This window comes from Bacillus sp. AFS023182, assembly GCF_002560575.1.
Classification (GTDB): Bacteria; Bacillota; Bacilli; order Bacillales; family Bacillaceae_G; genus Bacillus_A; species Bacillus_A arachidis.
Genome location: NZ_NTRO01000004.1, coordinates 227,013 through 342,355 on the forward strand (window position 1 = coordinate 227,013; position 115,343 = coordinate 342,355).

General features: G+C 35.4%; 128 protein-coding genes, 3 pseudogenes and 3 riboswitches (2 of these 134 cut by a window edge). Of the genes and pseudogenes, 88 read left to right on the forward strand and 43 right to left on the reverse strand.

The window, feature by feature from the left end; genetic code table 11:
* Positions 1-780, forward strand: partial view of an aldo/keto reductase gene (locus CN288_RS02940; protein WP_026590070.1) — the 3' portion only. It extends 48 nt beyond the left edge of the window; 780 of the gene's 828 nt are visible here — the last part of the coding sequence; its start codon lies beyond the left edge, outside the window; its stop codon occupies positions 778-780.
* Positions 781-810: 30 nt separating this feature from the next.
* Here CN288_RS02940 and CN288_RS02945 read toward each other — a convergent pair whose 3' ends face one another.
* Both CN288_RS02945 and mciZ read right to left on the reverse strand, forming a co-directional pair.
* Complete coding sequence (locus tag CN288_RS02945) at positions 811-1,725, reverse strand: aldo/keto reductase (RefSeq protein WP_098301792.1); 915 nt, start codon at positions 1,723-1,725, stop codon at positions 811-813.
* A 53-nt stretch (positions 1,726-1,778) separates the two neighbouring features.
* Positions 1,779-1,907 (reverse strand): Z-ring formation inhibitor MciZ, encoded by a 129-nt coding sequence (gene mciZ, locus CN288_RS02950; RefSeq protein ID WP_026590072.1) that lies wholly within the window; start codon positions 1,905-1,907, stop codon positions 1,779-1,781.
* Positions 1,908-1,981: 74 nt separating this feature from the next.
* On the opposite strand from mciZ, the gene CN288_RS02955 reads away from it, so the two are divergent.
* Positions 1,982-2,521, forward strand: coding sequence for an NUDIX hydrolase (locus CN288_RS02955; protein WP_090687373.1), 540 nt, complete (start codon positions 1,982-1,984; stop codon positions 2,519-2,521).
* Between the two features lie 22 nt (positions 2,522-2,543).
* On the opposite strand, the gene CN288_RS02960 is transcribed toward CN288_RS02955, so the two are convergent.
* Positions 2,544-3,095 carry a GNAT family N-acetyltransferase gene (locus CN288_RS02960; protein WP_026590074.1) on the reverse strand — a complete coding sequence of 184 codons (552 nt, stop codon included), beginning with the start codon at positions 3,093-3,095 and terminating at the stop codon, positions 2,544-2,546.
* Between the two features lie 124 nt (positions 3,096-3,219).
* On the opposite strand from CN288_RS02960, the gene spoIIM reads away from it, so the two are divergent.
* The 9 genes from spoIIM (at position 3,220) to corA (ending at position 11,496) form a co-directional block, all read left to right on the forward strand.
* On the forward strand, positions 3,220-3,867 hold the full coding sequence (spoIIM, locus tag CN288_RS02965; RefSeq protein ID WP_026590075.1) for a stage II sporulation protein M: 648 nt from the start codon (positions 3,220-3,222) through the stop codon (positions 3,865-3,867).
* Between the two features lie 106 nt (positions 3,868-3,973).
* On the forward strand, positions 3,974-4,429 hold the full coding sequence (gene fur, locus CN288_RS02970) for a ferric iron uptake transcriptional regulator (protein WP_000392653.1): 456 nt from the start codon (positions 3,974-3,976) through the stop codon (positions 4,427-4,429).
* A 104-nt stretch (positions 4,430-4,533) separates the two neighbouring features.
* A complete protein-coding gene (locus CN288_RS02975) occupies positions 4,534-4,764 on the forward strand; it encodes a YqzK family protein (protein WP_026590076.1) in 231 nt (76 codons plus the stop codon).
* 6 nt (positions 4,765-4,770) lie between these two features.
* Positions 4,771-5,661 (forward strand): site-specific tyrosine recombinase XerD, encoded by an 891-nt coding sequence (xerD, locus tag CN288_RS02980; protein ID WP_026590077.1) that lies wholly within the window; start codon positions 4,771-4,773, stop codon positions 5,659-5,661.
* Positions 5,662-6,035: 374 nt separating this feature from the next.
* Entirely contained in the window at positions 6,036-6,776 is a 741-nt protein-coding gene (locus CN288_RS02985; protein WP_026590078.1) for a FixH family protein, read from the forward strand.
* Positions 6,777-7,140: 364 nt separating this feature from the next.
* Complete coding sequence (gene deoB, locus CN288_RS02990) at positions 7,141-8,325, forward strand: phosphopentomutase (protein WP_026590079.1); 1,185 nt, start codon at positions 7,141-7,143, stop codon at positions 8,323-8,325.
* Positions 8,326-8,338: 13 nt separating this feature from the next.
* Positions 8,339-9,160, forward strand: a complete 822-nt coding sequence (locus CN288_RS02995) for a purine-nucleoside phosphorylase (RefSeq protein WP_026590080.1) — start codon at positions 8,339-8,341, stop codon at positions 9,158-9,160.
* A gap of 7 nt (positions 9,161-9,167) precedes the next feature.
* Positions 9,168-10,472, forward strand: coding sequence for a pyrimidine-nucleoside phosphorylase (locus CN288_RS03000; RefSeq protein WP_026590081.1), 1,305 nt, complete (start codon positions 9,168-9,170; stop codon positions 10,470-10,472).
* Positions 10,473-10,533: 61 nt separating this feature from the next.
* The gene (gene corA, locus CN288_RS03005) at positions 10,534-11,496 is read left to right on the forward strand and encodes a magnesium/cobalt transporter CorA (RefSeq protein ID WP_026590082.1); all 963 of its coding nucleotides are present in this window, start codon (positions 10,534-10,536) and stop codon (positions 11,494-11,496) included.
* A 33-nt stretch (positions 11,497-11,529) separates the two neighbouring features.
* On the opposite strand, the gene CN288_RS03010 is transcribed toward corA, so the two are convergent.
* Positions 11,530-12,819: an NCS2 family permease gene (locus CN288_RS03010; protein WP_098301793.1), complete on the reverse strand. Its 1,290-nt coding sequence runs from the start codon at positions 12,817-12,819 to the stop codon at positions 11,530-11,532.
* A gap of 135 nt (positions 12,820-12,954) precedes the next feature.
* Positions 12,955-13,617 (reverse strand): SIMPL domain-containing protein, encoded by a 663-nt coding sequence (locus tag CN288_RS03015; RefSeq protein ID WP_026590084.1) that lies wholly within the window; start codon positions 13,615-13,617, stop codon positions 12,955-12,957.
* A gap of 159 nt (positions 13,618-13,776) precedes the next feature.
* Here CN288_RS03015 and CN288_RS03020 point away from each other — a divergent pair, with 159 nt between their 5' ends.
* Positions 13,777-14,196 carry a MarR family winged helix-turn-helix transcriptional regulator gene (locus CN288_RS03020; protein ID WP_141527918.1) on the forward strand — a complete coding sequence of 140 codons (420 nt, stop codon included), beginning with the start codon at positions 13,777-13,779 and terminating at the stop codon, positions 14,194-14,196.
* A 102-nt stretch (positions 14,197-14,298) separates the two neighbouring features.
* On the forward strand, positions 14,299-14,844 hold the full coding sequence (locus CN288_RS03030; protein WP_026590086.1) for a hypothetical protein: 546 nt from the start codon (positions 14,299-14,301) through the stop codon (positions 14,842-14,844).
* Positions 14,845-14,863: 19 nt separating this feature from the next.
* On the opposite strand, the gene CN288_RS03035 is transcribed toward CN288_RS03030, so the two are convergent.
* From CN288_RS03035 to CN288_RS03050, 4 genes are all read right to left on the reverse strand, one after another.
* On the reverse strand, positions 14,864-15,931 hold the full coding sequence (locus CN288_RS03035; RefSeq protein ID WP_026590087.1) for an ABC transporter permease subunit: 1,068 nt from the start codon (positions 15,929-15,931) through the stop codon (positions 14,864-14,866).
* A 124-nt stretch (positions 15,932-16,055) separates the two neighbouring features.
* A complete protein-coding gene (locus tag CN288_RS03040) occupies positions 16,056-17,144 on the reverse strand; it encodes an ABC-2 transporter permease (RefSeq protein WP_026590088.1) in 1,089 nt (362 codons plus the stop codon).
* Positions 17,134-18,015: an ABC transporter ATP-binding protein gene (locus CN288_RS03045; RefSeq protein ID WP_026590089.1), complete on the reverse strand. Its 882-nt coding sequence runs from the start codon at positions 18,013-18,015 to the stop codon at positions 17,134-17,136. The genes CN288_RS03040 and CN288_RS03045 overlap by 11 nt, the downstream gene beginning before the upstream one ends.
* Positions 17,981-18,400, reverse strand: a complete 420-nt coding sequence (locus CN288_RS03050; protein ID WP_026590090.1) for a GntR family transcriptional regulator — start codon at positions 18,398-18,400, stop codon at positions 17,981-17,983. Before CN288_RS03050 ends, CN288_RS03045 begins: the two co-directional genes overlap by 35 nt.
* A 165-nt stretch (positions 18,401-18,565) precedes the next feature.
* Here CN288_RS03050 and CN288_RS03060 point away from each other — a divergent pair, with 165 nt between their 5' ends.
* The 12 genes and pseudogenes from CN288_RS03060 (at position 18,566) to CN288_RS03110 (ending at position 26,867) form a co-directional block, all read left to right on the forward strand.
* The gene (locus tag CN288_RS03060; RefSeq protein WP_026590091.1) at positions 18,566-19,759 is read left to right on the forward strand and encodes a D-alanyl-D-alanine carboxypeptidase family protein; all 1,194 of its coding nucleotides are present in this window, start codon (positions 18,566-18,568) and stop codon (positions 19,757-19,759) included.
* Positions 19,760-19,932: 173 nt separating this feature from the next.
* The gene (spoIIAA, locus tag CN288_RS03065; protein ID WP_026590092.1) at positions 19,933-20,283 is read left to right on the forward strand and encodes an anti-sigma F factor antagonist; all 351 of its coding nucleotides are present in this window, start codon (positions 19,933-19,935) and stop codon (positions 20,281-20,283) included.
* The gene (gene spoIIAB, locus CN288_RS03070) at positions 20,284-20,724 is read left to right on the forward strand and encodes an anti-sigma F factor (RefSeq protein ID WP_026590093.1); all 441 of its coding nucleotides are present in this window, start codon (positions 20,284-20,286) and stop codon (positions 20,722-20,724) included.
* A gap of 12 nt (positions 20,725-20,736) precedes the next feature.
* On the forward strand, positions 20,737-21,495 hold the full coding sequence (sigF, locus tag CN288_RS03075) for an RNA polymerase sporulation sigma factor SigF (protein WP_026590094.1): 759 nt from the start codon (positions 20,737-20,739) through the stop codon (positions 21,493-21,495).
* Positions 21,496-21,836: 341 nt separating this feature from the next.
* Positions 21,837-21,985, forward strand: a pseudogene (locus CN288_RS29385) (stage V sporulation protein AA); the annotation flags it as partial.
* Positions 21,974-22,081, forward strand: a pseudogene (locus CN288_RS30160) (stage V sporulation protein AB); the annotation flags it as partial. The pseudogenes CN288_RS29385 and CN288_RS30160, both read left to right, overlap by 12 nt.
* Before the next feature lie 11 nt (positions 22,082-22,092).
* Positions 22,093-22,551: a stage V sporulation protein AC gene (gene spoVAC / locus CN288_RS03085; RefSeq protein WP_026590095.1), complete on the forward strand. Its 459-nt coding sequence runs from the start codon at positions 22,093-22,095 to the stop codon at positions 22,549-22,551.
* A 12-nt stretch (positions 22,552-22,563) separates the two neighbouring features.
* Positions 22,564-23,580, forward strand: coding sequence for a stage V sporulation protein AD (spoVAD, locus tag CN288_RS03090; RefSeq protein ID WP_026590096.1), 1,017 nt, complete (start codon positions 22,564-22,566; stop codon positions 23,578-23,580).
* 3 nt (positions 23,581-23,583) lie between these two features.
* Positions 23,584-23,934, forward strand: a complete 351-nt coding sequence (gene spoVAE, locus CN288_RS03095; protein WP_026590097.1) for a stage V sporulation protein AE — start codon at positions 23,584-23,586, stop codon at positions 23,932-23,934.
* A 5-nt stretch (positions 23,935-23,939) separates the two neighbouring features.
* Positions 23,940-24,518 carry a stage V sporulation protein AE gene (locus CN288_RS03100; protein WP_026590098.1) on the forward strand — a complete coding sequence of 193 codons (579 nt, stop codon included), beginning with the start codon at positions 23,940-23,942 and terminating at the stop codon, positions 24,516-24,518.
* A complete protein-coding gene (locus CN288_RS03105; RefSeq protein ID WP_026590099.1) occupies positions 24,496-25,968 on the forward strand; it encodes a spore germination protein in 1,473 nt (490 codons plus the stop codon). Before CN288_RS03100 ends, CN288_RS03105 begins: the two co-directional genes overlap by 23 nt.
* Positions 25,969-26,063: 95 nt before the next feature.
* Positions 26,064-26,867, forward strand: a complete 804-nt coding sequence (locus tag CN288_RS03110) for a Cof-type HAD-IIB family hydrolase (protein ID WP_026590100.1) — start codon at positions 26,064-26,066, stop codon at positions 26,865-26,867.
* A gap of 230 nt (positions 26,868-27,097) precedes the next feature.
* On the opposite strand, the gene CN288_RS03115 is transcribed toward CN288_RS03110, so the two are convergent.
* The gene (locus tag CN288_RS03115) at positions 27,098-27,964 is read right to left on the reverse strand and encodes a DUF1002 domain-containing protein (RefSeq protein WP_026590101.1); all 867 of its coding nucleotides are present in this window, start codon (positions 27,962-27,964) and stop codon (positions 27,098-27,100) included.
* 188 nt (positions 27,965-28,152) lie between these two features.
* Here CN288_RS03115 and CN288_RS03120 point away from each other — a divergent pair, with 188 nt between their 5' ends.
* The gene (locus CN288_RS03120; RefSeq protein WP_026590102.1) at positions 28,153-28,590 is read left to right on the forward strand and encodes a peptidylprolyl isomerase; all 438 of its coding nucleotides are present in this window, start codon (positions 28,153-28,155) and stop codon (positions 28,588-28,590) included.
* A gap of 570 nt (positions 28,591-29,160) precedes the next feature.
* Positions 29,161-29,526, forward strand: coding sequence for a GNAT family N-acetyltransferase (locus CN288_RS03125; RefSeq protein WP_026590103.1), 366 nt, complete (start codon positions 29,161-29,163; stop codon positions 29,524-29,526).
* Between the two features lie 20 nt (positions 29,527-29,546).
* Here CN288_RS03125 and CN288_RS03130 read toward each other — a convergent pair whose 3' ends face one another.
* On the reverse strand, positions 29,547-30,065 hold the full coding sequence (locus CN288_RS03130) for a DUF309 domain-containing protein (RefSeq protein ID WP_026590104.1): 519 nt from the start codon (positions 30,063-30,065) through the stop codon (positions 29,547-29,549).
* Positions 30,066-30,182: 117 nt separating this feature from the next.
* On the reverse strand, positions 30,183-30,278 hold the full coding sequence (locus CN288_RS03135) for a YjcZ family sporulation protein (protein WP_017151030.1): 96 nt from the start codon (positions 30,276-30,278) through the stop codon (positions 30,183-30,185).
* 168 nt (positions 30,279-30,446) lie between these two features.
* On the opposite strand from CN288_RS03135, the gene CN288_RS03140 reads away from it, so the two are divergent.
* From CN288_RS03140 to phnF, 6 genes are all read left to right on the forward strand, one after another.
* Positions 30,447-31,184, forward strand: coding sequence for a segregation/condensation protein A (locus CN288_RS03140; protein WP_026590105.1), 738 nt, complete (start codon positions 30,447-30,449; stop codon positions 31,182-31,184).
* A 211-nt stretch (positions 31,185-31,395) separates the two neighbouring features.
* Entirely contained in the window at positions 31,396-31,971 is a 576-nt protein-coding gene (gene scpB, locus CN288_RS03145; RefSeq protein WP_026590106.1) for an SMC-Scp complex subunit ScpB, read from the forward strand.
* Between the two features lie 73 nt (positions 31,972-32,044).
* A complete protein-coding gene (locus tag CN288_RS03150; RefSeq protein ID WP_098301796.1) occupies positions 32,045-32,947 on the forward strand; it encodes a ComEC/Rec2 family competence protein in 903 nt (300 codons plus the stop codon).
* Positions 32,948-33,203: 256 nt separating this feature from the next.
* Positions 33,204-34,346: an N-acetylglucosamine-6-phosphate deacetylase gene (gene nagA / locus CN288_RS03155; protein WP_026590108.1), complete on the forward strand. Its 1,143-nt coding sequence runs from the start codon at positions 33,204-33,206 to the stop codon at positions 34,344-34,346.
* Positions 34,347-34,351: 5 nt separating this feature from the next.
* Positions 34,352-35,140, forward strand: coding sequence for a glucosamine-6-phosphate deaminase (nagB, locus tag CN288_RS03160; protein WP_026590109.1), 789 nt, complete (start codon positions 34,352-34,354; stop codon positions 35,138-35,140).
* Entirely contained in the window at positions 35,070-35,801 is a 732-nt protein-coding gene (gene phnF / locus CN288_RS03165; protein ID WP_081810942.1) for a phosphonate metabolism transcriptional regulator PhnF, read from the forward strand. Before nagB ends, phnF begins: the two co-directional genes overlap by 71 nt.
* Positions 35,802-35,879: 78 nt before the next feature.
* Here phnF and CN288_RS03170 read toward each other — a convergent pair whose 3' ends face one another.
* Complete coding sequence (locus CN288_RS03170) at positions 35,880-36,698, reverse strand: HAD family hydrolase (RefSeq protein WP_098301797.1); 819 nt, start codon at positions 36,696-36,698, stop codon at positions 35,880-35,882.
* A gap of 165 nt (positions 36,699-36,863) precedes the next feature.
* On the opposite strand from CN288_RS03170, the gene glcT reads away from it, so the two are divergent.
* The 4 genes from glcT (at position 36,864) to ptsP (ending at position 42,225) form a co-directional block, all read left to right on the forward strand.
* Positions 36,864-37,712, forward strand: coding sequence for a glucose PTS transporter transcription antiterminator GlcT (gene glcT / locus CN288_RS03175; protein WP_026590112.1), 849 nt, complete (start codon positions 36,864-36,866; stop codon positions 37,710-37,712).
* A gap of 339 nt (positions 37,713-38,051) precedes the next feature.
* A complete protein-coding gene (ptsG, locus tag CN288_RS03180) occupies positions 38,052-40,115 on the forward strand; it encodes a PTS glucose transporter subunit IIABC (protein ID WP_098301798.1) in 2,064 nt (687 codons plus the stop codon).
* Between the two features lie 134 nt (positions 40,116-40,249).
* Positions 40,250-40,513, forward strand: coding sequence for a phosphocarrier protein HPr (ptsH, locus tag CN288_RS03185; RefSeq protein WP_000411078.1), 264 nt, complete (start codon positions 40,250-40,252; stop codon positions 40,511-40,513).
* On the forward strand, positions 40,513-42,225 hold the full coding sequence (ptsP, locus tag CN288_RS03190) for a phosphoenolpyruvate--protein phosphotransferase (RefSeq protein ID WP_090687353.1): 1,713 nt from the start codon (positions 40,513-40,515) through the stop codon (positions 42,223-42,225). The genes ptsH and ptsP overlap by 1 nt, the downstream gene beginning before the upstream one ends.
* A 93-nt stretch (positions 42,226-42,318) precedes the next feature.
* Here the strand turns inward: ptsP and CN288_RS03195 are convergent, their stop codons facing one another.
* From CN288_RS03195 to CN288_RS03205, 3 genes are all read right to left on the reverse strand, one after another.
* Positions 42,319-42,684, reverse strand: a complete 366-nt coding sequence (locus CN288_RS03195) for a DUF3915 family protein (protein WP_098301799.1) — start codon at positions 42,682-42,684, stop codon at positions 42,319-42,321.
* Between the two features lie 314 nt (positions 42,685-42,998).
* Entirely contained in the window at positions 42,999-43,217 is a 219-nt protein-coding gene (locus CN288_RS03200; protein ID WP_090687351.1) for a hypothetical protein, read from the reverse strand.
* A gap of 222 nt (positions 43,218-43,439) precedes the next feature.
* The gene (locus CN288_RS03205; RefSeq protein ID WP_026590117.1) at positions 43,440-44,057 is read right to left on the reverse strand and encodes a nitroreductase family protein; all 618 of its coding nucleotides are present in this window, start codon (positions 44,055-44,057) and stop codon (positions 43,440-43,442) included.
* 363 nt (positions 44,058-44,420) lie between these two features.
* On the opposite strand from CN288_RS03205, the gene CN288_RS03210 reads away from it, so the two are divergent.
* The 4 genes from CN288_RS03210 to CN288_RS03225 all read left to right on the forward strand — a co-directional run bounded on the left by CN288_RS03210 (position 44,421) and on the right by CN288_RS03225 (position 48,158).
* Entirely contained in the window at positions 44,421-45,713 is a 1,293-nt protein-coding gene (locus tag CN288_RS03210; protein ID WP_026590118.1) for a sensor domain-containing diguanylate cyclase, read from the forward strand.
* Positions 45,714-45,806: 93 nt separating this feature from the next.
* A complete protein-coding gene (locus CN288_RS03215) occupies positions 45,807-46,937 on the forward strand; it encodes a serine hydrolase domain-containing protein (RefSeq protein WP_026590119.1) in 1,131 nt (376 codons plus the stop codon).
* A gap of 4 nt (positions 46,938-46,941) precedes the next feature.
* A complete protein-coding gene (locus CN288_RS03220) occupies positions 46,942-47,826 on the forward strand; it encodes an NAD(P)-dependent oxidoreductase (RefSeq protein ID WP_026590120.1) in 885 nt (294 codons plus the stop codon).
* Positions 47,826-48,158, forward strand: a complete 333-nt coding sequence (locus CN288_RS03225) for a DUF3909 family protein (RefSeq protein WP_026590121.1) — start codon at positions 47,826-47,828, stop codon at positions 48,156-48,158. The genes CN288_RS03220 and CN288_RS03225 overlap by 1 nt, the downstream gene beginning before the upstream one ends.
* A 126-nt stretch (positions 48,159-48,284) precedes the next feature.
* Here the strand turns inward: CN288_RS03225 and CN288_RS03230 are convergent, their stop codons facing one another.
* From CN288_RS03230 to CN288_RS03255, 6 genes are all read right to left on the reverse strand, one after another.
* Complete coding sequence (locus CN288_RS03230) at positions 48,285-48,560, reverse strand: hypothetical protein (RefSeq protein ID WP_026590122.1); 276 nt, start codon at positions 48,558-48,560, stop codon at positions 48,285-48,287.
* A 346-nt stretch (positions 48,561-48,906) separates the two neighbouring features.
* On the reverse strand, positions 48,907-49,419 hold the full coding sequence (locus tag CN288_RS03235) for a cupin domain-containing protein (protein WP_026590123.1): 513 nt from the start codon (positions 49,417-49,419) through the stop codon (positions 48,907-48,909).
* A complete protein-coding gene (locus CN288_RS03240; RefSeq protein WP_026590124.1) occupies positions 49,397-50,035 on the reverse strand; it encodes a methylthioribulose 1-phosphate dehydratase in 639 nt (212 codons plus the stop codon). The genes CN288_RS03235 and CN288_RS03240 overlap by 23 nt, the downstream gene beginning before the upstream one ends.
* Positions 50,032-50,691 (reverse strand): 2-hydroxy-3-keto-5-methylthiopentenyl-1-phosphate phosphatase, encoded by a 660-nt coding sequence (locus CN288_RS03245; RefSeq protein ID WP_098301801.1) that lies wholly within the window; start codon positions 50,689-50,691, stop codon positions 50,032-50,034. Before CN288_RS03245 ends, CN288_RS03240 begins: the two co-directional genes overlap by 4 nt.
* Positions 50,688-51,932 carry a 2,3-diketo-5-methylthiopentyl-1-phosphate enolase gene (gene mtnW / locus CN288_RS03250; protein ID WP_098301802.1) on the reverse strand — a complete coding sequence of 415 codons (1,245 nt, stop codon included), beginning with the start codon at positions 51,930-51,932 and terminating at the stop codon, positions 50,688-50,690. Before mtnW ends, CN288_RS03245 begins: the two co-directional genes overlap by 4 nt.
* Before the next feature lie 64 nt (positions 51,933-51,996).
* Positions 51,997-52,102, reverse strand: a riboswitch (SAM riboswitch).
* 52 nt (positions 52,103-52,154) lie between these two features.
* On the reverse strand, positions 52,155-53,345 hold the full coding sequence (locus tag CN288_RS03255) for a pyridoxal phosphate-dependent aminotransferase (protein WP_098301803.1): 1,191 nt from the start codon (positions 53,343-53,345) through the stop codon (positions 52,155-52,157).
* Between the two features lie 14 nt (positions 53,346-53,359).
* Here CN288_RS03255 and CN288_RS03260 point away from each other — a divergent pair, with 14 nt between their 5' ends.
* From CN288_RS03260 to CN288_RS03275, 4 genes are all read left to right on the forward strand, one after another.
* Entirely contained in the window at positions 53,360-54,223 is an 864-nt protein-coding gene (locus CN288_RS03260) for a carbon-nitrogen family hydrolase (protein ID WP_026590128.1), read from the forward strand.
* A 73-nt stretch (positions 54,224-54,296) separates the two neighbouring features.
* A riboswitch (SAM riboswitch) is annotated at positions 54,297-54,438 on the forward strand.
* A gap of 90 nt (positions 54,439-54,528) precedes the next feature.
* Positions 54,529-55,713, forward strand: coding sequence for an S-methyl-5-thioribose kinase (gene mtnK / locus CN288_RS03265; protein WP_098301804.1), 1,185 nt, complete (start codon positions 54,529-54,531; stop codon positions 55,711-55,713).
* Positions 55,710-56,771 carry an S-methyl-5-thioribose-1-phosphate isomerase gene (gene mtnA, locus CN288_RS03270; protein ID WP_098301805.1) on the forward strand — a complete coding sequence of 354 codons (1,062 nt, stop codon included), beginning with the start codon at positions 55,710-55,712 and terminating at the stop codon, positions 56,769-56,771. The genes mtnK and mtnA overlap by 4 nt, the downstream gene beginning before the upstream one ends.
* Positions 56,772-56,840: 69 nt before the next feature.
* Positions 56,841-57,002, forward strand: coding sequence for a YvrJ family protein (locus CN288_RS03275; protein WP_017151057.1), 162 nt, complete (start codon positions 56,841-56,843; stop codon positions 57,000-57,002).
* A gap of 56 nt (positions 57,003-57,058) precedes the next feature.
* On the opposite strand, the gene CN288_RS03280 is transcribed toward CN288_RS03275, so the two are convergent.
* Complete coding sequence (locus CN288_RS03280; RefSeq protein WP_026590131.1) at positions 57,059-57,835, reverse strand: 3-hydroxybutyrate dehydrogenase; 777 nt, start codon at positions 57,833-57,835, stop codon at positions 57,059-57,061.
* A gap of 196 nt (positions 57,836-58,031) precedes the next feature.
* Between CN288_RS03280 and CN288_RS03285 the strand changes: the two genes are divergently transcribed.
* Positions 58,032-58,361 (forward strand): PadR family transcriptional regulator, encoded by a 330-nt coding sequence (locus tag CN288_RS03285; RefSeq protein WP_026590132.1) that lies wholly within the window; start codon positions 58,032-58,034, stop codon positions 58,359-58,361.
* A 2-nt stretch (positions 58,362-58,363) separates the two neighbouring features.
* A complete protein-coding gene (locus CN288_RS03290; RefSeq protein ID WP_090687339.1) occupies positions 58,364-59,125 on the forward strand; it encodes a DUF1129 domain-containing protein in 762 nt (253 codons plus the stop codon).
* A gap of 126 nt (positions 59,126-59,251) precedes the next feature.
* Here CN288_RS03290 and CN288_RS03295 read toward each other — a convergent pair whose 3' ends face one another.
* On the reverse strand, positions 59,252-59,869 hold the full coding sequence (locus tag CN288_RS03295) for an ImmA/IrrE family metallo-endopeptidase (protein ID WP_026590134.1): 618 nt from the start codon (positions 59,867-59,869) through the stop codon (positions 59,252-59,254).
* Between the two features lie 384 nt (positions 59,870-60,253).
* Here CN288_RS03295 and CN288_RS03300 point away from each other — a divergent pair, with 384 nt between their 5' ends.
* From CN288_RS03300 to CN288_RS03310, 3 genes are all read left to right on the forward strand, one after another.
* Positions 60,254-60,547 (forward strand): DUF3928 family protein, encoded by a 294-nt coding sequence (locus CN288_RS03300; RefSeq protein ID WP_026590135.1) that lies wholly within the window; start codon positions 60,254-60,256, stop codon positions 60,545-60,547.
* A gap of 119 nt (positions 60,548-60,666) precedes the next feature.
* On the forward strand, positions 60,667-61,116 hold the full coding sequence (locus tag CN288_RS03305; protein WP_026590136.1) for an NUDIX hydrolase: 450 nt from the start codon (positions 60,667-60,669) through the stop codon (positions 61,114-61,116).
* A 141-nt stretch (positions 61,117-61,257) separates the two neighbouring features.
* Positions 61,258-62,433, forward strand: a complete 1,176-nt coding sequence (locus CN288_RS03310) for an acetyl-CoA C-acetyltransferase (protein WP_026590137.1) — start codon at positions 61,258-61,260, stop codon at positions 62,431-62,433.
* A 64-nt stretch (positions 62,434-62,497) separates the two neighbouring features.
* Here CN288_RS03310 and CN288_RS03315 read toward each other — a convergent pair whose 3' ends face one another.
* Positions 62,498-63,256, reverse strand: coding sequence for an AAA family ATPase (locus CN288_RS03315; protein WP_026590138.1), 759 nt, complete (start codon positions 63,254-63,256; stop codon positions 62,498-62,500).
* 395 nt (positions 63,257-63,651) lie between these two features.
* Here CN288_RS03315 and CN288_RS30165 point away from each other — a divergent pair, with 395 nt between their 5' ends.
* The 3 genes from CN288_RS30165 (at position 63,652) to CN288_RS03335 (ending at position 65,002) form a co-directional block, all read left to right on the forward strand.
* On the forward strand, positions 63,652-63,945 hold the full coding sequence (locus CN288_RS30165; protein ID WP_441296543.1) for a DUF4184 family protein: 294 nt from the start codon (positions 63,652-63,654) through the stop codon (positions 63,943-63,945).
* A gap of 41 nt (positions 63,946-63,986) precedes the next feature.
* The gene (locus tag CN288_RS03330; protein WP_098301806.1) at positions 63,987-64,736 is read left to right on the forward strand and encodes a hypothetical protein; all 750 of its coding nucleotides are present in this window, start codon (positions 63,987-63,989) and stop codon (positions 64,734-64,736) included.
* A gap of 80 nt (positions 64,737-64,816) precedes the next feature.
* Complete coding sequence (locus tag CN288_RS03335) at positions 64,817-65,002, forward strand: hypothetical protein (protein WP_026590140.1); 186 nt, start codon at positions 64,817-64,819, stop codon at positions 65,000-65,002.
* A gap of 34 nt (positions 65,003-65,036) precedes the next feature.
* Here CN288_RS03335 and CN288_RS03340 read toward each other — a convergent pair whose 3' ends face one another.
* Positions 65,037-65,465 (reverse strand): DUF3997 domain-containing protein, encoded by a 429-nt coding sequence (locus CN288_RS03340; protein WP_441296544.1) that lies wholly within the window; start codon positions 65,463-65,465, stop codon positions 65,037-65,039.
* A gap of 157 nt (positions 65,466-65,622) precedes the next feature.
* Between CN288_RS03340 and CN288_RS03345 the strand changes: the two genes are divergently transcribed.
* The 3 genes from CN288_RS03345 (at position 65,623) to CN288_RS03355 (ending at position 67,011) form a co-directional block, all read left to right on the forward strand.
* Entirely contained in the window at positions 65,623-66,078 is a 456-nt protein-coding gene (locus CN288_RS03345) for an RDD family protein (protein ID WP_026590142.1), read from the forward strand.
* Positions 66,079-66,413: 335 nt separating this feature from the next.
* Positions 66,414-66,512: a hypothetical protein gene (locus CN288_RS30170; protein ID WP_026590143.1), complete on the forward strand. Its 99-nt coding sequence runs from the start codon at positions 66,414-66,416 to the stop codon at positions 66,510-66,512.
* Between the two features lie 22 nt (positions 66,513-66,534).
* Positions 66,535-67,011, forward strand: a complete 477-nt coding sequence (locus tag CN288_RS03355) for an SDR family NAD(P)-dependent oxidoreductase (protein ID WP_026590144.1) — start codon at positions 66,535-66,537, stop codon at positions 67,009-67,011.
* A 73-nt stretch (positions 67,012-67,084) separates the two neighbouring features.
* Here CN288_RS03355 and CN288_RS03360 read toward each other — a convergent pair whose 3' ends face one another.
* The gene (locus CN288_RS03360) at positions 67,085-68,185 is read right to left on the reverse strand and encodes an ABC transporter ATP-binding protein (protein ID WP_090687325.1); all 1,101 of its coding nucleotides are present in this window, start codon (positions 68,183-68,185) and stop codon (positions 67,085-67,087) included.
* A 278-nt stretch (positions 68,186-68,463) separates the two neighbouring features.
* On the opposite strand from CN288_RS03360, the gene CN288_RS03365 reads away from it, so the two are divergent.
* On the forward strand, positions 68,464-70,140 hold the full coding sequence (locus CN288_RS03365) for an alpha-glucosidase (RefSeq protein ID WP_026590146.1): 1,677 nt from the start codon (positions 68,464-68,466) through the stop codon (positions 70,138-70,140).
* 33 nt (positions 70,141-70,173) lie between these two features.
* A pseudogene (locus CN288_RS03370) lies at positions 70,174-70,779 on the forward strand (hypothetical protein); the annotation flags it as partial.
* Positions 70,780-70,969: 190 nt separating this feature from the next.
* Here the strand turns inward: CN288_RS03370 and CN288_RS03375 are convergent.
* Positions 70,970-72,730, reverse strand: coding sequence for an alpha-glycosidase (locus CN288_RS03375; RefSeq protein WP_098301807.1), 1,761 nt, complete (start codon positions 72,728-72,730; stop codon positions 70,970-70,972).
* Positions 72,731-73,045: 315 nt separating this feature from the next.
* Between CN288_RS03375 and CN288_RS03380 the strand changes: the two genes are divergently transcribed.
* From CN288_RS03380 to malR, 4 genes are all read left to right on the forward strand, one after another.
* On the forward strand, positions 73,046-74,305 hold the full coding sequence (locus CN288_RS03380) for an extracellular solute-binding protein (RefSeq protein WP_026590148.1): 1,260 nt from the start codon (positions 73,046-73,048) through the stop codon (positions 74,303-74,305).
* 77 nt (positions 74,306-74,382) lie between these two features.
* On the forward strand, positions 74,383-75,684 hold the full coding sequence (locus CN288_RS03385; protein WP_026590149.1) for a carbohydrate ABC transporter permease: 1,302 nt from the start codon (positions 74,383-74,385) through the stop codon (positions 75,682-75,684).
* Positions 75,685-76,527: a maltosaccharide ABC transporter permease MalD gene (gene malD / locus CN288_RS03390; RefSeq protein WP_026590150.1), complete on the forward strand. Its 843-nt coding sequence runs from the start codon at positions 75,685-75,687 to the stop codon at positions 76,525-76,527.
* 278 nt (positions 76,528-76,805) lie between these two features.
* Positions 76,806-77,828 (forward strand): maltose operon transcriptional repressor MalR, encoded by a 1,023-nt coding sequence (gene malR, locus CN288_RS03395; RefSeq protein WP_026590151.1) that lies wholly within the window; start codon positions 76,806-76,808, stop codon positions 77,826-77,828.
* A gap of 13 nt (positions 77,829-77,841) precedes the next feature.
* Here the strand turns inward: malR and CN288_RS03400 are convergent, their stop codons facing one another.
* Positions 77,842-79,005 carry an aminotransferase A gene (locus CN288_RS03400; protein WP_098301808.1) on the reverse strand — a complete coding sequence of 388 codons (1,164 nt, stop codon included), beginning with the start codon at positions 79,003-79,005 and terminating at the stop codon, positions 77,842-77,844.
* Positions 79,006-79,105: 100 nt separating this feature from the next.
* A complete protein-coding gene (locus tag CN288_RS03405) occupies positions 79,106-79,306 on the reverse strand; it encodes a hypothetical protein (protein WP_026590153.1) in 201 nt (66 codons plus the stop codon).
* A gap of 309 nt (positions 79,307-79,615) precedes the next feature.
* On the opposite strand from CN288_RS03405, the gene CN288_RS03410 reads away from it, so the two are divergent.
* The gene (locus tag CN288_RS03410; RefSeq protein ID WP_026590154.1) at positions 79,616-80,890 is read left to right on the forward strand and encodes a sensor histidine kinase; all 1,275 of its coding nucleotides are present in this window, start codon (positions 79,616-79,618) and stop codon (positions 80,888-80,890) included.
* Positions 80,891-81,122: 232 nt separating this feature from the next.
* On the opposite strand, the gene CN288_RS03415 is transcribed toward CN288_RS03410, so the two are convergent.
* Positions 81,123-81,866: a DUF3967 domain-containing protein gene (locus CN288_RS03415; RefSeq protein ID WP_026590155.1), complete on the reverse strand. Its 744-nt coding sequence runs from the start codon at positions 81,864-81,866 to the stop codon at positions 81,123-81,125.
* 239 nt (positions 81,867-82,105) lie between these two features.
* Here CN288_RS03415 and nucA point away from each other — a divergent pair, with 239 nt between their 5' ends.
* Positions 82,106-82,540 (forward strand): DNA-entry nuclease, encoded by a 435-nt coding sequence (gene nucA / locus CN288_RS03425; RefSeq protein WP_026590156.1) that lies wholly within the window; start codon positions 82,106-82,108, stop codon positions 82,538-82,540.
* A gap of 56 nt (positions 82,541-82,596) precedes the next feature.
* Positions 82,597-82,986 (forward strand): competence protein ComJ, encoded by a 390-nt coding sequence (comJ, locus tag CN288_RS03430; RefSeq protein ID WP_139265447.1) that lies wholly within the window; start codon positions 82,597-82,599, stop codon positions 82,984-82,986.
* A 27-nt stretch (positions 82,987-83,013) separates the two neighbouring features.
* On the opposite strand, the gene metE is transcribed toward comJ, so the two are convergent.
* The 3 genes from metE to CN288_RS03445 form a co-directional block, all read right to left on the reverse strand.
* The gene (gene metE, locus CN288_RS03435) at positions 83,014-85,302 is read right to left on the reverse strand and encodes a 5-methyltetrahydropteroyltriglutamate--homocysteine S-methyltransferase (protein WP_090687313.1); all 2,289 of its coding nucleotides are present in this window, start codon (positions 85,300-85,302) and stop codon (positions 83,014-83,016) included.
* 129 nt (positions 85,303-85,431) lie between these two features.
* Positions 85,432-85,620: riboswitch (cobalamin riboswitch) on the reverse strand.
* Between the two features lie 297 nt (positions 85,621-85,917).
* Positions 85,918-86,472, reverse strand: a complete 555-nt coding sequence (locus CN288_RS03440) for a PadR family transcriptional regulator (protein ID WP_026590159.1) — start codon at positions 86,470-86,472, stop codon at positions 85,918-85,920.
* Between the two features lie 92 nt (positions 86,473-86,564).
* Entirely contained in the window at positions 86,565-88,100 is a 1,536-nt protein-coding gene (locus tag CN288_RS03445; RefSeq protein ID WP_098301809.1) for an MDR family MFS transporter, read from the reverse strand.
* A 542-nt stretch (positions 88,101-88,642) separates the two neighbouring features.
* On the opposite strand from CN288_RS03445, the gene CN288_RS03450 reads away from it, so the two are divergent.
* On the forward strand, positions 88,643-89,155 hold the full coding sequence (locus CN288_RS03450) for a hypothetical protein (protein ID WP_026590161.1): 513 nt from the start codon (positions 88,643-88,645) through the stop codon (positions 89,153-89,155).
* A gap of 31 nt (positions 89,156-89,186) precedes the next feature.
* On the opposite strand, the gene CN288_RS03455 is transcribed toward CN288_RS03450, so the two are convergent.
* On the reverse strand, positions 89,187-89,420 hold the full coding sequence (locus CN288_RS03455) for a phage holin (RefSeq protein WP_026590162.1): 234 nt from the start codon (positions 89,418-89,420) through the stop codon (positions 89,187-89,189).
* An 896-nt stretch (positions 89,421-90,316) separates the two neighbouring features.
* On the opposite strand from CN288_RS03455, the gene CN288_RS03465 reads away from it, so the two are divergent.
* Entirely contained in the window at positions 90,317-90,937 is a 621-nt protein-coding gene (locus CN288_RS03465) for a YkyA family protein (RefSeq protein ID WP_051588530.1), read from the forward strand.
* Positions 90,938-90,967: 30 nt separating this feature from the next.
* On the opposite strand, the gene CN288_RS03470 is transcribed toward CN288_RS03465, so the two are convergent.
* Positions 90,968-91,426, reverse strand: a complete 459-nt coding sequence (locus CN288_RS03470) for a YkyB family protein (protein ID WP_026590164.1) — start codon at positions 91,424-91,426, stop codon at positions 90,968-90,970.
* Between the two features lie 179 nt (positions 91,427-91,605).
* Between CN288_RS03470 and CN288_RS03475 the strand changes: the two genes are divergently transcribed.
* Together CN288_RS03475 and CN288_RS03480 are read left to right on the forward strand one after the other, a co-directional pair.
* Positions 91,606-93,144, forward strand: a complete 1,539-nt coding sequence (locus CN288_RS03475; RefSeq protein ID WP_026590165.1) for a Ppx/GppA family phosphatase — start codon at positions 91,606-91,608, stop codon at positions 93,142-93,144.
* 108 nt (positions 93,145-93,252) lie between these two features.
* Positions 93,253-95,361, forward strand: coding sequence for an RNA degradosome polyphosphate kinase (locus tag CN288_RS03480; protein ID WP_098301810.1), 2,109 nt, complete (start codon positions 93,253-93,255; stop codon positions 95,359-95,361).
* A 289-nt stretch (positions 95,362-95,650) separates the two neighbouring features.
* Here CN288_RS03480 and CN288_RS03485 read toward each other — a convergent pair whose 3' ends face one another.
* Together CN288_RS03485 and CN288_RS03490 are read right to left on the reverse strand one after the other, a co-directional pair.
* Positions 95,651-95,869 carry a hypothetical protein gene (locus tag CN288_RS03485; RefSeq protein ID WP_026590167.1) on the reverse strand — a complete coding sequence of 73 codons (219 nt, stop codon included), beginning with the start codon at positions 95,867-95,869 and terminating at the stop codon, positions 95,651-95,653.
* 99 nt (positions 95,870-95,968) lie between these two features.
* Positions 95,969-96,826 carry a metallophosphoesterase gene (locus CN288_RS03490; RefSeq protein WP_090687308.1) on the reverse strand — a complete coding sequence of 286 codons (858 nt, stop codon included), beginning with the start codon at positions 96,824-96,826 and terminating at the stop codon, positions 95,969-95,971.
* Positions 96,827-97,279: 453 nt separating this feature from the next.
* Here CN288_RS03490 and fadH point away from each other — a divergent pair, with 453 nt between their 5' ends.
* From fadH to CN288_RS03505, 4 genes are all read left to right on the forward strand, one after another.
* Positions 97,280-98,044 (forward strand): 2,4-dienoyl-CoA reductase, encoded by a 765-nt coding sequence (gene fadH, locus CN288_RS03495; protein WP_026590169.1) that lies wholly within the window; start codon positions 97,280-97,282, stop codon positions 98,042-98,044.
* A gap of 264 nt (positions 98,045-98,308) precedes the next feature.
* Positions 98,309-99,526 carry an EAL domain-containing protein gene (locus CN288_RS03500; RefSeq protein ID WP_026590170.1) on the forward strand — a complete coding sequence of 406 codons (1,218 nt, stop codon included), beginning with the start codon at positions 98,309-98,311 and terminating at the stop codon, positions 99,524-99,526.
* Entirely contained in the window at positions 99,526-99,672 is a 147-nt protein-coding gene (locus CN288_RS28600; protein WP_170833598.1) for a hypothetical protein, read from the forward strand. The genes CN288_RS03500 and CN288_RS28600 overlap by 1 nt, the downstream gene beginning before the upstream one ends.
* Positions 99,673-99,707: 35 nt before the next feature.
* Positions 99,708-100,202, forward strand: a complete 495-nt coding sequence (locus CN288_RS03505; RefSeq protein WP_026590171.1) for a DUF3993 domain-containing protein — start codon at positions 99,708-99,710, stop codon at positions 100,200-100,202.
* Positions 100,203-100,226: 24 nt separating this feature from the next.
* On the opposite strand, the gene CN288_RS03510 is transcribed toward CN288_RS03505, so the two are convergent.
* Positions 100,227-100,463, reverse strand: a complete 237-nt coding sequence (locus CN288_RS03510) for a glutaredoxin family protein (protein ID WP_026590172.1) — start codon at positions 100,461-100,463, stop codon at positions 100,227-100,229.
* Positions 100,464-100,696: 233 nt separating this feature from the next.
* Between CN288_RS03510 and CN288_RS03515 the strand changes: the two genes are divergently transcribed.
* The 12 genes from CN288_RS03515 (at position 100,697) to CN288_RS03570 (ending at position 109,311) form a co-directional block, all read left to right on the forward strand.
* The gene (locus tag CN288_RS03515) at positions 100,697-100,933 is read left to right on the forward strand and encodes a YkuJ family protein (protein ID WP_000055151.1); all 237 of its coding nucleotides are present in this window, start codon (positions 100,697-100,699) and stop codon (positions 100,931-100,933) included.
* Between the two features lie 264 nt (positions 100,934-101,197).
* Positions 101,198-101,347, forward strand: a complete 150-nt coding sequence (locus CN288_RS03520; RefSeq protein ID WP_090687304.1) for a hypothetical protein — start codon at positions 101,198-101,200, stop codon at positions 101,345-101,347.
* A gap of 116 nt (positions 101,348-101,463) precedes the next feature.
* The gene (locus CN288_RS03525; RefSeq protein ID WP_441296545.1) at positions 101,464-101,940 is read left to right on the forward strand and encodes a ribonuclease H-like YkuK family protein; all 477 of its coding nucleotides are present in this window, start codon (positions 101,464-101,466) and stop codon (positions 101,938-101,940) included.
* An 82-nt stretch (positions 101,941-102,022) separates the two neighbouring features.
* Entirely contained in the window at positions 102,023-102,214 is a 192-nt protein-coding gene (abbA, locus tag CN288_RS03530) for an antirepressor AbbA (protein ID WP_026590174.1), read from the forward strand.
* 249 nt (positions 102,215-102,463) lie between these two features.
* Positions 102,464-102,907, forward strand: coding sequence for a cyclic-di-AMP-binding protein CbpB (cbpB, locus tag CN288_RS03535; RefSeq protein WP_026590175.1), 444 nt, complete (start codon positions 102,464-102,466; stop codon positions 102,905-102,907).
* 406 nt (positions 102,908-103,313) lie between these two features.
* Positions 103,314-104,171, forward strand: a complete 858-nt coding sequence (locus CN288_RS03540; RefSeq protein ID WP_026590176.1) for a LysR family transcriptional regulator — start codon at positions 103,314-103,316, stop codon at positions 104,169-104,171.
* Between the two features lie 71 nt (positions 104,172-104,242).
* Positions 104,243-104,965 (forward strand): 2,3,4,5-tetrahydropyridine-2,6-dicarboxylate N-acetyltransferase, encoded by a 723-nt coding sequence (gene dapD / locus CN288_RS03545; protein ID WP_026590177.1) that lies wholly within the window; start codon positions 104,243-104,245, stop codon positions 104,963-104,965.
* 60 nt (positions 104,966-105,025) lie between these two features.
* Positions 105,026-106,156, forward strand: a complete 1,131-nt coding sequence (locus CN288_RS03550) for an N-acetyldiaminopimelate deacetylase (protein WP_026590178.1) — start codon at positions 105,026-105,028, stop codon at positions 106,154-106,156.
* Positions 106,157-106,361: 205 nt separating this feature from the next.
* Positions 106,362-106,910: a peroxiredoxin gene (locus CN288_RS03555; protein ID WP_026590179.1), complete on the forward strand. Its 549-nt coding sequence runs from the start codon at positions 106,362-106,364 to the stop codon at positions 106,908-106,910.
* 73 nt (positions 106,911-106,983) lie between these two features.
* Positions 106,984-107,442: a TlpA disulfide reductase family protein gene (locus CN288_RS03560; RefSeq protein WP_026590180.1), complete on the forward strand. Its 459-nt coding sequence runs from the start codon at positions 106,984-106,986 to the stop codon at positions 107,440-107,442.
* 253 nt (positions 107,443-107,695) lie between these two features.
* The gene (locus tag CN288_RS03565) at positions 107,696-108,562 is read left to right on the forward strand and encodes a cytochrome c oxidase assembly protein (RefSeq protein WP_026590181.1); all 867 of its coding nucleotides are present in this window, start codon (positions 107,696-107,698) and stop codon (positions 108,560-108,562) included.
* Between the two features lie 35 nt (positions 108,563-108,597).
* On the forward strand, positions 108,598-109,311 hold the full coding sequence (locus CN288_RS03570; protein ID WP_051588525.1) for a potassium channel family protein: 714 nt from the start codon (positions 108,598-108,600) through the stop codon (positions 109,309-109,311).
* Positions 109,312-109,359: 48 nt separating this feature from the next.
* On the opposite strand, the gene rnjA is transcribed toward CN288_RS03570, so the two are convergent.
* Both rnjA and CN288_RS03580 read right to left on the reverse strand, forming a co-directional pair.
* Positions 109,360-111,027 (reverse strand): ribonuclease J1, encoded by a 1,668-nt coding sequence (rnjA, locus tag CN288_RS03575; protein WP_026590183.1) that lies wholly within the window; start codon positions 111,025-111,027, stop codon positions 109,360-109,362.
* Between the two features lie 3 nt (positions 111,028-111,030).
* The gene (locus CN288_RS03580; RefSeq protein ID WP_026590184.1) at positions 111,031-111,243 is read right to left on the reverse strand and encodes a DNA-dependent RNA polymerase subunit epsilon; all 213 of its coding nucleotides are present in this window, start codon (positions 111,241-111,243) and stop codon (positions 111,031-111,033) included.
* Positions 111,244-111,832: 589 nt separating this feature from the next.
* Here CN288_RS03580 and CN288_RS03590 point away from each other — a divergent pair.
* Positions 111,833-112,606, forward strand: coding sequence for a Cof-type HAD-IIB family hydrolase (locus tag CN288_RS03590; protein ID WP_098301812.1), 774 nt, complete (start codon positions 111,833-111,835; stop codon positions 112,604-112,606).
* 80 nt (positions 112,607-112,686) lie between these two features.
* On the opposite strand, the gene def is transcribed toward CN288_RS03590, so the two are convergent.
* Both def and CN288_RS03600 read right to left on the reverse strand, forming a co-directional pair.
* Positions 112,687-113,241: a peptide deformylase gene (gene def / locus CN288_RS03595; protein WP_026590186.1), complete on the reverse strand. Its 555-nt coding sequence runs from the start codon at positions 113,239-113,241 to the stop codon at positions 112,687-112,689.
* A gap of 194 nt (positions 113,242-113,435) precedes the next feature.
* Entirely contained in the window at positions 113,436-113,609 is a 174-nt protein-coding gene (locus tag CN288_RS03600) for a YjcZ family sporulation protein (protein WP_026590187.1), read from the reverse strand.
* 513 nt (positions 113,610-114,122) lie between these two features.
* Between CN288_RS03600 and pdhA the strand changes: the two genes are divergently transcribed.
* A complete protein-coding gene (gene pdhA / locus CN288_RS03605; RefSeq protein ID WP_026590188.1) occupies positions 114,123-115,238 on the forward strand; it encodes a pyruvate dehydrogenase E1 component subunit alpha in 1,116 nt (371 codons plus the stop codon).
* Between the two features lie 3 nt (positions 115,239-115,241).
* Positions 115,242-115,343, forward strand: partial view of a pyruvate dehydrogenase complex E1 component subunit beta gene (pdhB, locus tag CN288_RS03610; RefSeq protein ID WP_000068166.1) — the start only. The gene runs 876 nt beyond the window's last position; the window shows 102 of its 978 coding nt (coding positions 1-102); its start codon is at positions 115,242-115,244; its stop codon lies off the right edge, out of view.

Consider the following 115,343-nt stretch of genomic DNA (forward strand, 5'->3'; position numbering starts at 1 on the left):
CTTGGTTTAGGTGTATATAAAGCAAAAGAGGGAGAAGAAGTAAAACAAGCAGTAAAAGCAGCTTTAGAAGTTGGATATCGCTCTATTGATACAGCGACTGTATATGAAAATGAAAGCGGTGTCGGAGAAGCGGTTCGTGAATCGGGGATTGCCCGTGAAGAATTGTTTATTACGACAAAAGTATGGAATGACGATCAAGGTTATGAAACGACGCTTCAAGCATTTGATAAAAGTTTAAAGAAATTACAAATGGATTATGTAGATTTATATTTAATTCACTGGCCAATAAGAGGAAAATACATAGATACATATCGGGCTCTTGAGAAATTATATGAAGAAGGAAAAGTACGTGCAATAGGCGTTTCGAATTTTCACCAACATCATTTAGAGCAGCTTTTGCCAAATTGTAATGTGAAGCCGATGGTGAACCAAGTAGAACTTCACCCGATGCTCGCGCAGTTTGAATTACGTGATTTTTGTCAAAATGAACAGATTCAAATGGAAGCGTGGAGTCCGTTAATGAGAGGTGGCGAAGTCTTTCAGCATCCAATTATTCAAGAGATTGCTAAAAAATATGAAAAAACACCTGCTCAAATTATTTTACGCTGGGATATTCAAAGTGGTATCGTAACAATTCCTAAATCTGTTACACCATCTCGTATTCAAGAGAACTTTACGATTTTTGATTTTTCATTAACAGAAGAAGAAATCAAGCAGATTGATACGCTGGATCGTAATTTACATGTAGGTACAAACCCTGATAAATATGATACATTGTAAAAAAACGCTACCATTTTCGGTAGCGTTTTTTTAACGGTGTGATGTGTATGTATCATATTTAGTAGTTGCTTGAATTTGTTTGTATTCTTCAGTTGTTAATGGAGATTGTTTGGTGGCTTGTACATTTTCTCGCAATTGCTGAATAGAGCTAGCACCTGGAATAACAGCTGCAACAGCCGGATCATATAAGCAATACTGAAGAGCTGTTTCGGTTAATGAACGCCCTTTTGTAATTGCTTTAGCAGTAGCTAAAGCTTCTGTTAACTCATTATAAGAATAAGAAAGATAATCTTTTTCTTTCACTTTTTCTATCTTTCTTTCATTGTTGTCAGTTAATAAACCTTTTGCGAGTGGCCCGCGGGCAATCACGCTAATTTGATTATCTTGTAAGAACGAAAACCATTCTTCTGGCCGGCGATTTAATAGACTGTACTCCATTAATACGCTAACAATGTTAGACCGTTTTGCATATTCATGAATAACATTTGGACGGATAGAAGAGATACCGTAATGACGAATCACACCTTCTTGTTTTAAATCTTCAAACGCTTCGATTGTTTCATCGATAGGATCTTCTATTGTTCCGCCGTGAAGTTGATATAAATCAATATAATCCGTTTGCAGGCGGCGTAAACTTTCTTTTACCTCTGCTTTTATATAAGCTTTAGAAGGATCCCAAGACCAACCGTTTTTGCCATCTGTCCAGCGATTTCCTACTTTCGTTGTAAGAACAATTTGATCGCGTTTTCCCTTAAGGGCTTTCCCAACAAATTCTTCATTTAATCCATAATTGTATAAGTCTGCCGTATCAAAAAAATTAATTCCTAAATCTATTGCTTCATGGATGATGCGGATTGCTTCGTGTTCATCGGTGCCAAGAGACATGCAACCGAGTCCTATTTCAGTAATATATAAATCTGAGTTTCCTAATTGTCGTTTTTTCATCGCTCAACCCCCTATCTTATATTGTACGAAAGTAGAAGAAGGTTGACAAACGTTTACTTTTTGCTTGCGTTAATCCAGTCTTGTACAGTTGTGTACTCTTTTCCATATTGTTTTAGTTTATTACGAATTTGCCAAGCTTTCCCGACCAATGTGATACGATTCGGTAAAATATATACTTTCATTTTTATCACGCTCCTTTCAGTGTGGTAAAATGTATGAAGAACGATTAGGAAATAGAATAGGGAGATGAAATATTGTGAGTAATCTTGCAGAGAGAACAGTTGCAACTGAGCCAATTTTTGATGGAAAAGTTATTAAAGTTCGTGTTGATGATGTAGTATTGCCAAATGGAGAAATGAGTAAACGTGAGATTGTAAATCATCCTGGTGCCGTTGCAATTATCGCTGTTACAGATGAAGAGAAGCTTGTGCTTGTTGAGCAGTACCGTAAAGCTCTTGAAAAAGAGATTGTTGAAATTCCCGCGGGAAAATTAGAGCCTGGAGAAAAGCCAGAGGTCACAGCAATTCGTGAATTAGAAGAAGAAACGGGTTATGTATGTGATGAAATGGAATTCATCACATCTTTTTACACATCACCAGGTTTTGCTGATGAAATTTTATATGTGTATAAAGCGACAGGATTAAAGAAAAAAGAAAATAAAGCGGCTTTAGATGAAGATGAATTTGTAGAGTTAATGGAAGTTTCACTAGAAGAAGCCATTGAACTTATGAAAAATCAGCGTATTCATGATGCGAAGACGATGTTCGCTGTGCAATACTTACAATTACAAAAATAAACACTCGCCTTAGGCGAGTGTTTTAATTAATTTTGGCGTAAACGCGTGTGTCACGTAAGCTGCCGTCTGGAGCAAGAAAGTCATTTTCGAGTGTGCCTTCTAAAATGAATTCAAGACGTTCTGCTAAAGTACATGCATTTACATTTGTAGCATCGCAGCGAATTTCAAGTCGTCTAGCATTAAGCTTATCAAAAGCAAACTGGACAGCACCTTTCAACGCTTCTGTCATATATCCTTGTTTTGTATAAGCGCTATGTAGCCAGAAACGAATTGAAAACTTTGGAATATCCCAATTTTCTGGGTGAAGGGTAAGGGCGCCGATAAATGTACCATTGGCTTTATCATATAAATGAAAAGCTAATGTTTCACGAAGTAAAAATTGTCCGTGAGCTTCTCGGACTGTTTCCTCAGCACTTTCTTCTGTTTCAGATGTAATGGATATCCAAGGTTGTAAGTCTTCTAAAGAAGCTTGAATTGCTTCATATACTTCTGTTCCATCTCCTGGAAATGGTTTGCGTACTTGCAGGCGCTCAGTTTGAAATAATGTTGGAAAATCTAATAATAATGGTTTCAAGTAAAATCCCTCCTATTCTCTACTTTTAAGTTTAGCAAAGTAGAGCGGAATTTCAATGTTAATTCGTCATACTTTTTTCTTTCTTTCATACATTTTAGTAAGAGTGTGAACGGAGGGAAGAAAAATGTTACGAAAAACTTGGCAAGATCGTGTAATTTCTCATATACAAGAGAATTCTTCGCTATATATATTTAATTCTGTTTTGTTATTGATGGGTGTGGTGTTTGGAGCCGTTCTTGTAAATAGCCTAGAGGTCAATCAAAAACAAGATCTATCTTTTTATTTGAATCGATTTTTTGGACAAGTTTCCAAAGGAGAATTTGCAATTGCGAGCGACATGTTTCGAGAAAGTTTCTTTTCACAATTAAAATATATTGGATTTATTTGGTTGTTAGGAATTTCAATTATTGGATTGCCACTAATTTTTATTTTATTATTTTTAAAAGGGGTAGTTGTTGGGTTTACAGTAGGGTTTTTAGTTAGTCAGCATGGATGGAATGGATTGTTATTAGCATTTGTATCTGTGTTGCCACAAAATTTAATTATCATTCCAGCGTTTCTTGTCATGACGACAATTGCTGCAAGTTTTTCTTTACGTATGATTAGGCATCAATTTATTCGAAAAATTACCGAGCCACTACTACCGTTATTAATCCGCTATACTTGCTTCTTTCTTGTTATTGGCATAGTATTAGCAATTGCTTCTAGCATCGAAGCATATGCGTCACCAGTGTTAATGAAAGAAGTCGTGGAAGTTATCAATAAAAAATAAATACTACATGAGAATGATTATCAAGTTATTTTCATTGTTTTTCTTTTGACAGAAGTCCTTCTTCTGATATAATGGTGTAAGAGTGGCGAGGAGGGAGTAGTACCGAATGGAAGAGAGAATTGAACGAATTAAGAAGCAATTGCATGCAGCGAGCTATAAATTAACACCACAACGTGAAGCAACAGTTCGTGTGCTGCTGGAAAATGAAGAAGATCATTTAAGTGCAGAAGATGTTTACCTCCTTGTAAAAGAAAAGTCGCCAGAGATCGGATTAGCAACCGTCTATCGAACTTTAGAGTTATTATCTGAGTTAAAAGTTGTTGATAAAATTAACTTCGGAGACGGTGTTTCACGCTATGACTTACGCCAAGAAGGTGCACAGCGTTTCCATCATCATTTGATTTGCACGCAATGTGGTGCTGTACAAGAAATTCAAGAGGATTTACTTGGTGAAGTGGAGAAAAAAGTAGAACGAGACTGGAGCTTCAAGGTAAAAGACCATCGTTTAACTTTCCATGGGATTTGTAAAAATTGTCAAGAAAATGAAACGGATGAAAAATAACCTTTTCCTATTTAGTTAGGAAGAGGTTTTTTATTTGAATTTAGGTATAAATCGCAGAAAGCTTGGCATATGTTGTAATAACATATATTTTGGAGGAGTTTACCATGCGCCGAGCTTTACAATTAACTTTTGATGGGATGAAGGTATTTTTATTATTTACAGGTTGTACGATTTTGTTTTATTTCGCTATACTATGGGTAAATGAAGAATATGAAAGTTATCATCGTTACGAAAAACCAAAAGAGGAGACAGTAGAAAAAGTATCAGGGAATGAGGAACCGGCAAAAGATGCTTTTGTAAATAGAATAATTTTTTTCTATGAAAATGGGGAGTAGTGTAGATTGGAAGATCAATTAAAAGATTTTATTCATTATATGATTGTTGAAAAAGGTTTAGCAAAAAATACAGTTGTATCTTATGAACGTGATTTAAAAAGCTATGTGAAGTATTTACAAAATGTCGAACAAATAAAAACATTTCATGAAGTGACAAGGATGCACATTGTGAATTTTTTGCAGTATTTAAAAGAGAACGGAAAATCATCAAAAACTTTGGCACGCCACATTGCCTCTATTCGTTCATTTCATCAATTTCTACTTCGTGAAAGAGTGGTAGAACACGATCCATCTGTACATATTGAAACACCTCAAGGTGAGAGGAAATTACCGAAAGTATTGTCAGTGAGCGAGGTAGAGGCATTACTTCAAATGCCCAAAGCGACAAGTGCGTTCGGTATTCGGGATAAGGCTATGCTAGAGTTGTTGTATGCAACAGGACTCCGCGTCTCTGAATTGATAGCACTAAATTTAGAGGATGTTCATTTGACAATGGGGTTTGTTCGCTGCATTGGAAAAGGGAATAAAGAGCGGATCATCCCATTAGGAAGTTTGGCTACGGAAGCAATTCAACGTTATATTGAAAAGGGAAGAAAAGAATTAATGGGGAAGAAAGCAGTCGATGCACTATTTTTGAACCATCATGGTAATCGATTGTCACGTCAAGGTTTTTGGAAGATTTTAAAGCGCTTAGCAAAAGAGGCCAATATAGAAAAAGAGCTTACGCCGCATACATTAAGACATTCTTTTGCGACTCATTTATTAGAGAATGGAGCGGATTTGCGTGCTGTACAAGAAATGCTTGGGCATGCAGATATTTCAACAACGCAAATCTATACGCATGTTTCAAAAACTAGATTAAAAGATGTATATAAACAGTTTCATCCGAGAGCATAAGTATTATGCTCTTTTTATTTTTTATTTATATAAGTACAAATTGAGAAAGTGTTTTAGGTGGGAGAGAATCCGGCCATGCATAGAAGCGGTCAGTTCTTTTTCCTGCCCTATGCCAGGTGAAAACGAAGAGAGAAAATAAGTAGCGGTAACCTTTTGTTCTTTATAGCCGCGACTTATATGTGGGAAAATCAAAATGAATGTATATTGCCAGAGCTAATTAGTAAACGAATAAAGCGTTTTGAGAATAAAAAGTAAGTAGATGTGAGGAATTCACAAAAACTTCACAAACATTTCGTACATTGTTTTCAGCAGAAGGCTGGAATATGAACTGGTATATCCTCTATACTAAATAAAGTATAAAGGAGGAAATCAAAATGAAAAAACTTGTAATTACTTTATTTATCGCGATGCTAGCATTAGCTGGTTGTAATACAAAGAAAGAAGAATCAACGAAAAAAGACAAAATTGAAGAAGTGAAAGTAGCGGTTCAAACAAATCCGAAAGAAATTAAACCAAATGAAAAAACAGAAGTGCAGGCACTTGTTACACAAGGAAAAGAAAAAGTAACGGATGCTGACGATGTGAAGTTCGAAATTTGGAAAGATGGCGAAGAGAAGCATGAAATGCTAAACGGTAAACATAAAGGAAAAGGTGTTTATGCAGTAGAAAAAACATTCCCATCTGATGGTGTGTATCATGTTATTGCACATACAAATGCACGTGAAATGCATGTTATGCCAGAAGTGAAAATAGCTGTAGGAAATGCGAAAGTTGAAGATGCGAAGAAAGAAAAAAGTGGCCATGAAGCAGGGCACGGTGGTCACAAGAGTGATACGATGATTCATCTTATGGCTGGCGATGTAAAAGCAAATAATGAATCAACAATGAAAGTTCATTTGAAGCAAAAAGAAGAAGCGTTAACTGGAGCTGAAGTACAGCTTGAAATTTGGAAAGATGGCGTTGAAAAGCATGAGTTTATTCCCGCAAAGGAAGGGGATAAAGGTGAGTATGTAAGTAAACATACATTTAAAGAAAATGGTGCTTATAAAGTGAAAGTTCATGTGAAAAAAGGTGAACTTCACGAACATAAAGAGGAAACAGTAGAAGTAAAATAAGAAGCGGCTCTTTAGAGCTGCTTTTTTCTTTAGGTTAATGAAATAAATCATAATTTCATTAGCACTTCAGTGCAGAATGGATTACAATAGAAAATGTGAAGAAAATAAGAATTTCTACGAAAATGTATTAAAAAGAAAGCGTAAACATGTTATGATATCAACATGAGATGTCTGACATCTGACTTAGAAAAAATAGGAAAGTTTTTTGCTTCGTTTGAAAATAGAGCGAAGAGGGTTGGAGCATGACTTGAAGAAGTGTTTTAGTAAGTGGAAAACGAGAGAATTCTCATTGATAGCAGTTTCACTTTACAACGTTTTGAACATACTACAAGGAGTGGAACTGAACATAAAGGAGGTTGCAGTTATGAATAAATATAAACGTATTTTCCTAGTCGTAATGGACTCAGTAGGAATCGGGGAAGCACCGGATGCTGAAAAATTTGGCGATTTAGGCTCTGATACAATCGGTCATATTGCTGAACATATGAACGGATTACAAATGCCAAATATGGTGAAATTAGGCCTTGGTAACATTCGTGAAATGAAAGGGATTTCAAAAGTAGAGAAACCACTTGGCTATTATACAAAAATGCAAGAGAAATCTACTGGTAAAGATACAATGACAGGTCATTGGGAAATAATGGGCCTTTACATTGATAAGCCATTCCAAGTGTTCCCAGAAGGATTCCCAAAAGAATTATTAGATGAATTAGAAGCAAAAACAGGACGTAAAATTATTGGGAATAAACCTGCTTCTGGAACTGAAATTCTTGATGAACTTGGTCAAGAGCAAATGGAAACCGGATCTCTAATTGTTTATACTTCCGCTGATAGCGTATTACAAATTGCTGCACATGAAGAAGTTGTACCACTTGAAGAACTATACAGCATTTGTAAAATTGCACGTGAGTTAACACTGGATGAAAAGTATATGGTAGGTCGTGTTATTGCTCGTCCATTCATTGGAGAGCCAGGAAACTTCACACGTACACCAAACCGTCATGACTATGCATTAAAACCATTCGGTCGTACAGTCATGAATGAATTGAAAGACAGTAACTATGATGTCATTGCAATTGGCAAAATTTCTGATATTTACGACGGAGAAGGCGTAACTGAATCTCTTCGTACAAAATCGAATATGGATGGAATGGACAAGCTTGTAGATACATTAAATATGGACTTTACAGGTCTTAGCTTCTTGAACTTAGTTGATTTTGATGCGCTGTTTGGTCATCGCCGTGATCCTCAAGGATACGGAGAGGCGTTGCAAGAATATGATGCACGTCTTCCAGAAGTATTTGAAAAACTAAAAGAAGATGATTTATTACTAATTACAGCGGATCATGGTAATGATCCAATTCACCATGGTACAGACCATACCCGTGAATATGTACCATTATTGGCATATAGTCCAAGCATGAAAGAAGGCGGAGAAGAATTAGCACTTCGTCAAACATTTGCTGATATTGGTGCAACAGTAGCAGAAAACTTCGGTGTAGCAATGCCAGAATACGGAACAAGTTTCTTAAACAACTTAAAGAAATAAGGGGGAAAATATAATGAATCGTGAACTTATTACAAAATCAGCTTCATACTTAAAAGAGAAATTCCAAGAAACACCACAAGTAGGACTTATCCTTGGTTCTGGACTAGGTGTATTAGCAGATGAAATCGAAAATGCTGTAACAGTACCGTATAGTGAAATTCCTGAATTTCCTGTTTCAACTGTAGAAGGTCATGCTGGTCAGCTTGTATTTGGTACACTTCAAGGTGTAACAGTAGTGGCAATGCAAGGTCGTTTCCATTATTACGAAGGATATGACATGCAAAAGGTAACATTCCCAGTTCGTGTTATGAAAGAACTAGGTGTAGAAACAGTTGTTGTAACAAATGCAGCTGGTGGTGTAAATACATCATTTGAACCAGGAGATCTAATGTTAATTACAGATCACATTAACTTTATGGGACACAATCCATTGATTGGACCAAATGATTCTGAAATGGGAGTACGTTTCCCTGATATGTCTGAATCATACACAAAAGAACTTCGTATGATGGCAAAACAAGTTGCAACTGATTTAAACATTAAAATACAAGAAGGTGTATATGTTGCGATGACAGGCCCAGTATATGAAACACCTGCAGAAATCCGTATGCTTCGTACACTTGGTGGCGATGCGGTTGGAATGTCAACTGTACCAGAAGTTATCGTTGCACGTCATGCTGGTATGAAAGTACTTGGTATTTCTTGTATTTCAAATATGGCAGCTGGTATTTTAGATCAACCACTTCATCATGATGAGGTAATTGAAACAACAGAACGTGTAAAATCTAATTTCTTAGCATTAGTAAAAGCAATTGTAAAACAAATGAAGGGATGAGTTTACAATGAGAATGGTGGACCTAATTGCGAAAAAACGTGATGGACATGCATTAACGACGGAAGAAGTAAATTTTATTGTAGAAGGCTATACAAATGGTGATATTCCAGATTATCAAATGAGCTCACTTGCAATGGCAATTTTCTTCCAAGATATGAATGAACAAGAGCGTGCTGATTTAACGATGGCAATGGTAAATAGCGGCGATACAATTGACTTATCAGCGATTGAAGGCGTAAAAGTAGATAAGCATTCAACAGGTGGTGTTGGTGATACAACTACGCTTGTGTTAGGTCCATTAGTAGCTGCTTTAGATGTACCAGTTGCAAAAATGTCAGGCCGTGGTTTAGGGCATACAGGTGGTACGATTGATAAATTAGAAGCAGTTCCAGGGTTCCATGTAGAGATTGAAAATGATGAATTTATTCGTCTTGTAAATGAAAATAAAATTGCTGTTATCGGTCAAAGTGGAAACTTGACACCTGCCGATAAAAAACTATATGCGCTTCGTGATGTAACTGCGACAGTAAACTCAATCCCTCTGATTGCAAGCTCTATTATGAGTAAGAAAATTGCAGCTGGTGCTGATGCAATTGTGCTTGATGTGAAAACAGGTGCAGGTGCATTTATGAAAACGGATGAAGATGCAAAACGTTTAGCAGAAGCAATGGTACGTATCGGTAATAATGTTGGTCGTAAAACAATGGCAGTTATTTCTGATATGAGTCAACCGCTTGGCGAGGCCATTGGTAATGCATTAGAAGTACAAGAGGCAATTGATACATTACAAGGTAAAGGACCGAAAGACTTAGAAGAGTTATGTTTAATACTTGGAAGTCAAATGGTATACCTTGCTGGAAAAGCTTCTTCTTTAGAAGATGCGCGTGAAAAACTAATTGAAGTTATGAACAACGGAAAAGCGTTAGAAGCATTTAAAACGTTCCTAGCAGCGCAAGGCGGAGACGCTTCAGTTGTTGATGATCCTTCTAAACTACCACAAGCACAATTTAAAATTGAGGTAGAGGCAAAAGAAGATGGATACGTATCTGAAATTGTTGCAGATGAAATTGGAACAGCAGCAATGCTTTTAGGTGCAGGACGTGCAACGAAAGAATCTGAAATTGATTTAGCAGTTGGACTTATGCTTCGCAAAAAAGTAGGGGATAGCGTGAAAAAAGGTGACTCACTTGTTACGATTTACGCAAACCGCGAAAATGTAGAAGATGTAAAAGAAAAAATTTATGAGAACATGAAAATAACGAAAGAACATGTGGATGCACCGAAACTTGTGCATGGCATTGTAACGAAATAAGCTGAAAAAGCCAAGGAGACTTCTCCTTGGCTTTTTTGACTGTTTTTTGTTTATAATATTAATGGGTGAAATTATGATTAGAATTTGTGCAGTAACGAAAGAAGATGAAGTATTATATGATGTTTCGTTAGAAGAAACAGGACGAGAAGATATCGTATGGTATTGGCTTGATTTATATAAGCCAACAAAAGAAGAGTATACATACATTTTGCAAGAGCATTTTAAGTTCCATCCCCTTGCGATTGAAGATTGTGTAGAATATGTTCAGAGGCCAAAAGTGGATTTCTATGACGGATATAACTTTTTAGTTCTCCACGCATTTGGAGAAGATGGATTAGAACCGCATGAGATCGATTTATTTGTTAGTGATCGTTATATCGTTTCTTTCCATTTTTCACATAATAATGCGATTGAAAGAGTGTGGACAACGCTTGGCGAGAGAAAACGTATCAAGAAGAGTTCCTTACATGTAGCACATACAATCATTGACCAAATTGTGGATGATTACTTTGCACCTGTTTACTATATTGAAGATCATTTAAATGCAATTGATGATAATTTAACAGGTGATACAGCAGGGAGTGTACTAGAGGAAGTATTCGATATTCGTGCGGATTTATCTAAGCTTAGGCGTACCATTATACCGATGCGCGATCTCTTGTATCGTATTTTAAATTCCACTAGGTTTTATGGTGTAAGCGACCATGAGATTTATTTTAAAGATATTCATGATCATTTGCTAAAGCTTTCAGAAATGATTGAAGCAAGTCGAGAGTTAACAGCTGATATCAGAGATAGCTATTTTTCGTTGAATTCTCATCATATGAACAATATTATGAAAACATTAACTGTTTTCTCGACGATTTTCATGCCACTCACATTCATTGCCGGGGTGTATGGGATGAACTTCGCGCATATGCCAGAATTAGTAGGGAAATATAGCTATTTTATTTGTTTAGCTATTATGGTGTTAATTGGTGGAGGAATGATGGTTTGGTTTTATAAAAAAGGCTGGTTTAAGTAAAAAACGCCGAGGAACTCCCTCGGCGTTTTTTCTCTAGCCAATAGTGTGTAACACAAACATGGCTAAGAATAGGCATGCAATGATATACATGGACGGCGCGACTTCTTTATGCTTTCCAAGAGCGATCTTTAAAATAGGGTAAGCAATAAATCCGAACGCAATGCCATCGGCGATACTATATGTGAGCGGAATCATAACGATAATTAAAAACGCTGGAAATCCTTCTGAAAAGTCGTTTAGAGGGATTTCTTGAATGTTTGAAATCATCAGGCCGCCAATAATAATTAAGATTGGTGCAATGGCACTATCAGGAATTAATTTTACAAACGGAAGAGCAAACAGTGATGCAAAGAACAACATCCCTGTAACGATAGACGTCAGACCTGTTTTACCACCTGCTGTAATACCTGCGGCACTTTCTACTGTTGAAACGGTAGGACTTGTGCCAAATAGACCACATGTCATTGCTGAAATTGCATTTGCTTGATAGGCACGTGGGAATTTACGGTCATCTTCTAATAATCCATGTAAAAGTCCCATGTTCTCAAAAATAAGCACCATGCTTAAGGAAAATGTTGCAATCCAAAACGGTAAGGAAGAAAGCTTTCCAAAGGACATAGCTCCAAATACATCTCCATAGTTTGAGATTGAAAATGAGCTATTTCCAACCTGGCCTGTATCAACAAGACCAAATATCCATGCAATACCGGTTCCAATTGCAATCGTCCATAAAAAGTTCCCACGTACGTTACGAATAAATAACACAAGTGCCACAACAAGAGTAAGCAGTGTTGCTAGAACAACAGGATTACTTAATTTTCCTAATGCAACAGCAGTGTTCGGATTCGAAACGACAAGACCACCTTTTTGCAAGCCAATGAAAGCTAAGAATAAACCAATACCGACAGTGATCGCTTCTTTTAATGACTTTGGAATTGATAATGAAAGCGTGCGAGCAATCGGTGTAAACGCGGCAATTGCAAAAATAATACCAGCGATAAAGACAGCTGCTAATGCTTCTTGCCAACTTAATCCAAGCGTATGCACAGCTGTGTACGTGAAGAATGCATTTACACCCATACCTGGTACAAGAATAGCAGGTGCATTTGCCCAAAATGCCATCAATAGACATCCGACAAATGAGCTAAAAACAGTTGCCAAAATTCCTGCTTCAAGCGGAATGCCGGCATCTGATAAAATGGACGCATTGACAATCATAATATAAACGATTGTGAAAAATGATGTCACTCCAGCTAATATTTCTTGTTTTGGTGATGTGTGGTGTAGGTCTAATTTAAATGTTCTTTCGAGTATTCCTTTCATGTTAAACCTTCTTTTTCATATCCCTCTCCCACCCGTGATATCCCTATGAAAAGGGCCCACCGTCCTTTATTATATCAGAACATAATCTTTTTACAATAAATATAATGAGAACGGTTACTTAAAAGTTAATTGGTGCTACAAATATGTGAAAATGGCTCGAACAGTAGAGATGATTTCGAGTTCCCCAGATTGAATTGGAGGAGCGGCTTGTGCTTGTAAAGTAGCATGAGACATAAATTCACGTGGGACTTGTGCCGATTCTTCAACGAGTGAAAGTGGGACGGGATTAATATTTAAATTATATGAACTTGCAATGATACGAGCTTTTTCTTGAGCATGTTGAACTGCTTGTAAGAGTGCTTGTTGATAGTACGCGTTTGGATGGGAAATAAGAAAACGTAATCCTCTTGCTACATTTGCACCATTTGTAACAGCTATATCATATACTTCCCCAGCTTTTTGTACATTTAAAACGGTAATTTCATACAAATGCTCTACTCGGTAACCTTGTAAGAGTGCTTTTTCTTTCACATATTCATATTGGGGAGTAATTGTATATGAAATGGTTTCTATATCCTTATCGGCGATACCAATTTGTTTAAGTGCATCGAGTAATTGTCTAGAATGAATGGAGTTCTCCTCTTGTGCTTGTTTCACATCTTTATTGTCTGTTCTAATACCAATTGTTAATACAACGACATTTGGTTTTGCTTTTATAATTCCCTCTCCTTGCACAGTAATGGTTGCTTGTTTACCATTGCGGACATCAGGTGAATAAGGGTTCATGCCAACTTGCATTTTTGCTCACCATCCTTTTTATATGTATATGAGTGAAAGAGAGAGAAAATTGTATGTAAAAAGTTACATAATTGAGAAGTGAAAGGAAAGAAAACATATACAATGTAGGTATCGATAGATTATAATATGTGTAAATATTATAAAAAAGGGTCGAGGCTAGTGAACGAAAAAAGAGAAGCACTGATTTTAGATTTATCTGCATCATTTCGAAAGATGATACGTTTATTACAAAATGATATTAATACACGTTTTTCAGAGCATATGCCATATAATGAGTTTTCTGTATTGCGTGCGTTATTTTGGAAGAGCCCGCAAATGGCTTCGCAAATTGCAAGTGAAGTAAACGTAACATCTAGCCATATTACAGCTGTAACAGATCGTTTAGTACGAAAGGGCTTCGTAACGAGAAAACGTTCTGATTCAGATCGTCGTATTGTATATTTAGAAATTACAGATCATGGAAAAGAAGTGGCTGAAAAACTGGAAGCTGTACGTAAAGAATATTATAGAGAGAAATTTAAAGGTTGGAGCGATCAAGAAGTTGAAATGGTATTAGAGTTATTTGGTCGCGTATTATAATAAATGAGGATAGGAAGCGAAATGCTTACCTATCCTTTTTCTTTTGAATAAAAATATTTTGAAACTCCAATACTTTAAGTAAAAAGTATCGGAGGAAAAATAATGAAATATATGGTCTCATTCCTAATTATGATTGGAAGTTTTATATGTTCTAGCACATTGATTTATGCAAAAACACCAATCCAAGTTGTTCAAAAAGAAATGCACTATATTGCAAGTAATCAGCCTGTTTTATATTCGAAATTATGGGTTCGTTCTATGCAGAGTAGAATTTTACTTCATCATAGTAATAATATTCGTGAGCAGGATACACTGCGCAATGTTACAAATTCTTCTCTCGTAAAAGTAAAACAACTTTCACTTGAAAAAGCTTCAAATTACATCCCGAGATTATCTCAATATGTTTCTAAATTTGAAAATAAAAATGTTCAAGTGTATTACGTTGCTGTGCGTTATGAAGTGAAGAAAGAAACTCCATATCAACTAAATGGAATGAATTACTTTCTTCAAGTATTTGTTCAAGAGCAAGGAGATTGGAGAATTGCTGAAAGTATTGTAGCTCCTACAGATCAAATAATAGAGAATGGCGATGGTTTTGGAATGAAAGAAGAGAAGGAATATGGAAAAAGAAGAGAGAATGTGAAATAACCTCCTTGGGGTGAGGAGGTTATTTTGCATATAAAGAAAGCTTGTGTTTTAACAGTCGCTGCAAGATAATATATGTCAGTATGCCAGACCCTATAAAATAAATATAGTAAAGAGGTAAAGAATTACTACCATCAATAAAAATAGTACCGCCAAGAAGTGCGAAACAAATAGAAGTACAGATTAAGAAATACTTATGAAGTCTTGGATATAGCAATATTTTTCCGTTATGTTCATTCGGAGCGCGTGTATATAGATAAGCTCCTAGCGGAAGACAAATGAGTATATAGATAACAGGGCTTAACAGTGCCCAAGCAGACGGGGTGTGATGATAAGTAGGTCCTGTTCGTATGTTTCCGAATTCATCTTCAAAAGTGTCCCTCTGTGGATCATAGTTGTAGTTAATACGAAACTGATTAAGAGGAGCTACTACACTTATATTTTCTGTATATTTTTCATATTTAATGTAATTATAATTGTACTCTTCTCGTGATAAATCTATATGTAGTGCGAAAAAAGGGAACGCAAGCTGAAAGATGTATAAAGGTAAAATGATAATAATGTAACTTAAAACACTTTGTGAAATCACATTTCCTGTAATCGTCCCAATAAAGAGCGTAAATGTATAAACTGCAATTAACGTAATGATTGTATAAGCAAAGTATACATGAAATGGTGAAAAGGATTGGTATTGAACGTGTATCGTGTTTTTATAGATGATAAACATAAGAAGCCAACTAAGGCTAAGCGCACTTACGATATGAACAATGCCTAGTAACCATTTTGATAAAAATAAGTGCGACCGTTTAAATGGCATAGACCAAAGAAAATCGATACTTTGGTTATTGCGTTCCCATCCGATTAAGAGGATTGCTAATACCATTAATAGAAGACCTGGAAACAGTATCGCGTCCGCTCCCTCTAAATGATACATATAATAAGTATCTGTTGTCGTGCGTAAATACTCATCTGTGTGCTGTGCGGCAGCATAATATTTATATGGTAAGGCGTATAAAATACTTAGCCAAAAGAGCGTAATGACATATTTTCCTTGTTTATAATTCCGTATCCATAAAGCTTTATGAAACATGATCCCACCTCAATTCGTATTTATCCCACATTAACGGGCAGTAAGACCCACACCTCAAAATTCAGAGAAAAACGAGGAAGATAGGTGGGGGATACAGAAAACCCCCACTGAATAAAGTTTCACTTTATCTCCCTCCAAAAGCAAACTTCAATTTTAATAGACGTGTAAAAATGAAGTAACTTATGATAGCGAATAGGAAAAATCCAATATAATAAGACAGAAGTGCATCTCGTCCGCCTAATATTCTACCGCCAAGTAATCCGAAGCATAGAACAGTACAAAGCATGAACCACCTTTGTAAGCTAGGAAACAATAGTATTTTTCCGTTTTGTTCGTTCGGTGTACGTGTGTATAGAAAAATTGATAATGGTAAAAAGATCATGATGTAAGCAAATGGTGTTAATAGTGTCCAAGGAGAAGGCACAGAAGTATGCTCCATTGGATTGTCCTGTAGTACACTAGAAAGTTTATTTCCATAGTCATCAAATGTTTCTATCGGATGGTAATCATAATTAATAGAAAAAGATTCTAATGGTGAAATAATCCCTACATGTTGTAAGTACTCATGAGTCTGCACCTCTATTTCTCCCATTGCCTCTAAAGACCATTGTGTATGGGTATAAATGAATCCAGAGATTAATAATACGGAACCGTATGGTAAAAATAATAAAATTGCCGTTAAGCTACTTTGGGAGAAAATATTTCCAGTAATAGTTCCGATAAATAAAGTGAATGTATAAATAGCAATGAGTACAACCGTAGCATATACAAAGTAACTATGGAACGGAGTAAAGACTTGATACTCATTGTGAAACGATATGTTTTTTATTCCGTACATGCTAATCCAGCAAATTATGTGTACTGTAATAATATTCAAAACGCCAAGCAACCATTTTGTTAAAAAAATATCTTTTCGCTTAAAAGGCATCGAGAATAGAAAATCAGTAGATTGATTGTTACGTTCCCATCCAGTTAAAAGACAAGCCAGTGCAATAAGAATGGCTCCTTGCGTGACGAAGGGATTATCGAATGTATTAAAAGAGTAGGAATAATAATACACATAGTCATCCAGTTTCATTTTTGATTGGTTAAGCGCCGTTTGTGCTGCTTGATAATATTTATAAGGGAGTTGATACAAACTAATTAACCAAAACAATAGAATTATATATTTTCCTTGTTTCCATTGTCTCATCCATAAAGCTTTATGAAACATGCGAATCCTCCTCAAACGTTGTGACAAATATATCTTCGAGTGACATTGGTAATTCTTCTAATAAAATAGGCTGTTCTTTATGAAACTTTTCTAATGTAGCTGCTACATTGCCCTCAATTAAAATCGTGTACACTTTTCCTGTTTGATTTAATATTTTTACATGATTTAAGTTTTCTAGTTTTTGTGGTAGTGAACGTTCATAAGCGACTTGTATTTTTGCATAGCGAGATTTCGTATCTTCTAATGCTGTAATCGATGCGATTGTATGATCTTTTAAAATAATAACCGTGTCTGCAATTTTTTCCACTTCATCTAAGTGATGAGTAGAAATGAGAATGGTAATCTCACGTTCTGCTACTTCTTCAATTAAAAATTGTAAAATTTGTCTTTTTACAATTGGGTCAAGCCCATTGGTTGGCTCATCTAAAATAATGTATTCTACACCTGTACAAAACGCTAGAATCATAGCAAGAAGTGCCTTCATACCTCGTGAATAACTGCGAATGCGTTTTTCAGGTAATTTAAAACGTTCTAGCAGCTTATAGAAATGTTCTTCATTAAAATTGTGATAAACAGCTTTATAAAACTTCGCGATTTCTTTTACTGTATACCCGTTTAATACATTCGTGGAATCTGGTACATAAGCTACCTTCTGCTTCGTTTCTGGATGTTTATGAACATCTGTTTCGTCGTATGTAACAGTACCTTCATCTGGGTCTAAAATACCAACGAGTGTTTGAAGTAAAGTAGTTTTCCCCGCACCGTTTCTTCCGAGTAATCCCACAATACTTCCTTTTTGTAATGTGAAAGAAATATTGTCTAAAATGACTTGATTATCAATTGTTTTTTTGAGACTCGTCACTTTTAGCATCCGTATTCCCTCCTAGTTCTTTATAGTACGAATCTATCCAATCGTGAATTTTTTCTTTCGTAATCCCAAGGTAAGAAGCCTCTAGTAATAATTGATGGAAGTGTTTTTCAACCATAGCGATTTTCCTTTCATCTAATGTTGGTGTAATCGATTGGGAGACAAATGTACCTTTTCCTCGCAGTGTTTCAATAATTCCTTGTCGTTCTAACGCCTGGTACGCTTTGCTTACTGTATTTGGATTAATGACAAGAAGTGAAGCGAGTTCACGTACAGATGGTAGTTTATCGTTTGGTGCTAACATATTTTTTAGTACGCGTTCTTTTATATTTTGAACAATTTGTTCCCATATCGGAGTGTTGCTTCTTGGATCGAGTTGAATGTGCAAGAGCAATGTCTCCTTCCTGATGAATATTAAGTGTACTACTAGGTGTAATACACTTAATACAATATATGTGATGAATTTATTTGTCAATACGAATTTATAGAAAAATATGGTATAAAAACACGTTGATTGGAAAAAATAGGTTTGATATAGAATGGAGGGTTAGTCATGAGGCGAGTTTTTGGAATACTTGTTTGTTTCATGTTGCTATTTTCTGGTGTTTCGGTTGGCTTTGCAGAATCTAAGAAAGCGCAGTCTGAAAAAACAGAAATAGAAGCAGGGCCGAAGTTAGCGGAGCAAGCATCGTCAGCAATTGTTATTGAGCAAGATACGGGTAAAGTTTTATTTGAGAAAAGTCCAAATGAAAAATTGCCACCTGCTAGTATGACAAAGATTATGACAATGCTATTGATTATGGAACAAGTTGAAAAAGGAAAACTAAAACTAGAGGATAAAGTTAGAGCAAGTGAGCATGCAGCTTCGATGGGTGGTTCACAAATCTTTCTTGAGCCGGGTGAAGAAATGACAGTGAATGAAATGCTAAAAGGGATTGCAATTGCATCGGGAAATGATGCATCTGTTGCAGTTGCTGAGCATATCGCTGGTTCAGAAGAAGGTTTTGTAAACATGATGAATAAAAAAGCGAAGGATTTAGGATTGAAAAATACACATTTCCAAAATCCAACGGGTCTTCCAGCGAAAAATCATTATTCAACAGCATATGACATGGCAATTATGGCGAAAGAGTTGATGAAGTATCCACTCATTCGAAAATATACAGGAAAGTATGAAGATTACTTACGTGAAGATACAGAGAAAAAATTTTGGCTCGTGAATACGAATAAATTAGTTCGTTTTTATCCTGGGGTGGATGGGGTGAAAACAGGTTTTACAACAGAAGCTAAATATTGTTTAACAGCATCAGCTGAAAAAAATGGCATGCGTGTCATTTCTGTTGTCATGGGAGCTCCAACATCAAAAGAACGTAACAATCAAGTAACAAAGCTCCTTGATTATGCATTTGGACAATATACAACGAAAAAATTGTATAAGCGCGGTGAAAAAATTCAAACCGTAAAGGTAGGAAAAGGTAAGAAAGACAAGGTAGATTTAGTTGCATCAGAAAACGTATCTCTTTTGATGAAAAAAGGCGAGAATATGGACAAGATAAAACAGGAAGTTATTGCTGAAAAGAAAGTAAAAGCACCGATTAAAAAAGGTGATGCACTCGGTACACTTGTTATTAAAAAAGATAAGGATGTTTTATTAAAGCAAACGATTGTAGCGAGAGAAGATGTTGCTGCAGCAAGCTGGTGGGAGCTATTTAAAAGAAGTTTAGGGACGTTTTCAACATCGAAATAGCGGCAAAAATATTGCCGCTATTCTATCTGTATACATGAAATAGGTAGAATAATTGCTGAAAGATTCACATTATGGCGAAATAGTACTTCTTTTGTCAGTAGGAAGGATTCTTATTTTATGTTCACGAAAATCTTATGTACATGAGTAAAGTTTAAGCATAAGGAGGAAATCGTGTGAGTCTTTCCGTGCATTTAGAAGTAAAGCGTGATGTCTTATGTGTAAGGCTGGCGGGTGAACTAGATCATCATACTGCTGAAGAGTTGCGAGCAAAAGTAACGGATATGATTGAGACGCATCGTATTCATCATATTGTATTAAGTTTAGAAAAATTAACATTTATGGACAGTTCTGGTCTTGGTGTTATATTAGGCAGATACAAGCATGTTAAAAGTTTAGGAGGGGAGATGGTCGTTTGTGCAATCTCACCTCCTGTAAAACGTTTATTTGAAATGTCAGGTCTGTTTAAAATCATTCGCTTAGAAGAAAGTGAAGCGCATGCGCTCGCGACATTGGGGGTGGCATAAATGAGAAATGAAATGAACCTTCAATTTTCAGCATTAAGTCAAAATGAGTCGTTCGCTCGTGTTACAGTTGCTGCTTTTATCGCACAATTGGATCCAACGATGGAGGAATTGACAGAGATTAAAACAGTTGTGTCTGAAGCAGTCACAAATGCAATTATTCATGGGTATGAGGGGAATGCTGAAGGTGTTGTTTACATTTCAGTGATTTTGGAAGAAGCAATGGTGAAACTCACGATTCGAGATGAAGGGGTTGGCATTTTTAACTTAGATGAGGCAAGGCAACCTCTTTTTACAACTAAACCTGAATTAGAGCGTTCCGGAATGGGATTTACTATCATGGAAAATTTTATGGATGAAGTAGAAGTCATTTCAAATGAATCTTTCGGGACAACAATCCATTTGACAAAATACTTATCAAATCGTAACGCTCTATGCAATTAAGGAGAATTGCCTATGGACATAGAGGTCAGAAATGAGAAGAAGAAACCTCAGTTAAAGGACCACGAGTTAAAAGCGTTAATTCAAAAAAGTCAAGATGGAGATCAAGGGGCGAGAGATACGATAGTCCAAAGTAATATGCGGCTTGTATGGTCGGTTGTACAACGCTTCCTCAATCGAGGATATGAACCAGATGATCTATTTCAAATTGGCTGTATTGGGCTCTTGAAGTCGGTAGATAAATTTGATTTGTCTTTTGAAGTGAAATTTTCAACCTATGCAGTTCCAATGATTATTGGAGAAATACAGCGATTTTTGCGTGATGATGGATCAGTGAAAGTAAGTCGCTCTTTAAAAGAGACTGGAAATAAAATTCGAAAAATGAAAGATGAGCTTTCTAAAGAATATGGAAGGGCTCCAACAATTAATGAGGTAGCAGAGGCGCTTGAACTAACGCCAGAAGAAGTGGTTCTTGCACAGGAAGCGAGCCGTACTCCATCATCCATACATGAAACGGTTTATGAAAATGATGGAGATCCTATTACAATCTTAGATCAAATTGCAGATCAAACAGAAACGAAATGGTTTGATAAAATCGCCTTAAAAGAGGCGATTAGAGAATTGGATGAGCGCGAACGTTTAATTGTATATTTGCGCTATTATAAAGATCAAACTCAATCAGAAGTAGCAGAGAGAATTGGAATTTCACAGGTTCAAGTATCAAGGCTTGAAAAGAAAATATTAAAACAGATGAAAGATCGAATAGATGAATAGCCATCTATTCGATTTTTTGTATTAGACTAGACGGCATTGATATTTCAACTAAACTTGGAAAGAAAAAAATCATGAAAAAGTTGTATCTTATGTTATTGTTGTTATCTTTTCCAAAACCAAAGAATTTCAATCATCTGGAAATATTTACAGAATTTATTGGTGGTTTAGTAAATTTAAAATATAAACTTGTCATAATAAAAAAACATCTGTACTCACATGGTGCAGATGTTTTTTTATTTAAATCGGTAGTAAATCTCTAATACTTTTATGAAAAAAGTTGTATTAGAAAAATTTCCAAAAACCATACTACAACTACGAGGAATAGTGAAGAGATGAGTGGAGTGGAGCGAACAATCTATCTCAAAATGCGAAATAGGCTGAGGGTATCTCCTTCATATGAGGTGAAGATTGAAGAGGTTGCACAAGTTGTTGGAGATTTTAGCATAGTAGAGAAAATAAAAAACAACTTGTTTATAAAATCACAAAACGTGTCGGAGGAGATGGGAAAATTGTGGTTCTACTCGTTGCACTTGTGCTTGGGAAGGTAATGGGGTCTTTGTTTCATTGGATTTATTTTGCAAGGTAGGAGGTAATAAGATGACACAAAATAAATTAAAAGATGATTACATACATAAAGTAAAAGATTATCACCCAAAGTCAAATTATGTGATGAATTGTGTAAAAGCGTTTGTCGTAGGGGGCCTGATTTGTACAGTAGGTGAATGCTTGATGAAATTTTATATGCACTATTTTCACTTCAGTGAGCAAAATGCCGGAAATCCTACAATAGCAACGCTTGTGTTATTATCAGCTGTGTTAACGGGATTGGGTGTGTATGATAAAATCGGTCAATTTGGGGGGGCTGGTTCAGCAGTTCCTGTTACTGGATTTGCAAATTCAATGGCAAGTGCGGCAATTGAGCATCGTAGTGAGGGAATTGTACTCGGAGTTGCGACAAATATGTTTAAGCTTGCTGGAAGTGTAATTGTCTTTGGTGTTGTTGGAGCATACATTGTTGGTCTAATTCGATATACGTTTAAACTTTGGTTATCTTAAAGGAGACTAGATATGAGATTGACAGGGAAGCAAACATGGGTATTTCAAAATAATATATTTGTGAATGCAACAGGTACTGCTGTCGGTCCAAAAGAAGCGGAAGGTCCTCTTGGAAAGTGTTTTGATATTTCATATGATGAATTGCACTGTCAGGAAGAGAATTGGGAACTCGCTGAAAGACGATTGATGAATGATTCAATTCAGCAAGTCATGCAAAAAGGAGATGTAAAGCCTTCGCAAATTGATTTTCTTTTAGCAGGCGATTTATTAAACCAAACTGTTACAGCAAATTACGTGGCTCGGGAGCTTGGAATTCCTTTGTTAGGCATGTTCAGTGCTTGTGCGACATCAATGGAAACATTAGCAATTGGATCGGCTTTTATTGATGGAGGATTTGCTAACCGTGTGATAGCTACAGTTAGTAGTCATAATGCAACTGCCGAACGGCAGTTCCGTTATCCGACAGAATACGGGGGGCAAAGACCTGGTACAGCAACATCAACTGTTACAGGAGCAGGGGCAGTTTTAATTAGTAAAGAACAGAGCAATATTAAAGTAACAGCTGCAACCATTGGGGTAGTGCAAGATTTAGGAATTGCAGATCCTTTTGATATGGGGTCAGCAATGGCGCCTGCTGCCGCTCATACAATTCAACAGCATTTTGAAGATTTAGGAAGAAGCGCAGCAGATTATGATCTAATCGTTACAGGTGATTTATCAGGTGTTGGAGCGCCAATTACGAAGCAACTTTTACTCGAGGAAGGGTATGATTTAGGGAATGTATATAATGATTGCGGATTAATGATTTATTATGGGGATCAAGAAGAGGTCTTTGCAGGTGGAAGCGGGTGTGCTTGTTCGGCAGTTGTAACATACGGTCATTTATTAAAAGAAATGCAAAAGGGAAACTTACAACGTATTTTTGTAGTTGCAACAGGAGCATTGTTAAGCCCGATTATGATTCAACAAAAAGAAACGATTCCGACAATTGCACATGGGGTTGTATTTGAAAGGGTAAAAGGGGTGTGAATTGTGGATTTTATATATGCGTTTATCGTTGGAGGAGCTATCTGTGTTATAGGACAGATTTTATTGGATTTTGCTAAATTAACCCCTGCACATTTGATGGCAACGTTTGTAGTGATTGGAGCGATTTTAGATAGTTTTGGACTATATGATAAGCTCATAAAATTTGCAGGTGCAGGTGCAACTGTTCCTATAACGAGCTTTGGACATTCCCTTTTACACGGGGCACTAGAGGCGGCTGAAAAACATGGTTATTTAGGAATTGGAATTGGCATGTTTAGCTTAACTTCTTCAGGTATTTCAGCAGCGATATTATTTGCATTTTTTGTAGCACTTATATGTAAACCGAAAGGATAAATCAAATGAGACGAAGGGTTATCTTGGTGACAGATGGAGATGAATATGCAAAAAGAACGATTGAGCTGTTAACAAAGGAATTTGGCGGAAGGTGTATTTCTGCATCGCAAAGCAATCCAACAAAATTGACGGGAAAGAAGATTGTGGAGCTAATTATGCAAACGCCATATGACCCTGTATTTGTTATGTTTGATGATAGTGGATTTATAGGGGAGGGTTCCGGTGAAAAGGCGCTAAAATATGTGGCAATGCATAAACAAATTGATGTTCTTGGTATTTTAGCCGTTGCATCTAATACACATCATTGGGAGTGGGCTCGTGTAGATATCAGTATAGATCGAGAAGGCAGATTAACAGAATATGGTGTTGATAAATTCGGACTCCCCGATGGTGAAATTGGCAGAATTAATGGAGATACGATTTATTGTTTAGATGAATTAACTGTCCCTGTAATTGTAGGGATTGGTGATATAGGAAAGATGTGTAGAAATGATGAGTGGGAGCGAGGATCGCCAATTACAAAAAAAGCAATTCAATTAATTTTAGAAAGAAGTGGGTTTTATGACGAAACAAAAGAAAGTTAATATCCCGATTTCTTCCTTCATAAGTGATAATGAAAATTATTTGAAACAAACAGCTGGACTTGGTGTCACATTTGATGTAGGAATTCGTAAGTTTCAAATTCTTGATAAAGAGATTGGTGTATTATTTGTAAATGGATTGTGTGATACAAACTACATTATTCCGATTTTAGAAGAAGCAGTTGATACAAATGAGATAAGGGATGTTGGTGAGAATACCGTAAAGCTTTTAGAAAATCGACTTATCCATCAACAAGTAAGTAAAGTGAAAACGATGGATGAAGTAATGCTACAAGTTTTATCTGGTCTTGTAATTATTTTTGTAGAAGGTGAAACAGAAGCTTTTGTAATTGATGTTCGTAGTTATCCAGGCCGAACACCGACAGAGCCGGATACAGAAAAAGTAGTGCGCGGGGCAAGAGATGGTTTTGTGGAAAACATTGTTGTTAATACAGCATTGATAAGAAGACGTATTCGTGATCCGCGCCTTCGAAACGAAATTATTCGGGTGGGAGATAGATCGCAAACGGATATTTGCATTACGTATGTTCAAGATGTTGCGAATCCAGATTTGATAAAAATTATTAAGCAAGAGCTAGAGAGTATTGAAATGGATGGCATTACAATGGCAGATAAAACGATTGAAGAGTTTCTGGTTAAACAAAGTTATAATCCTTTTCCACTTATTCGTTATACAGAAAGACCTGATGTAGCGGCAAATCATTTATTAGAAGGACATGTATTACTCATTGTTGATACATCACCAAGCGTAATGATTACACCAACAACTTATTTTCACCATGTACAGCACGCGGAAGAGTTTAGGCAAAATCCGGCAGTTGGTACATTTTTGAGATGGGTTCGTTTTGTAGGTATTATATTTTCTTTGTTTTTATTACCGTTTTGGCTTGTTTTTGTGTTCGATCCAACGTTGTTACCAGAAAAACTTGCTTTCATTGGACCAAATAAAATGACCAATCTCCCTATATTGTTACAAATAGTTATGGCCGATATTGGAATTGAATTTTTGCGAATGGCATCGATTCATACACCAACTCCTCTATCATCAGCTACCGGCTTAATTTCAGCGATTTTAATTGGGCAAATTGCAATTGACGTTGGATTATTTGTTCCAGAAGTTATTTTATATACAGCGGTTTCAATGATTGGAATATATGCAACACCAAGTTACGAATTAGGACTTGGAAACAAACTAGGGAAATTATTTGTTATTATTTTAACTGGCTTCTTCCATGAGATAGGATTTGTAATTGGCATGACGATGTTAATTTTATTTTTAACGTCCATCAAAAGTTTGCAAACACCATATTTATGGCCGTTTTTACCATTTGACTGGGGAGCATTAAAAACAATATTATTACGCCCGACCATGTCTAGTTTAAAAGTGCGTCCAAGTATTGTCCATCCACAAAATATACGTAGACAAAAATAAGCAGGATCGTTCTCCTGCTTATTTTTTATTATAAATTTATCGTTTTGTAACAAAAAGACAACATTTTTTTCGTACACTTAGAGTAGAAATTGTGTATGAAAGGGGAAGAGAGCATGATCAAACTATTTGTAAGTGATTTAGACGATACACTCGTTTATAATGTAAGCCATATTCATAAAGAAGATGAAAAAGCACTTTGTTGGTTAGCGGAAAAAGGAACGAATATTTGCTTTGCTTCTGGCCGTTTTACACATAGGATCCAAGATGTGGTTAGAAGATTCGGATTTCCATATTATACGACGGGTTTAAATGGAGCTACTATGCTATTACCAAACGGGCAAATATTCCATGAATCGAAATTTAATGATCAAGTTGCCCAGGAAATATATCGATATATACATGAAAAAAGACTAGCTGATATTGTATGTGCAAAAGAGCAGAGATATACCAAAAAGAAAAATGAACATCATTATGCTTTTGAAGAATATATGAGTGTGCATATTGCGGAGATAGAAACATTAGAAGAAGAGTTTGGTAAAACAGTCCATCCTTCAAAGTTGTTTGTGTATGGAGAAGCAGAAAAGATTGTGACATTAGATGAAGAGCTAAGAGAAACTTTTCATGAGCAAGCTGAAATTTTTATTTCTGGAAAAGGCTATGTGGATATTATGCCAATAGGGGTTAGTAAAGGAAGTGCTTTAAAACGGTTGATGAAGCATTTAAACATTGAAGCGCATGAAGTGGCATGTATTGGTGATTCTTTTAATGATATTTCCATGTTTACAGTAACACCACATTCTTTTTCTCTTCATCATGCACATCCCTATGTAAAGGAAAAGGCGCGTCACGTTGTTCGTTCTGTAGAGGAAGCTATTATGAAGTTACCCCTGCTTGTATAAAGTGAAACATTTTGAGATGAGAGTGTAACTGTCCGCAAATAGTGGGATAAATCCATTTTGTTTTCCTGCATATAAGTCGCAGCTATGAAAACAAACAGAAATATCCACTCATTTTCTCTTTTTGTCTTCACAAGGCATGGGGCGATGATCTCTCACGTCTAAAAAAGAGGGTTTATGTCGTTTTTAAATTTGGATGTATAAAGAAAAAGCTCGTCACTGACGAGCTTTTATTACTTAAATAATGATTTAATAAAATCAATGATACTAGAGAAAAAATCTTTTATCTTATCTAGGAAACTTTGTCCTTCTTCAGACCCTAAGAAGGCTGAAACATGTTCTTTCGCTTTATTTAATTGGCTACCAACTTGGTTCCAGTCAATATTTAAATTTTTCATTTTATCAAATAATGAAACTAAGTTATCTAATTGCTCATCTGTTAGTGTAATACCGAGTTGATCAGCAATCTTTTTAATTAGCGCACGTAAATCCTCTGTGGTCTTCGGCTGTTCTTTGGCGATTTCTTCTTTTACTTTTGCAACAAGTTGAACAGCTTTCTCGTCACCGATTTTATCACCAAGCTTAGCTGTTTGTACCATTTCTTCATTAGCGACTTTTTTTACTTCTTCAGGAATTTCTTTGTTTGCTGTAGTTTCGTAAGCTTTCATTAAGCCCGTTAAAGCAGCTGTTCCTGATACTTTAAATGGTGCTGTAATCTGGATTTCTGCATCTTTGACACCTGCTGTGATAAGTGCATTTGTGTACATTGCATCTGTTACCCAATTAATATTTTTTGCTCGTACAATAAGACCAGATCCTGGTTTTGTATACGTAATCATAGAAGAGGAAATCGCTCTTGTACCAATTTGTGATTTTGGAACGATGCCTTCTAAAAATTTATGTTCTTCCGCATTAGATACAGTAATAACTTGCGCATCTTTTGGCGCTTTCATTTCTTTTAAAAGCTCCTGTTTTTGTTGTTCAGATAAATTTTCTCCTAATGTAACGATTGATTCTCCCTCAATCACGTCTGCAAATGAAGCTGACGGAATCATAAATACCGTAACAGCTAATAGCAGGGCTAATAGTTTCGTTTTCACGAAAAATCGCTCCCTTTCTTTTTCTTGAAATTTGCGGGCAACAAAGTAATTATAGTATATTTTAAAAATTTGTCATCCGTCTTCGTACTGATTTTAAAAAAGAAGTATGCAGATTGTCGGATTCTTTTTGTTTCTGAGCACGAATATGGTAATATAGTGCTGAGATAGTCGAAAGGAGACATATAAGCATGAAAACTTTAGGATACATATTAATGGAAAACGGAGAAAAAATCGAATTGGAATTTTTCTCGGAGGAAGCACCAAAAACAGTTGAAAACTTTAAAAAATTAGCAAATCAAGGTTTCTATAATGGGGTTACGTTCCATCGTGTTATTCCTGGTTTCGTAAGCCAAGGTGGAGATCCAACGGGAACAGGAGCAGGTGGCCCTGGTTACTCTATTCCATGTGAAACTGATGAAAATCCTCATAGACATGTAGTTGGTTCACTTTCTATGGCGCATGCTGGCCGTAATACAGGTGGTAGCCAGTTCTTTATCGTTCATGAGCCACAACCACATTTAGACGGTGTACATACTGTGTTTGGTAAAGCAACAAGTGGGATTGAAACAGTATTAAACATGCGTCAAGGCGATGTAATGAAAGAAGTTAAAGTTTGGGAAGAGTAAGCTGAAGAGAGCACTGTGCTCTCTTTTTATTTTTTTCGCTGTTAAAGAATCATCATTCAAAATTTCACATGACATGTAAAGAAGACTAGAAATATTTGGATATAAAAGTTTGCTTTGTTCAATGTTTGTAGTGGCAGTTGGAGAGAAAACTTAAATAAGAAAAGTTTTAATCTATAAACAGGAATTTGTAAGTAATGTGCAGTAAATGATAAGAGAGTAAATAGTAAAGTTTTTATAGCTAACTAAACTTATTTGCAATAAAACTATTTTTATAAAAATACATAGAATAAAGTGAAGATGTATTTTGCTATTCGAAATCAGTAAGCTTTGTAGTTCAATCAGTTCTGAGAGAAGCTGAGTTTATTTTAGGAAAGTGAGTATTCATTTATTTTATTAGTGAAAATAAATGAATACTATACATTTGACTTTCCTAAATTCTCTTTGTATGATTATCAGGTTGTTTTGGCAGCCCTTCTCACTACAGTGAAAATATTGTAAAATGGATATGATGTAAAAATAGTAGTAGAGGGGATACATGGTTTGTAACTTTTGTAAGAAGGGATAAGGTTTATGTTAATTCGTTTTAAAAAAAGTTATGAAAAGATTGCAATGGGGCTTCTTTCTTTTATGCCAACTGAAAAAGATGTGAAAACTTTACAGGTGACAATGAAGGAATATGATAAAAATGATCATTGGCAACTGTATTTGTGGAAACAAAATGATGATTTTGTTGGGATAATTGGAGTTATTAAAGAAGAAGATGTATTAAAGATTCAACATATTAGTGTAAATCCGTCTCATCGTCACATGGGGATTGGAACGAAGATGGTACAAGAGTTAAAAAATAAGTTTCAAGATGCTATGATTTGTGGTAATGAACAAACTGCGAGTTTTTGCGAAAAGTGTCAGGAAGTTGAACAGAATATACATTCATAAAAGCAGAGATAGGAACCATGTCATCTCTGCTTTCTTTTTTTTAGCTGTTCGTTTCGTTCGGCAATTACAGCATTTCTGTCACGTAATTTATGCTTATGGATAATGTATTCAGTAGGTAGCGACTGAGCATCTTTCCAAGGAATCATTTTTTCTGTACATAATTGCCGGCATGTGTTTTCTAAAGAAGAATCTGAAAAAGGTAAAAATATAGGTGTGAAAGGTTCTTTCGCTTGAATAGACAGTAATTGTTTTTGTAATATAGTTAAAAGTTTGGAGTGATTCAGACCTAATTTGTGCACTTGTTTACTTTCTTTATTTAAAATAGTAATGGCGCTTTTCATCATTCGTAGTGAACCATTCCAATTTGAGCGTCTGTGATGATATAAAGAAACTGCTATTTGAATAAAACCAACCCAATAGTTGTCCCGCTCTTCTCTAGGTTTTAATTTCCAATGATCCTCTAATACTTCATGACATTCAAAATAATCGTAATCTCCATGAAAATGAATTAAAAACTGTATGTATGCTGTAGGATACATTCTTTTCACTCCTGTCTAAATAGTCTTATGTACAGTGTATCATGAAGTGAAATTCCGAAAAAAGCGTGATAAATAATAAACGACTAGAGAACCTCTAGTCGTTTATTATATTCTGCATTAGCAGAAACAAGCCGCGCCTACAATGATTAATAAGATAAAGAGCACAACAAGTAAAGCGAAACCGCCGTGAAAACCACAATCAACATGGCCCATAGTTTTTTACCTCCTACATTGAACTTACTACATTTTTATCATATGAAAGGGTGGGCATTGTTGCATGGGCAGGTGTCTATTTTTAACTAAATTTCTGAAAAAGGTTGGATAGAACATAAGTATGCTCTATACTTATGTTGTTATAGAAAAAATGTGGTGGGATGCTTTGTGCAATATAATTTTAAAGTAGAGGCTTTTGAAGGGCCTTTAGATCTATTGTTACATTTAATTCATCGTTATGAAATCGATATATATAATATTCCTGTAGCGGAAATTACAGAGCAGTATTTATCTTATATTCATACGATGAAAGACTTGCAATTGGATGTTGCAAGTGAGTATTTGGTGATGGCTGCAACGCTATTGCAAATTAAAAGTAAAATGCTGTTACCGAAACAAGAGGAAGATGTACCTGATAATGGTGAAGACTTTATAGATGATCCCCGTCAAGAGTTGATGGAGCGGTTAATTGAATATAAAAAATACAAGCAAGTTGCTACTGAATTAAAAGAGAGAGAACAAGAGAGAGCGCAACTTTTTACACGTCCACCAATTGATTTTACATCGTTTCAGTCAGAAGAGGAGACAAGTTTACCTCTCGATGTCACACTATATGATATGTTAGCGGCATTTCAAAAACTTTTGCGTCGTAAAAAATCCAAACGTCCAGTAACAACAAGAATTACTCGGCAAGAAATCCCGATTGAACAACGTATGAGTGATATTTTAAAGCAGTTAGAAATAGCGGAAGGACGTCAAAGCTTTTATGACTTATTTGTTGATGAAGAACGTGAAGTAATGGTTGTAACGTTTTTAGCTGTACTAGAACTCATGAAAAATCAACAAATTATTATTGAGCAAGAACACAATTTTGATGAAATCTTTTTGACTCGTTCTAAAGCCTAGTAGAACTTGCATCTTAAGATTGTGAGGAAAACTAGTAGTAAGTATTTGATGAGTGAAAGTAATGATCAGTGGAAATACGCCCACTGATCAAAGATTCCATGATCGTGTTTAGGAACAATAGAAGGAATGTTGGACCGGACGCAATATACTGTGATTCGGTTTTTACTATGGACATTTTTGCATGGAAAAGTATAAGAAAGGAGATTGTACGTTGGATAGAAAAGAAAAAATGGCAATTATTGAGGGGCTTTTATTTGTTGCGGGTGATGAAGGAATTTACCCGGAACAAATTGCAAAAGTACTTGAGGTTGAAGTGAAAGATGTAATTCAGATGATCGAGGAAATGCAAAGGGAATGTGAAGGGATGCAGAGAGGTTTGCAAATTGTACAATTTGCAAAAGTGTATCGCTTTGCTACAAAAAAAGAACATGCTCCTTATTATCAAAAATTGATGAATACCCCGACCGCCGCTTCTCTTTCTCAGGCCGCTCTTGAAACATTGGCGATTGTTGCTTATCGTCAGCCAATTACAAGAACGGAGATGGAAGAAATTCGTGGTGTGAAAACAGATCGAGCATTGCAAACATTGGTTTCGCACTTACTTATAAAAGAAACGGGTCGAGCGGAAGGACCTGGGCGTCCGATTTTATATGGTACTACGAAAGAGTTCTTAGATACGTTTGGACTTCAAACATTAGATGATTTACCAGCTCTTTCTGAAGAAGATGAACAAATGAATGAAGCCGACTTATTCTTTGGCTCCTTGCAGGAACTGTCAAAATCGTAGCTTAGCACATTGCTAAGCTTTTTTGTATATGAAATACGCCTCGTGTCATACTAAATGAAAAAGGAGACGGATTATGAAAAGAGTACGGATTATTCTATTGCTAGTTTCTGTTTTATTATGTTTTGCATTAAACAGCACATCTGCCAAAAGATATATGACGTCTGTTCATACTGCGTCTTCTTTTTCCATACAACGTCCACATTTAGGAAAAATGAAGATGAGCTTTTTTAAGGTAGGACAAGGTGATGCTATACTTATTATCTTACCTAATGGTCAAACTGTGTTAATCGATGGAGGACCTTATGAGGCTGGAGAGATAATTATTCAAAAATTAGTTGAAAAGGGAATCAATCATTTAGATGTTGTGGTAGGGACTCATCCAGATATGGATCATATAGGTGGGCTTATCCCGATTATAGAACAAATGCCAGTGTCACTTGTATTAGATAGCGGCAAAACCTATAGTTCTTTTACATATCATACGTATAGGAACAATATTAAAAAGAGGGGTATTCCGTTTGTTCGTGTAAAACAAGGCCAGCATATTCCGTTAGATCCCCAAGTTGCAATTCAAGTGTTAAATAACGGAGAATCAAAGGATGAAAATAATGAATCATCGATCGTTTTAAAGGTTCGATATGGCAAAGCTGATTTTTTATTAATGGGAGATGCGGATATACAAACTGAAAAAAAAATAATGAAGCGATATGATATACATGCAGATGTTTTAAAAGTTGGTCACCATGGCTCATATACGTCAACCAGTGAACAATTTCTAAAGAAGGTAAATCCTCAATTTGCTATTCTTTCTTATGATAAAAAAAATCCATATGGGCATCCACACCAAAGTGTAGTAAAAAGATTAAAGAGATATGGTGTGATGACGTATGTAACCGATAAACGAACAGTAGATATTGAAACGGATGGAGAACATATTGTAATGTGGTCCAACCCTCCACTTCCATTATTAAAGTAACTCGATACCACTTAGGATTACATTTGGAATCAAATAAGAAATCGATACCAAATTTCAAAAAAGGTTCATTGTCTTCTTTTGGAAAAAGTGAATAGTATATATTATAATTAGATAAGAAAAGTAAATTTCCTTTTTTAATCATAAAAGAGGAAATTTGTTTTTAATGTATAGACAACTACTCGTGTATATATTAAGATGGAATTAGGCAAATAGGTAATAATACAAGTAGGTATTTCATGGGAAAGGATCGATGAAAATGAAAACGCAAGTTGTCATCAATGCCAAAATTTATACAGGTCACGAAGTAATGGAAAGTGGATTTATTCGTTACGCAGAAAAAATTGAAGAAATTGGTTTGATGACTCAATATGTATCACAAAAAAATGAAACTGTATTTGATGCAGAAGGAAAAATTGTGATTCCAGGTATGATCGATGTTCATATTCATGGTGGATACGATATTGATGCGATGGATGCGAATAGCGATGGATTGGTAACCCTTGGTAAAGAAATGTTAAAAGAAGGGGTTACAACTTATTTCCCAACAACAATGACGCAAGCTCCAGAAGCAATTGAAGCGGCATTAATAGCTGCAAAAGAAGCGAAAGAAAAAGGAGCGCATTTTGAATATATGCATTTAGAAGGACCATATGTTTCAAAAAAACGTGCAGGAGCACAGCCACTTGAGCATATCGTTCCTGCGAATATTGAACAATTTAAACAATGGCAAGAGGCAAGCGGTAATTTAATTAAATTAGTAACGTATGCGCCAGAAGAAGAGGGTGCGATAGAGTTTGAACAGTATCTTGCTGAAACTGGTGTTGTTGGTACAATGGGACATACAGATGCAATTGATGCACAATTAAAAAATAGAAACATTACACATGCTACACACTTATACAATCAAATGCGTGGTTTACATCACCGTGAACCAGGAGTTGTTGGTCATGTATTATTAAATCCAGATGTAATGGTTGAAGTTATTACAGATGGTATTCATATTCATCCAGATATGGTGAAGTTAGCATATAAATTAAAGGGCCCTAAAAAAGTAAGTGTCATTACTGACGCAATGCGTGCAAAAGGTTTAGAAGATGGATTATATGAACTTGGTGGACAGCCGGTACATGTAAAAGATGGTAGCGCAAGGTTAGAAGATGGAACGTTAGCTGGTAGTATCTTGAAAATGGATCAAGCATTCCGAAATGTAATTGAATTCACAGGATGTTCTGTTGAAGATGCTGTTCTTATGACATCAGTTAACCAAGCTGAAGAGTTTGAATTAACGAATAAAGGTGTATTAGCAGTAGGCAAAGATGCTGACTTTGTTGTCATGACCCAAGATTTACATGTATATGATACAGTTCGATTAGGAATCCATATGAAAGAAGGGAAGTAAGTAGGATGAATATTCTTGTTGTAAAAACTTCGGAAGAATTAGCAGAAGCAGGTTATAAGTTAATTGAGGAAGTTATAAAATCAAAAGAAAACCCAACATTAGGAATGGCTACTGGAAGCTCTCCACTTGGTATTTATGCAGAAATGCGAAAAAATAAACTTGATACAAGCCGTGTAACCACTGTAAACTTAGATGAGTACGTAAATTTACCACATGAAGATAAAAACAGCTATCATTACTTTATGAAAGAACAGTTGTTTGATCATCTTCCTTTTAAAGAAACTTATGTACCAAATGGGATGGCAAGTGATTTAGAAGAAGAGTGTAAGCGTTATGAAAGTATTCTAACAGCTAACCCAGTTGACTTACAGATTCTTGGAATCGGTGAAAACGGTCACATCGGATTTAACGAGCCAGGGACAGCGTTTAATTCTTCAACTAACATTGTAGAATTAACAGAGTCTACACGCCAAGCAAATCTTCGCTTCTTTGAAAAAGAAGAAGATGTGCCAACCCATGCGATTACAATGGGTATTGGAAGCATTATGAAAGCGAAACAAATTCTCCTTGTTGCTATGGGACCGAAAAAAGCAGAAGCAATTAAGGAATTATTGCAAGGTAAGTATAGCGAAGCGTGTCCTGCTACAGTATTGCAACGTCATCCGAGTGTAACTGTAATTGCCGATCCAGAAGCTCTATCTTTATGCAGTGAGGCGATTGCTGATGAACATCGACAAGTATTCACCATTTCCGATCTATTATCAGATTCAAGAGTGGGTGAAACAGCTAATTGAGGGCGGTGAATGGAAGCCGGGAGATAAAATTCCATCTGAGAATGAACTTTGTGATAAGTTCGAAGTAAGTCGCATGACAATCAGACAGGCAATTAATAACTTAGTGGAGCAAGGGTATTTATATCGAAAACGCGGAATTGGAACGTTTGTTCAACTTCCGAAAGTGGAGCAGAAGCTGCAAGGGATGACCGGATTTACAGAGGATATGCTTTCTCGCGGTATGCAACCAAGCAGCCAATTATTAAGCTTCCGCGTAGTTCCAGCTACTGCTAAAATAGCAGAGCGGCTTAGGATACAAGAGGGAGAATCGGTGTATGAAGTAAGGCGTATCCGCTTAGCTGATGACGAACCGATTGCTTTTGAGACGACATACTTGTCACCAACTCTTGTAAAAGATATTAACGAAGAAATTCTGCAACAATCCTTATACGAACATTTAGAGAAAAAATTAGGCTTTAAACTTGTTCGTGCTACCCAAGCAATTGAAGCTTCAATTGCAACGGATAATGAAGCGGAGCATCTGCATATTCCAAAGAAAGCACCTGTACTTGTAATGAGACAATGGTCATATGCAGAAAGCGAATTACCGCTAGAATACGTGAAATGTATTTATCGTGGTGATCGTTATAAGTTTATTACGAGTATTTCACGAAACAAGTGATATATTTTATTTTGTGAAATGTATTAAACTTTCGATTCATCCATTGGATATGTAGAGAAATAAAAATACGACTCATCCTTATACGGAGTGAGTCGTATTTTTATTTCGTTTGGAGTTGTAAGTTATCGCGTGTTCTACAGCGTCTTTTACAGAGTCTACGATATATTGTGCGTGCTTCTTCACTTCATCATCAGCCTGTGACATGGCAAAGCTATGGGGTGTTAAATTAAACATCGGAATATCATTGTAAGAATCACCGATGCAAGCAACTTCTTCAGGTTTTATTTGGAATTCTTGTAATAAAACGGAGATGGCGGACCCTTTGCTAACATTTGGAGGCATGACATCTAAGCATTGTTCAGCGGAGATAAAGGTACTGACTTTACCGCTAAATTTCTCATCGATTTTTTTCTGAAGTACTTGTAAATCTTCTTTCATGCCCCCGACAGAAATTTTATTAGGAAAAATTGTATCATCAATTTTTTGTAATAAATTTGGTTCTTCAACAGAAGTCATTGTAACTTGTTTCTCAAGTTCATGAATAAAGGGTGTTTTTTCCTCAATGTAATAATTATATTCGTCACTTACATAACGAAAATAAGGCTCTTCTTTTGTCATTGCTAACAAATCTGGTAAAATGCCAGAATCAAATGTCGCAGACAATAATTGTTTATTCTCATGGGTATATACGAATACACCATTTACGCTAATGCGGTGAAAGTTAGTACCAACCTCTTTCATCAAATCAGCAATTTCATTATCAAGCCTACCGGAGGCAAAACAAAGAATCACATTTTGCTCTGCGAGACTATGAAGTGCAGCAATATCTTCTTGATCAATGAAACCTCCATGTTGCATCATTGTACCATCAATATCGCTTATAAACATTTTAATCATGTTACTTTCTCCTTTCTATGTATATTTGCTCTTACATTATACGTATATAGTGCAATCATGTCTAAAATATGACTTTTTCTAAATTGGTAGATGTTTTGCATTGACGAAAAAGAAGGATGTTCTGTAACATAAAAGCAGGTTATTTAAGTACGAGGGTGGTGTTATATGAATAATTATCTAGAAATTAAAAAAGTTTTAAATAATAATGTCATCATTGCGAGCCATCAGGAGCATGAGGAAGTAGTAGTGATTGGCAAGGGGATTGGATTTGGGAAGAAAGCGAAAGATGTATTAAAAGCGGAGCAAATTGAAAAAATGTTTGTTTTAAAAAATGAACGTGACCGTGAACAATATAAGCTTTTAGTGCCACATGTGAGCGAAAAATTAATTGAACTGATGAACGATATTATGATATATATTCAAGAAAAGGCGCAGTCACCATTAAACGAGCATATTCATATTGCCTTAACAGATCATATTTCTTTTGCAATTAAACGACTGAAACAAGGCTTTACAATAGATAATCCTTTTTTAGTTGAAACAAAAATGCTGTACCCAGAAGAGTACAAAATTGCTGAAGGAGTTGTACAACTTTTAAATTCCCGTTTGCAAATTACATTGCCAGAAGGGGAAATTGGCTTTATTGCACTTCATATTTATAGTTCACTCACAAATTCTGATCTATCTTCTGTTAATCAAAACTCCCGTCTTATTGCAAAGCTTGTTTCATTAATTGAAACAAATCTACATCTTACATTAGATCCAGAAAGTATTCATTATTTACGCCTTATTCGTCATTTGCAATATGCAATTGAACGGGTGAAAAAGGGAGAAAAGGTAGAAGAAGCGCAGGGATTTGCTGATTTATTAAAAGCAGAATATCCAATCTGTTATAACTTGGCTTGGAAGCTAGTTAAGGTAATGCAAAAAGAACTACAACTTCCTGTATATGAAGCGGAGAGCGTGTATTTAACGATGCACTTGCAACGATTAGTGAAAGCGGAGCATGTGTAAAAAGACATTATATTTTGTCTAAAATGAAAACGTTAAAAAAAATGATTGAATCGCTTACAATAGTTATGTATAATTACTAATACAAAGTTATACAAATTTCGACAAACACGTTAAGGTGAGTAACGAAAACGTTTGCCTTAATTATAGTGAACTTATACGTAAACCTATTTTTGACACGTGTTACTGATTCGATCAGGCATGAGTGGAGAAAAGTTGGGAATGTAAGCTAAAGAAAGGGACATACTACCCTTTGTAAAGCTATCGTTCTATCTTTTTTTCCTCATGCCTTTTTGGCGTTTGTCGAAAAGTATCAATATAGATAAGAGAGGAAGGGTTTCCATGTTTAAGAAGATCTTTGGTGTTCTTCAAAAAGTCGGAAAAGCGCTTATGCTTCCAGTAGCGATTTTGCCGGCGGCAGGTATTTTACTTGGATTTGGTAATGCATTTCAAAATCCACAATTAACAAATCTTATTCCTGCTTTAAAAGCGGATTGGTTCGTAATGGTTGCAAAAATTATGGAACAATCTGGTGACATTATTTTCGCTAACCTTGCTTTATTATTCGCAGTTGGGGTAGCAATTGGTTTAGCAGGTGGGGACGGGGTAGCTGGTTTAGCAGCGTTCGTCGGCTACTTAATTATGAACAAAACGATGAGTGTGTTCTTAGAAGTAGACAAGCTAGTGAAAGTAACAAGTACTGGGGCTGACCCAGTTAAAATCGGTTTTGCAGATCCTGCGTATGCAAATGTATTAGGGATTCCAACGCTGCAAACAGGAGTATTTGGTGGTATTATCGTCGGGATAGTAGCGGCATATTGTTATAATAAATACTTCGACATTGAATTACCATCATATTTAGGTTTCTTTGCAGGGAAGCGTTTCGTACCGATCGCGACTGCAACATTTTCTTTAGTAGTAGGTATTATCATGTGCTTCGTTTGGCCATACATTCAAGGCGGCTTAAATGCGTTCTCCCATCAAATGATTGATGCAAATAGAACGATCGCAGCATTTATCTTTGGTTTAATTGAACGTTCATTAATTCCATTCGGATTACATCATATTTTCTATTCACCGTTTTGGTTCGAATTCGGTCAGTATACAAATGCGGCTGGCGAATTAATCCGTGGTGACCAAAAAATCTTTATGGCGCAGTTAAAAGACGGCGTAGAATTAACAGCTGGTACATTTACAACTGGTAAGTATCCGTTCATGATGTTCGGTCTTCCAGCAGCAGCTTTAGCAATGTATCATGAAGCCCGTCCAGAAAATAAAAAATTGGCAGCTGGTATTTTAGGATCTGCTGCATTAACATCTTTCCTAACAGGTATTACAGAACCACTTGAATTTTCATTCTTATTCGTAGCACCAGTATTATTCGGAATACATGCTGTATTTGCTGGTTTATCATTTATGACAATGCACATTTTAGGTGTTAAAATTGGGATGACATTCTCTGGTGGCTTAATTGACTTTATGCTATTTGGTGTCTTACCAGGTCGTACAGCATGGTGGTGGGTAATTGTTGTTGGTCTTGTACTTGCAGTAATTTACTACTTCGGATTCCGCTTTGCAATCCGCAAATGGGATTTAAAAACACCTGGTCGCGAAGTAACAACAGATACTGATGGTGCAGGAAAAGCAGAAGCAGGCGAACTGCCACGCGAAGTTTTAGCAGCGCTAGGTGGTAAAGAGAATATTGCTTCTTTAGATGCTTGTATTACACGTTTACGTGTTCAAGTTAACGAACAAAAAAATGTAAACAAAGATCGTTTGAAAGAACTTGGGGCAGCGGGAGTGCTTGAAGTAGGAAATAACATTCAAGCTATTTTCGGACCAAAATCTGACACGTTAAAGTCACAAATTCATGATATTATGTCAGGTCGCACGCCTCATATTGAAAAAGAAGAACCTGTAAAAGTAGAAGAAACTGTACAAAAAGCTGATACAAATGAAACAATTGTATCTCCAATTGAAGGAAAGCTTTTACCGATTACAGAAGTACCTGACCAAGTATTTTCAGGAAAAATGATGGGAGATGGATTTGCAATTGAGCCAACAGAAGGAACGGTAGTTTCCCCAGTTGACGGCGAGATTGTTAATGTATTCCCAACTAAACATGCAATTGGTATTCAATCTGAGGGTGGAAAAGAAATTTTAATTCACTTCGGTATTGATACTGTAAAATTAAATGGTGAAGGTTTTGAATCACTTGTAGCACAAGGTGATAAAGTGAAACAAGGACAACCGTTATTAAAAGTAGATATAGCATTTGTAAAAGAAAATGCACCATCTATTATTACACCAATTATTTTTACAAATTTACAGCAAGGACAACAAGTTGAATTGAAAAAAGAGGGGAATGTCAAGAAAGGCGAAGCCAATATTATTGACATTCAGTAAGAAATTGACGCAAAATGTTTATAATTATAATGGGCGATGTGGTTGACCGAACATCGCCCATTATATACAATAGACGGTGTAGTACTCACGTCTATACAACTAAAAAATACTGTATTTAAAGGAGATAGATTATTATGGAAAAAATCTTTAAAGTAACTAGTGACTCAGGAATTCATGCACGTCCAGCAACTCTACTTGTTAACACTGCAAGCAAATTCGGTGCTGACATTAACTTAGAATATAATGGTAAAAACGTTAACTTAAAATCAATCATGGGCGTTATGTCTTTAGGTATTCAACAAGGCGCAGAAATTAAAATCACTGCAAATGGTGATGATGCAGCTCAAGCACTAGCAGCTATCGAAGAAACTATGAAAAACGAAGGATTAGGAGAATAATGACTCTTAATATTCAAGGGATTGCTGCATCAAGTGGGATTGCTATTGCGAAGGCTTTCCGACTTGAAAATCCTGAATTTAACATTGAAAAGAAAACGATTACGAACGAAGCTGCAGAAATTGCACGCTTAGACGCTGCGCTTGAGAAAGCAAAATCAGAATTAGAAGCAATTAAAGACCATGCTTTTGCTGAGCTTGGTGCTGATAAAGCTGCTATCTTTGAAGCACATTTACTAGTACTAAATGATCCAGAACTAGTAAATCCAGTAAAAGATAAAGTAAATAGTGAAAAAATAAATGCTGAATTTGCAATGGACGAAGTTGCAACAATGTTCATTACTATGTTTGAAAACATGGATAACGAATATATGAAAGAGCGTGCAGCGGATATTCGCGACGTAACAAAACGTGTTCTTGCACATTTACTAGGCATTAACTTCTCAAATCCAAGTACAATTTCTGAAGAAGTAATCATCATTGCTGAGGATTTAACACCATCTGATACAGCACAGTTAAACCGCAAATATGCAAAAGGTTTCACAACTGATATCGGTGGACGTACATCTCACTCTGCAATTATGGCTCGTTCTATGGAAATTCCAGCTGTTGTTGGTACAAAAGTTGTTATGGAACAAATCCAAAACGGCGATATCGTAATCATCGATGGTTTAGATGGAGAAGTAATTGTAAACCCATCTGAAGAAACTCTTCGCACTTTCGAAGAAAAGAAAGCAAAATTTGAAGAACAAAAAGCTGAATGGGCGAAATTAAAAGATCAAGCGACTGTCACAAGCGACGGACATCATGTTGAGCTTGTTGCAAACATCGGAACACCAAACGATGTACAAGGTATTATTGACAATGGTGGAGAAGGTGTTGGTTTATATCGCACAGAATTCTTATACATGGGCCGTGACAATCTTCCGACAGAAGAAGAACAGTTCGAAGCGTATAAAGCAGTTCTTGAAGGTGTAAAAGAAGGTCAACCAGTTGTTGTTCGTACACTTGACATTGGTGGAGATAAAGAACTTCCATACTTACATTTACCAAAAGAAATGAATCCATTCTTAGGTTACCGTGCAATTCGCTTATGCCTTGAAGAACAAGACGTGTTCCGTACACAACTTCGCGCATTACTTCGTGCAAGCGTATATGGTAACTTAAAAATTATGTTCCCAATGATTGCAACGCTTGACGAATTCCGTCAAGCAAAAGCAATTCTATTAGAAGAGAAAGAAAGACTTGTTCAAGCTGGTACAACTGTTTCTGATGCTATTGAAGTAGGTATGATGGTAGAAATCCCCGCTTCTGCAGTATTAGCAGATCAGTTTGCAAAAGAAGTTGATTTCTTCTCTATCGGAACAAACGACTTAATCCAATACACAATGGCTGCTGACCGTATGAATGAACGTGTATCTTACCTATACCAACCGTATAATCCATCTATTTTACGTCTTGTAAAAATGGTTATCGATGCTGCTCATAAAGAAGGAAAATGGGCTGGTATGTGTGGTGAGATGGCAGGGGATTCACTTGCAATCCCACTATTACTTGGATTAGGATTAGATGAATTTAGCATGAGTGCAACATCTATTCTTCCTGCAAGAACACTACTAAGTAAGTTGTCAAAAGCAGAGATGGAAGAGTTAGCGCAAAAAGCATTAACAATGTCAACTGCTGAAGAAGTTGTTGCATTAGTTAAAAGTATCTAATAATAAAAAAAACCTGAGCCGATTGAAATCGGTCTCAGGTTTTTTTTATGCTAAATTTAGATTTGATTTTTATAACTCTGAGGCGAGAAAGAATTAAATAGCGATTGATATGATATCATTTGGGCAAACACGTAAAATACCTGTGAATTTAGTTGTGTTCATGTTATTCTTATCATCTTTATTATCTTTATCATCTCTAGTAGCTAAAGCGGAGAAAAGAGCAACGCCGTTACAGAACCCTTCAAAAATAACATTTCTGAAAGTAACGTCTCCTCTAATAGTTAAAAGAGAAATTTCTGTTCCGATTGCAACGTTTCTAAGGACATTACATACTGGTGTTCTTCTATGAAACTCTTCTTTTTCTCTTTCTCTTTCTCTTTCACGATCACGATCACGATCACGGCAATGATCATGATGACAATCTCTAAAGTCGTCACGACATCCAAAAGATCCAAACATAATTCTTCACCCCCTTCACACTTATAATGTATGTAAGTTCCATATGTGGTGACTGGACAGAGCGTTGGGCTATTTTCTTATTTTAAATGACTAGATGGGGAGTTGTTACTTAATGATGTTTGGATAAGGGTACATGGCAGAGGGAGATAGATCGCAACTTTTATTAGTTTTTTTTATTCAAGAATTGGGGTTTTATGGGGGAGTATCTCATATTTATCATCTTTGCATCAATAAGAACCTTTAGGTGAAGGCTAAGTATTCATGAATAATTGCATATATAGAAAAGGACACCTTCATTTATAACGAGGTATCCCTTACACTTTTTTACTTTTATATAAAACGATTGCATATACGGGAACAGCTAACAATAATGGCATGATAGATTGTGAGATATGTAGTCCCTCTTCTAGTTGTAGTGCTTTTTCTTTTGGAAATTGTAGCATTGTAATATTTGTGGCATCCCCAATAAAGTATAGAAGCAGTACAGTTACGGCATAGCTTAAAAATGCAATAAAGCTTCCATATGAATTCAATGAAAATCCCTCTCTTGTTATCTATTTGTTACTATTGTATCATAATTGTAACAAAAAAACACCCCTTATATTTCAAGACATAACAAGATTCGACAAAATACTGCAGTTTAAAAGATGGTCAGAGAAATGAACTGCTGTTTATATATGGGGAATATTACAAAGAAATGACATAAAAAAACGAAGGGGAGCTCCCTTCGTTTTTTTATGCTATTGTGGGACTGTTTACTTTGCCCATTCCACTACTTGTTCGACATGCATACGTGGTGCAGGATGCCCTTTTAATGTAGATTCACCAATTGTAATTAGCATGATTGGTACATAGCGAGAGGAAACATTAAATTCATCCATTAGTGCTTGTGAATTAAAACCACCGATTGCACAAGTATCCCAGCCAGTTGCCTTTGCTGCAAGCATAAGTTGCATTGCGGCTAAAGATGCATTAGAGAAGGCTGCATCTCGTGGATATTGTTCACGCTTATATGCAGATTCAATATTTTGTGTCAAACGTTCTTTTGCTTCTTCTTTCATAAACCCTTGCTCTACGATTGGACCATAAACAGAATCGATGTTTTTGTGTGCTTCTAGATCACCTAAAATAGCGACTACTGCAGAAGCATCAAGAATTTGTTGTTGATTATAAGCAATTGGGTGTAAACGGCTTTGTACATCTTCACCTTGGAAAACAAGAAATTTCCAATGTTGTAAGTTCCAAGCGGATGGTGCTTGGCCAGCTGCTTTCAAAATTTCTTGTAATTCCTCTTTTGAAATTTCCTTTTCAGGGTTGAATGCACGATTAGATGTTCGTTCATATAAAACAGTAAAGAAATCTTGCTGTGTCATAATATACCTCCAAAGTTTTATGTCGATCTGTAAAAAATTCCATATGTAAAAGTTTTTACTTACATTTTGTAAGTTGTCACTGTAAAAGAATATAATATCTTTATTTTAATTGTCAAGTTGTTGAGAATAGCATAAAAGGAGGGCATTCGTACAAACACTGTCACTCATGTAATCATACAATAAAAAGATGATTCGCAGATCAAGAAGAGATATGTAAAGTGAAGCTCCTGTCAGCGGGAGAGTTCCTCGTTCCTGCTGATGCTTAGCCCTCACTAATCGGGTTCTTTTGATAACAATCCCTTGTAGAAAAGGATAGTGAAGAATTCAGTAGAACAGGATATATGAAGTGAGTGAAGACCAGTGGTGAACATACTACATTTTTTATTAGAGAATACGGTTTTTCAAAATGTATTACAGGATCTCCATGTAAATGTACTTTATATAGAAGAAGGGTGTAATCACCAGTATACGATTGATGAGATACATCCAAAATGTATGTTTTTAGCAAGTAGTTTTGAAGAAGGAGAAAGATTATTAGAAAAAGTTCGACCGCAAATTGTGATCATATATGTGTCAAATGGTGCACAAGTAGAGTATATAAAACACATGTATAATCCAAGGAGTTCTTTTATTGTTATTTGGGATCATCCGGTGACGTCAAAATTTGTAGAGTTGCTTACAATAGGAGTGCGAAATATTGTGATAGCTCCTGTTACATCACAGGTTGTACTGGAAGAGGTAAACAAATGTCTCTATCAAATATCACTATTGCAGCAGGTGACTATTCAACAAGAGCTTCTTCAAATGATGTTTGATTTTCAAAATGATTTATTATTTATTGTAGAAGATGATGAGATCGTTGACTGTAATACGAACTTTTTGAGTTTTTTTGGATATGAAGATTTACTTTCATACCGTGAGAAACATATGGTATTTGCAGAACATTTTATCCAAGATCATGGATATTATGCAACAAAACATGATATAACTTGGCTCGATGATTCTTTAGAACAATCCAGAAAAATAAAAATGTATAATTATGAAGGCGAAGAATTTGTTTTTTTATTACGTGCGGTACCTGTGCCAGAAGATTTGTCTAGGTTTATTGTTAACTGTACAGATATTACGGAACTAGATGAATTATATCAAGAGCAAGAACAGCTTGTTGCAATTGATTCTTTAACAGAAATATACAATCGTTTGAAGTTTCAACAATTATTAGAAGAAAAATGGGATAATGAGAAACGAATGAATCACACAATGGCAATTATTCTTTTTGATATAGACGATTTAAAAAAAGTAAATGACACATATGGACATGATTTTGGTGATTTAGCATTAATTCAGTTAGCTGAACTTATGAAATCTAAAATAGCACCCCAGCATATTTTTGCAAGGTGGGGTGGTGAGAAATTTATTATATTAGTAATAAATACAACGGAAAAAGAGGCTTTTCAAGTTGCTGAATCATTACGATTTTTTATTGAAACAAAACAATTTTCTAGTATTTCAAAATTAACCGCGAGTTTTGGAGTTGCTTTATATGAGCAAGGAATTACAAAAGAAGAATTGATGCAACGAGCGGATATTGCATTATATGAAGCGAAAAAAAATGGAAAAAACCAAGTACGTTTATATAGAAAAGAAAAAATGTAACTTTTTCGCAACAAAGTGTTGCGATTTTTTTCTGTTGTCTGATAATAGAAAGAGGGGGACCATTTATAATAAAATAACTGCGGAGGTTTGTTAATGACAAAAAGATTAATTATTATGGTCTTGAGTTTCTGTATAGTATGCGGGAGTGTGTATTACTTTTTTTCTATACCAAAGAAGGAGGAAATAGCAACTCCTAAGGTAACGCCTTCTGTTGATTCTGCGTTACATGATAAATCGGAAGAAAAAGAGGGACGGCCAATTGATTATGCCAGTGTGGCACAAAAGTTAGATCAATATTTAAAAGATAAAAATTTCAATGGAACAGTTCTTGTCACGGATAAAGATCATGTTGTGTTGAATAAAGGATATGGGTACGCAGATGTTCAAAATAAAATTGAAAATACGCCACAAACAAAATATCGTATCGGTTCAATTACTAAGACTGTTGTGGCAACATCGATTTTACAGCTGCAAGAGCAGGGGAAGTTAAATATTCAGGATAATGTAAATAAATATATCCCTTCATTCCCGGCAGATAAAAATATTACATTATATCATCTTCTGACACATACTTCTGGTTTACCAGGGAAGGGAAAGGGGAAAGTGAATGCTGCATCCCATTTGAATTTAGTTACTTGGATTGGAAAGCAACAAGTAGCTTTTCCGCCAGGAACTGGTTGGGAATACACTGATTATAATTATATGGTGTTGGCTTACATTATAGAAAATATATCTAAAAAGCCTTTAGGAGAATACATAAAGGAGAATATTTTTGCACGAGCAGAAATGTATGAATCAGGCATGGGGAATATGGTGCCAGGAGATCAACATTTTACTAAAGGATATAAAAAGAAAGATAATGTACTTGTACCTGCACCAAAATTGGCAATGGATTGGTTATACGGCTGTGGTGAGATGTATACTACAGTTGGAGATATGAAGAAGTTGGATGAAGCAATTATAAATGGAAAACTTCTTTCACAACAAAGTATCCAAGCAATGTTTACACCTTCACCAGCACGAAAATATGCATTTAGTTTTTATATTTATCCTGATTATTTTCATAATCATGGTGTACTTTCTGGCTGGAATACATTTAATAATTTCAATAAGGATAAGAGAACATTTGTTATTTTATTCTCAAATGTACAAAATGGCGTGGATGATGATTTTAATAAGGAATTTCGAAAGATGGTCAGCGACTTAATAGAGCAAAGGGGATGAGTAGATGAAACAAGTAATTTCATCAATTGGTTTTATTGGCATAGGTGTTATGGGGAAAAGTATGGTGCATCATTTATTAAAAAGTGGTTATACAGTATATGTGTACAACCGTACGAAAGAAAAAGCAACTTCTTTATTAAAAGAAGGAGCAAATTGGTGTGATTCACCAAAAGAATTGGTAAAGAATGTAGATGTTGTTATGACGATGGTAGGATATCCGCATGATGTAGAGGAAGTCTATTTTGGAACAGAAGGAATTCTCGAACATGCAAATGAAGGAACAATTGCAATTGATTTTACAACATCTACACCTACGCTAGCGAAACGTATATATGAAGCTGGAAAAATAAAGAATGTATATACGCTAGATGCGCCGGTATCGGGAGGAGATATTGGAGCAAAAGAAGGTAGACTTGCCATTATGATTGGTGGAGATCAAGAAGTATATGAAGTTTGTTTACCTTTATTTGAGAAACTAGGGAAAAACATTCAACTACAGGGCCCGGCAGGAAGTGGGCAGCATACAAAAATGTGTAATCAAATTGCAATCGCTTCTAATATGATAGGAGTTTGTGAAGCGGTAGCATATGCAAAGAAAGCAGGTTTAGATCCAGATAAAGTATTACAAAGTATTTCAACTGGAGCAGCCGGTAGTTGGTCATTAAGTAATTTAGCTCCACGTATGTTAAAAGAGGATTTTGCACCAGGATTTTATGTGAAACATTTTATGAAGGATATGAAAATTGCATTAGATGAGGCTGAAAAATTAGAATTACCTGTACCGGGTTTAACTCTTGCGAAAGATTTATATGAACAACTAGTAGAATCGGGAGAGGAAGACAGTGGAACACAAGTATTATATAAAAAATATATAGGGGGAGGAATATGATGAATTTAGAAAAATTTGATGGAATGGTTGATGCTGTGCAACGTACAATTTGTATGCCGATTAATGATAAGCAACAAGCGGCATTTAAACAAAAGTATGATTTTGAGCCAACATTTGAATATGGGCGTGATGAAAATGGTCATTATGTTATTCGAACAGCAAAAAAGATGCTAGAAGAAATGGAATTTTATTTAGCTTTAAAGTATGACCGTGAAGGTATCGATTTATATATGCATGCTGAAATTGATGGGGTATGTTATGTATCTGTTAGCTACGGAGAAGATGCTCTTCATTTACAAGAACTGTTCCATTTTTTGGAATTAAATAAATAAAAAATAAAAAAGTCCTCACTTGAGGACTTTTTTATTTTTAACATATTTTTCGGGAAAATTGGAAGCTAATTTTGACAAAGGCAGGTTATATTAAAGTAGATGTATGGTGGGGATATAATAATGGAATTATAAGCTAGAAGCACGGCGAGAGCGTTCGATTGGAAATGGAATGATCTGAGCCATATGATTGCGACTAAATTGCTTTGTACGAGCGTGACGTAATATATATAATGCAAAGAGAATAGCGACAGGAATAGCACCGTACAAACCAAAAAGTAAAGCGCTTACAGAGGATGCTACAAAACCGAAGATACCAATCTCTAATTCCTCCATAATTGCTCCGAGAATAGCAGGAATAGCCCCACAAGTAACCCCAAGTATAAGTGCTATAATTAAATTCATGTTCTTCCCCCTCTTTTTGCAGTTTTTTCACTTCATTTTCTATTATTTGTATTATATCACAATTTAAACAGAATTTTCAGAAAAAATTCAAAAAATGTTCAAAAAATGTTCAAATTTTATTGAGAAACATACTTGATAAAGTGAAAAATAAAAAAACGAGGTAGACATCAGTCATCTTTAATGATGAATTTACATCCATCAGGAGATATTACAAAGCAAGAGAAAATAAAAAAGCAGGCTTATTTCATATTTGTGAAATAAGCCTGTTCCATAGGAGGATGTATATATGTAGAGTGAATAAAAGGATGGAAAAGGGGATCCAGTACCTTTTATTCAACTAACTACCTTAGTAAATAGGAACCCAGCCTTCCGTTGTAACAAAAATACGAATGGCTACAACTTGGCGATCATCTTGTAAAGTAAAATAGTGTCTTGTATTTTCAGGTACAGAGATTAAATCACCAGGCTCAAGCTCAACATCGAAGAAACGATCATCTTTACCCTGGATGGCAAAAATACCATGCCCACTGACAATAAAGCGTACCTCATCGTCAGTATGATGATGCTCTTGTTTAAAGTTAATTAATAACTCATCAAGGCTAGGCGTTGCATTTGATAGGCAAATAACATCTTGTGCTTTATAGCCTCGACGTTCTGAAACATCAGCAATTTCATTGGAGAATACTGTTAAAACCTCTTTTTTGTTTTCATCAGTTAAGGAGTAATTTTCTTCTAAATGAGCAGGAAGTTTTGAAATATCCCATTTCTCATATAAAACGCCTTCTCCTTGTAAAAATTGCTGCACTTCCACTTCATTTTCAATACGGGTATTTATTTCATGAATACGAATTTGCGCCATGGGAAACGCCTCCTTGAATTGATAATAGTTTTATATGAAATTGGAATAAAAACTCATATGCTTCTAGTCTTTTCTTTGCGTCAAAGCTATCTTTTCCCCAAACTGTAATACCATGGTTGCGAATTAGTATGGCTCCAGCGTCACCATGAATATGTTTTCGGAAATCTTCTCCCAACGTTGGAATATGGGCATGATTTTCAATAATCGGAATTTTGATAGAGGCCCCTTCTTCCCATATATTAAGAGCTTTAATGATTTCTTGATTAGAAAATGAAACTTCTTTGTTGTATACGTTTGTAATTACATTGTTATCAATTGTATGGACATGTAAGACACATCCAGCTTCTGTATGATTGTAAATATGAGTATGCAGCAATGTTTCTGCTGAAGGACGTAAATCGGTTTCTAAAACAGCCTTTCCAGTATGATCAACTAATAGAAAATCATCAGGTGTAGTTTTCGTTTTATCTCTTCCACTTGCTGTAATAAGAAAGGTAGTTGGAGCATTGTTTACTTTTATTGAAATGTTTCCGCTTGTAGCAGGAAACCAGTTACGATCCGTTAATTCTTTCTTTAGTTTACTCAATTCTTCCCATTGGCGAAAAAGTTGTTTCATTTTATCACCTCCAACAATTGCTTAATTTCTGTCTGTATGTCATAAAACGTTTCAAATGCCGTATAGGAAATTTGATATTCTCGGCATTTTGTAATGAGAAAATCACGAGCGAATACTTTATCAGCAAGTTTCGCAGCTTGTAAATCTGTAATTGAATCTCCAATTACAATATTAAAATCACCGTTTGAACTTAATTGATGAATCAGTGTCGATTTACAAAGACCGCATTTGTTTTTACAATCTTCATCACACGGATGGGGCCAGTTTACCTGAATTGTTTCCCCCGAAAAATCAGTCGTATTACAATAAATATGATCTGGGTTGATTAATCCTTTGAGGAGAGGGTAGACGAAAAAATCCATTCCTCCGGATATAATATGAAGTGAAATCTGATTTATTTGGACAAATTGTGCAAACTCTGAGAATCCAGCTCGAATCACCGCTGTTTCTTTTATAAAAGTGGTGATGTCATTTTGTAAGCTTGTAGGTAAAAGGGAAAACATCTCTCCAACACCTTCTTGAATAGAAAGTTCTTGTGATAGAATTTTTTGTTTAATCGTTTCAGCTTCTGGTGGAGCGAATTTCTCCATAATAGCAACGATATTATCATTGTTCGTAATCGTACCATCGAAGTCACAAAAAATTTGAAGACTCATAGTGTCACCTTGTGAGATGGATTTCCCCATAATTGCAGTGCAACATGTAAATCAGTGTTACCTGCTTCATGCAATGGTGTTCCTTGCAAAGTAGCATCAATCGCTGCTCGAAATGCTTTTCCACCGCCTTGTGCCCCAGCTGGATGACCATGAATACCACCACCTGCATTAATGACAACATCCTTGCCAAAATCACTAAGGATAAATGGAACAAAACCAGGGTGAATACCGGCCGATGGAACAGGGAAGCTTCGTTTTAAAGACGGATCTTTTTCAATTAGTTCATTTGTAATAAGAAGAGCTTCTTTTTTTTCTAATGCAACACTGCCGTATGGTGATGGAAATAAAGAGAAATCTGCACCAGTATAACGAAGCAGCTTTCCGAGTAGTAATGGATAAGAAAATCCATATAATTCCGATGAAGCGTATGCGCCGCTTACAGCAGGATGTGCCATAATTGGAATAGGTATATCATCGTCCTCAGCAAGTGATTGCAGTACATCTAATCCATATGAGAATACATTGAATAGAAGAATATCTGCACCGGCTGAGGCAGCGCGTTTTGCATTTTCTTTAAGATCATAGGTACGACCCGTTAAATTTACTGCATATAAAGTCTTATGACCGTATGTTTCGTATACGGACTGTAATACTTCTTTTCCAGCAGAAATTCGTTTTGTGAGCGGTGTTAATAAGTTTTCAAATAAGATTTCATCATCTTTTACAATATCTACACCACCAATTGCTTGATCGCGCAGTTGGGTTTTTAAATATCCTATATTGCGACCGATCATTCCCTTGAAAATACTCATCAGAAGTGGACGATCGTGAATATGTAAGAGATTTCGTATTCCCTCAATGCCAAATTTAGGACCAGGGAAATGTTCTTTTAAGTCATCTGAAATTGTTAAATCAATTAGTTTAACTTCGCCATCTAGCGATAATTTTCCAAATGCTGTTGTTAAAATAGCCGGTAAATCCGGGCTGAAATTTACTGATGGATAATGAATTTTAATGAGTCCACGTATTACTTTTTTTCCAAGATACGTATTTACACGCTCTTGCTCTTCCAACTCTTCGACATGAATGACGTTGCCTTTATGTTGTTTTAATTGTTCTTGTAATAAGTGTGGCAGATGAGTCCATGAACCAATTGTCAAACCGAGAGCGATTTGCTCTGCTTTTTGGTTTAAATGAAGAGAATCATCATGGATTAAATAGGTTGCTGTTATTCCGCTCATTTTCATAACCTCCTAGTTAAATAAAAAAACCTCTCAGCTAAGGAGAGGTTTTTTTACAACCAGCTCCTTATCTGTCAGCGTAACGCTGCGAGAATTAGCACCGTGCCTACAATTGTAGATCGGTTGCCGGGTTTCGTCGGGCTCGTCCCTCCACCTGCTCTTGATAAGAAGTATTTTGAAATGTTTTAATTTTTACGATATCTGAATTTTGACAGAGTTTTTTTACGATGTCAACGGTTTTTTGAAAATTTTCAATTTATCGATTCGTTGAATAGCTTCCTGTAGTCGCTCTTCTGTATGTAATAATCCAACACGAACGTAGCCTTCGCCATGTTTCCCGAACCCAATTCCAGGTGCAACTGCTACGTGCGCTTGTTCTAACAATAAGTCAGTAAATTGTTCCGATGTATAACCATTAGGAACGGGAAGCCATGCAAAAAATGATCCATTTGGTGCGAGAACATCCCAGCCAATCGAACAACAAGCTGTAATAAGTGTATTTCTTCGTGATTCATAGCGTTCAACAAGTTCATTCACACAAGTTTGTGAACTTAATAGCGCCTCACAAGCTGCCTCTTGTACAGCACCAAAAATGCTGACGTACATATGGTCTTGCAATACATTGATTGTTTCAATGACACTTTCGTTACCAATAGCAAAGGCGATTCGCCAACCAGCCATATTAAATGTTTTTGACAATGTATAAATCTCAATGCCAACATCTTTTGCACCGTTTGCTTGTAAGAAGCTCGTTGGTTTGTTGCCGTCAAAGCCAATTGCACCATAAGCAAAATCATGCACGACTAAAATATCGTGTTTATTGGCAAAGGAAATTGTTTCTTCAAAAAACTCTCTTGATGCAGTAGCACCAGTCGGGTTATTAGGGTAGTTTAAAAACATTAATTTTGATTGTTTGGCAATAGATTCATCAATTTTTGCATAGTCTGGTAAAAAATTATTTTCTGCTAATAATGGCATTGTTTCAAAGGTTGCTTTTGCTAAAGCGACACCTGATAAATAGTCAGGGTATCCTGGATCGGGTACCAGAATTGTATCATCCGGGTTTGTGAAACAAAGCGGTAATTCAACAAGCCCTGCTTTTCCGCCAAATAAAATAGCTACTTCTGTTTTAGGGTTTACTTTGACTCCGTATTCACGTTCATAGAACGCCGCAAAGGCTTTTTTTAAGCTTTCATGCCCGCGAAATGGTGGATACTTATGGTGAACTGTTTTTTCTGCTGCATGTTGTAAAGCTGTTACGATATGCGGCGGTGTTGGTTGATCTGGATTGCCTTGTCCTAGATTGATAACATCATGACCTGCTTCCACCACTTTGTTAACTTTTGCAACAAGTGAAGCGAAAAACTGTGTTGGTAAGGATGTTACAACCCTGGAAGGTTGAAAATGTTTCATACTTTCCACCTCTTTTGAAAGTTGTTACAATTCTAGTGACAAATAATATAGCCTTTCCAAGTTTTTGTAAAGGGAAAATTGAAAATGAGGTGGATAAAATGAAAATCGCATGTATTCAAATGGATATTGCTTTTGGTGATGTGAAAATAAATATTGGAAATGCAAAGAAAAAAATAGAAGAAGCGATGCAAGGAACACCAGATATTATCGTATTACCTGAACTTTGGACGACTGGTTATGATTTAGAAAGACTTCCGGAAATTGCAGATGGAGATGGGATCCAAACAAAACAGATTCTTTCAGAATGGGCACAGAAATATGATGTAAATATTGTCGGTGGTTCCATTGCGAAGCAAACAGAGCACGGTGTTACAAATACGATGTATATAGTGAATCGTGAGGGGAGACTGCAAAATGAGTATAGCAAGGTCCATTTGTTCCAGTTGATGAATGAACATAACTATTTAATAGGGGGGAGTGAAACAGGAGAATTTACATTGGATGGTGTACAGTGTGGTGGTGTGATTTGTTATGATATTCGTTTTCCAGAATGGATGCGTGTTTATACTGTAAGAGGGGTAAATGTGTTATTCGTTGTAGCAGAATGGCCGCTTGTTCGCTTAGCTCATTGGCGTTTACTCCTTCAAGCAAGAGCGGTTGAAAATCAATGTTATGTGGTTGCGTGTAATAGAGCAGGAGAGGATCCACATAATGTGTTTGCTGGACATTCTCTTATTGTTGATCCATGGGGGGAAATTGTAGTAGAAGCAGGAGAAGAAGAATCAATTTTGCATGGGAAGCTAAACTTAGAAAAAGTTAAAGAAGTGCGTAAGGGAATTCCTGTATTTGCCGATCGACGTCCAGAATTATATAAATAAAAATATTGACAAATGATTTTTATTCTTGTTATAGTCTGTAGCAGAAAGTTAAAAATTCAAATAAATCATGCAACTCTTATCAAGAGCAGGTGGAGGGATTTGGCCCGATGAAACCCAGCAACCGACCGTAATACCATTGCGAGATGGGGCGCTTATGCGCCAAAAAGGCACGGTGCTAATTCCAGCAGAAAGAATAGCTTTCTGACAGATAAGAGGGGAGAAGATAAACTTCAAACCTCTTTCTTCATGGGAAGAGGTTTTTCTTATGATGAAAAGCCTCTGCATTAAAAAAGGGGGATAAGAAAATGGGATATCGTTCATTAACAATAGAAACAGCAGCTCAGTATGTAAAAGAGCATGGATACTTTAGGACAGACGCAAAGCTAACTTGTCATGAAATAGGAGATGGGAACTTGAATTATGTATTCAGGGTCCATGATGGAGAAAGCGGCCTTATCGTAAAACAGGCTCTTCCATATGCAAAAGTCGTTGGAGAAAGCTGGCCACTTTCGGTAAGAAGGGCCACGATTGAAAGTCAAGCATTGCAAGTTTTTGCAAAATACGTACCAGAATATGTACCAAAAGTATATGGTCATGATGAAGAATTAGCTGTGACAGTAATGGAGGATTTATCGGCTTTTACAATTACTCGTAAAGGATTGGTTGAAGGGGAAGAATATCCGCTTTTATCTCAGCATATTGGGCGCTTCTTAGCACATGTTTTGTTTTATACGTCAGATTTTGGCCTACTAGCAGAAGAGAAAAGGGTGTTAGACGGAAAGTTTGTAAATCCTGATCTTTGTAAAATTACAGAAGATCTTGTGTTTACAGATCCGTTTGGAAACTATGAAACAAACGATTATGAGAAAGAATTGCAACCTGTCTTAGATGAACTTTGGTGTGATAAGAAATTAAAATTACAGGTAGCACAGTATAAATATAAATTTTTAACGAGAAAAGAAGCGTTAATTCATGGTGATTTACATACAGGTAGTATTTTTTCATCATCTTCTGAAACGAAGGTAATTGATCCGGAGTTTGCAACATTTGGACCTCTTGGATTTGACCTTGGTCAATTTATTGCAAATTTATTGTTGAATGCACTAGCAAGGGAAGACGAGAAACGAGATATTTTATTCTATCATATTGAAAAAACATGGAGTGATTTTGTAGAAGTATTCACGAAGCTATGGCTATTAGAAGGGATAGAACCGTATACAAAGGAGAAACAATGGCTTGCAATTGTGCTACAAAATATTTTTGCTGACGCAGTTGGATTTGCTGGTTGTGAAATCATTCGTCGAACAATTGGATTAGCACATGTAGTAGATTTAGATGGGATTAAGAATAAAAGTCGAAGAATTCAAGCAAAAAAACAAGCGTTATACTTAGGAAGAGAATTACTATTACATGAAGCAACAAATGCAGATGTTCGTGTGTTTCAAACAATATTTCGATATATTGTTTCTGGAGAGGAGGCAAGAGTATGAGCACAACAGTTGCTGTTCCGCGTTCTGTAAGTTGGAAGGGAGATTCTATTACTTTATTAAATCAAACGAGATTACCACATGTTGTAGAATATAAAACATTGAATAGTATTGAAGATGTATGGAAAAGTATCGTTATGTTAGAAGTACGCGGGGCACCTGCAATTGGTATTACAGCTGCTTTTGGTTTAGCGCTTGCAGCAAAAAAATATAATGCTATGAATATCACTGAGTTTAAAAAAAATTTCAAACGCGATTGTGATTATTTAGCAACCGCACGTCCGACAGCTGTTAATTTATTTTGGGCAATTGATCGTATGAGTAGCTCTATTAAGGAAGCAACAACAATTAAAGAATCGAGAAAAATGTTGGAAGAGGAAGCACTTAAAATTCAGCAAGAAGATGAAAATGTGTGCCGTAGTATTGGGGAACATGCTTTAACTAGATTTAAAGATGGAGATCATATTTTAACGATTTGTAACGCTGGAAGTATTGCTACGGCTCGTTATGGAACAGCACTAGCTCCGTTTTATATTGGAAAGGAGCGTGGGATAAGCTTACATGCTTATGCATGTGAGACAAGACCTGTCTTGCAAGGAGCGCGTCTTACTACATGGGAATTGCAACAAGCTGGTGTTGATGTAACACTCATTACAGACAATATGGCAGCTCATGTGATCCGAAGAAAACATATTACTGCTATAATTGTAGGGGCAGATCGAATTGTCGCGAACGGTGATACAGCAAATAAAATAGGAACCTTGAATTTAGCTATAGTAGCAAAGTATTTTCATATTCCTTTCTATGTTGCTGCTCCACTTTCTACATTTGATATTACGAAGAAAACGGGTGCTGAAATTGTGATTGAAGAACGTGACGAATCTGAAGTTACAAAGATTTTTGGAAAACAAATTGCTCCAAAGGGCGTCAATGTTTATAATCCTGCATTTGATATAACTCCTCATGATCTTATTACGGGAATTATTACTGAAAAGGGAATTCTACAAGGGGATTATGCAGTAGAGATTGCTTTATTATTTGAAAAACAAGCTAATATATAGTAGCTTGTTTTTTTATTGCCAAATTTCCTTTCTTTTGCTTATTTATGTAAAAGAAAGGAGGGGAAGTAGATGGAGGAATGGATATCTATGATCGGTAATGTTGGATTTCCAATCGTTGTGACGTTATATTTACTGCATCGTATTGAAAGTAAATTAGATGGTGTAATTGTTGCAATTGAGAAATTACCACAACAGATGACAAGATATGAAGCTCCGCATGAAACGAAGTGAGGGAAAAGGCTTATGCTTTCAAGAAGCATAAGCCTTTTTTTGCAATCAAAAAAGAGCTACTGTGATGTATAGCCGCCATCTATAACAACAGCCTGACCAGTTACTCCTTTTGTTTTCTCACTTGCTAAAAATAAAGCATAACTAGCAATTTCTTCTACAGCAAGCAATCGTTTTTGTGGTACGAGTGGATAAATAACGTCTTCTAATACACGCTCTAGTGGAACATTTCTTGTTGCTGCTAAATCTTGGAGTTGGTTTCGAACCAGTGGTGTGTCCACATAACCTGGGCAGAGAGCATTTACTGTAATCCCATGGGTAGCTCCCTCTAACGCGGCAACCTTTGTTAAACCAATTACGCCGTGTTTCGCACTATTATAGGCAGCTTTCCCGGCAAATCCGACAAGTCCGTTAATAGAGGCAACATTAATAATCCGCCCATACTTTTGTTTTTTCATAATTGGAAAAGTATGTTTTATGGCAATGAACGGTGCGATCTGCATAATTTTAATAAGAAGTTCAAACTTGTCGGTTGGAAATTCTTCAATTGGTGAGACATGTTGCATACCAGCATTATTTATTAATACATCAAGTGAGCCGAATTTAGTAATAGTTTCAGAAATCGCTTCGGATATTTCTTGCTCAGATGTCACATCGCATCTTAGACCGATTGCCTCATATCCTTCCTTGCGTAACTGTTCAGCAGCTTCTTTTGCACGATCTTCAAGACGATCACTAATCACCACTTTTGCTCCTTCTTTTGCAAATGCATTTCCCATTTCATAACCAATACCACTTGCAGCACCTGTTAAAAAGACGACACGATTTGTAACCATGATGAGAGCACTCCTTTATATATAAGATTTACCTTATTGCTCTATTTAGAGGGAATGTAATGAAAATCCTGCAAAGATTTAGAAAAATATACTGGGCTATCTTGTTTTGCAAAATAGCTTTTGCTATACTATTTTGTAAAGCAAGATACTTATGCTTATCTATCTTGTAAAACAAGATAGAGGGAGGATTTGAATTATGTCGACAAGTCAAATGCTGAAAGGGATTTTAGAAGGCTGTCTCCTTGCAATTATTTCTGAAGGAGAGATATACGGATACGAAATGAGTGAAAAACTAGCTAAGTATGGTTTTACTATGGCAAGTGAAGGAAGTATTTATCCATTATTAATACGGATGCAAAAGGAAGGGCTAATTACGAGCGTAATGAAAGAATCTTCAACTGGTCCGAAGCGAAAATATTACACATTAACAGAAAAAGGTGAAGATGCACTTGATGAATTTATGGAACGCTGGGAAGTGATGCAAAGCAGTGTAGAACGTTTACTAAAAGGAAAGGGGAGAAGATGATAATGCACGTTTCTAAAGAAGGAGAAAAGTTTTTAATAGATATGAAAGTGTATTTGTTAACAAAAGGAATGAAGGAAGAAGATATAAATGCATTTTTAGAAGATGCAGAGCTTCATTTAATTGAAGGAGAGAAACGGGGGAAGAGGGTAAGGGATATTTTTGGAGATTCGCCGAAAGAGTATGCAGATGAATTGGCGAAAGAAATGGAGACAGATAAAGGAGGGAGTATAAGGAGCATTCTGGGGATGATGATTGGGGTTGGTGGATATTGGTTACTAACTAATATTTTGTTTAATAATCCAAATCATCAATTTGCATTAACAAATGTACAATTAATTGGATATCCAATCGTTTTAATGATTACTATTATTGGGACAATTATTGCATTTCGGATGTCGTCTTTCAAAAGCAAATTAAAAGAATTTGGGATTATTTATGCAATAGTGATGATTCCAATTGTATTACTAGTGTTATTAATGTTTGTTAATAAATGGTATGGAACTCCTGTCTTACAATTGTCTACTATGCAAAGCTATATACTAGCTGCAATTATCTTTTTACTACTTATTATTGGCGAAGTATATGCACTTGGCTGGATTGGAATCTTTGTGTTAATTGTTCCATTATCAATTATGTTTGCATTTAAAGAGTTAGGAAAACAAAATCCATACTGGGGAGTGATAGAAGTTTTACTTATGTATGCTAGTTTATATGGATTATTGAGGTGGTCTATGAAAATAGAAGAGCGAAAAAGTGTCAATTAGGGGTATAAGGAAAAAGGCTGCTTTGGGTACATGCGGAAATATCTCCAAAGAAATAGTATACAGGGGTCTTGAGTGAGAGCTGTTTTCTGTGCAGCCAATATATGATTTTAAACAGTAATAGTATTGTTACTGTTTTTTTGTGTGTAATAAAGGGCTTTGCAAAGCGAGATTTTTCTGTTCACTTGTTAATAAAGATTCAATGTGTACTTTGTCAGGACGAGGAACAATTGGATACATGAGATTACTTGAAGAAGGGTGGTGTTCAGATCCGTTTGGAGAATGCGGATCTGCATGGGTAAGCTTTCCGTTAATCCGCCTTGTAAATAAAATATGCCCCATTTCATGTGCAAGTGTATATATATTTTTCATAGGAGAAGCAGCGTTAGTAAGGATGATATAACCTGTAAGGATTTGGTTTATAACAAATGAATAGGCACATGCAATGACGGATTGTTCTTTAAAGTAATTACTTCCGATATAACAAATATAAATATCACAATCGGGAACTTCTGATGAACAGGTGTTAAAAAAGGAAGAAACTTTAGGCTGGTTTCGGACAGAATCCATATAGCTAATTTCACCATCATGAAATTTAAATGCTTCATTTAGTATAATGACATCTTTAATTTGAAATGAAATGGGGTGCCATATTGATTCAGCGATTGCTAAGTCTTTGGCGATACGGTGGTCCTTAATATCGGAGCCTGGGGCAATGCAAATACATATATTTACGTACGGATCCATTAGAAACACCTCAAATGGAAAATAGTTTATTAATATATTATGTGAAAGGAAACGATTGTGTATGGATATAATCCTTATAAATTAGGTGTATTTTGATGGGTTGGAATTGCTGGAAAAATATTGTATACAACGTGTTTTATCCTATGTTAACAGGAAGTAAGACTCTACCTAAAGAAATAAGGTGGGAGAACCGTTTGGAAAAGTCCGATTGATAATGAGTGATTAAAATTTTCTTTTGTGGATAGCTGTGTTTTTAACTGAGAAGATACAAATGAATGAATAATATGGATATAAGAATAAGTGGAAGAAGTCGGAAAATATTCATAGTTTAATTAAATTATATGTTATTCATTCTGATATAGTAAAAGAAAAGGGGGAGAATATATGTACACATTAAAAATTGTGTCAGATCGAGAAGCCGTTTATCAGTTTGCGAGTTATGTAAGAGTGGTACAAGGGGTAGAGGATGTATATGTGGAGGTTGGAGAAACCTTATATGAACATCCACTTATGAAATTTTATGTACATGTAATGATTAAAGAGACATATGAAAAGCAAAAGGCATTACAAGAAATCTCTCGATTAGTAGAATTAGGACGTTTTACATATGTTCATTATAGAAATGAAGAGATTGAAAAGGCATTTGAAGCAGTTAAATATGAAAGTTTTCGAAAATAAAAGTAATGAAAAGGGAGCGAATGCTCCCTTTTTTTGCTAGTAGGAATATTTTTTTCATCACACAAAAAAATAAGAAAGTTTGCTATGATAAGGAAGGATGAGGAAAGGAGAGGTTTGCAATGGGGTATATTGAAGAATTAAGAAAATCAGTCGGTACAAGGCCGTTAATTCTTGTAGGATCGGCAGTAATTGTTTTAAATGAAAAACAAGAAGTATTGCTTCAATATCGTTCGGATACATATGATTGGGGTGTACCAGGTGGTGCAATGGAGTTAGGTGAAACAACGGAAGAAACGGCTCGGCGAGAGTTCTTTGAAGAAACAGGATTAGAAGTGAAGACGTTGCAATTTCTTGGTGTTCTTTCTGGGAAAGATGTATATTATCGCTATCCAAATGGGGATGAAATTTATAATGTGATTCATCTATACCAAGCGCATCATATAAGTGGTGAAATAGAGCTTGATGAAGAAAGTCTGGATCTTAAGTATTTTCCAGCTGAAAAATTACCTAATTTAAATAAAACAACAGAGAAAATTTTGCAAAAATTTTTATACGCATTGACCGAATAGAGAGGAAGATTCTCTCTATTTTTATTATATTAAATTTTTTGATTTTTCTGGTATGTTTGTAGTATGATAAATTTAGATATACATCTTATGTTATTCCATCCAAAAACTTACTAGGGTACATAAGAGAGGGGCAAGTGCAAGATGCATAATGTGGTCATTACAGCTGCAGTTCGTTCGCCAATTGGAACTTTTGGGGGAGCGCTAAAAAATGTAACACCAGTAGAATTAGTTGTTCCTGTACTTCAAGAAGCTGTTAAAAGAGGTGGAGTAGAACCTCATGAAGTGGATGAAGTCATTTTAGGACATTGTATTCAAAGAACAGATGAAGCAAATACAGCGCGAACAGCTGCATTAGCAGCAGGATTTCCAGAAACGGTTACAGGTTATACGATTCAGCGTCAATGTTCTTCAGGTATGCAAGCGATTATGTCAGCAGCAATGCAAATTCAGTTAGGTGTAAGTGAGGTTGTTATTGCGGGTGGAGTAGAAGCGATGAGCTCAAGTCCTTATGCATTAAAACAACACCGATGGGGACAGCGTCTTCAACATGGAGAGATTCGTGATACGGTGTGGGAAGTTTTAGAAGATCCAATCCACCATATTATGATGGGGGAAACAGCGGAAAATTTAGTTGAGCAATATGAAATTACAAGAGAGGAACAAGATGAAGTTGCGTTGCGTAGTCATCAATTAGCTCTTCAGGCAATTGAATCAGGTTATTTTGATGATCAAATTGTTCCTATTATAATAAAAGAGCGTAGAAAAGAAGTAGTATTTTCAAAAGATGAACATCCACGTGCAGATATTACAGCTGAAAAATTGGCGGGGTTAAAGCCAGCATTTCGTAAAGGTGGATCAGTAACTGCAGGGAATGCATCAGGTATTAATGATGGAAGTGCGGTTTTAGTATTAATGAGTGAAGAAAAGGCTAGGGAGAAAGGCTTACAACCATTAGCTAGAATCGTTGGTTATTCTGTAGCTGGGGTAGATCCGAAAATTATGGGGATTGGTCCAGCACCAGCAATTCGTAAAGGTTTAGAGAAAGTAAATTGGTTATTAGAAGATGCTGATTTATTAGAAATCAATGAAGCCTTTGCGGCACAATACTTAGCGGTTGAGAAGGAACTGGGCTTAAACCGTGAGAAAGTAAATGTCAACGGAAGTGGTGTTGGACTTGGGCATCCAATTGGTTGTACAGGTGCACGTATTACGGTAAGTTTAATTCACGAATTAAAAAGAAGAGGTTTAGAAAAAGGAATTGCATCCCTTTGTGTCGGTGGTGGCATTGGGGTAGCGTTATTTATAGAAGCACTATAAAAAAGAAGAGGCAGCTTGCTGCTTCTTCTTTTTTGGATATCAACGAGCAATATTATCTTTTGCTTTATGATTGGAACAAATGATGAAACAAGCGATCTCGATTCTCGAAAAAGAGTTTCATCGTTTGATAATGCTCAGTTTCCTCTAGGGTTGTTTCAGTGATTCCTTCTTGTGAGAACGAATATATACTCGACTCTGGATAGGCCATCAAAATAGGAGAGTGGGTAGCGATAATGAATTGTGCTCCTTGTTCTGCTAACTCGTGCATACGAATTAGCATAGAAAGCTGTCTCATTGGAGATAAAGCTGCTTCAGGCTCGTCTAAAATGTATAAGCTTTGTCCTGAAAAGCGATTCATAAATAAAGAAAAGAATGATTCACCATGAGATTGATCATGTAGGGATATACCTCCGTATGAATCGATGATCTTATTCCCTAAAGCTGCATCCTCATTTGTGTCAATCTTATCAATGTAAGAAGCAACGTTATAAAACGACTCCGCGCGTAGAAAGAATCCATCTTTTGGTGCAACAAAGCTTTTTGCTACTCGAATATATTTGTGTAAGGGTGAGTGCGAATCATGAGTAGCAAAACGAAAATTTTTTGTTCCACCTTCTGCATTAAACCCTAAAGCGATGGCTAAGGCTTCTAACAATGTAGATTTCCCAGTTCCGTTCTCTCCAATAATAAATGTGACATTAGGGTGGAAATCGAGTGATTGTAGTGTTCGGATGGCAGGCAAACAATATGGATACACGGAAAAAGTAGGAATATGTTCTTTTTGTAAGGAGATGCTCTTTAGAAAGGTTGTATGTTCATTCAAACTATATACCTCAATTCGTTGAAGATTTTGTTTCTAATATAGAAGCAAATACAAGAGTCAGACAACTTGCAAATAAAATAACAAATTGTAAAGTAGAGAAACCTAACTCGCCCCAGTCATATGTGTTTCTATTTATAATAAAACTTAGTAAACTTGGAATATACTGTGCTATTTTTATATGTTTCCATAGAAAAAATACAAGTATGAGTGTCAACATCATGTCACTTAATTATTTCCTAAAAATTACATTTAGATTATATCATTTAAAGTATAGATATTCCAATGTCAAAATAAGTATTGCATATAAAGAATCGATATCGTTATGATAGAGGATGTCTTACATAGGAAGATTTTTTAGTTTCAGAAGGAAAGTAACATAGGCTGTATTTGCACATCTGACTGCTGTCATTCCTTTTTGCATGAAACCAAGATATGTTTCAGTGACAGCATTAGTATTAGGAAGCATGGCGCCCGATTTTGAATATGTTTTACATTTTCAGCCGAACGGTGTCATTGGACATATATGGTTAGGTTTTTTATTTGAACTTACTGCTTGGCGTGTTTACTGCTCATGCATTCTTAGACCTGTATTTTCAAATTTTACAAATCGGGAGTATAATAGTATCCAGAATTACAAGTGTTTTTTGGGGATATTCATTGTTTCAGCAGTATATAAAGTAAAGGAATAATCTAGTTAATTATGAATAAGAGTGTTAGGAGTAATAAGAAGATGAAAGTATGGAAAAGTATTTGTATTTTATGTAGTTCTATCGTTTTGCTCAGTGGATGTTTTCAAAAGGAAGAAAAAAAAGAGGTAAAGAAAGAAACTATTCCAGAAACAACTGAGTATGGTGGCAAGAAATTAAAGAAAGTTGGACAGGCTGTAAAAGAAAAAGGATGGGGTACATTTAAATTAGAACAACTAAAACATGTGAATCAAACATTTGAAGTACTTCCAATGAAAATTCATGTGCAAGATGTAAAAGTTATCGCATTATCACAAATGAGTCAAGATGCAAAAGATACATTGAAGGTATATACAGCATTAACTCCAGAGGAAGTGCAGCGTAGACTTGGAGATAAAGTTAATCGAGAAGATGCTGAGTTGTACGCTTCGTTAAGTGGAAAAGATATTGCAGATAAAGTGCGCTATGTGGAAATTACATATAAGGTAGAAAATAGCGGAGATAAAGACATGCAGTTTTTCTCTATAAATGATGTCACGATTAATGGAACACAGCAATTCAATGTCCCAAAACAAAACTTCTTATATGAAGAGGATACGCTTGTAGACACGAAAAATGTTACAAAAGAAGAGTATAAGCGAGGTGAAACAAGGGAAGGGATAATTGGATTAATACTCGATGATGAGAACAAAGAGATTACTCAAATCGCATTTACAACTGATGTTCTTGTATCGAATGAAACACATGACATTGTTGCAGAACCGCAAACATTTAACATCTCACTGTCTAAGTGAGATGTTTTTTGTATAGAAAATGAACAGGAAATTTGTCAAATCAAAGCGAATGTATTATAAAGTGCAAAGGGGGAAGAAAAATGGAAAAAAGATGTTACGAATGTGGTAGTAAAGAAATAGAAAAAGGAACGATAGCACCAGACCAAAAAAACTATCTTACTTTATTTGCACAAACAGTCGCTGAGGTAGAAATTTGTAAAAAATGCGGTACTGTTATCACGATAAAAGAGGAACATCCAAGTTATCAAAATCAACAAATGGACTGAAAAAGTATACCATTTTTGAAACAAACAGCCGTTTTTATGTGCTTGAGGACTGTTTGTTTTGTTCGTTTAAATAAGTTTCTATGGCTTGTAATTGTTCAGAAATTCGAAATGCTTCTTTTTGTTCCTGAAATTGCTTTTCATTATAAGGACCAAAGCGACGATTGTTGTTCATATCAATAATCCAATAATATTCGCTCTGCTTATTTGTAATACTAGATTCTGGGTTGTTTGGGTCAGATTTTTCTTCAATTTGTTTTGCAATAATATATATATCGTCCCAAGCAATTTCTACAATTTTAGCTGGGACATATTGTGTAGCATATACAGCATCTTGTGTTGGGAAAAGTTCAAATGCATTTTTGGAAGTTTTTACTAGTTCATATTCGTCATTGATGGTGTAAGCTGAATGGCTATTAGAGTTTGTTGTGCAACCAGTCAATAATATAATGGCGATTACGGTCATTAATCGCTTCAATATGAGGCCCTCCTTATAAAATGCTTGTTGTAAACACATTGTACAAGAAAAGGAAAAGAAACGCCAATATATGAGTTATTTACAATGGTTTTTAGAAATGGTACTATGAGACAGGTAAAGTAGGATACAAAGGAGTCGACATAAAATGAAGTTAAAGATGCATCGTCCAGCGGTGGTAATGAATCGCATAGGTGCTTCCATTATCGATATGTTTCTAATCTCGGTGATGTATGGGGCGGTTGTGGCAATTGTAACGGGAAATTATGGAGCCATTTTCAATCGCTTTAATATAAGCTTAGGTGATTATCGATATGATCTTGCGCTTGTTTTAATATTAATGGCTATATATTTTATTCTTGTTCCATTTATATGGAACGGTTGTACAATTGGTAAGAAAATAACAAGAATAAGACTTATATCATTAACAAGTGAAAAGTTAACAATTCAAACGATAACAATACGTTTCTTTGTATTGTTATTACCGAACATATTGCTACTTGGAATACCATCTATTTGTAATGTATACATGATGTTGTTCCGTCATGATAATTGTGGTTTCCATGATATAATTATGAAAACGAAAGTGATGAGTCTTGTTTAAAGAATAATAGAATAGAAAGATAAAGGATTATATTTTGTAGTTCTTCCTTTTTGAGTGACAATATGTTATTCAAAAAGGAAGAAATTTAGGAGATGTAAAAAAATTCTATACACTTTTAAATTTTTACAAAATTCGATGAATTTAATTGATATAATGGAGTTCATATAGGGCGGACATCTCCTATATAGTACCCTCCATATTGATGTAGGATATGTTAGAAAGTAAGCGAAGGCAAACTTTTTAACATATTCTATTTTTTTGTACATTAGATTGAAAATTAAGAAAATGATATAATAAATGGAACAATCATGTTATATAACAAAGGGGTGATCAAAATGACGGGCAGTAGCTTGCTTTTTTGGGTGATACTTATTTTTATCGGTCTAGCTTTTGATCAATATAACAGTAAGAAAAAAGAGAAAACAAAAAGGTGAACGCATACAAGTTGTAATGACGATGAAGCTTGCAGGAAAAGTTGCCGTTGTAACTGGCGGTGGCATCGGTATTGGACGTAGTACAGCTCTTTTGTTGGCAGAACAAGGTGCAAAAGTAATTGTGACGGATATTGATCAGGAAAATGGACAAGCAACAGCGGAGAAAATTGTAGAATTAGGTGGAGAGGCGCTTTTTGTAACCCATGATATGGCGAAACAAAGAGATCGGCAACGTGTTATCGAAGTGGCTATTGACGCTTATAATCGTATTGATGTGCTCTTTAACAATGCTGGATTATATAAAATAGATTCTAATTTTTCACGTCAACAAGAGAACGATTCCAATATACTTTGTATTAATGACGTTTGGATAGAAATAAAGCAATTGACGTCATCTTTTATGAAACAGCAAGAAGAAGTAACACTAACTAATTTACCTGTTTTTGGTATTTTAAGTGCGGAAAAACGGTCATTTCATGCAGCAGGAACCCTAATATAATAATAGAAAACCGCCCCAAAAATATATGCGGACGGTTTTCTTGTATCTGTTTGAGGTGAAGAAAAGCGATATTTTAGCGAATACGTTTTTCTGTTTTACTATCAAAGAAATGTGCCTTATTCATATCGAATGCAAGTTTGATTTGATCACCATGTGTAAAGGTATGTCTTGCATCAACACGGGCTGCAAAATCTTGATTTCCAAGTTTCATATATAAAATAGATTCTGCACCTAATAGTTCGGCAACTACAATTTGAGTTGTAAATGTTGTGCCTTGTGAAGCCTCTAAAAATAGAAGTTCATCATGGATATCTTCTGGACGTATTCCTAAGACAATTTCTTGATTCACATAGCCTTGTTCACGTAATAATTTCATTTTGCCTTCAGATACTTTGATAGTTATTTTATCATCTATAACAAAGTCTTGTTCTGTTAATTTACCACGGAAGAAATTCATTGCAGGTGAGCCGATAAATCCACCAACGAAAATGTTTTCAGGTGTTTCATATACTTCTTTTGGTGAACCTATTTGCTGGATTTTTCCATCTTTCATAACGACAAGGCGTGAAGCCATTGTCATCGCTTCTGTTTGATCATGTGTTACATAAATTGTTGTTGTTCCAAGCCTTTGATGTAGTTTAGAAATTTCTGAGCGCATTGCTACACGTAATTTTGCATCTAGATTTGATAACGGCTCGTCCATTAAGAAAACTTTTGCGTCACGGACAATCGCACGACCTAACGCAACACGTTGACGCTGTCCGCCAGATAATGCTTTTGGTTTTCGGTTTAAATACTCCGAAAGCCCTAAAATTTGCGCTGCGTCTTTTACACGGCGATCAATTTCGTCTTTTGGGATTTTACGAAGCTTTAATCCAAATGCCATGTTATCGTAAACGCTCATATGTGGATAGAGAGCGTAGTTTTGAAAGACCATTGCGATATCGCGATCTTTGGGAGGAATATCATTCATTACTTTACCATCAATAGAAAATTCCCCTTTTGAAATATCTTCAAGTCCAGCTACCATTCGTAATGTCGTCGATTTTCCACATCCGGATGGACCAACGAAAACAATGAACTCTTTATCTTGAATGTGTAAATTGAAGTTTGTTACTGCTGTTACGTTATTGTCATAAATTTTATAAATATTTTCTAACTTTAGTTCTGCCATGACTTTTCCTCCTAGAAAAATTATGCAAACGTTTTCTTTGAATTTATTATAAACGAATGTTTTTGAAAAATAAATAAAAATGATACAAAAAAATAAAACGTTTTCATGAATAGAGTAAAATATTTAATAAATAAAGCCTTTTATCTATGTAAACTGACTAAATGAAAAGAGAAAAATGTAAGCGCTATTTTCAATTCTTATAAAATCTGCTATCATTCATTAATGAAAACGTTTGCGCCTGGGATTTTTTGATAAGAAAAATGAAATGGGGTAGCATGATGAGAAAACAATGGTGGAAAGAAAGTGTTGTATATCAAATTTATCCACGTAGTTTTATGGATAGTAATGGTGATGGGATTGGTGACCTTCGTGGAATAATTTCAAAGCTTGATTATTTACAGGAACTAGGTATAGATGTTATTTGGCTATCACCAGTCTATGAATCTCCAAATGATGATAATGGCTATGATATTAGCGATTATCGAAAGATTATGGATGAGTTTGGAACAATGAACGATTGGGACGAATTATTAAACGAAATGCATAAACGTAATATGAAATTAATGATGGATTTAGTTGTTAACCATACTTCTGATGAACATAATTGGTTTATCGAATCTCGCAAGTCAAAAGATAACCCGTATCGAGATTACTATATTTGGCGCCCTGGTACAGAGGGAAAAGAGCCAAATAATTGGGGAGCAGCTTTTAGTGGATCTGCTTGGCAGTATGATGAAGCGACAGATGAATATTATTTACACTTATTCTCTAAAAAGCAACCTGATTTAAATTGGGATAATGAAGTGGTACGAAAAGACGTTTATGAAATGATGGAGTTTTGGCTTGAAAAAGGAATTGATGGTTTCCGTATGGATGTGATTAACTTTATTTCTAAAACAGAGGGATTACCAACTGTGAAAACAGACAAAGAAGGTTATGTTTCAGGCCATCAATACTTTATGAATGGACCGAACATTCACACGTACTTACATGAAATGAATCAGAAGGTATTGTCAAAATACGATGTTATGACAGTTGGTGAAATGCCAGGTGTAACAACAGAGGAAGCTAAACTTTATACAGCAGAAGAACGTCAAGAATTACAAATGGTATTTCAGTTTGAACATATGGATTTAGATTCTGGAGAAGGGGGGAAATGGGACGTAAAGCCGTGTTCACTCCTTACGTTAAAGCAGAATTTGACAAAATGGCAGAAAGCTTTAGAACAAACGGGATGGAATAGTCTGTATTGGAATAATCATGACCAGCCTCGTGTGGTCTCTCGCTTTGGTAATGATAAAGCATATCGCATAGAATCAGCGAAAATGTTAGCGACGGTACTTCATATGATGAAAGGCACTCCTTATATTTACCAAGGAGAAGAAATTGGGATGACAAATGTTCACTTTGATTCGATTGATAAGTACCGAGATATTGAAACGCTGAATATGTACCGTGAAAAAGTAATAGAGAGTGGTGAAGATGAAGAACAAGTAATGCAATCGATTTATATAAAAGGGCGAGATAATGCGAGAACACCCATGCAGTGGAATGCAACGGAATACGCTGGATTTACTACCGGGGAACCATGGATTGGATTAAACCCTAATTATAAAGAAATCAATGTAGAACAAGCATTACAAGATTCAAACTCTATTTTTTATTACTACAAGAAATTGATTGAGCTTCGTAAAAAACATGAAATCATTGTGTATGGTACATATGATTTGATTTTAGAGGATCATCCATCTGTTTTTGCTTATATAAGAAAATGGAAAGATGAAGAATTACTGGTGATTGCGAACTTTACTGAGGATGAGTGTGTATTTAAAATACCGAAAGAGATAACTTATAATAGTTCAGAATTATTAATACACAATTATGATGTGCAAGGTGAAATAATTGAGAGTATTGATTTACGGCCATATGAAGCGAGAGTGTATAAATTAAGATAATGAACAACACCCCTTTTAATTCGCATATTAAACATGCGAATTAAAGGGGTGTTGTTCATTTGTTACCTTTTTCCACCGCGAAGTATATATTCTTACGTGGCTCTTCCATTTTATGTGATATGCAATCTATGGGGAATTTAGATTTTGATTTATAAGCCTCGGCAGCCTCAATTACAACATTTACCATATACTAGATTTGTCGCATTCAGTATCTCAATTTGCAGCTTTATAGCTGTTCAAAAGTTGGCATACGAATTCGTAGAGCTAGAGTCACCTTTATTTTTTATCCTATCGCTTATAGCATATGGTTTTGTTGTTTATAAATCCGTGTTATTCTAGATTAAATATTTTACAGCCCGCTTAAGGAAGATAACAGATCAAGATGTAAAAATTCCTAAAATCGTATTTTTTTCAGTTTTAGGTTATATGATTGGTCAAGTTGGTATTGGTTTTTTGAGCCAAAAATCTATGGCAATCGTACTGATCATTCTTTCTTCATTTTTTTCAGTTGCTTTCTTGTCTCTAAGTACACATTTGTATTTTTATTTTGATTTCAAAAAACAATTCATGGCTTCAAGGCATATCAACATACCACAGTCTCAAAAGAAACCTAAACTTTCAAGAAAGGAAAAAAGACAATGAATTCACACCTTCACCCTATAGGCTGAAGGCACAAAGAAACTTATGATTTTCGGACGTAAACAACAAGTGGAAACAGATAATGTGAAAAATTTGATCAAGCCTTTATTTTGTAAAATCCCGATTGATCAGAACTAATAATCAGTGGGGGATGAAGAAGCCCTCACTGATTAAAATTTCACTCTATATTTTACCATTTCAAAATTGAAAATCCATATGATGGAAGTGTAACCTGTAATGAGTTTGCCTCTGCAGAAAATTCTTCATTTGTATATAGGTTGACGATTTTTTTACTAGAGATATCAAAAGGTATAGGGGCGGATATTTCATTGTTTGTTGGATTTAAAACAATGAAGATTGTTTCTTCTCCATATGTCTTCGTATAAGAAATATAACCCTGTTCATCATTTGCTTCAATAAATTGAAATGCCCCATGGCTACCAAATGCTTTGTATTGTTTCCGTAATGAAATTAATGTTTGGATATGCTTAAATAATGCTTTATCTTGCTTATCCTCATCCCAAATCATACATTTTCGGCACTCAGGATCCATTCCGCCGTCCATGCCGATTTCATCACCATAATAAATGCATGGGGAACCGATGAAAGAAAGGTGGAATATATATAGTAATTTTACTTTATCTTTATTTTCACTACAGGTTGTTAAAATTCTCGGTGTATCATGACTGTCTAATAGATGAAAAGCAGCTTCGTTTACGTTCATGGAATAGGAGTGAAGAGAAGCTGTAATTTGTTCCATAAATTCACTTGCCCCAATTGTTTCGTTTGCAAAATAAGAATGTAGGGCATTGGTGACAGGATAGCTCATAACGGCATCGAATTGATCACCTTGTAACCATGGCAGAGCATCGTGCCAAATTTCTCCTAAAATATAGACCTCAGGGTTAATTGCTTTTACTTCACTACGAAATTCTCTCCAAAAGTTATGATCGACTTCATTTGCTACATCGAGGCGCCAGCCATCAATGTGAAATTCCCGTACCCAATAACGTCCTACCTCGAGTAAATACTCTTTTACATCTGGATGGGCAGTATTTAATTTTGGCATATAGGGTGTAAATGCAAAGGTATCGTAGTTCGGAAGTGGCTCTGTCACGATTGGAAACTCATGAATATGAAACCAGTTGATATAGCGAGATTGCTCACCTTTTTCTAGCACATCTTGAAATTTATCAAAAAAGTACCCACTATGGTTAAAAACGGCGTCTAGCATGACTTTTATACCACGTTCGTGGCAGGCGATAACTAATTTTTTGAAAGTTTCCTTCGTCCCAAATTGCGGATCAATTTCCATGTAGTCAATTGTGTCATATTTATGATTCGAGTGTGCTGCAAAGATAGGAGTAAAGTAAATTCCAGAAATACCGAGTTCTACAAGATAATCAAGCCGTTGAATGATTCCGGCAAAATCCCCTCCAAAAAAATTAGTAGGTGTTGGATCAGTACTCGCCCAAGGTAGTGTATCTACTGGATTACATGCAGGATCCCCATTAGCAAATCGTTCTGGGAAAATTTGATACCAGACTGTATCTTTTATCCATGAAGATGCTTTAAAAACATCCTGTTCATGAATAAATGGAAAGCAAAAAAAGTTGCCCACATCACCAGTAGGTGTTTCATGGAAAAAGCCACGTTCTGTATAGATGATCGTTTCCGTATTATTTTTTAGTTCAAACCCATATCGTAAGCGCTTAAAGTTTGGTTTGATTGAAATGAACCAGTAATCAAATAAATCTGTTGATCCACTTTTTTTCATTGGCATGTTTGCTGTGATCCATTTCCCATCTTGCCATTCATAAGGATCACCATGAATAAATGAGACGATATCCACATCATTTTTTTTTGTACGCAATCGAATATGAAGCGTTTCTTCATCATAAGCGTATGCGTAATTGTCTTTTGGTCTATGGTATATTGCTTCTTTAAACATATAGAAAATCCCCCTTTGATATCTCTATAAATAAAAACATATTGCAAACGATTGCTTTTGGTACAATTTTAATATTGCTTATAAGGGTAGTATTCATTTCATATAAAGTCAATGGAAAGAAAGAATAATGTCATAATTTTTTCTGAAAAATACAGAAATAAAATATTTGCAAAATATATAAAAGAATGTATAATGAGAGACAAATAGCGCAAACGTTTTCATAGATTGAAAGATTGTTTGCGCTTCTATTAAACTAGTTAGTGCAAACGTTTTCATTTGTTGGATCAGTACATATAATTTAGGGAGGTTTTTAGGGTGAAGAAAGCATTATCATTATTAACAATTTCAACGTTGGCGATCGGTATGTTATCGGCATGTGGTCCGAAAGATTCAGGGAAAAAGGAAGCGAGCAAGGAGAAGAAAGATTATGATCTTCTTGTTTGGGAAGATGAGAAAAAGGGTGTCGGGCTAGATCCAGCAGTGAAAAGTTTTGAAAAGAAATATAATGTGAAAGTAAAAGTTGTAGAGGTTCAGATGACGAAACAAGTAGAAAAACTTCGTCTCGACGGTCCAGCTGGTACAGGGCCAGATGTTGTAACACTGCCTCATGATCATATTGGTAATGCGGTAACAGAAGGGCTACTTTCAGAAGTGAAAGTGGATGATACTGTGAAAAATAAATTCACAGATTTATCAATACAGGCAGAAACATACGATGGGAAAATGTACGGTTTACCAAAAGCAATTGAAACACCAATCTTTATTTATAATAAAAAGTTAATGCCAAAAGCACCAGAAACAATGGATGAGCTTTTTAATTTCTCAAAAGACTTTACGAAAGATGGAAAGTACGGATTTTTAGCATTAGGGGATAACTTCTATTTTGCGAATGCATTTATGGCAGGTATGGGCGGTTATGTATTTGGTGAAAAAGATGGAAAACCGAATCCGAAAGATATTGGATTAAATAATAGTGGTGCGGTACAAGGTGCTGAATATATTCAAAAATGGTATAAAGAAAAATTATTCCCAAAAGGAATTATTGGAGAATCTGGTGGGGCAGCTGCAGATGGATTGTTTAATGAAGGAAAAGCGGCATCTATAATGAATGGTCCATGGGCATTCCAAGCGATGGAAAAAGCAGGCATTGATTATGGGGTAGCACCGATGCCGAAATTACCAAACGGTCAACCGATGAAAACTTTTGTGGGTGTAAAAGGATGGCATGTAACTAGCTTTTCCAAACAGAATGATTTAGCAACAAAATTTACTGAGTGGGTAACAAATGAAGAGAACGGAAAAATCCGTTTTGAAAAAACGAAAGAAATTCCTCCTGTTAAATCAGTAATGGAAGATCCAATTATTAAAGAAAATGAAGCTGCAAAAGCGGTGGCAGTTCAATCAGAGAATGGTATTCCGATGCCGAATATTCCAGAAATGCAAGAAGTTTGGAAACCAGCTGGAGATGCGCTTCAATTAGTTGCAGCAAATAAACAAGAATCGAAAGCAGCACTTGATGAAGCTGTAAAACAAATTAAAGGAAACATTGAAGCAAATCATAGTAAGAAAAAATAAGATGGGATTCGTATCTCTCGTAAAAGGGAGATACGGATTCTCTTCCTTCCAAGGGGAAGAAAAAAGGGGGAAGAAATATGCAAACATCCATTGAACCAGCACAGGAAGTGAACGGTTCAAAACACCGCAAAACAGCCGCGATGTTGTCAATTATTCCAGGTATTGGTCAAATATATAATAAACAATATCTAAAAGGTCTTATCTTTCTTGTATTAACAGGTTCATTTGTCGTAGCATTCGCTGATTTATTAAATATAGGATTGTGGGGAATTGTTACGCTCGGTACAGAAGTTCCTCGGGATCACTCTATTTTTCTATTAGTGAAAGGGATTTTAGCACTAATTGTTATTGCATTTGGATTAGGTATATATGCTTTTAATTTATATGATGCCTATCAAAATGGAAAAAAGCGTGATGTAGGAATACCTTTAAATTCTGTGAAAGAACAATATCGTAATTTATTAGATCAAGGTTTTCCGTATTTAATGGTTTCACCAGGATTTCTGCTATTAATCTTTGTTGTTGTATTTCCAATCATTTTTGTTATCTTAATTGGATTTACAAACTATGACTTATATCATTCCCCTCCTGCAAAATTGGTAGAGTGGGTTGGATTCAAAAACTTTATTGATATTTTTACATTACCAATGTGGAGAGACACGCTTTTAAGTGTATTCTCTTGGACTGTGATTTGGACATTCGTCGCGACTACTTTACAAGTAGCCCTTGGGATTTTCTTAGCAATATTAGTGAATCAGCCTGGTATTAAAGGAAAAGCTGTAATTCGTACGATTTTTATTTTACCGTGGGCTGTTCCAGCATTCGTATCCATTCTTGTCTTTGCAGGTATGTTTAATGAATCATTTGGAGCAATTAACAATCAAGTGTTAGCTTTATTTGGAATCGAAAAGATTGCTTGGATGACAGATCCATTTTGGGCGAAATGTGCTTTGATATTTATCCAAACATGGCTTGGTTTCCCATTTATTTTTGCAATGACCACAGGGATATTGCAATCGATTCCAGGGGAATTATATGAAGCAGCTACAGTAGACGGGGCAACGGCATGGCAACAATTTCGAAAAATTACATTGCCGCTTGTTCTATATGCAACAGCACCAATCTTAATTACACAATATACGTTTAACTTTAATAACTTCAGTATTATTTATCTGTTTAATAGCGGGGGACCTGCTGTGTCTGGGCAAAATGCAGGAGGAACAGATATTTTAATTTCATGGATTTATAAATTAACGATGACATCAGCACAATATGGAAAAGCAGCGGCACTTACGATGATTTTATCGTTAATCGTTATTTCAGTTGCATTATGGCAATTTAAGAGAACAAAATCATTCCAAGAAGAGGATATGATGTAAATGAATATAAAACGACAAAAGATGTTACGTCTCTCATTAAGTTATTTTGTAATTTTCATAATGTGTGTCATTATTTTTTATCCATTATTGTGGATTGTTGGTTCATCGTTTAATCCAGGAGATAGTTTATCAGGGTCAAGTATTATTCCGAAAAATGCAACGTTAGATCATTACCGAAAGTTATTAGATCTTTCACAAAGCAATTATTTACTTTGGTATAAAAATACACTCAAAGTAAGTGTTTTAACGATGATTTTCTCTGTACTATCCATTAGTTTTACAGCTTATGCATTTTCAAGATATCGTTTTGTTGGAAGAAAGAATGGTTTGTTAACATTTTTAATCTTGCAAATGATTCCCAACTTTGCAGCTTTGATTGCACTCTATGTACTAGCACAATTAACAGGATTAATTGATACACATCTTGCATTAATTTTAATTTATGTCGGCGGAGCAATTCCAATGAATACGTGGCTTATGAAAGGGTATTTTGATACAATTCCAAAAGAGTTGGATGAGTCAGCACGTATGGATGGGGCAGGACACTTCCGTATTTTTTGGCAAATTATTATGCCGCTTGCAAAACCAATTGTGGCAGTAGTAGCTTTATTTACCTTTATCGGTCCGTTTACAGATTTTATTTTAGCGAGCATCATTTTACGCACACCGGAAAACTATACGTTAGCGGTTGGATTATATGAAATGGTCGCGAAAAAATTTGGTAATGAATTTACAACATTTGCAGCTGGCTCTGTATTAATTGCAATACCGATTTCTATTTTATTCTTATCATTGCAAAAATATTTTATTTCAGGCTTAACGGCTGGAGGTACGAAAGGATGAGGATGGGACATTATGTCCCATTTCTCTTTTTTTAGGAGAAATTCGGGTTCATATGACATCGTAAGGGGAAAGATGTGAAAAAAATAGTATATTATAGTATAGGAAAATAAGCCTGTATCCCTTACAATACATGAAGAGGGAGAATATTAGTTTACATTAATATAATTTTTTTTGAGAAATGAAATAAAGTAATGGTAGCTTTCGTTTTCTCCTAATATCTGTGGAATACAGAATAATAATAGATATGAATGAAGAATAAGAAGAGAGGAGGAGATTTAATGACAGTTACAATTAAAGATGTAGCAAAAAAGGCAAATGTTGCACCATCTACTGTGTCTCGTGTAATTGCTGATAATCCAAGTATAAGTGAAAAAACTAAGCGTCGTGTTCGTAAAGTAATGAGCGAGTTAGGGTATCATCCTAATTTAAATGCGAGAAACCTTGCGAATCAAACGACAAAAACAATTGGTCTTGTTATGCCGAGTTCTGCAAGTAAGGCATTTCAAAATCCATTTTTCCCAGAAGTAATTCGAGGGATAAGTTCCTTTGCACATGTTGAAGGTTATGCGCTGTATATGTCAACTGGTGAAACAGAAGAGGAAATTTTTAATGGTGTTGTGAAGATGGTACAGGGGCGTCAAATCGGTGGAATTATTCTTCTCTATTCACGTGAAAACGATCGTATTATTCAATATTTACATGAACAAAATTTCCCATTTGTTTTAATTGGAAAGCCGTACGAAAGAAAAGATGAAATTACATATGTAGATAATAATAACTATACAGCTGCAAGAGAAGTAGCGGAATATTTAATTTCACTAGGACATAAACAAATAGCGTTTATTGGCGGCGGCTCTGATTTACTTGTTACAAAGGATCGTTTAGCTGGAATGAGCGATGCATTAAAATTAGCAGACATCGTGTTGCCAAATGAATATATTTTACATTTTGATTTTTCAAGAGAGAGTGGTCAACAAGCTGTAGAAGAATTAATGGGTCTTGAAAAGCCACCAACAGCAATTATGGCAACAGACGACTTAATTGCCCTTGGGGTACTGAGTGCACTTGCGAAAAAAGGAGTTGCTGTACCGAAAGATGTTTCTATTGTGAGTTTTAACAATGCTTTATTATCTGAAATAGCAAGTCCACCGCTCACAACGGTTGATGTAAATATTTATCAATTAGGGTATGAAGCTGCAAAAGCGTTAGTTGATAAGGTGGAGCATTCTGAGTCCACTTCAAAATGCATTATTATTCCGCATAAATTACTGAAACGTCAGACTTGTGATCATTATGCGTAAAAAGCTAAGAGTGTTATCTCTTAGCTTTTTGTTTTAAAAATCTTTCTAAACGATCACAGCCTTCTTTCAGTGTTTCCATGCTATAAGCGTATGAAAGACGGAGATACCCTTCGCCATACTCTGAAAATGCCGTTCCTGGAACAACTGCGAGCCCAGCTTCTTTGACAAGATCAATAGCAAAATCAAATGATGAAGATGTGAGATTTCCAACATATGGGAATAAATAAAAGGCACCCGTTGGTTTTTCAACAGTTAAACCCATTTGAATCAGCCTGTTGTATACGTAATCACGGCGTTTTTTATATTGATGACGCATCATTCGCGGTGCATCTTTTGCTGCTGTTAACGCTTCAATTGCAGCATATTGTGAGATTGAAGTTGCACATGTAACGTTGTATTGATGGACTTTTAAAATATGCTGTGTTAAATAGCTTGGGGCAAATAAAAGACCGATGCGCCAACCTGTCATTGAATGTGATTTTGCTAGTCCGTTAATAACAATTGTTTTATCACGCATTTCTGGAAAATGAGCAATGGATATATGATTATCTTCATATACAAGCTCACTATAGATTTCATCTGAAAGAACGAAAATATTTTTATTTTTTAAAACAGATACAATATCTGTTAGTTCTTCTTTTGACAGTGTAACACCAGTTGGATTAGAAGGATAAGGTAAAACGATACATCTTGTTTGATCTGTAATTGCTTTTTGAATCGCTTCTGCTGTTAAACGAAATCCAGTTTCTCGAACATCTACAAACACAGGTGTTGCGCCGCATAGTCTAATAATAGGTTCATAGCCTGGGTAAATAGGGGCAGGTAAAATAACTTCTGTTCCAGGTTCTAAAATAGTACGGAACGTAACATCAATCGCTTCACTAGCACCGATTGTAACGATGGTTTCGTTTTCAGGTGAATAGTGTAAATCGTAATTGTCATTTAGAAAATGACAAGCTGCTTTGCGTAAATCTAAGAGGCCAGCGTTGTGTGTGTAGTTTGTATGATTTTCTGTAATCGCTCGTTTTGCAGCTTCTTTTACTAAAGAAGGCGTTGGGAAATCTGGTTGTCCAATTGTTAAAGAAATGAGATTATCATAGTTTTGAATCATATTAGAGAATTGACGAATACCAGAAATTTGGATATCCTTCACTCTAGGGTTAATGAATTGTTCCATTTTGTCTCCCTTTCTTCTGTTTGCAAAATTTCTTTTATTTTATCATAAATTTTATATTTTCGCTTTAGAGTGCATAAAAAAAGCCGCTTAAAGCGACTTTTTAGTACCCATATTCCCAATCTATTTCATCTTCATTCCAAAGAACTGAAGATACTTTTCCAAGGTATACAACAGATTCATTTACAGCGCATGTGCAATTTTCTTCACCAGCTTTATCTTGCAATTCTTCGTATACTGATTTCTCCACATTTTCGAGAACAACCAAATTTTCCTCTTTTAGAACAAGCGTAGTTCCTGCCATATTTATCTTCCTCCTACTAAAATAATGATTACTTATTTATAAACATAGATAGTATGGATTATATGCTACATGTTGTTATAGTTGTCCGTATATTGGACTATTTTTGTTTTATTCTTTAACCCGTATTCATTGTATACTGCATCATGGTAGTTTGGTACAGGGTTTACAATCATTTCGGAAAGTTGTAACATTTCTTAACGTTTATTCACAAATGATTTACAAATGTGTTAAGAAAAATCTAAATTTTAAAACAAAAGTGACTGTAAAATGATATAATCATATCAAAATACATGTAGAGGATGAAAGGGTATGGAGCTAATCCGTGACTTAATGATCCAAGTTGCTATCATTATTCTGCCACTGTTTTTATATGAAGCGATTCGTCTAAATCGCTATCAAGATATGCTTCCAAAGCCCAATCGCTACTTTATTATGTTTTTATCTAGTATTACGCTTGTTCTTTCTGTGACGTATCCGATTTGCTTTGGTGATTTGTGTGGTTATAATTTCTATCCGATTCCAATTATTAGTGCTTTTTTGTATGGTGGGATTGCAGGGGTTATCCCAGCTTTTATCTTTGTTATATACGAATGGTTTTTGAATGGTTTACAGTGGTTTCGGATAATAGAAGTTTTATGTATTGCGATTATTCCTTTATTATTATCAAAAAAGTGGTCTGTTTTCCCAAGAGAGAAAAAACTCATTTTAGCTCTTATTATTTCATCTTTGTACGCTCTGATCAGTTTAGCATGTAGTATGTTTGGAATTTTACTGAGAGTAGGCTTTACGCCACCTATGTCGCATTTATATAGTGGATACATATTTGCTTCCCTTATTATGGTTATGACAATGGTATTTCAAGTGTATTTAACAGAGTATTTAAACGAAAATGCATTGTTACGTACAGAAATGCAAAAATCTGAAAAGCTAAACATTGTAAGTGAGCTAGCGGCAAGTGTAGCGCATGAAGTTCGAAATCCACTTACAGTTGTTCGTGGTTTTATTCAGCTATTAGAGAGTACAGAAGATATGAAGAATAAAGAATATATGCGTCTTGTACTAGCTGAGCTTGATCGGGCTGAACAAATTATTTCAGATTACTTAAATTTAGCTAGGCCGCAAATTGAAAAAAAGGAACGTATATGTTTATCAGCGCAACTCATAGAAATGACTACTTTAATGTCTTCATTTGCGGCTATGCAGGGCGTTTATTTACAAGTTGAAATTTCTGAGAACCTCTATACAATTGGCGATAAGACAAAGTTAAAACAAGCAATTATGAATATCGTTAAAAATGGAATCGAAGCAATTCAAGAAAACAAAGGGTATTTAAAAGTAACCGCCATTCAAAAAGATAGTGTCATTATGGTACGAGTAAAAGATAGTGGCGTGGGAATGACGAAGGAACAGTTAGCTAGGCTTGGACAACCATATTATTCATTAAAAGAAAAAGGAACAGGCCTAGGGCTTATGGTTACTTTTAGTATTTTACAAGCACATAATGGTACGCTGGAATATAAAAGTGAGAGTGGAAAAGGAACAGAAGCAATTATTACATTACCAGCAGCTAGAAATAAGGAATGAAAGTTACCGATAGAAGGTAACTTTTTTATTTATCATAAGCTCAAGTGAAAAAACGAAATAACCCCATTCTTTTTAGTTGAGAGAATCCAGCCATGCATAGAGGTGGTCACTTTTTCTTCTTTGCATGAGTGACTTATATGTCGAAAAGCTAAAATGGATTTATATACGTAAAAGTGAAAGGAGTGTAAAGTTTCTACCTTGATGATGGAAAGCTAACGACGAATGTTGTACTTTATTCATTTGTTTTTTCTGGCTTGACTCGAATAAATAAATTTTTAAATGATTGAAATAAACCTTGCTCCTTTGAGGCGGCGATGAGTCGTTTTGTTTCTTGAATTTCACGAATGACTTGCATAAGCTGTGCATCTCGATTGTTATCTTTATTGTAAACATGATTGACAAGTTTGTTCATTTTTTCTTCTTGTTTTGATTCCCGCTTATACATATGATTCATTAATAAGTCCATTTTTTCTTTTTGCAAGGCATCTGTTTGAGCTGCATGATCAATAAGCTCTTGCAGCATTTCTCCCTGCTGGTCTTCTTTTACATAAACTTGTTGCATTAATTCATCTAGTTTTTCATCTTTTAAGCGGTTTTGTGTGATTAAGGTGGAGTTTTGATGAATAATTGCTTCATTTAATTGAGCAAGCATATCGAGTTTTAACATAAATTCTTCAAAATTTCGGCCCTCTTCTTTCGCGTGTACCTCTTGATTTTGTTTTACTATTGGTACAGGTGGACTGTCTTTTTCTTTTAAAATAATTGGAATGGTTTCTGTAATATCTTCTTGTAAAGTGGCTGCTCGTTCATGAATTAATTTTAAAAGCTTCAAATCATCCATTTTATATATACGAGCATCAGCGGTTTTGGTAATCATATAACCGTGTTGTTCTAAAAGTTGACTATATTTTCGAACTATGTGTTTCGGGATTCCTGTTTTATTTGTAACATCCTTCGTTTTATATGTTGCTTCCATGACATTTCCTCCCCAAAAAGTATCGTATGTACAAATTCCATTTTTTATTTGGACTTCCTTTGAAAAAGAATGTCGGAAGCCTAGAAGTTTTCTACATGATTAGCGAAAAGTTGCATAAAAATGAATGTTTTTGGCGTAAAGGAGAGGAAGGGATAAAATAATGTCTGAAAACATATAGAGAGGATGTTTGATATAATAACCTAGGAAAAGAAATTGGATCGAAAAACGGAGGTACATCTATGAAACAAATAAAAGGTATTATCATTTCAATTATTGCGATTCTTTCTATTTTGGTTGCTGTATATGAAGTATTTTCACCTACAGAATCAAAGAGCAAGAAAGAAGTTACATATGATCAAGTTTTAGAATTTCCAAAAGAACGCTATCCCGAGACAGGGAAACATATTGCAGATGCGATCAAAGCAGGACATTCTAAAGTGTGTACGATTGATCGAAATGGTGCAGCTGATAGAAGAAAGTTGTCTCTAGCTCCATATCCAGCAAAAAAAGGATATGATCGTGATGAATGGCCAATGGCAATGTGTAAAGAAGGAGGAAAAGGTGCACATATTGAATATATTAGTCCAGCTGATAATAGAGGGGCTGGTTCTTGGGTTGGAAATAAGTTAGACAAATATCCGGATGGTACTCGTGTGAAATTTGTAGTGAAGTAGTAGGCGAATGTAAGGAGATTTTACTTAAAGTCAATAGTAGAAGGAAGATGACGCTTGTGGAATTAACAATTTCCTATTCACAATTAATCGTGATGAATTATGATGGGGAACAGCCTTATGTAGAGTGGACGAATGAAGCTTTTGAGAGAGGATACGTCGAAGCAGAAGGTGTAGTTATTTTTGAGGCAATTTCTGATTATACGTGTGAAATAGAAGTATCTGTAGGAAAGCACATTGAAAAAGAAGGGGTAATAAAAACGATATCAGCACCGTTTACGATAGGGAATGAGGGTGTTTTTATACGCAGCATTCTTTCAAACACTTTACATATTCCTATTTCGCAAGGTGAATATGTGTTAGTGATGCAAGCCATGCCGCTTGAGAAACCAACGGATGATGAATTGTACAAGATACAATATGAATTGTTTTTCGAAGAGAAAGAGTGAAAAAGCCACGACATCGTGGCTTTTTCTTTATGCGTTTGTTGTTAAAAGGGAACGAGCTTCTTTCGCAGCTTGAACCATATGCTCTAAGGCAGGTATAACTTCTTCTGTTCTTCTTGTTTTTAAACCACAATCTGGGTTAATCCAGAAGTATTTTGGATCACATACTTTTAAGGATTGTTCTACAATGGTATACATTTCATCTTTACTTGGAACACGAGGGCTATGAATATCATAAACACCTAAACCGATTCCTTTTTCATATGTTGTATGTTCTAATGTATGAATGAACTCACCATGGCTTCTTGATGTTTCGATAGAAATAACATCAGCATCTAAAGCACGAATCGCGTCAACGATATCTTCAAAGTTACTGTAGCACATATGTGTATGAATTTGTGTTTCGTTCGCTACAGAAGAAGTCGCTAAAAGGAATGATTGAACAGCCCATGTAATGTATGCATCCCAATTTTTTTCCTTTAATGGCATCCCTTCGCGAAGTGCTGGCTCATCGACTTGGATAATGTGAATACCAGAAGATTCAAGTAATTCAATTTCATGGCGAAGTGCCAATGCAATTTGATAAGAAACTTCCTTTCGTGAAATATCATTTCGAACGAATGACCAGTTTAGAATTGTTACTGGGCCTGTTAACATACCTTTTACAACTTTATTTGTAAGGCTCTGTGCGTATGCAGTTTCTTTAATTGTCATCCCATCAATAAAGGCAACGTCACCATAGATTACAGGTGGTTTTACGCAACGGGAACCGTATGATTGTACCCAGCCGTTTTTAGTGAAAGAGAAACCAGCAAGTCGTTCGCCGAAGTATTCCACCATATCTGTTCGTTCAAATTCACCGTGAACGAGCACATCAAGTCCAATTTCTTCTTGATAACGAATCCATTTTGCAGTTTCTTTTTCAATAAATTGTTCATATTGTTCATTTGTAATATCACCGCTTCGCCATTGTTTACGCGTTTGACGAACCTCAGTAGTTTGCGGGAAGCTACCGATTGTTGTTGTTGGAAGTATCGGTAATTGTAAAGCTTCTTGTTGCAAAGCATAACGTTGTTCAAATGGAAGAGGACGAGAGAAGTCTTCTTCTTTAAGCGTTGCACGTGCTGTTTTTACATCTTCACGATTACGTGCAGCTGAAGAACGTATAGCTTCATGGGCGCTACGGTAAGTAGCTAATTCAGTACTAACACTTTCCACACCTTCAGAAATTGCACGTTTAATAAGCGTAAGTTCTTCTAGCTTTTGATTTGCAAATGCAAGAGCACCAAATAATTCTGCTGATAAGTGTGTTTCTTCCGTTTTATCAATTGGAGTATGCAATAAGCTACACGAAGGTTGAATAATCCATTCTTTTGGTGTAACACGGTCCTGTAATGTTTTAAATAAAGAAAGAATGTCATCAAGATCAGCTCTCCAAATGTTACGGCCATCTATACAACCGAATGCTAAGATTTTGTCGGTTGGGAAGCCGTGCTCTAGAATAGCTCTTACATTGCCTTCTTTACCATGAACAAAGTCCAATCCAATGCCGGATACAGGGAATGTAATAATTTCTTTATAGTTTTCTTCTACGCTATCAAAATAAGTTTGTAGAATAAGAGATACATGTGGTGCTTCTTTGCGAATTGTTTCATAAAGTTCTTTTGCTTCTACAATTTCTGCTTTAGTTAAAGATGCAAAAATCGGTTCATCAATTTGTACGAAGCGTGCGCCAGCTTCATGTAATTCAGTTAATAGTTGTACATAAGGTGCAACTAGTTGATTTAGAATAGTAGCAAATTGATCTTCTTTATATCCTTTTGCTAATTTTAAAAATGTATAAGGTCCTAATATAACTGGTTTGCCGTCAATACCTAATTCTTGTTTTGCTTCCTCGTATAAGCGAAGCGGTCGATTGTCTTTTAAAGAAATATCTAATCCTTCTTCATATTCAGGAACAATATAATGATAGTTTGTATTAAACCATTTTGTCATTTCAGAAGCAACGTGATCTTTAGAGCCGCGTGCCATTGCAAAATATACATCAAGATACGAAGAAAACTCAGAAAAACGTGATGGAATAAAGCCAAGCATGTAGGCTGTGTCCAGCACATGATCATAATATGTAAAGTCGCCGATTGGAATTAAATCGATTCCTTTTTCTTGTTGAACTTTGACATGTTGAAGACGAAGTTCTTTCATGGTTGTTGAAAATTGCTGCTCATCGATCTTATTTGACCAAAAAGCTTCCAACGTTTTTTTCCATTCTCGGTGTAATCCAATGCGTGGATACCCTAAATTACTTGTTTGAATTGCCATTTAAATTTCCTCCCTAATTGAAAGTAAGCACTTCCGTTTACTCGGAAATGCATGTGACGAAAAGTATAAAGGTACAGAAAATAACCCTTTCTTCTCGTTTCTAACACCTAATCATCATCCGTGAGTCTATCAGTGTTGTTAAAATAGGCAGGTCTCCTGGCTTATGCTTTATACGATTTCTTTCACCTTCCCGTTTTCACAGTGGTATAGGAAAGAATTCTCTGCACTTACAGTGGCGGGACCGCGTTGGAATTTCACCAAGCTTCCCTTTTAAACACGAAATAAGAAATTCCATGTACCTATTTTCCTTTTGAAAGGAATTTAACAAGCAAATATGATATTGAAACAAATTCTAACATAATTTTTCGAATCTTGTCTACTGTTTTGAAATAAGAATATTTTAAAGTTTTAAATTATTGTTATCCTAAATATTATGAATAATAAGGTGTATAATGGGAGTGCTTTTTACAAAAATATGTTTAATACAAGAAGTTGTAAGAAGAGGAATGGGTTGGAAGATATATACCCGTGGATAAAATAAAAAACTGCTTATAAGAATCTAATTAATAGAGAGTCTTATAGCAGTAGAGGAGACGGTAAGCAATAGTAGGCCTACTATATATCTGTTCCAATTTCGGAAAGGCAACCAGCACTTGCATCTTTATGGAGTTCATTTAACCAACGTAATTCAACAGTAATATGTTCGATAACACTTTTTAAAATATAAAGTTGTGCACGTGGAACATTTTCTTTGCTATGTTCGTATATGGATTGCATCGTATGTAAATATTGAATCGTGTCATCCATCTTTTTTTCTAAAATAGGAATGATTTTTTTTTCATCACCAAAATGAGCGAATGATAGTGCTGAATAGATTGGCTTATATATATGATTTTTTGCTTCAAATTGTTTTAAAAGCAGTGTATGGAAAAGCTTTTTTCCCGTTTCAGTTATATGGAAAATGGTCTTATCTGGTCGGTTTGTATCTCGTACTATGTTTGTAACCGCAATGGCTCCTTGCTTTTCTAATTGTTCAAAAGCGTAGTAGAGGGAGCCTTTTGCATATTTAATATAACAATCCATTTGCCGTTCTTTCATTGTATGCTGTACTTCATATGGATGTTTGTCTCCTTCGAGTAGTAAGCCGAGAATGACTAGTTTCATACTCACGCTGTCTCAACTCCTGTAATTTAAACTTTATACATATTATAAACGGTATAACCCTTTCCATAAAGGGTTATACCGCTCCGTTTTATCATGTATTAACTTACTTGTTTCTGCTTTTTCTTTGTTCCAGTTGCAAGACGTTCTTTCCCCATTAGTGTAATGCAGATAATACTTAGAGTAGCTGGGATAAGTGCCCAGAAAAATGTATCAGCAATAGATATTGCGAGCGCCTGTTTAATTCCATCCAATATTTGAGGCGGGATTTTTTCGGTAGCATGTGGTGCTAATAAAAAGCTTGTATCTCCGCTTTTTGGTGCCATTTTTGCCAACTCTGGAGGGAAAATAGTTTCTAATTTATTTGTGAAAATATGATTTTGAATAGTCCCAAAAATTGTTACACCAAGAGTCATGCCGAGAGAACGGAAGAATGAGTTTGTTGATGTGGCAGAACCTCGGTCTCTCATTTCTAAGTTGTGAATAGAAGACATACTTAAAACAGAGAAAGAGAAGCCTACTCCAAGTCCAGCAAGAATCATAAAGACTGTTACGAGTACACGCGGTGTGTCCATTGTTAAAGTGCTGAGTAAATAGATACCAAGTATAAAGAAAATACCAGACACGATCATAATGTTACGGTAACTCGTACGCGAAGCAAATTGTCCGCCTGCTTGACTTCCAATTACAGAACCGACCATCATCGGGGTTAAAATTAATCCAGCATTTGATGCGGAACCCCCAAGAACACCTTGGACAAAGATTGGAATATAAACAGTGCAAATAATAAAAGCCGCTCCATAGAAAAGGGCAACACCTTGACTTGCTGCAAATAAAGGTTTTTTAAATAAATGGAAAGAAATAATTGGCTCTGTTGCACGTCTTTCTACGAAGAAGAAAATAATAAGCATAATAGCAAACGTAGCAAATAACCCAAGAATCATATTGGAATTCCATGCATATTCCTTACCGCCAAGTTCTAGTGCAAACATTAAGCAAATAATACTTATTACAAGTGTAATAGCGCCAGCCCAATCGATTTTTTGTTTTCTATATTGTAGAGATTCTTTGTAGTACTTGGAGATAAAGAAGAAGGAAATAATGCCTAATGGAATATTGATATAAAAGACCCAGTGCCAACTTATATACTCCGTAATATAAGCGCCTAATAAAGGTCCAAATACACTTGATGTTCCAAAAACTGCTCCAAATAGTCCTGTCATTTTCCCTCGTTTTTCTGGCGGGAATATATCATACATGATTGTGAAGGCGATTGGCATGAGGGCACCGCCACCAATTCCTTGAATTGCTCTGTAAATGCTTAACTGTTCAATGCTTGATGCTGTACCGCAAAGAATTGACCCAAGCAAGAAGAGAAGTAAACCGCCGATATAAAAACGTTTACGTCCGTACATATCAGATAATTTCCCGAAAATCGGCATTCCTGCCATCGTTGCTACCATGTAGGCTGATGTGACCCAAACAAATTTATCAAATCCTCCTAGGTCTCCAACAATTGTTGCCATGGCAGTGGCGACAATTGTATTATCCATTGCTGCCATTAAAATACCAAGTAATAATCCAGCTACAACAAACTTTGTTTTGCTTGCTTTGTTTTGAGATGTTTGTTCCTGCAAATATATTCCTCCTTTTATATAAGATTAACTGTTCTTTAAGAAAATCTAATTAGTAGTTTGTGCTTTAACTTGTCTTTATTATGTACCACTATAATTTTATGGTTGCTGTTATAAGGGAAGATAGTGTTTTCGTGCCATAAAGAATAGAAAGCATACATCATATTATAGTCAAATTTGACTAAAAGGCAAATTTTTTATTTTATAGCTTTTACTATTTAAGAAATAAAAGGAAATGAGTGACTGATGGAGTTTATCTCGCATTAACGGATCGTAAAAGTCAATTGGTGAGGGATCATAATCAGTGTGGGGATGAACTCCACACTGATTAAAGTTTCACTTTATAGCTATTTAAAATGGTTTTTTCATCACGTTGCCGAATATGATAAAGGAGAAAGGTAAAAATGTTGAAAACGTATATTTTTATTGGGCGAAAATAAGAGAATGTTTTAAGGTGAACGAATTGGAGAAGGCTGGTTTATTATTTAGGAGAGCACAATAAATTTGTGCGGAGAATACCATCTGGAATGAGGTGAATTGTTATTGTGAAAATGTGGGAAATAAATCTAGATAAAGAAGTGTTCCCGTTGTCTTTACAACCTGTTATGTGGAGGGAAGGTGGTTCTAAAGAATTTACGAAAAAACAGCCTAATCCAAATGTAGCAGTGACATTACAAATTCGCGGTATGAAAGAAAAGAGTTTTTCACAAGAAATTGCTTATGATGTACATGAAATTCTTTTTGTCCAATTAGAAGTTGAAAACAGAGGAAGCGAAGGGATTTCTCGTGTAATCGTTAGTCATATGATTCGGGATTATTTTGCATATATCCCCAATACATTACAAACGAATAAAGGGGCAGGAGAGTTTTTATTTCGACTTGTAAGATGGCGTATTGATGAATTATCATCAGGTGAAAAAGCGCAATTAATCTGTCAGGTAAACGCATCACGTATACAAATCCCATCACGTATTTCATTGCGTGCTACATATACATTTCAGCAGATGGGCCGATTATATGGACCGCTTCAAACAACAGAAGCAATTTTGATACAATAATAAAAAGGAACCCCGGGCGTGGGTTCCTTTTTTAATGCAAATTATGCTTTTTTAGTAATTCTTTTTGGTCCAGGCCTTTCTTTCCTACATAGTTATTTTTATATCCGAAGTATAAAATAAATAAGAAAGAAGCAACATTTATGATTGCATCGATTTGGTCATTTGTAATAAAAGAAAGACCAAATGATTCAAATAATAGTTTTAATGATAAGAGAAATCCTGCAAAAAAGCGAATGATGTCTGAAATGTTTTCTCTTTGTAACATTTTCTTCTCCTTTCGATAATGGTTATATACTATATATATGAAATAGAAAAGAAAATGAATACAAGTTTGAGAGAGAAAATGTACGAAGGGTAAGTGCATTTTTTTGTAAAAAAATATTAATGATATAGAAGTATATATCATTTTAAAAGAAGAAAGTGCATAAAAAATAAAGGTAGAGTTGCTAGTTTCTTGATTAGTAATGTAGAGACTGCTGCAAAATGGTTAGCAATGCAATGTGTACGGATGCTTGAACTGTTTATATTATACAAAAGGCCATCAACTATTATCTTAGACGATGGATTCTCTGGGAGGACGGAGTGCAGTTGTATAAAACAGAGATTAAAAAAGATAGAGTAATAAAAGTTTTTTCGTAACAATTTTTTCTCTTTTGTTACAAAAAAGCATTATTTTGTAACAAAAGTCTTTAAAAATAGATTTAAACATCATATAATTGTGATGGATGTGTCAATACATTTTGCACAATGTTTTTTCATTTAAAAAAGTGTAGGGGGAAAACTCTACACTTTTCCTTTTAAGGAAATAAAAAGAATATATGTAAGTTGTTGCAAGTGAACTTTTAAAATGTGTAAAATGGATTAGAAAAAGATTGATAGAAAGTGAGAAAGGGAATGGTAGAATGATAGACGTGAGGAGCCGACGATCGCCTTTAATCAGGCGGCTAATTATAATTGCTAATGCAATTTGTGCTGTCGCGGCGGAGGGGGCATATTTTAATCCTTTACATCACTTGCAAGAGCTGGAGCCGATCAGAAAAACCTAATTCAGCTTGCTCATGATTAGGGAGAAGTTGAGTTAGATAAAAAGCAACGGTGAAATTTAATTAGGAGGAAAAGAAGTTGAAATATAATAAAATAGCAATTGTAGCAGTTTTATCTATGACATTATTAGCAGGTTGTTTCGGTCCAAAACCAGAAGAGGAATTATATGTAGCATTTGAAAATGCTGCGAAGCAAGAAAAACCGATGTTTGAAGACGCGAAAAAATTAGAGGAACTGGAAAAAGAAGGCCAAACATTATACGGTCAAATTGTACAGGAAGGAAAAGATAATAATCAAGCTGTGAAAGAAAAATTAGATCAAGCAATGAAAAATACAGCAGAACGTGGAAAAGTAATTGATAAAGAAAAAGAAGCATTGAATAAAGCGCAAGAAGAAGTAAAATCGGTTGATACATATGTGAAGAAAATTGAGAATAGTAAGCTAAAAGAACAAGCGGATAAAGTAACGAAAACATACGAAAAACGACATGAGTCTTTTAAGAAAATGTATGATAATTATAGTAAATCATTAAAATTAGAAAAAGAATTATTTACAATGCTGCAAGATAAGGGAGCAAAATTAAAAGATATTAGTGATAAAGTAAAAACAGTGAACCAATCGTATAAAGATATTGATGCTGAAAAAGATAAGTTCAATGAATACACAAAATCATATAATACAGAAAAAGTAGCATTTTATAAACAAGCGAACATTAAAATAAAAGAAGACAAAAAATAAAGCAGGTTGGCCTTTATAGGCAAACTTGCTTTATTTTTTTGTGTACGTACGACGATACCAAGGAATTGGTTCGCTTAATTTTTTTTCTTGTTTTAGTGCTTCTGGCCCAATGTAATCTTGTAGCGTTTTTTTTGCTACTGCTAAAGAAAGAGTTGTTTTGGGGTTTCTATAGGAAGATTCAAGGCTACCGAGATGTGGAAGAGTATTGAAATCATCTTTTGTAGGAGGGATATGGAAAAAATAGTCGCCTAACCGAACGAGAACATCAGATTGTTGTTGACTAAAACGTGGATTCCTAGAGAAATGTAATCCTTCTTTTATTGCTTTCTTTTCACGAATTAAACGTTCTAAAGCGATCTTTTTCAACCAATATAAATATTTAGGATTTGTAGCAGCTTTGGCATGCCGGTTTACAATGAAGATAGATTGAGCCAATTGATCAATAGAATATCGTTTGTGTGAATGAGACTGTGGCTGTGAAGGTTTCATGATGGGACCCCTTTCTAATTTTTCACTATTATAGCATAAATAAAAGTAGTTTTTATTATATACAAAAAATGATTGTATATATTTTCAATATTAAAGCAATATTGTTACAAAAAACAACTATTTTGTATAATAGTGATAGGAATGAATTCTAGAATTTCAATGATGAAAGAGTGAGAAGTGTGAAAGATATATTGAAACAGCAATATGCCATTATTGATATTGGTTCAAATACGATGCGACTGGTGATTTATGAAAAACAAAATGGAGGTTTTTATAAGGAAATTGAAAATACAAAAGTTGTTGCACGATTAAGAAATTATCTAATAGATGGTGTGCTCATAGAAGAGGGAATGCATATACTGCTCCAAACACTACTTCAATTTCAAGAAAGTACAAGGTTTCACGGATTACATAATATACTTTGCGTTGCGACGGCAACAATTAGACAAGCAAAGAACCAAGAAGAAATTAAAAAACTTGTAGAAGGAAAAACTGATTTTGTACTTAGGGTTTTATCTGAATATGAAGAGGCACGCTATGGTTACTTAGCTGTGATGAATTCGACTTCTTTTACTGAAGGGATTACTGTCGACATTGGTGGGGGGAGTACAGAGGTTACATATTTTCGAGACCGAGAAATGATAGAATATTATAGCTTTCCTTTTGGTGCGCTTTCTTTAAAAAAACAATTTATTCATAATGAAATACCAACGATAGAAGAATTAGAGGAACTAAGAAGGTATTTATGGTACCAATTTCAAACGTTACCTTGGTTAAAGGGCAAAAGGCTACCTCTTATTGCGATAGGTGGAAGTGCTCGAAATATGGTGAAAATTCATCAAAATTTTCTTTCTTATCCGATAGCCGGTTTGCATTTATATAAGATGAAGGAAGTGGATATAAAGGGTGTAAAAGAGGAATTAGAAAGTCTTTCTTTTACAGACTTGCAGAAGCTAGATGGGTTAGCGAAAGATCGAGCTGATACAATTATTCCAGCGGTAGAAGTATTTTATATGCTAACAAATATTATACAAGCTCCGTCATTTGTATTAAGTAGAAAAGGATTACGAGAAGGTGTTTTCTATGAGGAACTTACAAAAAATTTAGGTGTTTCTTATTACCCAAATGTGATAGAAGAGAGTTTACACTTATTGTCCTATGAATATGAAATGGATATGAACTTTGTGGTTCAACTCATTAAGCAAGGAACGTTAATTTGTACACAACTTGAAGAGTCTGAAATTATCTCTTTTTCAGAAAAAGATTGGGAGGTCTTTTATCAAGCTGCCAAGGTATTTAATATTGGGAAATATATAGATGCGGAAGCAAGCCGTTTACATACATTCTATCTATTGGCGAATAAGACAATTGACGGCATGATGCATAAAGAGCGTATTAGACTTGCACTTATTGCATCTTATAAGTCGAAAATGTTATTTAAGCAGCATTTGGAGCCATTTGAAGGATGGTTTGATAAAAGTGAACAAAAAAAGATTCGTTTGTTAGGAGCAATCTTACAATTTTCTGCTTCCTTAAATGTGAGGCAAAGGGAACTAATTGAAACGATTCAAGTGAAGAAAAATAAAGAGGAACTTGTATTTCATATTGTGTGTGAACAATCGGCTTTAGCAGAAAAGGTACAGGCAGAAAAGCAGAAAAAACAACTTGAAAAAGCATTAAAGATGAATATTCACCTAGTGTTTGAAGAGAAAGGTTAAGTTGTACGGACATATTTACAAAAAATTTACACTTTTATAAATTGGAATTTGTTACAATAAATGTAACTAAATTATATTGAAAAAGTTTCAAGGGGAAGTGTGAGGGAAATGGAATTAATAAAGGGAAATGCTGTGAATTTAAATGATACTGCTTACTATAATAACCGTGAATTAAGCTGGCTTGCTTTTAATGAACGTGTATTGCAAGAAGCGCAAGATGAAAGTAATCCACTTTTAGAAAGATTAAAGTTTATTAGTATTTTTAGTTCAAATTTGGATGAATTTTTTATGGTACGTGTTGCGGGATTAAAGGATCAAGTAAAGGCGGGATTCAATCAACCGGAAAATAAGGCTGGATTAACACCAAAACAGCAGCTGAATAAAATTGCCATGAAAGCTCATGAATTAATGAAAGTTCAGTATAATACATTTAAAAATACGGTGTTGCCGGCGCTTGAAGTAGAAGGTGTTGAGCCGCTAACATTTCAAGATTTAACGAAAGAACAGCGTGAATTTATTGAAGAGTATTTTGATGAACAAATTTTCCCGGTGTTAACACCTGTCGCAATAGATGCATATCGTCCATTCCCTATGTTGTTAAATAAAAGTTTAAATTTAGCTACTATTCTGTATGATGAAAAGCAAGAAGAGGAAGAGAATCGAACGAAGCTTGGAATCGTTCAAGTGCCATCTTTGCTCGAACGTTTTATTTTTTTACCAAGCGAAGATCAAAAACATAAATTTATATTATTAGAAGATGTAATTAGTAGCTTTACTCATAAGTTGTTTACAGGATATAAAGTATCCTCTGTTACTCGTTTTCGTATTACACGTAATGCGGATTTAACAATTCATGAAGAGGGTGCAAGGGATTTATTAAAAGTAATTGAAAAAGAGTTAAAAAAACGTAAATGGGGAGCGGCTGTTCGTTTAGAAATTGGCAAAGAGCATTTAGATGAAAGAGTGTTAGCTTTACTGTATGAAGTGCTAGAATTGAAAGATGAAGATGTATATATAATGGATGGGCCATTAGACCTAACATGTTTATTTTCCCTATATAAAAAATTAGCACCTTTATATGAACATCTGGTTTACCCCGCTCTTATACCGCAGCCACCTCAAGATTTGGATGATGAAGAAGATGTATTTGAAAAAGCAATAGAGCATGATATTTTACTACATCATCCATTTGAATCTTTTCAGCCAGTTATTGACTTTGTACGTGATGCGGCTGATGATCCGAATGTGCTAGCAATAAAGCAAACGTTATATCGTGTAAGTGGAGGATCTCCAATTATTCAGGCGTTAAAGATTGCAGCTGAAAAGGGGAAACAAGTAACGGTGCTTGTTGAATTGAAAGCCCGTTTTGATGAAGAAAATAATGTCCATTGGGCAAAGGAACTTGAACAAGCTGGTTGCCACGTTATTTATGGTGTAAGTCATTTGAAAACGCATAGTAAAATTACGCTTGTTGTACGAAGAAAACACGGGAAGATTGAAAGATTTGTCCATTTAGGAACGGGAAATTATAATGATGCTACGGCAAAGTTATATACAGATTTTGGATATATTACATCTCGGAAAGACTTTGGGGTAGATGCGACCAATTTCTTTAATTACTTAAGTGGTTATACAACAAAGCCACATTTCCATCACCTATCAGTAGCACCGTTCGATATACGTCATCAATTTATGGAATTGATCGATGAAGAGATTCGCTATCATAAGCAATATGGAAACGGACGTATTATTGCAAAGATGAACTCGTTAACAGATAAACCTTTAATTCAAAAACTATATGAAGCATCGCAAGCTGGAGTGAAAGTAGAACTTGTTGTTAGAGGAACGTGCTGCTTGCGGCCTGGTATTAAAAACGTGAGTGAGAATATTCGGGTGATTAGTCTTGTTGGACGTTATTTAGAACATAGTCGTATTTATTATTTTCATCATAATGGGGATGAAAAAATCTACTTATCTTCAGCAGATTGGATGACAAGGAACATGGAAAAACGGGTAGAAATATCATTTCCGATTGTAGGATTTGAAATGAAAGCAAGAATCAAAGCAATTTTGCAGCTTATTTTAGCGGATAACGTAAAAACACGTGAACAAAATAAAGATGGTGAATACTATTATATAATAAATAATGGTTCCCAAGAGATTGATAGCCAAGTGAAATTATTTAAGATGGCTTATCAAAATACTGATGCAGAGTAATGTGTAAATTGGAAAACGATATAAAACCATCCTTTGTGAGGTGGAGAGAATCTAACCGTGCATAGAAGTGGTCAGATCCTTTTCTCCCCATGTTAAGTGAAAATAAAGGGAAAGTATGAGTGGAGGCCATGTTTTATTTTCCTAGCAGTGACTGGTATATCAACGAATTAAAATGAATTTACATATATTAAATAGTTAAGTGTAATAACTTGTGAATGCAAGATTATGAGAATACGGCGAAAAAAGCCTCTTGTAAGTTAAGGGGCTTTTTTCATAGTTTTTGTTTATATTAATAATAATATGGTTGGCACGGACTTCCATAACAAGGAAATGGCGGTGGATATGGAGGATAGTAAGGTGGTCTAGGGCCGAATGCTAATGCTCCGCCAATTAAGCCGCCAGCAAGTCCTGCTAAGAATGGGACACCGAAGAATGGTAAGATGCGTGAGTCACTTACTGGGCCAATAGGTCCTGAACGAACTAGATAGGGATGAGGGTATGGGTACATGAAAAAACCTCCTTTATTGGACTCATTGTTATCATATGGTGAAATAGCATGGATGAGCGAGTACAAGAAAGGATATATAAGAAAATAGGCAATTATAGGTTATAAGTGCTGAAGAGTGAATACTGTAATTTCAGGCTTGGATAAAAAACGAAATGGAACACGTGTCCTTCCAAGACCGCGATTTACATAAAGAAGTAATTCTTGAATATGATAAAATCCTTCAATGTAATGCTTTGCTAGTGCTGGGGTAACGATCGCTCCTAAAAAGGGAAGTTGTACCTGTCCCCCATGACTATGCCCAGAAAGTTGGAGATTTACTGGGAATTCTGCAATTTTAGGGGCTATATCAGGTTCATGTACGAGCACAATTGTATATAGCTCTTTCTGCACATTGTGTAATGTTACATCGATTTCTGGCTTACCAAGAAGCATGTCATCGATTCCGAAAATAGAAATTTCACTATTATCTAATAAACGAATACGTTTTTCGGTATTTTGTAATACTTCAAAACCTGCGTCACTCATAATTTGACTATAGTATTCGGTTCCATATCCCCCATGATCATGGTTTCCGTAGATTGCAAATTTACCAAAGGGCGCACGAATGTTTCGTAAAATTGAAGAAACAAAAGGAGTTTCGCTATATGTTTGGTAGTCATCGATTAAATCACCAGTAAAAAGTACAATGTCGGGCGTAGTTTCATTTATTTTAGAAACAATTGTAGAAAGATGTTGGAGAGAAAAATAGTACCCCAAATGTAAATCACTAAATTGGACGATTTTCATACCATGAAAGTTTTTTGGAATGAGTGAAGAACGAAGTGTATGATGTGTTAAAGAGAGAAAGTTCGGCTCTATATACTTTGCATAGTAATAACCAAGACCACCTGTAACACAAGTATAGAGAAAAGTGCGTATTCCTGTTTTTATAAAGTTTCTTCTCGTAATTTGTTTCATAGGAATATGAGCGAACCTATAGTATACAAAAGGAAGTTTATAAGGTATACAGGCAATTCATTATAGGTCACTTGGATCTCCTTTCTGTTTATTTCTTGTTTCAAAAGTGTATTTTTGGATATTGAAGAGCCATATATAAATACAAATTGAAAAGCCGACCAAAGGCTACTTTTTAGGTGGGAGAGAGCGTCTGGCCATGTATAGAAGTGTTCGAATCCTTTTCATGCCCATATCAAGTGAAAAAAGAGAGAAAACAAGTGTGGGTCACTTTTTCCTCTTCATAGCAGAGAATTATATGTCGAAAAGTCAAAATGGATTTATATAGATTATAAGAAATATTACAGAGAAAGTGATTTTCTTATCTAAAGATATCAGAAAAGTTTAAAAATATAAAGATTTCTATGAAATAAAGTGGTAAAATGAATGTGTATTCATTTTTTGGGAGGGGATATTTTGAAAGAAAAAGTAGCGATCATAACAGGTGGTTCAAGTGGAATGGGAAAAGGAATGGCAGCTCGTTTTGCTAAGGAAGGAGCACGGGTTGTTATTACAGGGCGTACACAAGAAAAGCTTGAAGAAGCAAAAAAAGAGATTGAGCAATTTGCAGGACAAGTATTGACAGTACAAATGGACGTTCGAAATATAGAAGATATAAAGCGTATGATTGAATATGTTGATGAAAAATTTGGACGTATTGATATTTTAGTAAATAATGCAGCAGGTAATTTTCTTTGTCATGCAGAAGATTTATCGATAAATGGCTGGAATGCGGTTATTAATATTGTGTTGAATGGGACCTTTTATTGCAGTCAAGCAGTAGGAAAGTATTGGATTGAAAAGGGGATAAAAGGAAATATAATTAATATGGTAGCGACGTATGCTTGGGATGCAGGACCGGGTGTTATTCATTCTGCTGCAGCGAAAGCAGGTGTGTTGGCAATGACAAAAACGCTCGCTGTCGAGTGGGGGCGTAAATATGGTATTCGTGTCAATGCAATTGCTCCTGGACCAATCGAACGAACAGGTGGCGCGGATAAATTATGGATTTCAGAAGAGGCAGCCAAACGTACACTGCGAAGCGTCCCACTTGGTCGACTTGGTACGCCAGAAGAAATTGCAGGTTTAGCTTTTTATTTATGCTCTGATGAAGCAGCATACATAAATGGAACGTGTATGACAATGGATGGTGGACAGCATTTGCACCAATATCCGTTTTAAAGGGATTATATAAGAGTGAAACTTGGGGATTATTTCCCATTCATGTGAGGTAAAATGTGACGGATTTGTGACATATGGTAGAAAAGTGTTTACAATAGGTTTTTTATAAGGTATATTTAAGACCTCTTTTTTCTTCATAGTAGAATTGCTAATTCCCCTTAGCATTTTACCCCTCTAATCCCTTCAGGAAAACTGAAGGGATTTTTTATTATTTTTCTATACATACCGTGTTATAATTTTGAAAAGTAAAGGGAGGGAAACATTTTGGTAGATGCATTAGATGTGATGAGTAATTTGGATAAAGTCCTTCCTTATTATCAAGCTATTTTTAGTGCTGATGAACATACAGTAATTGGATATGAAGTAGTAGGACGTATCCAAACGGAAGATGGGATACAAAGTCTTGCTTCTTTTTTTCGCGATGATTCCATTCCGGGAGAATTCCAATTAGAGGCAGATAATGTCATAGTAGAAAAAGCATTAGAGCGCTACTTAGAAACAAATCAAGATTTTTTATTGTTTATACATCGGGGTGCAAACATATTAATGAATGATGAAGAAGAAAGTTTACTTCATTTACTGTTAATGTATGAAAAAAAAGGATTGAACTTAGGCCATATCGTTTTAGAAATAACAGAGCACGAGTGTAAGGCAGATATAGAACAATTTAATCATTTACTTATGTATTACCGTACATATGGAATTCAAATTTCAATTAATAAAGTCGGAACAGGAACGAGTAATCTAGAACGAATTAGTGTACTAGCACCTGACATTTTAAAGGTAGATTTAACGAACTTAAGACAAACTGCACTTTTACAATCTTATCAAGATATTTTATATTCTTTGTCACTACTCGCAAGAAGAATTGGTGCGACATTATTATATGAAGAAATTGACGCGTTTTACCAGTTACAATATGCTTGGAAAAATGGCGGGAGATATTATCAAGGCAATTATTTAAAAAAGTGTTTTCCAGATTTTATTGAAGCAGATATTTTAAAAGAACGTCTCGGTAATGAATGTCATCAATTTATTCAACATGAAAAGAAAAAACTACAAAAAATTTATCAATTAACAGAAACATTACGTGATCAAGTTGGGAATGTTTTATCTAAGCAGAAAAAGAATGAAGACGTTAATGATTGGTTATTACATTTTAGTCAACATGTATCGCATTATAGTTTTCGAATCTTTATTTGTAATGAAGATGGTTTTCAGCAATCGGGAAACATTATGAAAAAAGATGGTGAATGGATTGTGATGCCAGAGTATTATATGAAAAATTGGAGCTGGCGCCCGTACTTTTTAGAAAATATAATGAAAATGAGATTTGAAAATAAAGCAAGACTCTCGGATTTATATGCAGATATAGAAACAGGGGAGATGGTGCGAACATTTTCATTTCCAATTGATGATGAGAATTTTTTATTTATTGATTTGTCCTATGAATTTCTATACGAGGAGGATGTTTTATTTTAATGCACGAAGCAATTCGTGCATTTTTTGTTTGGTTTTATCATAAATTGGTAATAGTGAAAATGATGGTGAAAATGCTGTCTATCATTGTAAAGATTTTACGAACGAAACCATCCCTTTCTTTGCATAATCATTGTTACAATGAATAATACAAAGACAAGCTCTGTTAAAGGAAGGTGAAAGAATGAAAAAATATGGAATTTGGTTTGTTCTCTTTCTATGTATGGCCTTTCTGGTTGGGTACAGTGTTACAACAGTTCTTGGTAAAGAAGAGATAAAAGTGGATCGAAAAGAAGTATTTACAACGATTCAAAAGGGATACGAGGCACAATTTTCAATTCGTGGGAAGCACTTGCCGATGAATAAAATGGTTGATGCGTTATCACTGTACTTTACAGATAATTTTCTTCAAGTTTTTACAGATGAAAATAGTAGGAATGATAAACAAAGTGGTGAATATTTACTTCCTACGAAAGAAGCACCTTTTTCATTTAATTCGGCAACTAAAATGTTGTATGATGAAGAACATCACCTTTTGTATGTATATGAACGGTCAAAAAATGATCAATATCAAATAGTAACATTACAACAGGATAAAGGAAAATGGAAATTAGCGGGGTATCATGAGAGTCAGGAACTTTTAACAGAAATGAAAAAGTTAGAAGAGTTAAAAGAATAGGAATAGGTGCATAGTCACCTATTCCTATTCTATATTTAGTAACTGTTGTAGCTTTTCAATTTGAAAACCTGCAACAACTTCACCGTCAATGACAACTGTTGGAGTTGAATATGAATCATAGTCATATAAAAGACGATTGCGAGCTGCAGTATCTTTTTTTACATCGAATTCTTCATACGTTACGTTATTATGTTTTAAAAATTCTTTTACAATGGCACAGGGTGGACAATCTGGTTGTGTATAAACCTCTACTTTTTTCATTATAAACCCTCCTCTTTTTCTGCTCTTTATTATATTCTGCAGCTACAAAAACCGCAACAAAGGAAGAAAAAGATTTTCTTTCTGTTTTTTACTTCTTTTTTCGACAAATTTTAGTTGAGTTTCTCGCCAAGAAGCTTTATCCTAGAGTGTGGAACATTTTTTCTGTTATGACGGATAGAATGAGTATAGCTGTAAAACCTATTGGTAGGAAGATTAGAGAAAGGGGAGATTTCATGTCTCTACTCCAAGGAATTTTAACTCGACTTGTTAGTCTACAAGAACAAGCTGAAAGCGGTGAAGTAGCACAACGCTATTTTGAAGTGAACGGTGAACGCAAATGTAGCGTGAAATTTTTCGATAAAAGTGAAATGTATGAGTTAGAAGTGTATCAACAAGGCGAAAAGCCACAAGTATATCAATTCGATAACATTGATATGGTTGCAATTGAAATTTACGACATTATTTCTTGATACATACAAAAAAGGTACCGTCTCTCACGGTACCTTTTTTGGTGATTTTAATAAAAGATTTTATTTTTTATTACTAGATAGTAAAAGGATAAAGAATTGAAAAAGATATGTGGAGATAATGAACTGTAAAATCTTGATGGAAGCTTCACGTTATCCCGCCTTAATGGACAGTAAGCCCCCCACTGATTAAAGTTTCACTTTATATGTATAAGATTTTTTGGTTGTTCCTACACTGGTATTAAAAGTTTGAAAGGAATGTGAAATATGGAACGACTACCAATTGTTATTTGTCCCAAATGCCATATGTCATTTGAAATGGATCATGTACTAACAGCGCAATCTAATCAGAATGTAATTTATATCTGTCCAGCATGTAAGTATTCTGTTCGAAATATAGAAACGAGTAAAGGATAATAAGTCATATTTTACTCTTTTGTCCCATACAATGAGAATGCAAAAAGTCTGTCTAATTGAAGGGACGTGACTAAGTGAACGGTGAATATCTATTTTATAACGTGTCAGAGAGGCATATGGATTTTGAAACAGTATTCTTACGTATTTGTAATTTTATTGAAAGGGATCCACGCAATTTGTATCGTCTATCTATTGGGACAGATTCACAAGCACATCAAAAAGATACCCGTTTTATTACGGCAGTGCACATTCATCGTGTTGGGAAAGGAGCATGGGGATGCTTAAGGTATAAAGCGGTACGTAAAAAACTAACTACTTTACGTGAAAAAATATATTTAGAAACACAGTTTAGTCAAGAAGTCGCTTATTTGTTTACGCCAGAACATATAAGACGTATATGGGAGTTGTTACATCCATATGCTCATGAAGGAGCGGGGTTTGTAATGGAAATTCACTTAGATATAGGAAATGATGGACTAACAAAAGAATTTATTTCTGATATGACAACGAAGGTGAAGGCGATGGGGCTAACTGCAAAAATTAAACCTGATGCCTATGCTGCATTTAGTTATGCAAATCGCTACACAAAATAAAAAACTGAATTTTTCATCTATTAAACTAAGCGAATATTTTATATAATAAATACTAAGGAAAAAGGTATAAGGAGAGGAGTATATGCAGAAGAGTTTTACTTTAACAAAAGAGGAAAAAAGTTTATTGTTAGATGTTTTGTTTCGACAAAACTATGCTAGTGAAATTCTCGCTGTTGAGCTTACAGATATTGAAAGTGGTTTAAAAGAGACTGATATTTCCCAATATAGAAGAATTACAAGGCTATTTAATCGATTGAAAAATGAAGGATACTAAGCGCTACCAGAAAGGTAGTCTTTTTTTTGTGTTCTATGGTAGAATGAACTGTGTATCATTATTTTTGTTGGAATAAAATTAGGACAAAATAATAATATGAAAACGCTATCATAAGATATGAATAGAAATGGGAAATAAAGTGAAACTTTTAGCCGTGGATATGATTAACTGTGAACAGTAAGGTTCTTATGAATTGTCTATTGGAGATCATGTTAGCAGGAAAAAGGAAGAAAAAGTGGGGGATATAATATGATTAGTATTCCGAAAGATGAGTTTCAACAAGTTCTTGTTAAGGATTTAATGATTTCATCAGAAAAAGTTGCACATGTTCAAATTGGAAATAGCTTAGAACATGCTTTGCTTGTTCTTGTAAAGTCTGGATATTCAGCAATTCCTGTTTTAGATCCTATGTATAAATTGCATGGATTAATAAGTACTGCTATGATTTTGGATGGGATTTTAGGGTTAGAACGTATTGAATTTGAAAAACTTGAAGATATGAAAGTTGAGAATGTAATGAAAAAGGACATTCCGAATCTTAGACTTGAAGATTCATTTGCTAAAGCGTTAGAAATGACAATTGATCATCCATTTATTTGTGCTGTAAACAATGATGGGTACTTCGAAGGGATTTTAACAAGGCGTGCTATTTTGAAATTGCTGAACAAAAAAGTAAGACAATATAATCGATAAAGAAGGGTAAGCGACTTCGAATAAAAAGAGAAGTCGCTTTTTTATCATGCATCTCTTTTACGTATTTATATAAAGGCATTTTGATTTTTCGACGCATAAGTCACTGTTACGAGGAACGATAGATGATTGCTACTTGTTTTTTCTCTTTGTTTTAATTTGGCTGGGGCAGGAAAAGAATCTGGCTGCTTCGGTGCATGGCTGGATGCTCTTATTAGGTTTTATGTCGTTTTTTCAATTTGTACTTATATGTAGAGTGGCTAGTTTAAACAGGTATAAAAGGTTAGGGGAAATCATAATTCACCCAAGCTTCTTGGAAATAATAATTAAATATTGCATGTTAGAGAATGGTGCAACGTATATATTGAGGTTAGATGGTTACATGTAAGATAAGGAAAGAGGGAGAAAGTTGCAAATTGATGATTTTCAAATGATGGTTGTTTTAGCCCAGGAATCCAATATGAGAAAAGCTGCGGAGCGCTTATTCGTTTCACAGCCTGCACTCAGTCAACGATTACAATCAATGGAAAAACAGTGGGGAATGAAATTTTTTATCCGTTCTCAAAAAGGATTGACAATTACACCAGAAGGAGAAAAAGTGGCCAATTATGCGAAAGATATGTTGCAGAGAGAAGAGGCCATTAAAAGTGAATTAGCAATCTATCATACGGAAACATACGGAACATTAAAGATAGCGGTTGCCTCTGTGATTGGACAATACTGGTTACCGCCTGTTTTAAAGAAATTTGTACAAAAATACCCATCTGTTAAAATCTCTCTTTTTACAGGGTGGAGTAGTGAAGTACAAAAGCAATTTTATGAAGGCGATGTCCATGTAGCTATATTACGAGGGAAACAAGAATATAAAGGGCATAAAGAGCAACTATTTGAGGATGAGCTGTATTTAGTTGATACAGAAATTAAAGATATTTCTATGTTGAAAGATACAAACAGACCGTTTATACAATTTAAAAGCGATTCGACATACTATGGACAAATACAGAATTGGTGGTACGGTTTATTTTCTAATCCTCCTAAACGAACGATTGTAGTTGATCAAATTGAAACATGTAAGCAGCTCGTTTTAAATGGAATTGGTTATGCGTTGTTGCCCTCCACTGTTTTAAAAGAAGTAAGAGAAAAGACATATAAAACACCGGTTCAGTTGAATCGAGAAACGTGGTTATTGACAAGTGATTCTGCAAGGCAACTTAAACAAGTACAAGCGTTTTTAGATATTATAGAAGAAATTCAAGCGGAAAAATAAGATTATTGTCTTGCTAGTAGCTCTTTCGTTTGGTAGAGTAACATTATAAATGGATTTAGGAGGCAACAAGCATGAAAATGATGGATGCAAACGAAATTATTTCGTTTATTCAAAAAAGTGAGAAGAAAACTCCTGTAAAGGTATACATAAAAGGGGATTTAAAAGAAGTAACATTCCCTGAAACAGTACAAGCGTTTGTAAATAAAAAAGCTGGTGTTTTATTTGGAGAATGGTCTGAAATCAAGACAGTTCTTGAAGAAAATAAAAAGCACGTTGTAGATTATGTTGTCGAAAACGATCGTCGTAACTCAGCAATTCCAATGCTTGACTTAAAAGGTATTAAAGCTCGTATTGAACCAGGTGCGATTATTCGTGACCATGTTGAAATCGGTGATAATGCAGTTATTATGATGAATGCAACGATTAATATCGGTGCAGTAATCGGTGAAGGCTCAATGATCGATATGAATGCAGTGCTTGGCGGACGTGCTACAGTAGGTAAAAACTGTCACGTTGGTGCTGGTGCGGTACTTGCAGGTGTTATCGAGCCACCTTCTGCAAAACCAGTTATCGTTGAAGACGACGTTGTAATTGGTGCAAATGTAGTTGTTCTAGAAGGTGTAACAGTTGGTAAAGGTGCAGTTGTTGCAGCGGGTGCGGTTGTGACGGAAGATGTACCACCATATACAGTAGTTGCAGGAACACCAGCGCGTGTTATTAAAGAAATTGATGAGAAGACAAAGGCAAAAACAGAAATTAAACAAGAACTTCGTCAATTAAACCCAGAAAAATAAAAACAAAAAGCGTAAGGGACTATTCATGCCCTTACGCTTTTTATAAATGGTGGTGCGGACATGACAGTCAGTAAATTTGTACAAATTCGTAGGGATTTACATAAAATTCCGGAATTAGGATTTAAGGAATGGAAAACACAAAAATATATTTTAGAGTATATTCATACTCTTCCTAAGGAATATATTGAAGTTAAAACATGGAAAACAGGCGTAATCGTTAAAGTGAATGGCAAAAAACCGGAGAAAATGATTGGTTATCGTGCAGATATTGATGGTTTACCGATTACTGAGGAGACTGGTTATGAATTCGCTTCTACTCATGAAGGGATGATGCACGCATGTGGTCATGATTTGCATACTACTATCGGTTTAGGACTTTTAACAGCTACTATAAATGAAAGAATAGATGATGACATTGTCTTTCTATTCCAACCAGCTGAAGAAGGCCCAGGAGGAGCTCTTCCTATGTTAGAAAGTGAAGAGTTGAAGGAATGGAAGCCTGATATGATTTTAGGTCTTCATATCGCACCTGAGTATCCAGTAGGAACAATTGCGACAAAAGAGGGATTGTTATTTGCAAATACATCAGAATTATATATTGATTTAAAAGGAAAAGGCGGACATGCGGCATATCCACATACAGCGAATGATATGATTGTTGCAGCGAGTCATCTTGTTACACAGCTTCAATCTGTAATTAGCCGCAATGTGAATCCGCTTGATAGCGCTGTTATTACAATTGGTAAAATTACAGGTGGTACAGTTCAAAACATCATTGCTGAAAAATCTCGCTTAGAAGGGACGATTCGAACATTATCTGTCGAGTCAATGAAACGAGTGAAAAGTCGAATTGAAGCAATTGTGGCGGGAATTGAAGCAGCGTTTCAATGTGAAGCTGTTATTGATTACGGAGCCATGTATCATCAAGTGTATAATCATGGTGCGTTAACGCGAGAATTTATGACATTTACATCTGAACAAACAAATATGAATGTTGTTACATGTACAGAAGCGATGACAGGAGAAGATTTTGGTTATATGCTTCGTGATATTCCAGGGTTTATGTTCTGGCTTGGAGTAGACTCAGAATATGGTTTACATCATGCAAAACTACAACCGAAGGAAGAAGTGATTGAACAGACCATTTCATTTTTAAATCAATATGTAAAGTGGAAAGGGAACAGGTCTTAAACCTGTTCTTTTTAATTGAGAAATTATAAGATATAATGCATTTTTTTTGTAATTCTAACACAATACTTTATAATGGTAGGTGGAGGGAAAAGTTGATAGTAAGTTGTTTTGTAATGATTACCAATTGAAATTGACTGAAAACTGATTCCTCTTATATACTACAAGAGTGGACATATATGATAAAAATTTATGGAGGTTGATACATATGGCAGAACGTATGGTAGCAAAACAAGCGCCACGCTTTGAAATGGACGCTGTTATGCCAAACAAAGAATTTGGTAAAGTAAGTCTTGAAGAAGTTATGAAACAGGACAAATGGACAGTGCTTTTCTTCTATCCAATGGATTTCACTTTCGTATGTCCAACAGAAATCATCGCACTTTCTGATCGTTATGATGAGTTTGAAGATTTAGATGCAGAAGTAATCGGTGTATCTACTGATACAATCCACACTCATTTAGCTTGGATTAACACTGATCGTACGAAAAATGGTTTAGGAGAATTAAATTATCCGTTAGCAGCAGATACGAACCATGTAGTATCTCGTGACTACGGTGTATTACTTGAAGAAGAAGGTATTGCACTTCGTGGTTTATTCATTATTAGTCCAGAAGGCGAATTAATGTACCAAGTTGTACATCATAACAACATCGGACGTGAAGTTGATGAAGTAATTCGTGTTCTTCAAGCTCTTCAAACTGGTGGACTTTGCCCAGCAAACTGGAAACCAGGTCAAGCAACTTTAAACGTTTAATTTTATTGTAAACTATAGAAGGTCTAACAATATTTTGTTAGGCCTTTCTCTACATGTATTAGGAGGAAAAATAATGAAATTACGCGAATCAATGCCTTCTTTAGATGGTGCAACAAAAGTATTAAATGGAGAAGTTGTACGTGAATCACTAATTGGTGAAAAACCCACACTTATTCATTTCTGGTCAGTTAGTTGTCACTTATGTAAAGAAGCAATGCCAAATATTAATAACTTTCGTGATGAGTATAAAGAGCAATTAAATGTTGTTTCCGTTCATATGCCACGTTCAGAAGAAGACTTAAACCTTGAGCAAGTGGAAGCAGTTGCAAAAGAACATGGAATTTCCCAACCTATTTTAGTGGACAATCAACATAAGATTACAGATTCATTTGAAAATCAATATGTGCCAGCGTATTATGTGTTTGATAAAAATGGTGTACTTCGTCATTTCCAAGCGGGTGGAAGCGGGATGCAAATGCTAACGAAACGAGTAAATCGTGTGTTAGATGAAGCGCAAAAAGAAGCTGAATAAAAGGTGGATTTTCTATTTACATGCTAGACGGCTTGGAAGTAGAAATTTCTTTTGATATGTGCAAAAAACCTCCTTTTCATTAGGGGGTTTTTGGTTTTATAAATAGTAGGTTAAATGAGAGATATACATCTAGGGTATGGATTTAATAATAAAAATTTGACTCAAAGCAATGGAACTGTATGTTTTAGTTTACTTTTCATGTGAAAAATGTGTAAAATCAATGTGATACATAGATAAAAGGGTGGGGGATTAGGTGCAGATTGGCAGCGCAATCTTATGTTTCTTTTTGTATGCATATGTTATTATTGCAGCGGTTTATTTCGGCATAAGTTTTTATGCATATCGTTTAAAGAATAAATGCGAATATGAAGAAACATATAAATGGGTGAAAGGTTATTTATCACCTGTATTAGAGATTATGAATGGATTTGTTCTTTTTTTATTTATTGGTTTAATTGCTTTTTCAACAAGCATAGTTGGAAATAAGACAACCTTATTTGTAATTGGTGTCATTATTTTTATGCTTTTAGGCATTCGAATAGGAAATGCTGTGTTTTGGAATGAAAGGAAAATTGATGGATGGACAGGTATGTTGATTCCAGGTATGTTAGCAGCTATTGTTACGAATATCGAACATGAATACAATCAATTACATTTTTGGTTAATTATCGTATTAACAATTTTTTCTGTCCTGTATATAAGTGCGGCATTTTTAACATATTGCGCAAATAAAAAAGGTGATTCTAATGGAATTCGATTTTTTCGAAGTCGAGCGTTATTTTGGAGCGTCCCTACAATGCTTGTCATTGGAATCATTGCACTTGTTGTAAATGGGTATAACTTTGCAGGATGGCAAGTTTTTTTAGAAACATGGTGGATTTTTATCATCTCGTTTTGTGCATTTTTAGGAGCAACTCATTATTTATTTCATCAACAACATTATAACTGGGCGCTCTTATTTGCTTTTATACAACTCTTATTTGCCTTTTTTGGTCAAGAAACATTATTATTTGTGTTTCAAACGTTTAGTTCGTTTGGAAACATTTTTGTTTTTGGTATGCTCGTTTGTATTATTGCGTTTTATTTACAACAGTATTTCTATATAGAGAAGCAAAAATAAGTGCAATTCGCTAAGCTTTGTGGTGAATATAAAATATGCTACAATGGAAAGAGATAGGACTTGATGTTATTGGAGGAATTCATGTGAGTGGGAAAGAGAAAGAATTTGCTGTCATCGGACTTGGACGTTTTGGAGGCAGTATTTGTCGTGAATTAGCCCAATTAGGTATGGAAGTAATGGCTATTGACTTAGATGAAGATAAAATTAATGAATTTGCCAATATTGCTTCGCATGCAGTGATTGCAGATTCAACAGATGAGATGGTGTTAAAAAGCCTAGGTATTCGTAATTTTGATCATGTTGTTGTTGCAATCGGAGATAATTTAAATGCAAGTATTTTAACTACGCTTATTTTAAAAGAGCTAGGTGTGAAAAATATTACGGTAAAAGCTCAAAATGATTATCATGAAAAAGTGTTATCTAAAATAGGGGCAGACCATATTGTCCATCCTGAACGTGATATGGGAAAACGAATTGCGAATAATATTGCTTCAAGTAACGTATTAGATTACTTAGAGCTTTCTGATGAGCATAGTATTGTAGAGATTATTGCTAATAAAAAGATTGATGGTCACTCGTTAATTGAATTGGATATTCGAGCGAAGTTTGGATTAAACATTGTTGCAATTAAGCGAGGGAAGGAAGTTATTGTTTCCCCTCGAGCTACAGAAAATATTCAATCGGGAGATATTTTAATTGTAATTGGTCATGATGATGAAGTAAATCGCTTTAAGCACTTCTTAAGATAAGATAGAACGTAAAATAAAAAAGACAATGCTCGTAAGCATTGTCTTTTTTTATATTTCCATAATGATAGGTAAAATCATTGGACGACGTTTTGTTTTTTCGTATAAGAATGGTGCTAATGTGTCTGTAATCTCATTTTTAATTTCAGACCATTGTGTTGTTTTTCGCTCCATTACTTTTTCAAGGTGCGTTGTAATCAGTGTTTGAGCATCATTGATTAAATCGCTACTTTCGCGCATATAAACGAATCCGCGAGAGATAATATCAGGTCCGGCAGCAACTTTAAATTCTTTCATATCAATGCTGACAACTACGATAACAAGTCCTTCTTCAGAAAGAATACGACGGTCGCGCAGTACAATGTTACCAATATCACCAATACCGTTTCCATCGATATAAACAGAGCCAGATGGGATTTTTCCAGCAACACTTGCTTCGTCTGAACGTAATGCAAGAACATCACCATTGTCCATGATGAAGCAATTCTCTTCTGGAATACCACAATCGTTTGCTAATTTCATGTGCATACGTTGCATGCGGAATTCACCATGAATTGGCATAAAGTATTTAGGCTTAATAAGACGTAGCATTAACTTTTGTTCTTCTTGTCCACCATGTCCACTTGTGTGGATGTTTGAAAGCTTACCATGGATAACATCAGCGCCAGCGCGATATAACATATTAATTGTACGGCTTACGCTAACTGTATTTCCTGGAATTGGTGAAGAAGAGAAGACAACTGTATCACCAGGAATAATTTGAATTTGGCGGTGTGTCCCATTCGCGATACGAGAAAGTGCTGCCATTGGTTCACCTTGACTACCTGTACATAAAATAACGATTTTGTTAGCTGGTAGTCGATTGATTTGAGAGGCTTCAATAAATGTATCTTTTGGACAGCGAATATAACCGAGATCATGACCAATTTCAATTGCTGCTTCCATGCTTCGACCAAATACAGCCACTTTACGATTGTTTTCAACGGCAGCTTCAACAACTTGTTGCAAGCGATGAATATTTGACGCAAAGGTTGCAAAGATAATGCGACCTTCTACTTTGCGGAAAATATCTTGAATGCTATCGCCGACGCGGCGTTCAGACATTGTAAAGTTCGGGACTTCACTATTGGTACTATCAGATAAGAGACAAAGTACACCGTCTTTACCGATTTCCGCCATTTTCGTTAAGTCTGCTGGTTCGCCTACTGGTGTGAAATCAAATTTGAAATCTCCTGTATGAACAATTTGACCTTGCGGTGTTTTTACCACAGCACCGTATGAATCTGGAATACTGTGTGTTGTGCGGAAGAACGATACGGATGTCTTTTTGAATTTGATAACATCGTCTTCTTGAATTTCGTAAAGTTTTGCTTTTCGCAATAATCCGTGCTCTTCTAATTTGTTTTTAATTAGAGCGATTGCTAATTTCCCGCCGTAAATTGGGATATTCACTTGACGTAATAGGTAAGGGATACCACCAATATGATCTTCGTGACCATGAGTAATAAATAACCCCTTAATTTTATCTTCGTTTCGTACAAAATAAGTGTAATCAGGAATCACATAGTCGATTCCGAGAAGTTCGTCTTCTGGAAATTTAATTCCAGCATCAATTATAATAATTTCATCTTGAAATTGAACAGCGTATGTATTTTTGCCGATTTCACCGAGTCCGCCAAGAGCGAAAACGGCTACCTGATCATTTTTTAGGAATTTCATAAATTATACGAGCTCCGTTAATGTTAAATCAGCATTTTGTTTTTCGTATTCAAGATGAGCACCAGTAACAGATTGGACAAACTCAATATTATATGCGAACTTTTGCAATTTTGTACGAACGTCTTTTTCGGATTCCGCTTCTAAATATAAAACTTTTGTATTTTCACGCACTGGAACCTCAGTCATTTTTTCTTGATAGAATACTTTAAAAATCATTGGGAAAACCTCTCCTTGTCTATGTTTTGCATTATCTGTTACCTATTATAAAGCAAATAGTTATGATTTTCATGTTTTTTCGAATCAGAATGAAGAAAAAGCCCGAAATGGGCACAATTTAAGCCATTGTCTTTTTACGGACTAAATCGTTTAAATATTGTTTTAGCTTTTTCTTCAGCTTCTTCAGCATGATTACTCCTTCCTTTCCTTATTTTAAACATGCATACTTAATTCTTATTTAGTAGTAACTCTTCATCTCCACATACTAGAAAACCATAGAAGATAAATGAGGGAATCGCCGCCTTGATGTTCAGTGATCTTATTGGCTCATGCAGACGTAATCTTATATTCCGTTTTTTGCTCTCACAGGCAGTATGCCCCCGGTTATAAATATAGTATGAGGTAGATTAGAAAAGAAAATTCATTCAAACTACTATTAATGTTCTTTTAATAGTATATGCATATTTCGTAAATAAGGTTAGAAAGTGAACGCTTTCTTCACAGATGTTTAATATGTTATACTTTTTTTTAGGATTTGAAAAGAAGTAGTCAAAATAGGAATATAGAAGGCTTAGAAAGGGTTTTGAAAATGAATAATAAAATCGTCTTTTTTGATATTGATGGAACATTGTTAGATCACGATAAAAAAATTCCACAATCTACAAGAGAAGCGGTGCGTACGTTACAAGAAAAAGGAGTACATGTGGCAATTGCGACAGGGCGTGCACCTTTCATGTTTGAAGACATTCGTAATGAGCTTAACATTCATAATTATGTTAGTTTTAATGGCCAATATGTTGTATTTGAAGATGAGGTTATATTTAAAAATCCATTACACCCTAATACATTACATACTTTTACAACGTTTGCTAAGCAAGAGGGATATCCACTTGTTTATTTAGATCATAAGGATATGAAGGCAACAGTAGAATATCATAATTATGTAAAAGAAAGTTTCGGAAGTCTGCAATTTGGGCATCCGTTATATGAGCCAAGTTTTTATGAAAATCGTGACGTTTATCAAACGCTTCTTTTTTGCCAAGCGGGTGAGGAAAAAAAGTTCATTTATGATTATCCAGATTTTCATTTTATTCGTTGGCACGCGTATTCTATGGACATTATCCCAAATGGTGGTTCTAAAGCAAAGGGAATTGAAAAATTCATTGAGAAATTAGGGTTTAGGCGTGAACAGGTCTATGCTTTTGGAGATGGATTAAATGATTTAGAAATGATTGAAGCAGTAGGAACGGGGATTGTAATGGGGAATGGTCACGACGATTTGAAAAAACTTGCTAATTATGTGACGAAAGATGTTAGTGAAGATGGGATTCTTCACGGTTTGCAGTGGGCTGGTTTACTCTAGGTAATATGGTGTGAGAACCATTCCATAAGAGGAGTAATATGATAATAGTAGTAAAAAGCAGAAGCTATTGCTTCTGCTTTTTATCGTTCTAGAGGTTTTGCATCCTCGGGGGCTACAAAAGGATTTTTTTGATTAATATGATCATAGAACATTACACCATTTAAATGGTCAATCTCATGTTGGAATACAATCGCTGGTAACCCTTTCAAACGTAATTTTACTTCTTCACCATCGACGGTAGTTGCTTTAACTGTAATTCGTGTATAACGTGGAACATATCCAGGAACTTCACGATCTACAGATAGGCATCCTTCGCCACCTGATAAGTATGTACGTTCAACAGAGTGACTAATAATTTTGGGATTGAATAAAGCGTAGCTGTATAAAGTTTCGGTTGTATCAGTAACATGAACAGCAATCATTCTTTTTGAAATACCAATTTGTGGTGCAGCTAGCCCGATTCCTGGACGTAAATTATATTTTTCAACCATTTCAGGGTTTTGACTGTTCATTACAAATTCAATCATTTCTCGTAGTACACGTGTATCTTCCTCATTTGCTGGCAGAGGTACTTCTTCTGCTACTGCTCGTAGAATGGGATTTCCTTCACGAATTACATCGTTCATTGTAAGCATTCACAATCTCTCCTTTCTCCTTTAGTCTACCAAAGGAGCTGAAAAAAGTCATGATAAAGTACATAGTACCTATATATAAATTAAGCAAATAAAGAGGATGACTAGTGCTGTAATTTTATTATTAGCGATTGGTTGGTAAAAAAAGAAAAGACGGCAGAGCCGCCTATTTCTTTCTATAGTTGTTTTGTTTTACATTAACGAATGCAAGCAGCACCAACGATAATTAAAAGAATAAACAACACAACGATTAAAGCAAAGCCCCGTCCGTATCCGCATCCTCCGCAAGAACCTCCGTATCCTCCGTAAGAACCTCCGTATCCATAGGAAGGATATGAACAAGTTGGATAACAATATGTGTATCCGTACATGAGATGACCTCCTTTATCATTTCCCGCTAATACTGCGGTTATTATAAGGTATGGAAGAGTGGTTAGAAGTGTATAGACATTCGCCTAGAAAAGGAAGAAGTGATTGCATATTTTTGTTATAAAGAGAGAAAAACTAAGAAGAATTAAATCGTTTACATACTATTCTACGATGGAAAACAGGTTAAATAGGGAATAATATAACAGTAGGTTATTGCTTACTAATACAGATGTGAAAATAAAAACAACAATGTATAGTGGAAACCTTAATGTTATTCATAAAAAAATCGTAACCAAAGTAATTGACATCGTGATTAGAATAGTTGTAAACTAAAAAACGTGATCAAGATTGTATTAATATGTTTCTGAAAAAACATTAGTACAGATTGTTAGGTACACAAAATTATTCTCAACCGGCGAGGTTTCCTGTCGGTTTACATGGTTACGTTTTCGTACTAGTGAATTTCTAGTGAAAGCGTTTCAGAATATGGTTCAAGAGAGGAAGAGGTGAACGGAATGGGTACTAAAACAAAAAAGACCCTATTTAATGTTGATGAGCAAATGAAAGCTATCGCAGCTCAATTTGAAACATTACAAATTTTAAATGAAAACGGCGAAGTTGTGAATGAAGCAGCTATGCCTGAATTATCTGATGATCAATTAAAAGAATTAATGCGTCGTATGGTGTATACTCGCGTATTAGACCAACGTTCTATTTCTTTAAACCGTCAAGGACGTTTAGGTTTCTACGCACCTACAGCTGGACAAGAAGCTTCTCAATTAGCGAGTCATTTCGCACTTGAAGCAGAAGACTTCATCTTACCAGGATACCGTGATGTACCACAATTAGTATGGCACGGATTACCATTATACCAAGCATTCTTATTCTCTCGTGGACACTTCATGGGTAACCAAATGCCTGAGAATGTAAATGCACTAGCTCCACAAATCATTATCGGTGCGCAAATCATCCAAACTGCTGGTGTTGCGTTAGGTATGAAACTACGTGGTAAAAAATCTGTTGCAATTACTTACACTGGTGACGGTGGTGCTTCACAAGGTGACTTCTACGAAGGTATGAACTTTGCAGGTGCATTCAAAGCTCCAGCAATCTTCGTTGTTCAAAACAACCGTTACGCAATCTCTACTCCAGTAGAAAAGCAATCTGCAGCTAAAACTGTAGCACAAAAAGCAGTAGCAGCAGGTATTTACGGAATTCAAGTAGACGGTATGGATCCATTAGCTGTATACGCAGCAACTGCTTTCGCTCGTGAGCGCGCAGTAAATGGCGAAGGCCCTACTCTAATCGAGACTCTAACATTCCGTTACGGTCCACATACAATGGCTGGTGATGACCCAACTCGTTACCGTACAAAAGATATCGAAAACGAATGGGAACAAAAAGATCCAATCGTACGCTTCCGTACATTCTTAGAAAATAAAGGCCTATGGTCTCAAGAAGTAGAAGAAAAAGTAATCGAAGAAGCAAAAGAAGATATCAAACAAGCAATTGCTAAGGCTGACCAAGCTCCAAAACAAAAAGTAACTGATTTAATGGAAATCATGTACGAAAAAATGCCTTACAACTTAGCTGAACAATATGAAATTTATAAAGAAAAGGAGTCGAAGTAAGCCATGGCTCAAATGACAATGATTCAAGCAATCACTGATGCTTTACGTGTTGAAATGAAAAATGACCCTAACGTACTTGTGTTTGGTGAAGACGTTGGTGTAAAC

Coding starts and splice junctions, on each gene's coding strand:
- CN288_RS02945 (WP_098301792.1), bottom strand. CDS start 1,725: ATGAAAAAACGACAATTAGGAAACTCAGATTTATATATTACTGAAATA.
- mciZ (WP_026590072.1), bottom strand. CDS start 1,907: ATGAAAGTATATATTTTACCGAATCGTATCACATTGGTCGGGAAAGCT.
- spoIIM (WP_026590075.1), top strand. CDS start 3,220: ATGTTACGAAAAACTTGGCAAGATCGTGTAATTTCTCATATACAAGAG.
- fur (WP_000392653.1), top strand. CDS start 3,974: ATGGAAGAGAGAATTGAACGAATTAAGAAGCAATTGCATGCAGCGAGC.
- CN288_RS02975 (WP_026590076.1), top strand. CDS start 4,534: ATGCGCCGAGCTTTACAATTAACTTTTGATGGGATGAAGGTATTTTTA.
- CN288_RS02985 (WP_026590078.1), top strand. CDS start 6,036: ATGAAAAAACTTGTAATTACTTTATTTATCGCGATGCTAGCATTAGCT.
- deoB (WP_026590079.1), top strand. CDS start 7,141: ATGAATAAATATAAACGTATTTTCCTAGTCGTAATGGACTCAGTAGGA.
- CN288_RS02995 (WP_026590080.1), top strand. CDS start 8,339: ATGAATCGTGAACTTATTACAAAATCAGCTTCATACTTAAAAGAGAAA.
- CN288_RS03000 (WP_026590081.1), top strand. CDS start 9,168: ATGAGAATGGTGGACCTAATTGCGAAAAAACGTGATGGACATGCATTA.
- corA (WP_026590082.1), top strand. CDS start 10,534: ATGGGTGAAATTATGATTAGAATTTGTGCAGTAACGAAAGAAGATGAA.
- CN288_RS03010 (WP_098301793.1), bottom strand. CDS start 12,819: ATGAAAGGAATACTCGAAAGAACATTTAAATTAGACCTACACCACACA.
- CN288_RS03015 (WP_026590084.1), bottom strand. CDS start 13,617: ATGCAAGTTGGCATGAACCCTTATTCACCTGATGTCCGCAATGGTAAA.
- CN288_RS03030 (WP_026590086.1), top strand. CDS start 14,299: ATGAAATATATGGTCTCATTCCTAATTATGATTGGAAGTTTTATATGT.
- CN288_RS03035 (WP_026590087.1), bottom strand. CDS start 15,931: ATGTTTCATAAAGCTTTATGGATACGGAATTATAAACAAGGAAAATAT.
- CN288_RS03040 (WP_026590088.1), bottom strand. CDS start 17,144: ATGTTTCATAAAGCTTTATGGATGAGACAATGGAAACAAGGAAAATAT.
- CN288_RS03045 (WP_026590089.1), bottom strand. CDS start 18,015: ATGCTAAAAGTGACGAGTCTCAAAAAAACAATTGATAATCAAGTCATT.
- CN288_RS03060 (WP_026590091.1), top strand. CDS start 18,566: ATGAGGCGAGTTTTTGGAATACTTGTTTGTTTCATGTTGCTATTTTCT.
- spoIIAB (WP_026590093.1), top strand. CDS start 20,284: ATGAGAAATGAAATGAACCTTCAATTTTCAGCATTAAGTCAAAATGAG.
- sigF (WP_026590094.1), top strand. CDS start 20,737: ATGGACATAGAGGTCAGAAATGAGAAGAAGAAACCTCAGTTAAAGGAC.
- spoVAC (WP_026590095.1), top strand. CDS start 22,093: ATGACACAAAATAAATTAAAAGATGATTACATACATAAAGTAAAAGAT.
- spoVAD (WP_026590096.1), top strand. CDS start 22,564: ATGAGATTGACAGGGAAGCAAACATGGGTATTTCAAAATAATATATTT.
- CN288_RS03100 (WP_026590098.1), top strand. CDS start 23,940: ATGAGACGAAGGGTTATCTTGGTGACAGATGGAGATGAATATGCAAAA.
- CN288_RS03105 (WP_026590099.1), top strand. CDS start 24,496: ATGACGAAACAAAAGAAAGTTAATATCCCGATTTCTTCCTTCATAAGT.
- CN288_RS03110 (WP_026590100.1), top strand. CDS start 26,064: ATGAAAGGGGAAGAGAGCATGATCAAACTATTTGTAAGTGATTTAGAC.
- CN288_RS03120 (WP_026590102.1), top strand. CDS start 28,153: ATGAAAACTTTAGGATACATATTAATGGAAAACGGAGAAAAAATCGAA.
- CN288_RS03125 (WP_026590103.1), top strand. CDS start 29,161: ATGTTAATTCGTTTTAAAAAAAGTTATGAAAAGATTGCAATGGGGCTT.
- CN288_RS03130 (WP_026590104.1), bottom strand. CDS start 30,065: ATGTATCCTACAGCATACATACAGTTTTTAATTCATTTTCATGGAGAT.
- CN288_RS03135 (WP_017151030.1), bottom strand. CDS start 30,278: ATGGGCCATGTTGATTGTGGTTTTCACGGCGGTTTCGCTTTACTTGTT.
- CN288_RS03150 (WP_098301796.1), top strand. CDS start 32,045: ATGAAAAGAGTACGGATTATTCTATTGCTAGTTTCTGTTTTATTATGT.
- nagA (WP_026590108.1), top strand. CDS start 33,204: ATGAAAACGCAAGTTGTCATCAATGCCAAAATTTATACAGGTCACGAA.
- nagB (WP_026590109.1), top strand. CDS start 34,352: ATGAATATTCTTGTTGTAAAAACTTCGGAAGAATTAGCAGAAGCAGGT.
- phnF (WP_081810942.1), top strand. CDS start 35,070: ATGAACATCGACAAGTATTCACCATTTCCGATCTATTATCAGATTCAA.
- CN288_RS03170 (WP_098301797.1), bottom strand. CDS start 36,698: ATGATTAAAATGTTTATAAGCGATATTGATGGTACAATGATGCAACAT.
- glcT (WP_026590112.1), top strand. CDS start 36,864: ATGAATAATTATCTAGAAATTAAAAAAGTTTTAAATAATAATGTCATC.
- ptsG (WP_098301798.1), top strand. CDS start 38,052: ATGTTTAAGAAGATCTTTGGTGTTCTTCAAAAAGTCGGAAAAGCGCTT.
- ptsH (WP_000411078.1), top strand. CDS start 40,250: ATGGAAAAAATCTTTAAAGTAACTAGTGACTCAGGAATTCATGCACGT.
- ptsP (WP_090687353.1), top strand. CDS start 40,513: ATGACTCTTAATATTCAAGGGATTGCTGCATCAAGTGGGATTGCTATT.
- CN288_RS03195 (WP_098301799.1), bottom strand. CDS start 42,684: ATGTTTGGATCTTTTGGATGTCGTGACGACTTTAGAGATTGTCATCAT.
- CN288_RS03205 (WP_026590117.1), bottom strand. CDS start 44,057: ATGACACAGCAAGATTTCTTTACTGTTTTATATGAACGAACATCTAAT.
- CN288_RS03215 (WP_026590119.1), top strand. CDS start 45,807: ATGACAAAAAGATTAATTATTATGGTCTTGAGTTTCTGTATAGTATGC.
- CN288_RS03220 (WP_026590120.1), top strand. CDS start 46,942: ATGAAACAAGTAATTTCATCAATTGGTTTTATTGGCATAGGTGTTATG.
- CN288_RS03225 (WP_026590121.1), top strand. CDS start 47,826: ATGAATTTAGAAAAATTTGATGGAATGGTTGATGCTGTGCAACGTACA.
- CN288_RS03230 (WP_026590122.1), bottom strand. CDS start 48,560: ATGAATTTAATTATAGCACTTATACTTGGGGTTACTTGTGGGGCTATT.
- CN288_RS03235 (WP_026590123.1), bottom strand. CDS start 49,419: ATGGCGCAAATTCGTATTCATGAAATAAATACCCGTATTGAAAATGAA.
- CN288_RS03240 (WP_026590124.1), bottom strand. CDS start 50,035: ATGAAACAACTTTTTCGCCAATGGGAAGAATTGAGTAAACTAAAGAAA.
- CN288_RS03245 (WP_098301801.1), bottom strand. CDS start 50,691: ATGAGTCTTCAAATTTTTTGTGACTTCGATGGTACGATTACGAACAAT.
- mtnW (WP_098301802.1), bottom strand. CDS start 51,932: ATGAGCGGAATAACAGCAACCTATTTAATCCATGATGATTCTCTTCAT.
- CN288_RS03255 (WP_098301803.1), bottom strand. CDS start 53,345: ATGAAACATTTTCAACCTTCCAGGGTTGTAACATCCTTACCAACACAG.
- mtnK (WP_098301804.1), top strand. CDS start 54,529: ATGGGATATCGTTCATTAACAATAGAAACAGCAGCTCAGTATGTAAAA.
- mtnA (WP_098301805.1), top strand. CDS start 55,710: ATGAGCACAACAGTTGCTGTTCCGCGTTCTGTAAGTTGGAAGGGAGAT.
- CN288_RS03275 (WP_017151057.1), top strand. CDS start 56,841: ATGGAGGAATGGATATCTATGATCGGTAATGTTGGATTTCCAATCGTT.
- CN288_RS03280 (WP_026590131.1), bottom strand. CDS start 57,835: ATGGTTACAAATCGTGTCGTCTTTTTAACAGGTGCTGCAAGTGGTATT.
- CN288_RS03285 (WP_026590132.1), top strand. CDS start 58,032: ATGTCGACAAGTCAAATGCTGAAAGGGATTTTAGAAGGCTGTCTCCTT.
- CN288_RS03290 (WP_090687339.1), top strand. CDS start 58,364: ATGCACGTTTCTAAAGAAGGAGAAAAGTTTTTAATAGATATGAAAGTG.
- CN288_RS03295 (WP_026590134.1), bottom strand. CDS start 59,869: ATGGATCCGTACGTAAATATATGTATTTGCATTGCCCCAGGCTCCGAT.
- CN288_RS03300 (WP_026590135.1), top strand. CDS start 60,254: ATGTACACATTAAAAATTGTGTCAGATCGAGAAGCCGTTTATCAGTTT.
- CN288_RS03305 (WP_026590136.1), top strand. CDS start 60,667: ATGGGGTATATTGAAGAATTAAGAAAATCAGTCGGTACAAGGCCGTTA.
- CN288_RS03310 (WP_026590137.1), top strand. CDS start 61,258: ATGCATAATGTGGTCATTACAGCTGCAGTTCGTTCGCCAATTGGAACT.
- CN288_RS03330 (WP_098301806.1), top strand. CDS start 63,987: ATGAAAGTATGGAAAAGTATTTGTATTTTATGTAGTTCTATCGTTTTG.
- CN288_RS03335 (WP_026590140.1), top strand. CDS start 64,817: ATGGAAAAAAGATGTTACGAATGTGGTAGTAAAGAAATAGAAAAAGGA.
- CN288_RS03340 (WP_441296544.1), bottom strand. CDS start 65,465: ATGACCGTAATCGCCATTATATTATTGACTGGTTGCACAACAAACTCT.
- CN288_RS03345 (WP_026590142.1), top strand. CDS start 65,623: ATGAAGTTAAAGATGCATCGTCCAGCGGTGGTAATGAATCGCATAGGT.
- CN288_RS30170 (WP_026590143.1), top strand. CDS start 66,414: ATGACGGGCAGTAGCTTGCTTTTTTGGGTGATACTTATTTTTATCGGT.
- CN288_RS03355 (WP_026590144.1), top strand. CDS start 66,535: ATGAAGCTTGCAGGAAAAGTTGCCGTTGTAACTGGCGGTGGCATCGGT.
- CN288_RS03360 (WP_090687325.1), bottom strand. CDS start 68,185: ATGGCAGAACTAAAGTTAGAAAATATTTATAAAATTTATGACAATAAC.
- CN288_RS03365 (WP_026590146.1), top strand. CDS start 68,464: ATGAGAAAACAATGGTGGAAAGAAAGTGTTGTATATCAAATTTATCCA.
- CN288_RS03375 (WP_098301807.1), bottom strand. CDS start 72,730: ATGTTTAAAGAAGCAATATACCATAGACCAAAAGACAATTACGCATAC.
- CN288_RS03385 (WP_026590149.1), top strand. CDS start 74,383: ATGCAAACATCCATTGAACCAGCACAGGAAGTGAACGGTTCAAAACAC.
- malD (WP_026590150.1), top strand. CDS start 75,685: ATGAATATAAAACGACAAAAGATGTTACGTCTCTCATTAAGTTATTTT.
- malR (WP_026590151.1), top strand. CDS start 76,806: ATGACAGTTACAATTAAAGATGTAGCAAAAAAGGCAAATGTTGCACCA.
- CN288_RS03400 (WP_098301808.1), bottom strand. CDS start 79,005: ATGGAACAATTCATTAACCCTAGAGTGAAGGATATCCAAATTTCTGGT.
- CN288_RS03405 (WP_026590153.1), bottom strand. CDS start 79,306: ATGGCAGGAACTACGCTTGTTCTAAAAGAGGAAAATTTGGTTGTTCTC.
- CN288_RS03410 (WP_026590154.1), top strand. CDS start 79,616: ATGGAGCTAATCCGTGACTTAATGATCCAAGTTGCTATCATTATTCTG.
- CN288_RS03415 (WP_026590155.1), bottom strand. CDS start 81,866: ATGGAAGCAACATATAAAACGAAGGATGTTACAAATAAAACAGGAATC.
- nucA (WP_026590156.1), top strand. CDS start 82,106: ATGAAACAAATAAAAGGTATTATCATTTCAATTATTGCGATTCTTTCT.
- metE (WP_090687313.1), bottom strand. CDS start 85,302: ATGGCAATTCAAACAAGTAATTTAGGGTATCCACGCATTGGATTACAC.
- CN288_RS03455 (WP_026590162.1), bottom strand. CDS start 89,420: ATGTTACAAAGAGAAAACATTTCAGACATCATTCGCTTTTTTGCAGGA.
- CN288_RS03465 (WP_051588530.1), top strand. CDS start 90,317: ATGACATTATTAGCAGGTTGTTTCGGTCCAAAACCAGAAGAGGAATTA.
- CN288_RS03470 (WP_026590164.1), bottom strand. CDS start 91,426: ATGAAACCTTCACAGCCACAGTCTCATTCACACAAACGATATTCTATT.
- CN288_RS03480 (WP_098301810.1), top strand. CDS start 93,253: ATGGAATTAATAAAGGGAAATGCTGTGAATTTAAATGATACTGCTTAC.
- CN288_RS03485 (WP_026590167.1), bottom strand. CDS start 95,869: ATGTACCCATACCCTCATCCCTATCTAGTTCGTTCAGGACCTATTGGC.
- CN288_RS03490 (WP_090687308.1), bottom strand. CDS start 96,826: ATGAAACAAATTACGAGAAGAAACTTTATAAAAACAGGAATACGCACT.
- CN288_RS28600 (WP_170833598.1), top strand. CDS start 99,526: ATGCACGAAGCAATTCGTGCATTTTTTGTTTGGTTTTATCATAAATTG.
- CN288_RS03505 (WP_026590171.1), top strand. CDS start 99,708: ATGAAAAAATATGGAATTTGGTTTGTTCTCTTTCTATGTATGGCCTTT.
- CN288_RS03510 (WP_026590172.1), bottom strand. CDS start 100,463: ATGAAAAAAGTAGAGGTTTATACACAACCAGATTGTCCACCCTGTGCC.
- CN288_RS03515 (WP_000055151.1), top strand. CDS start 100,697: ATGTCTCTACTCCAAGGAATTTTAACTCGACTTGTTAGTCTACAAGAA.
- CN288_RS03520 (WP_090687304.1), top strand. CDS start 101,198: ATGGAACGACTACCAATTGTTATTTGTCCCAAATGCCATATGTCATTT.
- CN288_RS03525 (WP_441296545.1), top strand. CDS start 101,464: ATGGATTTTGAAACAGTATTCTTACGTATTTGTAATTTTATTGAAAGG.
- abbA (WP_026590174.1), top strand. CDS start 102,023: ATGCAGAAGAGTTTTACTTTAACAAAAGAGGAAAAAAGTTTATTGTTA.
- cbpB (WP_026590175.1), top strand. CDS start 102,464: ATGATTAGTATTCCGAAAGATGAGTTTCAACAAGTTCTTGTTAAGGAT.
- dapD (WP_026590177.1), top strand. CDS start 104,243: ATGAAAATGATGGATGCAAACGAAATTATTTCGTTTATTCAAAAAAGT.
- CN288_RS03550 (WP_026590178.1), top strand. CDS start 105,026: ATGACAGTCAGTAAATTTGTACAAATTCGTAGGGATTTACATAAAATT.
- CN288_RS03555 (WP_026590179.1), top strand. CDS start 106,362: ATGGCAGAACGTATGGTAGCAAAACAAGCGCCACGCTTTGAAATGGAC.
- CN288_RS03560 (WP_026590180.1), top strand. CDS start 106,984: ATGAAATTACGCGAATCAATGCCTTCTTTAGATGGTGCAACAAAAGTA.
- CN288_RS03570 (WP_051588525.1), top strand. CDS start 108,598: ATGCTACAATGGAAAGAGATAGGACTTGATGTTATTGGAGGAATTCAT.
- rnjA (WP_026590183.1), bottom strand. CDS start 111,027: ATGAAATTCCTAAAAAATGATCAGGTAGCCGTTTTCGCTCTTGGCGGA.
- CN288_RS03580 (WP_026590184.1), bottom strand. CDS start 111,243: ATGATTTTTAAAGTATTCTATCAAGAAAAAATGACTGAGGTTCCAGTG.
- CN288_RS03590 (WP_098301812.1), top strand. CDS start 111,833: ATGAATAATAAAATCGTCTTTTTTGATATTGATGGAACATTGTTAGAT.
- def (WP_026590186.1), bottom strand. CDS start 113,241: ATGCTTACAATGAACGATGTAATTCGTGAAGGAAATCCCATTCTACGA.
- CN288_RS03600 (WP_026590187.1), bottom strand. CDS start 113,609: ATGTACGGATACACATATTGTTATCCAACTTGTTCATATCCTTCCTAT.
- pdhA (WP_026590188.1), top strand. CDS start 114,123: ATGGGTACTAAAACAAAAAAGACCCTATTTAATGTTGATGAGCAAATG.